Genomic DNA, 112820 nt, shown 5'->3' with positions numbered 1-112820 from the left:
CGAGGGTGTCGAGCCCTTCGATGTCGGGGTCACTCTAAGGACATGGCTGCCGTGTTGTACAGCCGCCTGGCCCATGGCGGCCCACCGACCGAGCCCAGATCATCGACGCTAGCCCTGACTGCTGTGACGACTGGGGATGTTGATGCAAATGTTACCGATGGTGTCGCGCGCCCGCGTCAACCCGTGCGCGTGGCCGCTCGCGCCCGCACGGTTAAGGTGATCGAAGCAACGCGACGCGGCGTAGACGCCACCCACACGACCGAAAGCCTGGCATTGAACCGACACCTCCGATGGGCTCTCGCGCTGCTCGGATTGTCCGTGCTCGCCAGGCTGGGCTGGATGCTGTTCGCGAAGAACGGGCTCAATGTCGTCGATCTGCACGTCTACGTCGACGGGTCGGCAGCGCTGCTCACCGACCGGCTCTACGACTTCACCTACGCGGAGAAGACGCCGGACTTCCCGCTGCCGTTCACCTATCCGCCGTTCGCCGCGCTGGTCTTCTTCCCGCTGCACTACCTGCCGTTCGCGGCGGTCGCGGTCGGCTGGATGCTGGCGACGGTCGCCGCGCTCTACGGTGTCATCCGGATCAGCTTCGAACTGCTGATCGGCGCCGAACGGGCCAAGCAGACGCGCTGGATCACCGCGGCGGTCGGGTGGACGGCGCTGGGCGTCTGGCTGGAGCCGGTGCGGACCACCATCGACTACGGCCAGGTCAACGTGTTCCTGGTGTTCGGGGCGATGCTGGCGGTGCGCAGTGCGCGCTGGTGGATCTCGGGCACGCTGGTCGGCGTGATCGCCGGCATCAAGCTGACACCGGCCATCACCGGCCTGTACTTCGTCGCCCGCCGCCGCTGGGCGACGGTGCTGTGGTCGGCCGCGGCGTTCGGGCTGACGGTCGGTGTGAGCTTTCTCATCAACGCGCACGAGGCGCGGCGCTACTTCGGCACGCTGCTCGGCGACGCCGACCGGATCGGGCCGGTCGGCTCGGTGTGGAATCAGTCGCTGCGCGGCACGCTGAGCCGGATCCTCGGCTACGACGTGCAGTCGGGGCCGTGGTGGATCGCGGCAGTGCTGGTCACGGCGGTGCTGGCGTTCCTCGCGTGGCGCACCCTCGGCCCGGACGACCGGCTCGGCACCCTGGTGCTGGTGCAGCTGTTCGGGGTGATGATCTCGCCGATCTCCTGGTCGCACCACTGGGTCTGGCTGATCCCGACCGTGCTGTGGCTGCTGTATGGGCCACTGCGCGCCCAGCGCACCGCGCGGATCATCGCCGGGTTCTGGGTGCTGACGATGCTGATCGGCGTGCCGTGGGTGCTCTCGTTCGCACAGCCGACCATCTGGACGATCCCGCGGCCGTGGCCGCTGGCCTGGCTGGGCGCGGTCGACGTCATCGGGGTGTTCGTGCTGCTCGGCTGGCTGATCTGGCACGGCCGCGACACCCTGCGCACGCAGGCGCGCGCCATCGCCCGTCGGCCCGCGGTCGAAGTTCCGGCGGGCTGAGGCTCAGCCGCCGACGATCTCGTCGATGGTGTGCGCGAGCGCGGTGTCGTTCGCGGTCAGGCCACCCACCGAGTGCGTGCTCAGAGTGAAACGCAGTGTGCGCCACCGGATATCGATGTCGGGATGATGGTCGGCCGCCTCGGCCGCCATGGCGACCCGGCGGACCAGGTCGATCCCTGCAGGGAATGAAGGAGCCTTGAATGTGCGGGTGATCGCGTCGCCGTCGCGCGACCACTCCGGCAGCGTCGCCAGGGCGATGGTGATCTCGGGGTCGGAGAGCAATGCCGGTTTACCCATACCAGCAGTTCTACGCCTCGTTCGGGCAGCACGCATCGCCCGCCGTCGATCAGCCTCAGGCCGCGCGCGCCTTCTTCAACGCCTTTTTGAGATCTTTACCGCACACTCCGGCGGCCTCGGCCTTCTTCATCCGCATGATGACGACGGGGCATTTGAAGCACCGCGTCTTCTTCCTGCAGCACTTTTTCTTAGGCTTGAGGCTGGAAACCTTCTTCGCCTTCACCTTGCCCATGCGGGTTAGCGTACCCTAAGTACAAAGCCTGACACGTGCGTGCCACTCTCGTACCGGTACGGTGTAACAGGCCGCGATGCCAGATGAATGCGCGCCAATACACCAACAGCAGGAGGATTGAGGCGTGTCGTCTACACGCGATTTTCGCAACGTCGCCATCGTGGCCCACGTCGACCACGGCAAGACGACGCTGGTCGACGCCATGCTTCGTCAGTCGGGCGCGTTCGCTGAGCGAGCCGAACTGGTCGACCGGGTCATGGACTCCGGAGATCTGGAGCGCGAGAAGGGCATCACCATTCTCGCCAAGAACACGGCGGTCCACCGCCACCATTCCGACGGTTCCGTCACCGTCATCAACGTGATCGACACCCCCGGCCACGCCGACTTCGGTGGCGAGGTCGAGCGCGGCCTGTCCATGGTCGACGGTGTCGTGCTGCTCGTCGACGCCTCCGAGGGCCCGCTGCCGCAGACCCGGTTCGTGCTGCGCAAGGCGCTCGCGGCCAAGCTGCCGGTGATCCTGGTCGTCAACAAGACCGACCGCCCCGACGCCCGGATCGAGGAGGTCGTCGAGGAGTCGCACGACCTGCTGCTCGACCTGGCCTCCGACCTCGACGACGAGGCCGCCGAAGCCGCCGAGCTGGCGCTGGACCTGCCGGTCCTCTACGCCTCCGGCCGCGAGGGCAAGGCCTCCAAGGAGCGTCCCGAGAACGGTTCGGCGCCCGACGCCGAGAACCTCGACGCCCTCTTCGACGTGCTCATGGAGAACATCCCGGCGCCCAAGGGCAACCCCGAGGCGCCGCTGCAGGCCCACGTCACCAACCTCGACGCCTCGGCCTTCCTCGGCCGTCTGGCCCTGGTTCGCGTGCACAACGGCGAGCTGCGCAAGGGTCAGAACGTCACCTGGATCAACGCCGACGGCGCCAAGCAGGTCAAGATCACCGAGCTGCTGCAGACCATCGGTGTCGAGCGTCAGCCGGGCGAGGTCGCCGTCGCCGGTGACATCGTCGCGATCGCCGGTATCCCGGACATCATGATCGGTGACACCCTCGCCGACGTCGACAACCCGGTCGCGCTGCCGCGCATCTCCGTCGACGAGCCCGCCATCTCGGTGGTCATCGGCACCAACACCTCGCCGCTGGTCGGCCGGGTGCAGGGCCACAAGCTGACCGCCCGCATGGTGAAGTCGCGCCTGGACCAGGAACTGATCGGCAACGTGTCGCTGCGCGTGCTCGACATCGGCCGTCCCGACGCCTGGGAGGTGCAGGGCCGTGGTGAGCTGGCGCTGGCCATCCTCGTCGAGCAGATGCGCCGCGAGGGCTTCGAGCTGACCGTCGGCAAGCCGCAGGTGGTCACCAAGACCGTCGACGGCAAGGTGCACGAGCCGTTCGAAGAGCTGACCATCGACTGCCCCGACGAGTACCTGGGCGCGATCACTCAGCTGCTGGCCGCCCGCAAGGGCAAGATGGTGCAGATGAGCAACCACGCCGCCGGCTGGGTGCGCATGGAGTTCATCGTCCCGTCGCGTGGCCTGATCGGTTTCCGTACGGTCTTCCTGACCGAGACCCGCGGCACCGGCATCGCCAACGCCGTCTCGCACGGTTACGCGCCGTGGGCCGGCGAGATCCGCGCCCGCCACACCGGTTCGCTGGTGTCGGACCGCGCGGGCACCGTCACCCCGTTCGCCATGATCCAGCTGGCCGACCGCGGTCAGTTCTTCGTGGAGCCGGGCTCGGACACCTACGAGGGCATGGTCGTCGGCATCAACCCGCGTGCGGAGGATCTCGACATCAACGTCACCCGCGAGAAGAAGCTGACGAACATGCGCAGCGCGACCGCGGACACGTTCGAGACCATGGCCAAGCCACTGCAGCTCGACCTGGAGCTGGCGATGGAGTTCTGCGCAGGCGACGAGTGCGTCGAGGTCACCCCCGAGGTGGTCCGCGTGCGCAAGGTGGTGCTCGGCGCCAACGAGCGTGCTCGCGACCTGTCGCGCCGCAAGGCGCGCGACCGCGCGGTGAGCAACTCCTGATCGAGTTCTGACAGTGGGACGGTACTTCGGTACCGTCCCACTGTCGTTTGCGCAGAGACCGGTGCCGGGATCCGGACAGATAGGCGAGGTAGGGTGCCAGAGTGAGTTCGGGGGTCAGACGCGCAAAGTGGCGCGTGGCGGTGATGGCGATGGCGGCCTCGACGGCGGTCGTCGCCGGTTGCACCGCGAATCCACCGCCGCCGATCGAGAGCACGGATTCGCCGAAGACCACCCAGGCCAAGCCGGGGAAGAACACCGTCGTGGTGGCGATCGACGACATCGGCATCGGTTTCAATCCGCATCTGCGCTCGGATCAGTCGCCCGCGACGAACGCGGTGAGCTCGATGGTGCTGCCGAGCCCGTTCCGGCCGGTGGCGGCGCAGGCGCATCCGACCGTGGCCGCTTGGGTGCCCGACGCGTCGCTCATCGAATCGGCGGATGTGACGGCGCAGGAGCCGTTCACCATCACCTACACGCTGCGCAATCAGGCCAACTGGTCCGACGGCGCCCCGATCGCGGCCGAGGACTTCCGGTTCCTGTGGCAGCAGATGACCACCCAGCCCGGCGTGGTCGATCCGGCGGGCTACCGGCTGATCTCGGACGTGGCGTCCTCCGGTGGCGGCAAGACGGTCACCGTGACGTTGACCCAGCCGTATCCGGCCTGGCGCGAACTGTTCTCGAACCTGCTGCCCTCGCACCTGGTGAAGGACTCGCCGGGCGGGTTCACCAGCGGCCTGGTCGACCGGATTCCGGTGTCGGGCGGCAATTTCACGATCAAGTCGGTCGACCGCGGTCGTGACGAGATCCTGCTCGAGCGCAACGACCGCTTCTGGGGTACCCCGGCCGCGCCGGACCAGATCCTGTTCCGCCGCGGCGGAACTCCCTCGCAGCTGGCCGAGTCGCTGCGCACCGGTGACGCGCAGATGGCGCTGGTGCACGGCGGGGTGGCGACCCAGGCGCAGCTCGCGGCGATCCCCTCGGTGCGAACCACGATCATGCCGCAGGCCCGTGAACTGCAACTGGCGCTCAACGGCCGCTCCGGCGACCTGACCGACGTGCGGGTGCGCAAGGCGGTACTCGCCCTGCTCGACCCGGCACTGCTGGCCACCGTCGGCGCGCAGACCGGCGGCTGGGTGGAACCCGCACGCGCACAGGTACTTCCGCCGTCGAGCCCGGGCTACACCCCGACCGCGCCGCCGCGGCTGAGCACCGACGAGGCGTTCGCGCTGCTGGCCGAGGCCGGTTACGGGCGCGCGCCGGAGACACCGCAGACCGGTTCGCCGACCTCGCCCGCGCCGCGGCCGCGCTCGGTCGCCCGCAACGGCAAGGGGCTCTCGGTGCGGATCGGCGCCGTCATCGAGGACGCGCAGACACTGGCCGTCGCGAATACCGCCGCCGACCAATTGCGCAGTGCCGGTATCGAAGCCACGGTCCGCGGCCTGCCCGCCGACGAGCTGTACGGCAAGGAACTCACCGAATCGGGGATCGACGCGATCGTGGGCTGGGAGCTGGCAGGCGACGATCCGGCGACCGTGCTGGCCTCGCGCTACGGCTGCCCGCCGGTGGAGGTGGCAGGCGCCGACAGCAAGGCGCTGGCCGCTGCCGAGGCATACCGCAAGGCGCCGAGCAATATCGGCGGCGTGTGCGATCCGGGTCTGCAACCCTCGATCGACGAGGCGCTGCGCGGTATCGACGTGCCGCGCATTCTGGCCGAGGCCGAACCCCGGCTGTGGGAACTGTGGACCGTGCTGCCGATCGTGCAGGACAATGTCGTCGCCGCGGCGGGCCCGCGGGTGGACGGTGTGTCGCTGTCCGGGGCGATCCAGGTCGGCATCTTCGGCGATACGGCGCAATGGCGGAGGCTCCCGTGACCCGATCCCAGCGTGGGACCGGCGGTCTGCTGCTGGTGCACGCCCACCCCGACGACGAAACCCTCACCACCGGTGGCACGATCGCGCACTACCGTCGCCGCGGCGTCCCGGTCACCGTGGTGACCTGCACGCTCGGCGAGGAGGGCGAGGTCATCGGCGAGCGGTGGGCGGGCTTGATCGCCGGCGCGGCCGACCAGCTCGGCGGGTACCGCATCGCCGAACTCACCGCCGCGCTGGCCGCGCTGGACGCCGGCGACCCGTGGTTCCTCGGCGGCGCGGGCCGGTGGCGCGATTCCGGCATGGCGGGCACGCCGTCGGCCGCGCATCCGCGGGCCTTCGTGAACTCCGGCGATGCCGCGGTCGACGCGCTCGTCGCGGTGCTACTGGAACTGCGCCCGCGCGTGGTGGTCACCTACGACCCGCGCGGCGGCTACGGCCACCCCGACCACATCCGCGCCCACGAGATCACCACCGCTGCGATTTCCGTGGCCGCCGAGCAGGGCTGGGACGTCCCCAAGTTCTACTGGACGGTCACCGACGGCGACCTGCTGCGCCAGCACACCGCCGCCCTCGCCCGCCGCACCGTCGACGAGCTGCCCGGCGCGCTGCCCGCGGGCTGGCGGTTGCCGATCGAGGCCGAGCTGGCCGCGATGTCGACCAGCGGCATGACCACCGTGGTCGACGTGTCCGACGCGGTCTCGGCCAAGCGGGCGGCGATGCGCGCCCACGCCACCCAGGTCACCGTCGCGCCCAGTGGCCGGGAGTTCGCCCTGTCCAACAACATCGCCCTGCCGGTCCTGCCGGAGGAACACTTCACCCTGGTGCGCGGCACCCGTGGCCAGGTCGGGGCGGACGGTTTCGAGCACGATCTGTTCGCCGGTCTCGAGTGAATAGACTCGCCGCCATGGTGACCGACTCCGATCAGCCCGCAGGCACGCCCACCGCCGTGCTGCGGTCCGTGCGCCTGCCCGCCCGACTCGACCCGGTGCTCTCGGGTCTGATCGTCGTCCTGCTGCTCGTCGACGCGCTGATCACCCTGGCGCTGGAGGTGCTGTTCCTGCCGCTCTACGTCGGCACCCTCGCGTTTCCGGTGGCGGCGCTGCTGGCGGCGCCGATCAACGTGGCCCTGGTCTACGGCATGGAATCGGTGACCGACCGGCTCGGCTTCACTTTCGCCCCGATCGTGGTGTGGGTCTTCGGATTCCTCGTGGCCTCCTCGCGGGGCCCCGGCGGCGACGTGCTGCTCGGCAGCGACGGACGCACCCTGCTCCTGCTCGCCTGCGGTGTGCTCGCGCCGCTCGCCTACCTCTACTACCGCGCCAACTTCGGCCTGTTCCGGTCGAGCTGAGGTCAGCCGCGCCGGGTTTCGGCGCCGTCCAGGATCAGATCGATGGCCTGGGAGAACCTGCTGACCACCCCCGCCGCCGCTTCGGCCACGACCTGCGGACGCTGGTCGACGTAGCGCCGGTGCAGGCGCGGGTACTGCGTCGACGCCGCGGCGCTGGCGGCCATCACCTGGTCGACCCACTGCTGGGTGGGCAGCCCGCTGCGGGCGACGGTCATCACCATGGCCGCTTCGTTGGCGCAGGAGCCGACGATGAACTGGAAGACCGTGTTGGTGGTGACGTCGACGACCTCGTCGTCGAAACCGCCCGCCTCCACGATGGCGAGCATCGAGTCGGTCAGCCGCATCATGTTGGGGCCCAGGTAGGTCAGGGCCGCGTTGCTGAGCACGATCGTGATCCACGGGTGTGCCAGCAGGGTCGCGCGCAGGGCGTCGGCCTGCGCGTGCATCGGCGCGCGCCACTGCTGTGGGTCGGGCCGGGGGACCTTGACCTCGCCGATGACCTGGTCGACGACCAGTTCCAGTAGTTCGTCCTTGTTCGCGACGTGGGTGTAGAGCGAGGTCGCGCCCGCGCCGAGCCGCGCGCCGAGCTTGCGCATGCTCAGCGCGTCGAAGCCCTCGGCGTCGAGCAGGTTGATCGCCTCGGCCACGATCTGGTCCCGGCTGAGCGCGGGCTGGTCGCGTCGTTCGCGCGCCGGCCTGGTCCAGACCGATGCGATCTCGCTCGAGTTCGTACTGCCCGCGGCCATCGCTTGCCTCCTCCGGTGGGTGAATCCGTGCACTGTACGGACATCGTACAACGTTCCTATTGCGAACATCGTGCGGTGCACCATACGGTGTTCGAACATGGCTGCACGATGCGCGATCGCCTAGGTGATAGTCAGGGTGCATCAATCTGTGTCGGACCCTTCTGTGATAGTGGTGGCCGTGGAACGTCGTGATCGGTTGACAGGCAGTGGGGTTCGAGGACCTCGACGCGTCGTCGGCTGTGTGTCACGGGCGCTCATGGGGCCCGGCGGCGCGATGGTGAACGTCTGGTGAGGGGTTGATGGCCAGGTTCGAGATCCCGTCAGGATGGGTGGTGCAGGCCTACCGGTTCGCACTTGACCCGACCCCTACCCAGCATCGGGCGTTGGTATCACACTCCGGTGCCGCACGGTTCGCCCACAATCACATGCTCGCCTTGGTGAAAGCGGTTATGGATCAGCGGGCAGCCGAGCGTAGTTACGGCATCGGCGTCGATGAGCTAACCCCGTCGTTGGGATGGTCGCTGCCCGCGCTCCGCAAAACCTGGAACATCCGCAAGCGCGCAATCGCGCCGTGGTGGGGTGAGAATTCGAAAGAGGCCTACAACACCGGCTTGGATGCACTAGCGCGTGGTCTGGACAACTGGTCGAAGTCCCGCACGGGTGAACGCGCAGGCACATCGATGGGATTTCCGAGGTTCAAAACTGTCCGGTCGCGGCGGTCGGTCCGGTTCACCACCGGGATCATCCGGGTCGAACCCGATCGCCACCATGTGACCTTGCCCCGGCTGGGGAGGATCCGCACCCACGAGTCCACCCGCAAACTTGCCCGCAGGATCACCGCAGGGACCGGCCGAGTCCTGTCAGCTACGGTGTCACAAGACTCGGCGGGGCGTTGGCATTGCTCGTTGCAGACTCTCGTGCACGCCAAAACCCGGCGAGCGCACGCACCACGCTCGCTGGTTCCTGTGGTGGGCGTCGATGTCGGAGTGAAGGATCTGCTCGTGGTCGCCGCCGCGGACGGGACCGAGCTCGAACGTATCCCGGCCCCGAAACCACTCACCCGGGCGCAAGCCCGGTTGCGGGTATTGCAGCGCGCCGCGGCCCGCCGACACGGCCCCTACGATCCGGTTGCCCGCAGCAGGCGGCAGCCGTCGAAGCGCTGGCGCGCAACCCAGGCCAAGATCGGAAAAACCCATGCCCGCGCGACGAATGTACGCCGGGATGTTTTGCACAAGAACACCACTCGCCTCGCCGAGCAGTATCGGGTGATCGCGGTGGAAACGCTGAACGCCTCGGGTATGCGATCCGCCGGAGGGGCTCACAAGCGTGGACTCAACCGCGCCCTCGGCGATGCCGCCCTCGCTCAGGTCCGGACGATGCTGACCTACAAGACTCGTTGGTACGATTCCACATTGGTGGAGGCCGACCGGTATTTTCCTTCCTCGAAGACGTGCTCGGCGTGTGGTGGGCGAAAGCCAACCCTGACACTCGCCGAACGCACCTACCAGTGTGACCATTGTGATGTCGTGATCGATCGTGACCGCAATGCCGCGATCAACCTCGCCCGACTCGGCGAAACCCATACTGTGGGTGAACAGGGTCCCGCCGGCAGTGGGTCGGTGGCAGGACGTGGAGCCATCTGTGAGACCGAGCCCGTGCGAGCGGGTGCGGCAGGAGGCTGTGAAGCGTCTACCCCGCGCGGCCCTTCCGGGGTTGGTCAGCCGGGGACCGTCGTCTCGCAAGGGACGGCTGCCTGATGGGGAATCTGCATTTTACCCATCGCGTGGCAACGGTTCGGTGTTCGTGATGACTAACTTGTGTGCCGATCGCGGTGGCCGCCATCGTGGCTGCCCAGGTCCTGATGCCGGTCCGCTCACGGCGAGGCGACCGTCGACGAATCGGATTTCGGGTGCTGCCACGGCCACTGCCCGGTCAGTTCGAGCTGCAGCGAATAGCTGAGGAAGGTTCGCACCAGCACGATCAGCGCCAGCACGCCGACGCTGGTGAAACTCGGCGAGATGGCGACCGATCGGATGATGTCGGCGGCGACCAGGAATTCCAGCCCGAGCAGAATGGCCCGGCCGAGTCCGCGGCGGTAGCTGCGATAGGCGTGGTCGAAGTCCTCGCGACCGGCCACCTCCCGGGCGAAGCGAATCGTGCCGATCAGTCCGCCGAGGACGATCGCGGCGACGCCCGCAGCGTCGAGCACCTTCCCCGCGGTCTCGATGACCTCGGTGAACTCCACGAACCACCTCCGTCCGCATCACGGCACCCCTGGTCGGAAGGCTACGCCGCGGGCGGCAGCGGCTGCCGACAGACACTCGGTGTGGCCTGCGATCAGCGCTTGCCCCGCAGTCCGGGCGTGACGGCATCGATCAGCGCGACGGCCTGGTCGATGGGGATGTCGACCACCAGATAGGCCTTCTTGCCCGCCGCGGTGGCGGCGACCACGGTGGCCAGGCCGGCCCGGCGCTGCCAGTAGGTCCGGCGGATGGTCCAGCCGATGATGCCGGGCGCCTCCAGGCAGTCGCGATTGCGGTCGAGGCTGCCGCGGCGGGTGATCAGCCAGGTGGGGCCGGTGCTGCCGGGCAGGACGCGGTGTCCGAGGCTGCGGTAGCGATCCTCGGCGAGCGCGGCCATGACGACGGCGAACACGACGGGCACCGACCAGATCCAGGTGGGCACCGGACCGGTGGTCACGGCCAGGATGATCAGCACGGCGACCAGACCGCCGACCGGCCACGCGGCCTTCGTGTAGCGGCGACGACGGGCAGCTGGGCCGTGCTGGATCAGGTCGATCGTTCCCAGGGCGGCGCCGGTGATCGGTTGCGGCGCATCGAGATTCGAATGCTTCGTCAGGAATGTCGGCTCGGCGGAGTGCGCTGGCTCGGACAGCGCCGTCGATTCGCCGCCGGTTCGCGATGCGGGCTGCTCCGCCTGCTCGCCGCCGCTCTGCCCGGCGGGCTTGCGGCGGGTGCGGAGCAGTTCGTCGAGGGTGCGTTCGACGGCGGTGCGCGGCGCCTGGGGCAGGATCTTCTGCCGCGGATTCTCGCCGGTCATGATCATTTCCAGCTGGGCGGCCATGGCGGCGCGCAGCAGCAGGGGATCGTTGAGCGTCGCGCCGCGGAAGCGGGCCAGGTCGAGGGTGATCTGGCGGGTGGTGAACAGGCCGTGGCGCAGGTGCAGGGTGGCGCCGTTGTCGAGCACCCGCAGACCGAACCAGGTGGCCAGGTACTGCGCGCACGCGGCGGCACTCACCAGTGCCAGCGACAGCAACGTCAGTCCCGTGATGACGATCGCGACCATCGGCGCGCTGTCCTCGTCGATGTGCTGTACCGCAGCCGATCTCGACAGCACGTCGATGAGCCCGTACTGGGCGCCCAGGCCCGCGATCGGCAGAACCACCGCGAGACCGGTCAGCGAGAGCGGCGCGTAGCGGACCCACGCCGCCTGCCAGTGCCCGATCTCGATGCCCGCCTCGGCAGGTGAGACATGGTGTGCCACACCGGAATCGGGCAGCGCGGGAACCTGTTGGCCGGTGTGCGCGAGCAATTCGGCGCGCAGCGCGGGGATGCGGCCGATGTCGAGCGCGTCGAGCTTGAACTCCTCGCCCTTGTCGGTCTGCTTCCCGGTGCCGATGGCCAGCACCGCCAGGCCCAGGACCCGGTGCAGCAGATCGGCTTCGACGTCCACCGACCGGATCCGCGGCCGCGGCACCGACAGGGTGCGCCGCTGCACGATCCCGCTGCGCAACTGCACGTGATCGGCATCGATGCGATAGGCGGTGGTGAACCAGCGGGCGATGCCGTACGCGGCGACCAGCGTCACCGGGATCAGGGTCCACAGCGGGTTGCCGCTGGTGGTGCCGACGATGACCGAGCCGAGCAGCACCGGAATGTATTTCATGATCTCGGTGACCGGGTACACCAGCAGCATGCGCGGGTCGAGCCGCTGCCAGTCGGTGAGCTGCGTGGCGGACTCGGTCACGTCGCGTCTCCGCGGTGCTGGGCGGCGATGGCGGCCAGCCGGGCCACGGTCTGCTCGGCGACCGGCAGATCGAGCGCGCTGATCTTCACCGCGCCCGCCGAGGACGCGGTGGTGACGGTGACGGTGGCCAGCCCCAGCATCCGTTCCAGCGGCCCGCGCTCGGTGTCGACGGTCTGCACCCGCGAGATCGGCGCGACCCGCGACTCCTGATCCAGCCACCCGACCCGGGTGTACACGGCCTCGTCGGTGACCTCCCACCGATGTACCGCGTACCGCCACAGCGGCACCACGACCACGCCGAGCACCGCGAGCACGGCGAGCGTCACTCCGGCTGCCACCTGCCACCCGCGCCGGTCCGCGTCGAGCAGCACCCACACCGCGAGCGCCACGCACAGGATCCCGATCGTGATCGCGTTCTCCAGCGCCCACAGCAGCTTGGCCTTGGAACTCGGACGCCAGGCCGGTTCGGCCAGAATGGTGGAGCGCGGCAGCGACATGGTGCCATGGTTTCATGCGGAAGCGGTGAGATCACCCCCTCGGGAATATGTGCGGTCGTGCGGAGGGTTGTCGTCCGACGAGGACGACCACCGCGTGCCCGCAGCGGGCCCGTGACCAGCCGACCGCACGTTCGGGAAAGAAGTAGCGCATGATCGACGGGGTGACCGAGCTTCCGAACCCGAGTGTTCCCCTACCGCCGCCGAGTCCTGCCGCGATGCGCCGGGCGCTGCGCCGGGCACGCGACGGTGTCACTCTGAATGTCGACGAGGCCACCGTCCTGCTGCACGCCACCGGCGACGATCTCGCCGACCTGTGCGCGAGCGCGGCCCGGGTCCGTGACGCCGGCCTGGAATCGGCGGGCCGCCCCCGCACGATCAGCTACTCGCGCAATGTGTTCATCCCGCTGACCAAGCTGTGCCGGGACAAGTGCCACTACTGCACGTTCGTCACCGTGCCGGGCAAGCTGCGCGCCGAGGGCCACGGCATGTTCCTCGAGCCCGACGAGGTGCTCGAGATCGCCAGGCAGGGCGCGGCGCTGGGCTGCAAGGAAGCCCTGTTCACCCTCGGTGACCGGCCGGAGGACCGCTGGCCCGAGGCCGCGCAGTGGCTCGACGAACGCGGCTACGACTCGACCCTGGACTACCTGCGCGCCGTCTCCATCCTGGTGCTCGAGGAGACCGGCCTGCTGCCGCATCTGAACCCCGGCGTCATGAGCTGGGCCGAGATCGCCCGGCTCAAGCCGGTCGCACAGTCGATGGGCATGATGCTCGAGACCACCTCGACACGGCTGTTCACCGAGAAGGGGCAGTGCCACTACGGCAGCCCCGACAAGGACCCGGCGGTGCGGCTGCGCTCGATCACCGACGCGGGCAGGCTCTCGGTGCCCTACACCACCGGCATCCTGGTCGGCATCGGCGAGACGCTCACCGAGCGCGCCGAGTCGATCATGGCGATCCGCAAGCAGCACCGCGAGTTCGGGCACATCCAGGAAGTGATCGTGCAGAACTTCCGCGCCAAGGACGACACCGCCATGCGCGATGCCCCCGACGCCGATGTCGCCGAGTTCCTGGCGACCGTCGCGGTGACGAGACTGCTTCTCGGACCGGATGTTCCGGTGCAGGCGCCGCCGAACCTGGTCTCGCACAGCGATTGCCGCGCCCTGATCGACGCGGGCATCGACGACTGGGGTGGTGTCTCGCCGGTGACGGTCGACCACGTGAACCCCGAGCGCCCGTGGCCGAACCTGGACACCCTGCGCGAGATCACCGAATCGGCCGGATTCACCCTGGTCGAGCGCACCTCCGCGCATCCGAAGTACGTGCGGGCCGGGCACCCGTGGATCGATCCGCGCATCGGCGCGCACGTCGCCGCGCTCACCGATCCGGCGACCGGCCTGGCCAGGCCCGACGCGCTGCCGGTCGGCCTGCCCTGGCAGGAACCCGACGAATCGTGGGACTCGGCGGGCCGCGTCGACCTCAACACCGCCATCGACACCGAGGGCCGTAATACCGACAGCCGCAGCGATTCCGGGCTCGGCCAGGAGGTCGTCGGCGCGTTCGGCGACTGGGAGACCATCCGCGAACACGCCCGCGACCTGGCGACCACCGCCCCCGCGCGGCTCGATTCCGAGGTGCTCGAGGCCCTGCGCGCCGCCGAGAACGACCCGGCCGGGCTCACCGACGACCAGTACCTGACGCTGGCCACCGCCGAGGGTGCCAACCTGGATGCTGTTGCCGCCCTGGCTGATTCGCTGCGCCGCGAGGTCAACGGTGATGACGTCACCTACGTGGTGAACCGGAACATCAACTTCACCAACATCTGCTACACCGGCTGCCGGTTCTGCGCGTTCGCCCAGCGCAAGGGCGACGCCGACGCCTTCACCCTCAGCACCGGTGAGGTCGCCGACCGCGCCTGGGAGGCACATGTCGACGGCGCCACCGAGATCTGCATGCAGGGCGGCATCGATCCCGAACTGCCGGTCACCGGCTACGCCGATCTGGTCCGCGCGATCAAGGCCCGCGTCCCGTCGATGCACGTGCACGCGTTCAGCCCGATGGAGATCGTCAACGGCGCCTCCCGCGGCGGCCAGAGCATCCACGACTGGCTCTCGGCGCTGAAAGAGGCCGGGCTGGACTCCATCCCGGGCACCGCGGCCGAGATCCTCGACGACGAGGTCCGCTGGGTCCTCACCAAGGGCAAACTGCCCACCTCGGCCTGGATCGAGGTGATCACCACCGCGCATCAGCTGGGCATCCCGTCCAGCTCGACGATGATGTACGGCCACGTCGACAACCCCAAGCACTGGGTGGGCCATCTGCGTGTCCTGCGCGGCATCCAGGACGAGACCGGCGGCTTCACCGAGTTCGTCCCGCTGCCGTTCGTCCACCAGAGCGCCCCGCTCTACCTGGCGGGCGCGGCCCGCCCCGGCCCGACCAACCGCGACAACCGCGCGGTGCACGCGCTGGCCCGCATCATGCTGCACGGCCGCATCGACAACATCCAGACCAGCTGGGTCAAACTCGGCACCGTCGGCACCCAGATGATGCTCACCGGCGGCGCCAACGACCTCGGCGGCACCCTCATGGAGGAAACCATCTCCCGCATGGCCGGCTCCCAGCACGGCTCGGCCAAAACGGTAGCCGAGCTCACCGAGATCGCCGCGGGCATCGGGCGGCCGGTGCAGGAGCGGACCACGGTGTACGGAAAGGTGGATCGCACAACGTCGCCGTTGCCGCTATCGGTGGGCTGACAGGGTTGCATCGAGATCGCCCGGTTCGACGCCGAGATGGGTGGTGAGATCGCGCCGTTCGCGGCGGTGTTGTTGCGGACCGAATCCGCGTCGTCGTCGGAGATCGAGCAGCTCACCACCTCGGCCAAGGCCATTGCGCTCGCCGAACTCGGCGACACAAGCAAGCGAAACGCCGCGCGGTGCACGCGCTGGACCTGAGTTCAGGATTCGAGCCGGGCCCGAACACTGCTGAGCCGCTCGCGGAGTTCCTGCTCCTCGATGATGCCCCTGGCCACCAGGGAATGTGCCAGGGCGACGAGCTGGTTTTCGGGGTAGGGCAGGCTGGGGTAGATGGTCACCGACAGCGAATCCTCTTCGTCGCGCCGGTCCTGGAAGTTCGGGATCGCGGCGGCGCATGTCGCGTGATCGATGGCGTCGCAGATGCCGTCGAGACTGGTTTTCCATGGTGGCACGGGATTGCTGACACCGTATTTGGCGGCCATCCTCGGCCATACTTGATCGCGTTCGACGATTGCCCGCAGTAGGGCGATCTCTCGTGCCGTATTCATTGTTGCACCGGATGGACGGCCGCCCGGGTCGCGGTGATCACGTTAGTGGTAACGCCCGGCTTGGGAAGCGCGACGCCGATCAAACAATCGCGGGTGATGATTTCCGCGAGCTGGTCCTGGTTCCAGCCGTCGGTACCGGCGGGGCGCATCGGCATCACCATGAACCGGTGCTTCTGATTCGAGTCCTGCACATTCACCGCGACGCCGTCGGGAAGGGTGAGCCCGAACTCTGAGAGCACCTGACGTGGCCAGCGCACCATGCGCCGCCGATAGTTCGGTGTGCGATACCACTCGGGCGAATTCCCGAGGATCGGGCGCGGGTAGCACGAACACAATGCGCACACGATCACATTGTGCAGGGTGGGAGTGTCTTCGAGGATGGAGAACGCAGTGAAGTCGCTCGGTGTGCCGAACCCGGTCGGCTCGAGCCAATCCACTCCCACTTCTTTGCTCGCGGTCATCGGTTCGGCGAGTGCGAGCGCCTTGAAGTCGGGGTCGAGCCACGACCGGGCCACGAGATGGACCGCGGGAGTCGGGCCGATCTGTTCGGCGAATTCGGTGAACCGCCGGTGCTCCTCGGCCGTGAAGATTCCCTTCTCGATGCACAGTTCGCGTAGCGCGATCTCCAGCACTTCGAAATCGGTGATCTCGTCAACCATCGGTGCAACCGTGCGTTCGTGATCGTGATCATGATCGTGGCCGGTCAATGGAACCCTTTCTGGTCAAGGGCGGGCCTAGGTGGCCGGCTGGAGCCAGCGTTCGGGAATCTCGGTGCGCAAAACATCGGTGGTAGTGCCGGTATAGCCGTGCCATAGCTGGGAGAGGTTGAACTCGACGACGTAGAACCACTCGGGTTTCGCGTCGTGCCGGTCCCACGTTTCGTCCTCGGGGGCGGGACTTTCATACGCGAGCGCCGCGATCTCTCCGACCGCGCCGCGAACATACTCCGGCGTGCGGGTATAGAACAGCGCAGGCAGTTCCCGCACCAGCACGCGATCCCCGACCTTGAACCTCGCCTCGCCTGCCTTGCCCGCGAACACCTGCGGGTCGCCCTTACCGACCGCGTGGATGTGATGGGTGTTGCGCGCGACCTGTGCGCCATCCCCCTGGAACTTCGGCTGCGCCGCCGGCGATTTCCCGGCCAAGCCGCCCTTGTAGCGCTCGGTGACCTCGAGCATTCGTTCGCTCAGTTCGGTCAGGCCGATGTGCTGCTTCTCGGCGAGGACGCGTGCGACAGCGAGCAGCCATCTGCCGTAATACGGAAGACCCAGGTACATCGCGCGCCCGAGGTCGACATTGCCGATCCTGCGCCGCTCCTCGGACAGCCAGATCCCACGCCAGGCGAGCACTTCGCAGATCACATAGGTGTTGTGCTCCCATATCTCGTACTGCTTGTTCTCATACGTGATCGGCGCGTCGGGCTCTCCGCCCACATCGTGGTCGGTCTTCAGATAGGCCCACAGCCGGTCGTGGTCGAGGAGATCTGGCGTCGGCGCATTCGGTAGCTCGGGATACGAGGATTTGAGGCGGGCCACCAGATCGAGCGCCGCGGCACGCTCTTCCGCTGTACTCATTGCGGCTCCGTTCGTCGCGCGGCCTCCGTGATCGGTAGGGAGTTCCGCTGAGGCGAGTGAGCAACGATCTATTGAACGAATCTAAGCCTCGATGCTGCGGACGTAAAGCGCGACACCGTCTCGTCTGTCAGGTATCGGTCGGAGGTCAGGCCGGTGCCTTACTCCGCACCATCACCGCGTGGCTATCCGGTGGGCCGCAGGGGTGGCCCGGTGTACGGGGGTGGCTGTGTGGGTGGCGGCCAAGCAGCCCGGGCAGGTGCTGACGGGATGGGGTTCTGGTACGGCAGGAGTGGGATGGGGCGCCTCAGGTCGACCAGGGTCGCCGTGCGAATTGTGCGGGTGCCCTTGGTGATCGGCGCGGGGCCGAGGTCGGGAGCGGTGAGTGTAGCTGTCACGGTGCAGTCGCCAGGGCCGAGAGCTACCACCGCGGCGGCCTTGATCGTTGCCACGAGTGGCTTCAGCAGAAGCGTGACGCGGATGACGAGTCGGATCTCGCCGACCCGGTTCTCGTCGACGGTGATCTCGAGGCAGGGATGCCAGGTGTAGTCGACGGCGTGTTCGGCCAGGTCGACTCGTTCCGTCCCGCCTGCCGTGGTGCGCATCGCCACAGCCTGCAGTCGGTCGTAGCGCCGCCAGCCTTCGACCAGCACCCGGCCGAGGTCCAGGTCGAGTAGCTCGGCCACCGTCGCCGCCAACTCACGCAAGACCGCCGACCGAAGGATCGCGGAGACAACCGACGCCCGGCGCAGCGCCAGGTTCTCCGCGCCGTGTTCGTGCAGTCGTGCGGCCACTACCGATGTGGCGGCTGCCTGGTCGGCGCCGTTGAACAGCACCGAGTTCGCTGTGTACATCCTTGGGCCCGTCATCGGGTCACCTCCTCGATCTGGCACCGCGGCTCACCGGGGACGATCCGGATGCGGACAGTAGGAGCGCGGTCGAATTCGTGCACGGCGATCGACGGGGTGGCGTCGCCGCCTACACCTACCCGCACACGAGGCGCATGCGGCTCACGGTGCCGCTCGCGGTGGGGTCTCTGTCGCCGGAGCAGGAGTGTGGAGACGGCCACCGCCAGCAGGAAACCGCCGATACCCAGCGCGTCACCGAGGTGGTTGTCGGCAGGTTGCTGCTTCCCCGTCGGCTCGACCCGATCGGTGGCCGCGGGCCTTCCTGTCGAGGGGGCCGTGGGGGTGGCCCCGAGGGGCGGAGTGGTGGGCTCCGCGGTCAGGGGCGCGCTGATCGTGAGAAACGCCGTCTTGGTGGCGGAGGGGGAGTCCACGCAAGAGACCACGACGGCATGCTGTCCGACTGCGACCGATGTCGCCACAGCGATGGGATCCTGGAACGATCCGCCACCGACCTCGGCCGACGACGATCCGGTCCAGTCCGGCGAGACCTGGACCTGGGAGCACGGCCAGGAGCTACCGACCATGGTGACGGTCGAGCCGAGTTCGGTGGTGTCCGGAACTACGACTAGTTCGACGGATCCCGGCGCGGGTGGGTCGGTTGTCGTGGTCGGTGGGTCGGTTGTAGTGCCAGGTGGGTCGGTCGTGCCGGGTGGGTCGGTTGTCGTGCCGGGTGGGTCGGTTGTCGTGCCAGGTGGGTCGGTTGTGGTTGGCGGCGTGGTCGGTGGGTCGGTTGTGGTTGGCGGCGACGTCGTCCCCCAACCCGACGACGTCTCGCTGCCTCCCGAATCCGGGAATTCCGGATCGGCGGAAGCGGGAGCGACGACCCATGCCGGAGCGAGCGTCGTAGACATGATGGATGCACTCGGCACGGGTACCGTCAACAGCAGCCCCGCCGCTCCCGCGACGAGGAACTGTCGCGTATCGCGGTTCATGGGGCACCTCGCTGAACGTCGATCCAGGTGATCAGTTCCTGCGAAGACCATGTTTGCGCTCGTCACGGCAGTTCGGCGTGAGTAGTCCACCACCTGTTTCCCCAGTCGCCAGCCCGCCGCGCGGTTAGGGCAGGCTGACCTGGGCCTGGGCGGAGGATGCAGGATAGGGTTGCGAGGGCGGAGTACCACCGCAGGTGAGGACAGACTAGGAGAACGGCAGTGCCGTACATCATCGCTGAACCGTGCGTTGACGTGAAGGACAAGGCGTGCATCGAGGAATGCCCCGTGGATTGCATCTACGAGGGTGGTCGCATGCTGTACATCCAGCCCGACGAGTGCGTTGACTGTGGTGCGTGTGAGCCGGTCTGCCCGGTGGAGGCGATCTTCTACGAGGACGACACCCCGGACCAGTGGAGCGGCTACATCAACGCCAACGTCGACTTCTTCGACGAACTGGGTTCGCCCGGCGGCGCGACCAAGGTGGGGGTAGTCGATTTCGACCCGCCCTTCATCAAGGCGCTGCCCCCCATGGCAGAAGAATGAGGGTCAGCAGTCTGCTGCCCGATTTTCCCTGGGACACGATCGCCGCGGTCAAGGAGAAAGCGGCGGCGCATCCCGGTGGGCTCGTCGACCTGTCCGTCGGCACCCCGGTCGACCCGGTCGATCCGCTGATCCAGGTGGCATTGAACTCGGTCGCGGGGGTGCCCGGATACCCGACCACGCACGGCACCCCTGAACTGCGCGCCGCCGCCGTCGCGGCGCTGGCCCGCCGGTTCGGTGTCACCGGTGTCGACGAGTCGGCCGTGCTGCCGGTGATCGGCACCAAGGAGCTGATCGCGGGGCTGCCGCGCCTGCTCGGGCTGGGCGCCGACGATCTGGTGGTGATCCCCGAGATCGCCTACCCGACCTACGAGGTCGGCGCGCTGCTGGCGGGTTCGAAGCCGTGGCGCGCGGACGGTCTCACCCAGATCGGCCCGCAGAACCCGGCGCTGATCTTCGTGAACTCGCCGTCGAACCCGACCGGCAAGGTGCTCGGCGTCGAGCACCTGCGCAAGGTGGTCGCGTTCGCCCGCGAACGCGGTGCGATCGTCGCCTCCGACGAGTGCTACCTGGGCCTGACCTGGGAGGGCGAGGCTCTCTCGATCCTCGACCCGCGCGTGTGCGACGGCGACCACACCGGTCTGCTGGCGATCCACTCACTGTCGAAGACCTCGAATCTCGCCAGCTACCGCGCCGGATTCGTCGCGGGCGACCCGGAACTGGTCGCCGAACTGCTCGAGGTGCGCAAGCACTCCGGCATGATGCTGCCGTTCCCGATCCAGGCCGCGATGACCGCCGCGCTGAGCGACGACGAGCACGAGGCGAAGCAGCGCGAACGGTACCGCGCGCGCCGGGAGATCCTGCGAAAGGCTTTGCAGCAGGCCGGTTTCCGGATCGACTTCTCCGATGCCGGCCTCTACCTGTGGGCCACCCGCCGCGAACCGTGCCGGGTCACCCTCGACTGGCTCGCCGAGCGTGGAATCCTCGCCGCCCCCGGCGATTTCTACGGTCCGCGCTCACCGGAACACGTGCGGATCGCCCTCACCGCGACCGACGAACGCGTCGCCGCGGCGGCCGAACGCCTGGCCTGAACCACCGCTTCCGCAAACCCCGGGCACCGTCGTGCCCGGGGTTTCGTTTGTTCGAAACGCGCGTGTTTCAGTGAAAGTCTCGGTATAACAGGTTCTCATTGCAGTCTCGATGAGGAGCCGCTCTGTGCGTGAATTCTTGTATGAAAAGCCAGGTCTGAACCGATACACCGGCGGAGTTTCGCGCCGCCGGTTCCTAGCTGCAACAGGTTTCACACTGGGTGCGGCAGCGCTGGGCAGCCGGGCGATCGCTGCCGCCGCTCCCGCGGCCGACGGCGACAAGGTGCCCGCCCTGGTGATCGGCAGCGGGTACGGCGGCTCGGTCGCCGCGCTGCGCCTGGCGCAGGCCGGGATCGACGTGCTGGTCGCCGAGATGGGCATGTCCTGGACCAAGCCGGGGCCCGACGGCGACATCTTCTGTCCGGTACTGAAACCCGACGGCCGGTCCTACTGGCTGCGCGAGACCACCGATCAGCCGGTCGGCTACTTCCTGGGTGGTTCGTACAACAAGGACATCGACCGCTACACCGGTGTGCTCGACTCCGAGGGTTTCGGCGGTATCCGCGTCTACCAGGGGCGCGGCGTCGGCGGCGGATCGCTCGTCAACGGAGGCATGGCGGTCACGCCGAAGCGGGAGAACTTCGCCGCGATCCTGCCCTCGGTGAACGCCGACGAGATGTATGCCACCTACTACCCGCGCGCCAACAGCGCGCTCGGGGTCAACACCATCGACAAGAACTGGTTCGAGTCGGCGGAGTGCTACCAGTTCGCGCGGGTGGGCCGCAAGCATGCCGAAAGATCCGGTTTCGGCTGGACTTTCGTGCCCAATGTCTACGACTTCGAGTACATGAAGAAGGAGCAGGCGAACACGGTGCGCCGGTCCGCGCTGGCCGGTGAGGTGATCTACGGCAACAACGCGGGCAAGCGCTCGCTGGACAAGACCTACCTGGCGGCGGCCACCGGCACCGGCAAGGTGACGATCGCGGCGCAGCACATGGTCACCTCGGTCACACCCAGCGGCAGCGGCTACGAGGTGGAGATGGCCCAGATCGACACCCAGGGCCGCACCACCGCCACCAAAAAGGTTGTCGCGGACCGGGTCTTCTTCGCCGCGGGCAGCATCGGCACCAGCAAGCTGCTCGTCGCCATGAAAGCCAAAGGCCAGCTGCGCAATCTGTCCGACGCGGTCGGCCAGAAGTGGGGCAACAACGGCAATGTCATGGTCGGTCGCGCCAACCACATGTGGGACGCCACCGGCAGCCTGCAGTCGGCCATGCCGTGCCTCGGCATCGACAACTGGGCCGACGCCGGTGGCCCGGCGTTCGCCGAGGTCGCGCCGTTCCCCTCCGGCATCGAGACGTATGTGAGCCTGTACCTGGCGATTACGAAGAACCCGAACCGGGGCAAGTTCACCTTCAACTCCGGCACCGGCAAGGTGGATCTGAACTGGCAGACCGCCTGGAACCAGTCGTCGATCGACGCGGCCAAGCGGATCTTCGACAAGATCAACAAGAAGGAAGGCACGATCTACCGGACCGATCTGTTCGGCGTCTACAAGACCTGGGGTGACGACTTCACCTACCACCCGCTCGGCGGCTGCGTGATCGACGAGGCCACCGACAACTACGGTCGCCTGCACGGCTACCAGGGGCTCTACGTCATCGACGGCGCGCTGATTCCCGGCAACACCAGCGTGAATCCGTTCGTCACCATCACCGCGCTGGCAGAACGCAATATCGAGCGGATCATCGCCGACGATCTGGGCTGATCTCGCACTCCGGCTGCCGGATCGGCTAGGGTCCGGCAGTCGGAGCAGTATGGGATCGAAAGGCTCGTCACGGATGCACGGGGTGGAATTCGGCGCGGGCACGGTGTTCGCCGGGTATCGGATCGAACGGTTGCTCGGCCGGGGTGGGATGGGCACCGTCTACCTGGCGGCGCATCCGCGGCTGCCGCGCCAGGTGGCGCTGAAACTGCTGAATCGCGAACTGTATTCGGACCCGGAGGTGCGCGGGCGGTTCGAACGCGAGGCCGATGTGTCGGCGCATCTCGATCATCCCGGCATCGTGTCGGTCCTCGATCGTGGCGTCGAGGACGGGCTGATGTGGATCTCCATGCAGTACGTCGACGGGACCGACGCGTCGGTGTTTCGCGGCACGCCACTGGATCCCGCCCGCGCGGTCGACATCGTCGCCCAGACCGCCGAGGCGCTGGACTACGCCCACGAACGCGGCGTCCTGCACCGGGATGTGAAGCCCGCCAACATCTTGCTGGCTGCCGCCCGCACCGGCGACCGCGTCCTGCTCACCGACTTCGGCATCGCCCGCCTGCGCGGCGACGCCCGCCAGCTGACCCGCACCGGCGCCTTCCTCGCCACCCTCGCCTACGCCTCCCCGGAACAACTCTCCGGTGCTCCGGTCGACCACCGCTCCGACCAGTACTCCCTCGGCTGCACGCTGTTCACCCTGCTCACCGGTGAAAGTCCGTTCCCCGCAGACAATCCCGGTGCGGTGGTCGCGGCGCATTTGAGCAAGCCGGTGCCGCGCGTGACCGCAGCGGTTCCCGCGCTGCCGCCCGGCATCGACGCGGTGATCGCCCGCGCCCTGGCAAAAGATCCGGCCGAAAGATTCGGCAGCTGTGCGGAGTTCACGGAGGCGGCCATCGGCGCGGTGGCGCCTGCCCCGCACCGGCTCACGCCGAACGCGCAGATGCCGGACTCATCGGCACCGGGTGTGCAAGGACCGAACGCGCAGGGATTGAACGCGCCGGTGTCGAACAGGGCGCGACCGAATGCGCAGGCGTCGAACGTATCTGTGCCGCATGCACAGGTGCCGCAGGGGCGATCTCCGCACGGATCTGTGCCGCAGTGGCCTGTGGCACAGTCGGATTCGAGTCCGACAATGGCAACGCTTGTCGCGTCCCCGAATTCGGCACCCCACCTGCCGCCGGCTGGTGGACCAGCCTGGAATGGGCACGCCGACAGCTCGCCGCAGAGCGGCTACCGCCCGCACTGGGGCGCGACCCCTCCGCCGCGCAAGGCGGTGTCGTCGCGCTGGCGGGCGCTGGCGGTGACCCTGCTCGTACTCGCCATGGTCGCGGGCGTCGGCATCGTCGGTGTCGGCGCGATCTACTGGAAGTTCGTACGGCCGACCCGGGTGCCGCCCGCCCCGACCTGGGGTGCGCACGAGTCGGTCGCGTCGGGCTTCACCGACCTGATCCCGCTGCGGCCCAACGGTCGCGGCTGGCGCGACGCCACCTGCTCCGCGACACCCTCGCTGGTGGTCCTGCCCGGCGACCCGGCGCCGCTGCGCCAGATCACCTGCACCGACGCCACCGGCGTACTGGCCTGGTACACCGAGTACCCGACCGCCGCCGACGCCGAGGCCTACCTCGCCCGCCACACCACCGAGGACACCATCCGCCAGCTGCACCACACCAGCCTGGCGGCCTACCGCCCCCGCGACCCCGCCGCGCCGTTCACCCTGGCCGCCAGGGAACGCGGCAACGTGTTCAGCGCCAACTCGGTGGTCGAGGTGTCCTGGCCCGGCCACACCTTCGAGGAGACCCGCGACGACTGGTGGCAGCAGGCACCCTTCTGACGGGCCACGCGCCGACCGACACACTGATCCGGGCGATCATGACGCAACGGCGATAGCCTCGGGGTATGGACGCTGTCACGGTGGTTCCGGTGCCCGCGAACGAGCCCGCGCAGTCGTACGCGCCGGGGACGGCGGGGCGGGAGCGGCTGCGGGCGCGGTTGGGGGAGATCGCGGGGGAGTGTGTGGATGTGCCGCTGGTGATCGGCGGGCAGAAGCGCAGCGGGGAGGGGGAGCGGCACGGGATCGTGGCGCCGCATCGGCGGTCGCTGGTGCTCGGCACCTATGCCGATGCCACGCACGAGGAGGCCAGTGACGCGATCGAGGCGGCCATCGCGGCGGGGCCGCAGTGGCGGGAGATGTCCTTCGACGCGCGGGCCGCGGTCTTCCTGCGGGCCGCCGATCTGATGGCGGGGCCGTGGCGGGAGACCGTGGCCGCGGCGACCATGCTCGGGCAGTCGAAGTCGGCGGTGCAGGCCGAGATCGACGCGCCGTGCGAGCTGGTCGACTTCTGGCGGTTCAATGTCGCCTACGGTCGGCAGCTGCTCGAGTGGCAGCCGCAGTCGAGTCCCGGTGTCTGGAACCGGATGGACCACCGGCCGCTGGAGGGTTTCGTCTACGCGATCACCCCGTTCAACTTCAGCGCCATCGCGGGCAATCTGCCCACCGCGCCCGCGCTGATGGGCAATACCGTGATCTGGAAGCCGTCGTCCACGCAGACCCTCGCGGCGTGGGTCACCATGCAGATCCTGCTGGCCGCGGGACTGCCGCCCGGCGTGATCAACCTGATCACCGGCCACGGCCGGAATCTCTCCGAGGTCGCGCTGGCCGATTCACGCCTGGCCGGGATCCACTTCACCGGTTCGACCAAGACCTTCCAGCACCTCTGGCACCAGGTCGGCGCGAATATCGGTGGCTACCAGGCCTATCCGCGAATGGTCGGCGAGACCGGCGGTAAGGATTTCATCCTCGCGCATCCCTCGGCGGACCCGGATGCCTTGTCCACCGCCATGATTCGCGGCGCCTTCGAATATCAAGGCCAGAAGTGCTCGGCCGCTTCCCGCGCCTATGTGCCGCGGTCGCTGTGGCGGACGATGGGCGAGCCGTTCCTGGCCGCGGTCGAGGAGATCAGCTACGGCGATGTCGCCGATCTCGCGAATTTCGGTGGGGCGGTGATCGATCAGCGCGCCTACGACAAGGGGGTCACCGCCATCGAGCGGGCCAGGGACGCCGGCATCACGATCGCGGCGGGTGGCACCTACGACGACAGCATCGGCTGGTTCGTCCGCCCGACGGTCCTGATCGCCGACGACCCGCGCGACGAGGCCTTCAGCACCGAGTACTTCGCGCCCATCCTGCCGGTGTACGTCTACGACGACGACGCACCCGACGCCTTCGATGTCATTCTCGCCGAGGTGGATTCGACGTCACCGTACGCGCTCACCGGCGCCGTCTTCGCCCAGGACCGCGCGGTGATCGAGAAGGCGAGCGCCGCACTGCGTTTCGCGGCGGGCAATTTCTACATCAACGACAAGCCAACGGGCGCGGTGGTCGGTCAGCAGCCCTTCGGCGGCGCCAGGTCCTCCGGCACCGACGACAAGGCGGGATCCCCGCTGAACCTGCTGCGCTGGGTCGCCCCGCGCGTGATCAAGGAGACCTTCGTGCCGCCGACCGGCCACCGCTACCCGCACATGGGCTAGTGCGGGCCGACCACCAGGCGCACGATCAGCGCGGGCAGCGCGTCGAGCACATCCGCGGACTGGTCGGCCGGGGTGCCGTAGGTGTGCGCGGCCACCGAGAAGCCGGTCCCGAAGGACGCGGACGCGACCTCGGGGGCGCCCACATCCGACCAGCCCCACTTGCTGCCCTGCACGCCGGGCAGCTGGGCGGTGCCCCAGTTCTGGGGTGTGCCGTCGGCGGCGGTATTGCTGGCGCCCGCCATCCACTCGAAGATCGGCGAGCCGGGGTCGGTGCGCTGCTTGGCGACCAGGAAGTCGGTGATGTCGGCGGTGCTGGTGCTGGACCGGCCCCAGTCGGCGGTGCCGTGGGTCTGGCGCAATCCGTATTCGCCCGCGGTCGCCTCGATGGCCTGCGGATACTTGGCTGCCAGCTGGGTGGCGGCGCCGTCGTCGGAGTCGCGGATCATCCGTTCCGACAGCGCGCGGTCCTCCGGTGAGCCGTCGCCGTAGCGCAGTGCGTAGTCGACGATGTAGAGCTTGGACATCGACAGCGCCGAGCGCGACTCGTGCTCATTGGCTGTGCCCCAGGCGAATCCGCCGGGTGTCCGCAGCGAGATGGCGGTTCGCGACGGCACCGTGGTCGGGTCCTCGTCGGCGTGGGCAGCGGGCGCGGCGATCGCGAGGCCGACGGCGACCGCCGCCACGCACCATGTCAGTGTTCGAATACTCACGAGCGTCCTCCGGTTCTGCGCGACGGCGATCTGGTCGTCGGGAATGAAACCCGAAAGTCGCAGGTCAGCGGGGGAGGCGCGCGGGAGCGCCGATCAGATCAGCGGCTTGCCCCTGCGATTGCGCCGGCGCATGTCGGCCAGGGTCGCGTTGAACGGGAAGATACGGATCACCCGCGGCATCCGGCCCCACACCACGCCGCCCGCGCGCATCAGCTGGTTCAGCCTGCGCTCGTCGCGCTCGGTCCAGTGGAGACCGAGCTCGTCGCGGATGTGCTGGGGGAGCAGGCCGGTGGTGAACCAGCGGTGGAACCGGGCGAACGGCAGCCGCAACGGCGGGCTGACCATCTTCAGGTCGAGCAGGTCGTCGAAGTAGGCCTTGATGGTGGGGTCGACGCTGGTCAGCGGCAGATGCGCGGCCCAGTAGGCGTCGAACGCGGCGCGGTCGGCGGGCCACATCTCCCTGGGCACCTGCAGGGTGGTGCCGAGGTAGTGGGCGTATTCGTAGAAGGCGTCGGCGATCTCGTCGTCGATGGGTCCGTAGACGCGACCCATCACGTCGACCGAGCCCCAGTACAGGCAGGCGGCCACCCACAGCTGCAGGTTCTTGTCGAAGGCGTTGTACTTCACCGGGCTCGTGGCGGTGGAGTGGACGTGCTTGTGCGCGCCGTTGATCGCGGTGCGGTAGGCGGCGCGATCGGCGTCGGTGCCCATCAGCGCCACCGACAGATAGGTGAGGGTGGTGCGTGTTCGCTTCACCGGATGCCGCATGATGCTGCCGCTGTGTACTCGCGATTCCGCGACGCCGTAGCCGACGGGTGCCAGACTGAGCTGCATGATCACATTGGCGGTCGCGCCCCAGAAAGCCGCCGAGCCGTCGACGTAGTCCCGGATGTCGAATTCCGCCGGTTCGGTCCGACCCGAACGTGCGCGAGCAAGGATGGTCATCGTTGACCCCTTCATCGGTGAGAGAACTATATGGAGAATGTCTCATCATGTCGTCGGGGAGTCAACGGACGGCGGCGCGTAGCACCGAAACATCGTCGCGTTAGCGTGGACGGATGCCCTACGGTCCGCCGCTGCTGCTCGCCTCGCTGAATCCGAACGCCATCGCCGCCGGGGCCGACATTCCCGACGCCGTCACCATCGATGATGCCACTCTGTCGCGCTCCGATCTGCTGGGTGCGGCGACCTCGGTGGCCGAGCGCATCGCCCGCGCCGACCGGGTCGCGGTGCTGGCCGAACCGACCGTGCGCACGGTGCTCGCGGTGATCGGTTGCCTGATCGCCGGGGTGACCGTGGTGCCGGTGCCGCCGGACTCCGGCGCGGCCGAGCGCGAGCACATCCTGCGTGATTCCGGTGCGCAGGCCTGGCTCGGCGCGGCGCCGGAGGGGACCGAACTGCCGGTGGTGCCGGTGCGCCTGCACGCCCGCTCCTGGCACACCTATCCAGAACCGGATCCCGCGTCGACGGCCTTCATCCTCTACACCTCGGGCACCACCGGGGCGCCCAAGGGCGTGATGCTGAGCCGCGGAGCGATCGCCGCCGGGCTCGACGCCCTCGCCGAGGCGTGGGACTGGACCTGGAAAGACACTCTGGTGCACGGACTTCCGCTGTTCCATGTGCACGGGCTGATCCTCGGCCTGCTCGGACCGCTGCGGGTCGGTAGCCCGGTGATCCACACCGGCAAACCGACGCCGGAGGCCTATGCGGCGGCGGGCGGCAGCTTGTACTTCGGGGTGCCGACGGTGTGGTCGCGGATCGTCGAACAGCCAGAGCTGGCACGGCAATTGGGCAAGGCGCGGCTGCTGGTGTCGGGCAGCGCGCCGCTGCCGGTGCCGGTGTTCGAGAAGCTGGCCGAGCTCACCGGGCAGGCGCCGGTGGAGCGCTACGGCATGAGCGAAACCATGATCACGCTGTCGACCCGCGCCGACGGCGAGCGCAGGCCCGGCTGGGTCGGCACCCCGGTCGGCGGAGTGGAGACCCGGCTGCGCGACGAGTCCGGCGCGCCGGTCCCGCACGACGGGGAGAGCATCGGCGCCCTGCAGGTGCGCGGACCCATGCTGTTCGACGGGTATCTCAACCGCCCCGACGCCACCGCGGCGGACTGGACCGAGGACGGCTGGTTCCGCACCGGCGACGTGGCCGTCATCGGCGCCGACGGCTTCCACCGCATCGTCGGGCGCGAGTCCATCGACCTCATCAAATCCGGTGGCTATCGCATCGGCGCGGGCGAGATCGAGACCGCCCTGCTCGGCCATCCCGCGGTGGCCGAGGTCGCCGTGGTCGGCCTGCCCGACGACGACCTCGGCCAGCGCATTGTCGCCTTCGTCGTGCCGCGCGGTGGCGGTTCCGCCGAGCTCGGCGCCGAGCTGATCGCCCATGTGGGCGCGCAGGTCTCGGCGCACAAGCGGCCGCGCGAGGTTCGCTTCGTCGACACGCTGCCCCGCAACGCCATGGGCAAGGTGCAGAAGAAGCTACTGGGCTGACGCGCGCGTCACCGGGTCCGCTGCTCGCTCCCCCTGGCGCTCAGCGCGCGGATCGGCCCTGCGGAACTCGCACGGACCTGAGCTTGTCGGGGTTGCGCACGCAGTACACCGCCGTGACGACGCCGTCGGTGACCTCGATGGAGGTCACCTGGTCGAGCACGCCGTCGATCGTCGCGGCGACCGCAGGCATCGCGTTGTAGACGCCGAAGTGCACGCCGAGCTCGCCCAGCCGGCCGCCCTTCTGGAGCAGGCCGATGACCAGCCGCGCCACCTTGTCCGGACCGACCACCGGCCTGCGCACCGCGCTCACCATGCCGCCGCCGTCGCCGATGAAGACCACATCGGGGGCCAGGACATCCATCAACGCCTGCACGTCGCCGGTGGCCGCGGCGATGGTGAATCGCTCGGCCACCGACTGCGCCTCGGCCGGTGTCGCGATCGCGGTGTGCCGCTTCTCGTGCACGCGATCCCTGGCGCGCTGATTCAGTTGCCGCACCGCGGCTTCGGACTTGCCGACGGCTGTCGCGATCTCGGCATAGCTGAACGCGAAGACCTCGCGGAGCACGAACACCGCCCGCTGCACCGGGGTCAGGGTCTCCAGCACGAGCAGCATCGCGGTGGTCACCGCCTCGCCGGTCAGCACGTGCTCGACCCCGCCCTCCGACGTCGCCGCCAGGGGCTCGGGCAGCCACGGCCCGATGTACTCCTCGCGCCTGCGCGCGGCCGAGCGCAGCACACCGAGCGCCTGCCTGGTGACGACCTGGGCGAGGTAGGCGCGCGGGTTCTCGACGGGAGCGAGATCGACCTCGACCCACCGCAGATAGCTGTCGTGCAGCACGTCCTCGGCGTCGACGACCGAACCGAGGATCTCGTAGGCGATGGAGAAGAGCAGGCGCCGGTTCTCGGCGAAGGTCTGCTCGTGCGCGGTGGTCACCGCTTCGGGCCGCTCAGCCACACACTGTTGCCGGTGCGCGCGCCCCATGCGGCGTACCGGACGATGCGCTCCTTGGTGAACGCCGCGCCGCGCCCCGCGAACGACGCAGGCAACGGGCTGTCGTCGCGGCGCGAGGACTGGATGACGGCGTCGCGCCTGCCGATGCTCAGTGCCTGGCCGCCGTATCCCATCGAATAGGGCTGCGGCTCACGTCCTTCGATCATCCGGACGAGCGTATCCACCGCGTGCGCGCCCTGCGGTGACGCCGTCGCGCAGGCCATCCGTGCCCCGGGTACGGCGGCGCAGTCGCCGACGACGAAGACGCGCGGATCGGTCACGCTGCGCAGGTACGGGTCGACCAGCGCCCTGCCGCCGGCGTCCACCGCGAGCCCGCTGCGTGCGGCCAGGTCGGGTACGGCCGACACCACCGCCCACAGCGTCAGGTCCGACTCGAGTGCGCCGCCCGAGCGCAGCCACATCGTCGGGTTCTCGATCCGCTCGACCGCGTCGGTGACGATCTCCACGCCCAGCCTGCCCAGCCCGCGCCGCACGCGCCGCTGTCCGCCCGCCGACAGGCTCGCGCCGATCTCGGCCCCCACCAACCGGACCCGCAGATCCGGCCTGGCCTCCGCGATCTCCGCCGCGGTCTCGATGCCGGTCAGTCCGCCCCCGATCACGGTGACGGTCCGGTCCGCGGGCAGTGCGGCCAAGGCCGTGCGCGCCTGCTCGGCGCCCTCCCACGTGCCGACCGGAATCGCGCCGGGCAGCGGCGTGGCCGTGCTGCCGACCGCGAGGAACAGGTGGTCGAAGTCGAGGTCGGTGCCGTCGTCGAGGGTCACGGTGCCGTCGCCGATCTTGTCCGCGCCTGCCACGCGGGTCGCGATGGCGGGGGCGAGCACGTCACCGAGTGGGGTCGCGGCCGTGCCTGTTCCGGCCAGCTGCTCGTGCAGCCGTACCCGTTCGACGAAGTCGGGCCGTGGGTTGACCACGGTGATCCGGGCGTCCGGCGCCTTCTTCGCCAGCCGGTTCGCCGCCACGGTTCCCGCGTATCCTGCGCCGATCACCACGATGTCCATCGTCTGCCTCCTGCCGGGAAAATCTGGGTCGACTATGGGATGCGGGAGATCGCAGGTTTGTGATGGTGATCCGGGTCACTCATCATCGGTGCTGGTGAGGGCCCTCGCCTCCGGTGGCTGTCGCGACGAACGCAGCCTGCGGCGGGCGCTGCGCCGCTGGGCGGGATAACGGCTGGCGGGGTGCTGTTCACGGCAGCGAGCGCCGGATGCGCTGGTGCCGGTATCGCTGCGCCGTGGCGGGCCGCTGTCGCGCTGGTTCGATACATAACGCGGCGGCCCCGCACTCGGGTGAGCGCGGGGCCGCCGGGAAACGAATCTCAGTCGTTGGCGTGCAGTGCGGCGTTGAGCTCGATGCCGGTGCCCTTGCGCGGCACGACCTCGACCGCGCCGGTGGTGGAATTGCGGCGGAACAGCAGGTTGTTCTGGCCGGCCAGGGTCGCGGCCTTGACCACGGTGCCGTCGGGCCCGGTGACCTTGGTGCCCGCGGTCAGGTACAGACCGGCCTCGAGGACGCAGTCGTCGCCGAGCGGGATGCCGAGGCCCGCGTTCGCGCCGAGCAGCGAGCGCTCACCGACCGAGATCACAGTGGTGCCGCCGCCGGACAGGGTGCCCATGGTGGATGCGCCGCCGCCGATGTCGGAGCCGTCGCCGACCACGACGCCGGCCGAGATGCGGCCCTCGACCATCGAGTTGCCCAGGGTGCCCGCGTTGAAGTTGACGAAGCCCTCGTGCATGACGGTGGTGCCCGAGGCGAGGTGCGCGCCGAGGCGGACCCGGTCGGCGTCGCCGATGCGCACGCCCGACGGCACGACGTAGTCGACCATCCGGGGGAACTTGTCGATGCTGAGCACGGTGACCGGGCCGCGGGCGCGCAGCTTGCGCCGGGTCTGCTCGAAGCCGTCCACCGCGCACGGGCCGTGGTTGGTCCACACCACATTGCTGAGCAGGCCGAACTGGCCGTCGAGGTTCACGCCGTGCGGCTGCACGAGACGGTGCGAGAGCAGGTGCAGGCGCAGGTAGACGTCATGCGCGTCGACCGGGGCGGCCGACAGGTCGGCGATCGTGGTGCGCACCGCGATCACCTCGACGCCGCGCGCCGGGTCGACACCGAGCAGCTCGGCGAACTCGGGCACCTCGGCCGTGTCCACGCGCTTGGAGCCGGTCTCGGTGAATGCGCCCAGCTCGGGGCTGGGGTACCAGGTGTCGAGGACGGTGCCGTCCGAGGTGACGTTCGCGATGCCGACTGCAGTTGCTCCCTGAATACTCACGGTGCTCATTTTGCCGGGTCCGCGGGGAATTGTGTCGGCCACCCCCGACGCACACGGGTGCGCGGGCAGAATCGCCCGCGCACCCGTGTGGTGTTGCTCGCCTCGGATCAGGGCTGGCCGGTGGCGAACGCGATGACGGCGTCCAGGAATTCCTGGCCACCCATCAGGTAACCGCCGATCACCATCCCGGCCGGGATCGTGATCAGCCACAGGAACGGGACGAACGCGCCGATGATGCCGCCGATGACGACGCCGGGCAGGTTCTTGTTGACCTGCTCCATGAGCCGGTCGTAGGAGCTGATGTCCTTCAGACCCGCGACGTTCTGCAGCTTCGCGGTGTCCTCCTGCGTCATCGACGCGGCCAGCTTCACGGTGCGGCCGTCCTCGCTGATCTGCGGGGTGACCGCGATCGGCAGCCCGGCAACCTCGGAGCGCAGCGGCGCCTGGTCGACGGTCACGCCGTCCTCGGTGCGCAGCTGCACCGCGGAGCCGTCCGCGGCGAGCACGAACCGGCCGCTGTCGACCGCCCAGGTGATGGTCTTGTCGGCAGGCGACACCGCGGTGGTGTAGTTGATGCCGTGGGTAACCCCAGAAGTCGCGCCCCCCGAAGCCACTACGGCAGGCTGCTCGGTCGCCACGGCGGGCTGACCGTTGGCGGTGGCCGCGGTAATCCCCATCGCGGTGATCGCCAGGAATGCAGCGGTAGTGATCTTTCCGAACTTCATTTCGTGTGAATCCCTCCGTTTCCAGCTGCCCGGATAAAGGCAGCGCGAGAACGCTAGCGCGGTGGAATTCCATTGCCGCGCAAGGGGGTTCATCTTCAAACAATCGTAATATTTGCCATTGGTTCGCTCGGCTGGCCTGCGTCCGTACTACTGTCGAGAGGTGACTTTCGATTTGCATGCCGACCCCATTCAGTTGACGGCCGCCCTGGTCGACGTCCCCAGTGTGTCGCTGGACGAGGCCAAGATCGCGGATCTGGTCGAGCAGGCACTACGGGAGCAGACCACCGGGTTCGAGGTGCTGCGGCACGGCAACGTGGTCCTGGCGCGCAGCCACCGCGGGCTGCCGACACGGGTGATCCTGGCCGGGCATCTGGACACCGTGCCGATCGCCGACAACGTCCCGAGCCGCCCGGACACGGTGGCCGGGGAGCCCGTGCTGTTCGGTTGCGGCACCGTCGACATGAAGTCCGGCGACGCGGTGTTCCTGCACCTCGCGGCCACCATCGCCGAGCCCGCGCACGACCTGACGCTGATCTTCTACGACGGCGAGGAGATCGCCGCCGAGTTCAACGGCCTCGGCCACATCGAGCGGGAACTGCCGGAGTGGCTCGAGGGTGACCTGGCGATCCTCGGCGAACCCTCCGGCGGCTGGATCGAGGCGGGTTGCCAGGGCACGCTGCGGGTGCGGCTGACCACCGCGGGCGTGCGCGCGCATTCGGCCAGGGCCTGGCTGGGTGTGAACGCGATCCACGCGCTCGCGCCGGTGCTGGCCCGGTTGGCGGCCTACGAGGCGCGCGAGGTCGACATCGACGGCTGCGTGTACCGCGAGGGCCTGTCGGCCGTGCGCGTCTCCGGCGGGGTCGCGGGCAATGTCGTGCCCGATGCCGCCGAGGTGGATGTGAACTTCCGCTTCGCCCCCGATCGCACGGTCGAGCAGGCCATCGCCCATGTGCGCGAGGTGTTCGACGGACTCGACATCGACTTCGTGGTCACCGACTCCTCGCCCGGCGCGCTGCCCGGCCTCACCGCGCCCGCCGCCCGCACCCTCATCGACTCGGTCAACGCCCATGGTGGCGGCGGCGTGCGCGCCAAGTACGGCTGGACCGATGTCTCCCGCTTCGCCGCCCGCGGCATCCCCGCCGTCAACTTCGGCCCCGGCGACCCCAATCTGGCCCACAAACGCGACGAGCACGTCCCGCTGAGCCAGATCACCGCGGTCACCGCGATGCTGCGCACCTACCTGTCGGCCCGCTGACGACTGCCGGTCGATCCGACCCAGTAGCGTGGGGGTATGTCTACCGATTCCGCTGATCACGCTGGGAAGGTCAAACCCACGGCGAAGTTCCGTGGGCCGGTGATGTTCCGGCGGGAACGCAAGCCGGGGTTGCGGACCGCGGACCGGAATCTGCTCGACACCCGGCAGGACAGCGACTGGGTGCACACCGATCCGTGGCGGGTGCTGCGGATCCAGGCCGAGTTCGTCGAGGGATTCGGCGCGCTCGCCGAGGTTCCGCCCGCGGTCACCGTGTTCGGTTCGGCGCGCACCCCGAGTACCGATCCCGAGTACGCGGCGGGCAGGGCGATCGGGGCCGCGCTCACCAAGGCCGGGTTCGCGGTGATCACCGGTGGCGGACCGGGCGCGATGGAGGCCGCCAACCGCGGGTCGTCGGAGGCGGGCGGCTACTCGATCGGTCTCGGTATCGAGCTGCCGTTCGAGCAGGGCCTCAACGACTGGGTCGATCTCGGCATCAACTTCCGGTACTTCTTCGTGCGCAAGACGATGTTCGTGAAGTACTCGCAGGCCTTCGTCTGCCTGCCCGGCGGATTCGGCACCCTCGACGAGCTGTTCGAGGCGCTGACCCTGGTGCAGACCCGCAAGATCACCCGCTTCCCGATCATCCTGTTCGGCACCGCCTACTGGTCCGGCCTGGTCGACTGGCTGCGGGATTCGCTGGCGGGCTCGGGGAAGATCTCCCCCGAAGACCTCGACCTGATCCAGCTGACCGACAGCGTCGACGAGGTCGTGCGCATCATCCAGGGCGAGACCGGCGACCACGCGAACATCGAGCGTCTCGGCACCGAGGACAAGTGGTGAGCGCGCCGTACTCCGTCTGCGTCTATTGCTCGGCCAGCACCACCGATCCCGATCTGATCAGCCTGGCCGCGCGCGTCGGCACCGAGATCGCCCGGCGCGGTTGGCAACTGGTGTCCGGTGGCGGTCACGTGTCGATGATGGGCGCGGTCGCCACCGCGGCCCGCGCCGGCGGTGCGCACACCGTCGGGGTGATCCCGAAACATCTGGTGCACTCCGAAGTCGCCGATGTCGACGCGGGCGAACTGCTCGTCACCGACACCATGCGTCAGCGTAAGCAGCTGATGGAGGCCCGATCCGACGCGTTCCTCGCGCTGCCGGGTGGGGTGGGCACGCTCGAGGAGTTCTTCGAGACGTGGACCGGCGGCTACCTCGGCGAGCACGCCAAACCTGTTGTCGTGCTGAACGCGAACGGTTTCTACAGCGGGCTGTTCCGCTGGCTCGATGAACTGTACGAACGCAGAATCGTGTCGCCGCACGCACGCGACCGCATCACCGTGGTCGCCGACCTGCCCGCCGCGTTCGCTGCGCTGAAACCGGCTGTGGCCGGCTAGGAGAGATTCGACGTGAGCAACGATGCCCGCTCGACCGTGAGCGTTTTCGACCTGGCCAAGGCGCTGCCCGGAATGGCGCTCGACGCCCCCGGCATGTTGCGCAATGCGCGCGGAATGCTGGTGGGGCCCAAGGCCAAAGCCTCCATCGGCCTGTATTTCCAGCGGGTCGCCCACCGCAGACCCGACCGCGTGTTCCTGCGTTTCGAGGGCCGCTCCTACACCTATCGCGCCGCCAACAGCGAGGTGAACCGGTACGCGGCAGTGCTTTCCGCGCGTGGCGTGCGGCGCGGGGACGTGGTCGGCGTGCTGATGACCAACCGGCCGGAGACTTTGTTCACGGTGCTCGCCGTGCTCAAGCTCGGCGGCACCGCCGGCCTGCTCAACTACAACCAGCGTGATCAGGTGCTCGCGCACAGCATCGGCCTGCTCGGCAGCGTGCTCAACGTGGTCGGCGAAGAATGCGCCGAGGCGCTGGACTCGCTGCCCGAGCCCGCCGCGAACGTGCTCGCCGCCGAGGATCTCGCCGAATCCGCCCGCACCGCAACCGATGCCGACCCGGCCGTGTGCGCGCAGGTCACCGCGGGCGAGCGGGCGTTTTTGATCTTCACCTCCGGCACCACCGGCCTGCCCAAGGCCAGCGTGATGACCCACTACCGCTGGACCAAGAGCATGGCCGGGCTCGGCGGGCTCGGCGTCCGGCTGCATGCGGGCGACGGCCTGTACTGCTGCCTGCCGCTGTACCACAACAACGCGCTCACGGTCGCGCTGTCGGCGGTGCTGGCAGGCGAGGCGACCTACGTGCTCAGCCGCAAGTTCTCGGCGTCGGGGTTCTGGGAGGAGATCGCCCGCGAGCGCGCGACCGCGTTCATCTACATCGGCGAACTGTGCCGGTACCTGCTCAACCAGCCGGTGCGGCCCGCCGAGAAGAACAACAGGGTGCGCCTCGCCGTCGGCAACGGTCTGCGACCGGAACTGTGGGACGAGTTCCGCAGGCGGTTCGGGATCGGCCGGGTGGTCGAGTTCTACGGGTCCAGTGAGGCGCCGCTGGCGTTCGTCAACGCGTTCGGCGTCGACCGGACCGCGGGCCTGTGCCCGCTGCCGTACGCGGTCGTGGAATACGACGACGAGACCGGCAAGGCCCGGCGCGGCAGCGACGGGAAACTGCGCCGCGTGCGTTCCGGCGGGGTCGGCCTGCTGCTGGCGAAGGTGAACGACCGCCAGCCCTTCGACGGCTACACCGACAAGCGGGCCTCCGAGTCCAAGCTGGTCCGTGACGGCTTCAAGAAGGGCGACTGCTGGTTCGACACCGGCGACCTCGTCCGCGATCAGCACTTCTGGCACATCGCCTTCGTCGACCGGCTCGGTGACACCTTCCGCTGGAAGGGCGAGAACGTGGCGACCACCGAGGTGGAGGGCGCCTTCGACCACGACGAGAGCATCGCGCAGGCCGTCGTCTACGGCGTCGACATCCCCGGCACCGACGGCAAGGCGGGCATGGCCGCGGTCACCCTGCATCCCGGCGCGGAGTTCGACGGCAGGGCACTGGCGGCGACCGTCTACCAGCGACTGCCGCTCTACGCGATCCCGCTGTTCGTGCGGGTGGTGGCGGAGCTGGAACAGACCTCGACGTTCAAGAGCCGCAAGGTGGAGCTGCGCAAGCAGGGTTATGCCGTGGATGGGGACAGCCAGCTCTTTGTGCTGTCGGGTCCGTCCACCGGCTACGTGCCGGCCTACGACGGGTACGCGGCCGATGTCGCGGCCGGTCAAGCGCCGCGGTAGCAAGGTAACGTCTGATTTCGCATGAACATGGGTAACTCGTCGGGCACGCCCGAACCCCGACCACACGCACAACCGCCTGCCCGGAGCACCAGCAGTAGCGGCGCTGAGTTGTCGGCAAAAGTCGCGGGGAGGCGGGACAGCAGCGGTGCTGAGTCGTCTGCAAAAGTCGCGGAGGGGCGGCTATGCGGGCGACCCGTGGCGACCGATCGCGCCCTGGTGATGGCGATCGTGAATCGCACTCCCGACTCCTTCTACGACCGGGGCGCGACATTCAGCGACGAGGCCGCCATGGAACGGGTGGCGCGGGCGGTCGACGAGGGCGCCGATCTGGTCGATATCGGCGGGGTGAAAGCGGGCCCCGGCGTCACGGTCGACGCCGTCGAGGAAACCCAGCGGGTGGTTCCGTTCGTCGCGGCGATCCGGGCGAAATACCCCGACCTGTTGATCAGTGTGGATACCTGGCGCAGCGATGTCGCGCGGGCGGCTGTCGGCGCGGGCGCCGACCTCGTCAACGACACCTGGGCCGGCGCCGATCCCGATCTGGTGCATGTGGCCGCCGAGACGGGCGCGGGCATCGTCTGCAGCCACACCGGCGGTGCGGTGCCGCGCACGCGCCCGCATCGGGTCCGCTATGCCGATGTGGTGGCCGAGGTGACGGCGACAGTTGTCGCCGCGGCGGAAAATGCCGCGGCCGCCGGTGTGCGGCGCGATGGCATCGTGATCGATCCCACCCATGATTTCGGGAAAAACACCTATCACGGGCTCGAGTTGTTGCGCGGAATCGACAGTCTCGTAAAAACCGGATGGCCAGTCTTGATGGCACTGAGCAACAAGGATTTTATCGGGGAGACTTTAGGTGTCGGTCTGACCGAAAGGGTCGAGGGCACATTGGCGGCGACCGCATGGTCGGCCGCCGCGGGTGCTCGAATCTTCCGGGTTCACGAAGTCGCCGAAACTCGGCGGGTCGTGGACATGATCGCCGCGATCCAGGGCATCCGGCCCCCCGCACGAACTCTGCGAGGTCTGGCATGAAAATCCAACACCGCGAGCCCGCCTGGGCCACTACCCACACGTGGGACATCCCTGATTGGACGGTCGGCGAGCTCGTCGCCGCCAAGGCAGGCCGCACCGTCTCGGTGGTGCTGCCCGCGCTGAACGAGGAAGACACCGTCGCCGAGGTGGTGGCCAGTATCCGGCCGCTGCTCGGCACGCTCGTCGACGAACTGATCGTGCTCGACTCCGGCTCCACCGACGCCACCGCCGCCCGCGCCCGCGCGGCCGGCGCCGAGGTGTTCACCCGCGAGGAGGCAGTCCCCGAACTCGAGCCGGTCCCCGGTAAGGGTGAGGTGCTGTGGCGCTCGCTGGCCTGCACGACAGGCGATCTGATCGCCTTCGTCGACTCCGACCTGATCGACCCCGACCCGGCTTTCGTGCCCAAACTGCTCGGCCCCCTGCTGACCACGCCGGGCACCCACCTGTCCAAGGCCTACTACCGCCGCCCGCTGCGCCAGGGCGAGTCGGTCGACGCCCACGGCGGCGGCCGCGTCACCGAACTCGTCGCCCGCCCCCTCCTCGCGGCCCTGCGCCCCGAACTCTCCCAGGTCCTGCAACCCCTCGGCGGCGAATACGCGGGCACCCGCGAACTCCTCACCGCCGTTCCCTTCGCCCCCGGCTACGGCGTCGAGATCGGCCTGCTCCTCGACACCTACGACCAGCTGGGCATGGACGCCATCACCCAGGTCAACCTGGGCGTGCGCACCCACCGCAACCGCCCTCTCGCCGACCTCGGCGTGATGAGCCGCCAGATCCTCGGCACCGCCCTGGGCCGCAGCGGCGTCACCGACTCCGGTGCCGCCCTCACCCAGTTCCCCATGATCGGCGGCGAATTCATCGCCCACTCCACCGAGGTCTCCCTCGAAGACCGCCCCCCGATGAAAACCCTTCGGCCGGAACAGGTCGCGGCGTAATCGACCGCACCGGGCGCCTCGTCACCTCGACGGGGCGCCCGTCTGCTGCCCGGGTTGCGGGTGCCTTCGCTGATCCGTACTGTTTGCCGGTTCTGGCGAATGAGACTGCGGGAGAAGAAGACCGGTGTCGGACGGATTTCAGCACGACGGTGTCCGGTGCCGGCACTGCGGCGCGTCACCCGCGATCGATGTAGACCTCGCGGGGCACTGGGGTCTGCTGCTGTTTCGGGTGGAGACCACCGAGGTGGGCCCGTTCTGCCGGGATTGCGGGTTGGCGACGTATCGCAGAATCACGATCGGCAGCGCCTGGTTCGGGTGGTGGGGTATCCAATCGCTGTTCTACAACCTGGCCGGATTCGTCGTCAACGCGATGAATCGCCGTAGCATCGCCGCGCTACCCGCTCCCGAAACCTACTGGGGCCACACCCCGATGGACCCGGGCAAGCCCCTGTTCCGCCGCCTGGGCGCCCTCGGCTTCGCCCTGCCTTTCGTCGTCGCGTTCGGGGTGGTCGCCCTCTTCTACCTCCGCGACCAGATCGCCATCGACGAATCGATGCAACGGGTGACATCCGGGCAGTGCGTAGGTCGAGTGGAGGTGGGCTGGTTCGGCAACGAGGTCCGCCTGCAGAAGGTCGCGTGCGCTGACCCGGCGGCAATGGGGCGGGTATTGCGGAAGGTGGCCGGTGCCCCGGGCAAGCCGACCGGACCGCAGGACTGCGCGGGGATCCCGACAACCCTGTTCACCCACACCGAGCACGGGTTCACCCTCTGCGTCGGTCCACGGAATTGACGTGGTTCTCGCGGGCGACGAGTGAGGCGGCGGTGGCCAGGATGACCAGCAGGATCGCGGCCAAGAGGACCTGGGGGTGGAGGCCGAGGGGGGATGGGTTGTCGAATCCCGGGTCCTGGATGGCGGTGCCGGGGAACAGGAAGGCGGCCAGCAGGCCCAGCCAGGGGGTGGCGAGGATGGCGCAGGACGTGCGGATCCGGGATGGGGTGGTGCCGTCGCGGCGGAGCAGCAGGAGCAGGGCGAGGGCGCCGAGCAGGATGGACATGACGATGTACTGGGCGTCGTGGAATTTCGCGTGTGGGGGCCAGGCGTCGTTGCGCAGGTGCTGGTCGGCGCCTGCCGGGATGACGAAATCGGCCAGTAGTGCGCCGAATACGGTGACGACGGCGACCAGGACGGTGAGCAGGCGTGCGGTCATGTCACAAAGATCCTTGCTGGTGTGGGGTTTTCGCGGAGCGGCAGCGGAGAAAGTCGTCGACGACCGCCTGTACGTAGTCCAGGTCGAAGGTGCGGTGGGCGACTAGTCGGCGGAAGAACAGGGGGCCGTGCAGCTGGTCGACGGCCAGGTCGACGTCGAGATCGGCGGGCAGGTCGCCGCGGGTGACGGCATCGGCCAGGATCGAGCGCACCACCCGGGTGCCCGAGCGGTACAGCGCCTCCTTGACCGCCGCGAATTTCGGGTCGACAGCTGCTCTTTCGATCAGCACTCGCATCGCCTGCTCGCTGGCCGGCTGGTGCAGCATCGCGCGGGTGCCCGTCAGTTCTGTCAGGAGATCGGCGCGCAGATCACCGGTCGGCGGTGACTGCGCGAGGGTGATGTGCCAGGTGATGGTGGCGCGCACCAGATCGGTCGGTTCCGGCCAGAGGCGGTACAGCGTGGCCCGGCTGATCCCGCTGCGCATCGCGACAGCGCCGTGCGTCAGACCGGCCAGGCCCTGCTCGACCAGTAGCTCCCTGGCTGAGGCGAGCGCGGCATCGCGACTGCGCACGGTCCGGGGATCGGGTGGACGCACGGGACCTCCTTGTGAGACAAGATGTTTCATAGCTATGAAACAAACTGTATCGAAGTGTGGCCGGTGTGTACAGAGGTTTGGGCGGTTAGGGCTAGGAGCGGTGGTGGATCGGGCCGTCGAGGGCGGTCAGCGGCTGTGCGGTAGCGCCGCCGCGATCGGCGAGGATCTGAGCCAGGATGGAGATCGCGGTTTCTTCGGGGGTGTGGGCGGCGAGGTCGAGGCCGAGAGGGCTTCGGATGCGGGAGATCTCGGTGTCGGTCAGGCCCAGTTCGTGGAGGCGTCGGGTGCGGTCGGTGTGGGCGCGGCGGGAGCCGAGGGCGCCGAGGAAGGCGACGGCGGGGAGGTGGAGGGCCGTTGTCAGCGTCGGGACGTCGAATTTGGGGTCGTGGGTGAGGACGCAGATCACGGTGCGGCTGTCGACGCGGCCCGCCTGGTTCTCCGCGGTGAGGTAGCGGTGGGGCCAGTCGACGACCACCTCGTCGGCGGCGGGGAAACGGGCTGGGGTGGTGAAGGTTTCGCGGGCGTCGACGACGGTGACGTGGTAGCCGAGCTGGGCCGCCGCCACGGAGAGGGCGCGGGTGTAGTCGTTGGCGCCCGCCAGGATCATGCGGGCGGGGGAGCGGAAGACCTGGACGAAGGTGCGTGGACGTGACGCGGCGGCGGGGGTGCAGTCCTGGGCGCCGATCAGGCCGTTGTGGCCTGCGGCGAGGAGGGCGCCGGCGTCCTGGTCGAGGTCGCGCCAGGGGTCGATCCGGCCGGGGCGCAGGAGTTTTCGATCGGGGGTGGCTTCCAGCGTGGTGGCGTAGGCGACGGGCTGGTGCGCGCTGAGGGCGGAGTGCAGGTCGCGGAGCAGGGGAAGGTCGGTGTGGTCGAGGCGTTCGACGAAGACTTCGATCTCGCCGCCGCAGGGGAGGCCGACGGTGAATTCGTCGTCGCCGGTGAAGCGTTCGGTGCTCGCGTGGCCGTCGAGCAGGACCTGGCCCGCGGTGATGACGATCGCCGATTCGACGCATCCGCCGGAGAGCGAGCCGATGACCCGCTCGTCCGCGGTGATCGCCATCGCCGCGCCGGTGTCCCGGGGTCCCGCGCCGGTCCGGTCGACGATTCTGGCCAGCGCCACCGGCTCGCGCGGAAGCAGATCGAGCATCTGCCCGAGCAGATCACGCATCGCGCACCGGCCTTTCCACGGCCACCGTCAACGCGTGGTGACCGTCGTGACCAGCTTAGCTATCGCACAGCATGCACGCGCGGTGAGCGCGGGTCAGTCGAGGATCTCGCGGTGCTGGAGCCCGCCCGGCACGGTGCCGTCCTGGAAGAAGCCGCGGAAGATCTCGGCGGCGTGCTCGGCGGTGAACACCTCTCCGGGGTAGACGTAGGTGTCGTCGTCACCGTGCGGCACGTACACCGTGGGCAGGCCGAGCCTGTTGCCGGGGAAGCCGAGGGTGTAGCGGCGGGTGACGTGGTCGACCGTCGTGCGCAGCTGCAGGGTCATCGCATCGGCCGAGCCGGCGCACTGCAGGGCGAGATCGCCGCGCGCCGTGCTCACCGTCGAGGTGACCTCGGTGGCGGGCATCGGCTCGGGGAGCACCGTCAGATCGAGTGCGTAGCGCTGATGACCGTCCATCCGGCGCAACGGGCGCAGAAAGCTGTCCACGTCCTCGTTCGGGCCGATGAAGACCTTCAAACGGTCGCTGTAGGTGACGCGGTGAGTCGCGACGATGACCTCGGCAGCGGCCTGCTCGGCATCGAACGGGGGGACGGGCCGTGGATCCGGCGTGCCTGCCGCGCGGACGGGCAGAACCCGGCACGCGCTGGCCTCGGGAGACGAGAACATGTGACGCTCACCTACTCACACTCGGTTATTCGCTAGCAATCTAACCATCGCGGACGGTTTGTGAACCATAACAGTAGCGTGATGGAGATCACAAACAGTGGCGAGTTTAGATTGAACTATGGACGAACCCGGGTCATAGCCAACCTTGGGTCTGTTTCATGGCGATAAACCGGGGTGAGTAGGTCGGCGTCGACGGGTTCGCCGGTGGTGCGGTCGTACCGGACCGCGATGAGTACCGAGAACAAATGCGTGCTCGCACGCTCATGCAGGGTGGCGAGCCGGGTCGCCAGCAATCGGATCGCACCCAGCGAGCCCGGCGGGTGCAGGCCGTCGATCAGCATGATGCTGCCGCGCCGGTCGGGGCGGGGCAGCCGGGCGAGGTAGGCGATGTCGTGCGGTTCGGTGCCGCCGGGGCGGTACACGCGGCGCGCTGCCCTGTCCTCGATGCCGCGGCGGGTGTCGCCCGCCCGGGTGACGGTCCGGCGCAGCCGGGGATCGGCGACGACCAGCTGACGCAGGCTGGGGGACAGCTCGGGGCCGCCGAGGACCACCAGGCCGTCGCGATTGAGGTCGATCGGCCTGCCGGGCAGGAAGGTCTCCACGGTCGCCACGAAGCCCAGCTGGCGCAGCAGCTCGGCCAGGCGCTGAGCGGCCGCGGGGTCGGGCGCGCCGAGTAGCCTGCCCGCGCGGACCTCGGGGGCGAGCACGGTCAGCGCGCCGTGTCCGAAGAACAGGCCCTCGGGGACCGGTCCCTGCGTGCTCACCTGGTGGATGCGCGCACGGGACAGTCCGGCCGCGGCACCGATCCGGGCGAACGTCCAGCCCTCGGCATGGAGTTCGCGGATCACGGCGCGCCTGATCCTGGTGAGTTCGTTGATGGTCTGCTGGGCAGCCGCCACCCCGTCGGTGGCTGCTTTGAGTCTCTCGACCTTGTCCTCGATCGCGAAGACTCGTGCCACGTCATCGGCCGACATGTGCGAAGTCTAGACAGCTCGACAGCATTCCGTGTCTATATCGGTTGACATTGAACTGTCTTGCAGCACAACGGTAATCATGTTCGACTGTCGGCAATCACAATATTTCGAGGTAGCCGAGGCTGTGTGCGGTCCGTGCGACCCTGTGGCAAATGCCGACCGTGCGGTGTGTTCCGGGGTTCTTACGTGGCGTCGAAGTCGATCGGGGGACGCTCGTTGCGGTCCAGCGGCTTCGACAGCGAGGGCGAGGACGGGGCCGAAGCACCGGGCATCCCGCTGCTCGTGCCGAACAGTTGCTGCGGGTCGGGCACCGCGCTCTCCAGATCGCGCAGCACCGAATCGTCACCGCCCAGCAGGTGCTTGGTGACCACGGCCCGCGGGCTCATCCCGCGCAGTTCGTTCAGCTCGGCCAGCGGCTTGCGCAACTCGTCGAACTCCGGCCCCAGTTCCTGCTTCAACTGGGTGGTGGCGCCACTGGCGTAGTCGCGCACCTGGCGCAGGGAACGCGTGGTCCACCGGACCGCCCCGGGCAGGCGCTCCGGGCCGAGGATCACGAGGGCGGCGACGAGCAGGATCATCATCTCGCTCCACCCGATGCTGCTGAACACGATTTCAGGTTACCTGGCGCGCGTCGGCCCAGCTCAGTCGGATTCGAGGGTCACGGGCACGTCCACCTGCCTGCCATCGCGGATCAACTGCACGTTCACCGTCTCGCCGATCTTGTGCGACTGCACGGCGACGACCAGCTCGTCCGGGCCGGTGACCTCACGGTCGCCGATCTTCACGATCACGTCGCCCTCGACGATGCCCGCCTTCGCGGCCGGGCTGCCCGGCGCCACATCGGCGACGGCGGCGCCGCTCATCACCTCGTTGGCGACGGTCTTGGTGCGCGCGCTCAGGCCGATCACCGGGTGGTGCATCTGCCCGTCGCGGATCAGGGTCTGGGTGACGGCGGTCATCACGTCGACCGGGATGGCGAAGCCGAGGCCGACCGAACCGCCGGTCTCACTGCGGATCGCGGTGTTGATGCCGATCACCCGGCCCTCCATGTCGACCAGCGCGCCACCGGAGTTACCCGGGTTGATCGCGGCGTCGGTCTGCACGGCGTCGATCACCGCATTGGTGTCGCTGCCCTCGCCCGCCAGCTTCACCGGGCGGTGCTGGGCGCTGACGATGCCGGAGGTGACGGTCTTGCTCAGGCCGAGCGGGGAGCCGACCGCCAGCACATCGTCGCCGACCTGCACCTCGGCGGACTTGCCGAGGGTGGCCACGGTCAGGTTCTTGGCCTCGACCTTGAGCACGGCGAGGTCGGTCTTGGGGTCGCGGCCGACGATCTGGGCGGGCACCCGGGTGCCGTCGGAGAACTGCACCTGAATGGCGGCCCGATTGGACTTGTCGGTCGCGGCCATCGAGATCACGTGGTTGTTGGTGACGACATAGCCCGCGCCGTCGATCACCACGCCGGAGCCGGTCGCGCCGTTGTCGCCCACGGTGACCCGGATCGAGACCACCGACGGCAGTACGGCATTGGCGACGGCGGCGATCCGGCTGTGCGGTTCCTCGATGCCCGCGCTCTGGTCGAGGGTGACCTTGCGTGAGGTCAGCGTCGACGCGGTCTCGGCGGTGATCCGCCCGACCAGGCCGCCCACGACGGCGAGGCCGAGCGCGAGCACGGCCAGCAGCGCCAGCGCCTTGGGCGCGACCCGGGAGCCGAACAGCACCTCGCGGGCGGTCAGCTTGGGGGCGACGGGCAGTCGTTCGGGTTCGGGGGTCTCGACGGCGGGCGCACCGAGTCGCGCGCCGGCGGCCGGATCACGCCACGGATCGACCGGACCGGCGACGGACGATCGCTGCTCGTCGGAGCCGGGTTCGCGCTGCAGCAGCTCGTCGGAGCCTTCGGGCCGGGCGAACGCCTCGGCCAGCACGCCGTCCGGCGGCCGCTGAGTGACCAGCTGATCGGCGTCGGCGGTGGTGGGCTGCTGCTGCGGGTCGTGCGGTGCGAACGAGCCGTTCTGGCCGTTCGGGCGGCGGAACGCGCGCGCGGTATGGCTGTCGATGTGCGGCCGGTACACCGGACGCGGGCCGAGGTTCGGTGCGTCCGACGGCCGCAGGTTCCCCCGGTCGGCCGCCGAATCCGCGTGTTCGGTCGATCCGGAATTCGTCGATTCGCCTGTCACGTCCGAGACTCTACTTGCGACGCCAGGTTGTCCACCGGGTCGCGGTGAAGGAATCGGTGATGAATCCGAGAATCGCCTCGTTACGGCGCGGCGGCTCGGACGTGGTCCCCGGCAGTTCGGCCAGCGGGATGCGGGTCAGGCTGTCGTGCAGGCTGCGCGGCACGGCGACTTCGGCGGCCCGGCGCAGCGCGATCCGCGCCTGCTGCTGGGCATCGACCTCGGCCGCGCATTCCGGGCAGACCGAAAGATGCTGGGCGGCGCGCAGATACGCGTTCATGCGCAGTTCGCCGTCTACAAAGGCCGCGATCGCCTCGCTGGCCAGGTGCTCGGTGGGCTGAAAGCGCGGGGCACGACCACGACCTGAGGAGCCACTGGGTTCCACGCTCATGCGTAGTTCTTCCTTCCGACCGACATCAACCGAGAGGCCCGGTGCTGCCGAGAACGACATCACCCTGCGTAGGCGTCAGCGGAGTACCGCTGCTCAGTTCCATTATGCGCAAGGTAGTCGCGCAGTGCCTGCCGCCCGCGATGGATCCGGCTGCGCACGGTGCCCAGCTTCACGCCGAGCGTCGCGCCGATCTCCTCGTAGGACAGGCCCTCGATGTCACAGAGGACCACCGCGGCACGGAACTCCGGTGCCAGGGAATCCAGTGCTTTCTGCAGGTCGGGGTCGAGGCGCGCGTCGTGATACGACTCCTCCGGAGTCGGACCTTCGGCGGGGACCCGGTCGTAGTCCTCGGGCAGCGCTTCCATGCGGATGCGGTTGCGGCGGCGGACCATGTCGAGGAAGAGGTTGGTGGTGATGCGGTGCAGCCAGCCCTCGAAGGTGCCGGGCTGGTAGTTCTGCAGCGAGCGGAACACCCGGATGAAGGTCTCCTGGGTGAGGTCGTCGGCATCCTGCGCATCGCCGGAGAGGCGGTAGGCCAGCCGGTACACCCGGTCGGCGTGTTCGCGGACCAGTTCATCCCACGACGGCATGACGGTGCGGTCACCGGTCGCGTCGAAGGCCGCGGTACCGGTGAGTTCGGCCTCGAATTCCGCATCGTCGGCGGTGGTGAGATCAGTGGTGAGAGTCTGGGCGGGCAGTGTGGCGTGACGCGCCGTGTCTACCATCGGGATGGGACACCTCCTACTCGGGACCGCTGGCACGAAACCTCGCCGGTCCGGGTCGACGAACCTTGCTATCGGAATCAACCAGCAACTGTGTGAGGTTGTTCCCGCGTCTCATGCCCGCCGCGATCGGCTGGCCTTGCGTAGGGCAACTATTTCCTGCCTCGATATGGGTCAGATGTGGAGATCCTGAGTGTGACCTGAGAATCCTCGCCCCAGACGACCCTAGCCCCGCCGGCGCGGGAAAAGCAGCAGTTCCAAGCCATTCGTGACGCTTCCGCAAACTTTCGGCAATTCTGTGATCTGTGCGCGACACATCGTCGAACCGGCGCATTCGCTGAGTACACAGACCCCTTCGGTGGCCTAGCCTCTTAGCTGTGGCATCGAACGTAGAGCGGAACCTGGCCTATGTGGAGGAGTCCGTCGTCGAGGACGACGTCCTCCTGGATGCGCGCGAGCGGGCCACCGAGCTGGGCGCCGTGCCCGTGCCCGCTTCCGTCGGCGCGGTGCTGAGCATGTACGCGCAGATGCTGGGCGCCCGCGCGGTCGTCGAGGTGGGCACCGGAGCCGGGATCAGCGGGTTATGGCTGCTCGACGGCATGCGTGAGGACGGCACGCTCACCACGATCGACTCCGAGCCCGAGCATCAGCGCGCGGCCAAGGAAGCCTTCCGCACCGCCGAGATCCCGCCCGCGCGCACCCGGCTGATCAACGGCCGCGCGCTCGATGTGCTACCCCGGCTCGCCGACGGCGCCTACGACCTCGTCTTCGTCGACGCGGCCCCGATGGAGCACCCGCTCTACGTCGAGCAGGGTGTCCGGCTGCTGCGCGAGGGCGGCGCGTTCATCCTGCACAACGCGCTGCTGGGTGGGCGCGTCCCCGATCAGAGCCAGCGCGACCCGGCCACCCAGGCGGTGCGCGCGGCGACCAGGGCCATCGCGGAGAACCCCGAGCTCACCAGCGTGCTGATTCCGATCGGCGACGGCCTGCTCTGCGCCTCGCGCTGTTGATACCGCGGCGCCGACAGCAGAGCTAACCGACCCAGATCCCCTTGCCGACGGTGACCACGCCACCGTTGCTGACGGCGAACCGTTCGCGGTCGCGGTCCAGGTCGACGCCGATGATCTCGCCCTCGGCGACCACCACGTTCTTGTCCAGGATGGCGTGGCGCACCACCGCGCCCTTGCCGATCCGGACACCGGGCATGAGCACGCTGCCCTCGACGGTGGCGCCGTCGTCGATCATCACGTTCGAGCTGAGCACCGAATTGCGGACGGTGGCCGCCGACAGGATCGAGCCGGCGCCGACGATCGACTCCTGCGCGAGCCCACCGCGGGCGAACTTGGCGGGCGGCAGGTTCTCCGCGGCGCCGCGGATCGGCCAGTGCTTGTTGTAGAGGTTGAACACGGGGTGCACCGAGACCAGGTCCATGTGCGCCTCGTAGAAGGCGTCGATGGTGCCGACGTCGCGCCAGTAGCCGCGGTCGCGCTCGGTGGCGCCGGGCACGTCGTTGTCGGCGAAGTCGTAGACGGCGGCCTTGCCCGCCGCGACCAGCGCCGGGATGATGTCGCCGCCCATGTCGTGGTCGGAGTCGGAGTTCTCGGCGTCGGCGCGGATCGCGTCGACAAGCACCCGGGTGGTGAACACGTAGTTGCCCATCGACGCGAACGTCATGTTCGGGTCGTCGGGGGTGCCCGGCGGGTGCGCCGGCTTCTCCAGGAACTGGGTGATCCGGCCCGACTCGTCGGAGTCGATACAGCCGAACGCGCTCGCTTCGCTGCGCGGCACCCTGATCCCGGCGACGGTGACGCCCGCGCCGGAGGCGATGTGGCTGGCGACCATCTGCTCCGGGTCCATCCGGTACACATGGTCGGCGCCGAAGACAACGATGTAGTCGGGATCCTCGTCGTAGATCAGATTGAGCGACTGCATGATCGCGTCGGCGCTGCCGGTGTACCAGCGCGGGCCGAGCCGCTGCTGCGCGGGCACCGGGGTGATGTACTCGCCGGTGAAGCCGGACAGCCGCCAGGTCTGCGAGATGTGACGGTCCAGCGAGTGCGACTTGTACTGGGTGAGCACGCACAGGCGCAGATAGCCCGCGTTGACGAGATTGCTCAGTACGAAGTCGATCAGCCGGTACGCCCCACCGAACGGAACCGCGGGCTTGGCGCGGTCGGCGGTGAGCGGAAATAGGCGCTTGCCCTCGCCACCGGCGAGCACGATCCCGAGTACGTGCGGCTGGCTCCTCACCCTGTCAAAGTACAGGCTGGGCGGCACCACGGTGGCCCATGTCGACCCGAGGAGCCGAACTGTTCGGCATTTCGTGGGTGAAGGTGATCGGACATGGGCATCTGTACACGCGTGAGGTGACGCAATTCATGTCGGACCCATCTGGCATGGTGGTCGACGATCGACCTTCGTAACCGGTTGACCCACTTCGAATTCAAAGTCCTTGGCGCAGAATTGCCTGCGCATCGAGCTTGTCCGTGGTGGCCGGTACATTGCGCGTCGCGGCGCGGGGAGGTGTTGATGGCGAGATTCGAGATCCCGGCGGGGTGGGTGGCACAGGCTCACCGGTTCGCACTCGACCCCACCCCCGCCCAGCATCGGGCGTTGCTCTCGCACGCCGGCGCCGCACGGTTCGCCCACAATCACATGCTCGCCCTGGCGAAAGCAGTCCTGGATCAACGGACAGCGGAACGTAGCTACGGGATCACCGATGATGAGCTGACCCCGTCGTTAGGGTGGTCACTACCCACGCTCCGTAGAACGTGGAACGCCAGGAAGAAAACGGTCGCGCCGTGGTGGGGTGAGAACTCCAAGGAGGCCTACAACACCGGCCTGGACGCACTCGCGCGTGCCTTGGACAACTGGGCGAAATCCCGCACCGGTCAGCGCGCGGGCAATCCGGTCGGGTTCCCGAGGTTCAAAACCGCCCGGTCGCGGCGGTCGGTGCGGTTCACCACGGGCACCATCCGGGTAGAGCCGGACCGCCACCATGTGACCCTGCCCCGGCTGGGCACGATCCGAACGCACGAATCCACCCGCAAACTGGCCCGCCGGAACCGGGCGAGTCCTTGGTCGCCGCGCCGGACGGAACCGAACTCGCACGTATCCCCGCCCCGAAACCACTCACCCGCGCACAAGCCCGGTTACGAGCGTTGCAGCGCACCACCGCCCGGCGACACGGCCCCTACGACCCGGCCACCCGCAGCAGACAGCAGCCGTCGAAGCGCTGGCGCGCAACCCAGGCCAGGATCGGGAAAACCCACGCTCGCGCGGCGAATGTGCGCCGGGACGAATTGCACAAGGTGACCACTCGCCTGGCTCAGCAGCACCGGGTCATCACGGTGGAAACGCTGAATGCCTCGGGTATGCGATCCGCAGGCGGAGCCTACAAGCGTGGTTTGAACCGGGCCCTCGCCGATGCGGCCCTCGCCCAGGTACGAACGATGCTGGCGTACAAGACGCGTTGGTACGGCTCCACATTGGTGGAGGCGGACCGGTTCTTCCCTTCCTCGAAGATATGTTCGGCCTGTGGTGGGCGAAAGCCAAACCTGACCTTGGCCGAACGCACCTACCGGTGTGCGCACTGCGGTGTAGTGATCGATCGTGATCACAACGCCGCGATCAACCTCGCGCGACTCGGCGAAACCCAGATGCTGGGTGAACAGAGTCCCGCCGACAGTGGGTCGGTGGCAGGACGTGGAGCCATCTGTGAGACCGAACTCGCGCGAGCGGGTGCGGCAGGAGGCTGCGAAGCGTCAACCCCGCACAACCCTGTCGGGGTTGGTGAGACGGGGACCGTCGTCTCGCAAGGGACGGCTGCCTGATGAGTGAGTGAGACTCACGTTTACTCACTACAAGGCAACGGTCTAATTTGGACCAGTGAGTTTTGGCACCGACAGCGAACAGGCGCCGGCGGAATTGCTGCGAGTCGGCATGCTGACCCGGGAGTATCCGCCCGAGGTGTACGGCGGTGCGGGCGTGCATGTCACCGAACTCACCGCCAGGCTGCGGAAACTGTGTGAGGTGACGGTGCACTGCATGGGCGCGCCGCGCCATGGCGCCGTCGTCCACCGGCCTGATCCCGAGCTCTACGCCGCCAATGCCGCGCTGCAGATGATGTCGGCGCAACTGCGGATGGCCGACGCGGTCGGCGCCGTCGACGTGGTGCACTCGCACACCTGGTACGCGGGCCTGGCCGGTCATCTCGCGGCGGCGCTCTACGGCATTCCGCACGTGCTCACCGCGCATTCGCTGGAACCCCGCAGGCCGTGGAAGGCCGAACAGCTCGGCGGCGGGTACCGGCTCTCCTCGTGGTCGGAACGCAACGCGATGGAGAACGCCGACGCCGTCATCGCGGTGAGCGAGGGCATGCGCCACGACGTGCTCGACGCCTACCCCGCGATCGATCCGGACCGGGTCCACGTGGTGCACAACGGCATCGACGCGAGCATCTGGCATCCCGGCCCGCCCATCGGCGACGAGATGCCGGTGCTGGAACGCCTCGGGGTGCGCGCCGACCGGCCGATCGTGTCGTTCGTTGGCCGGATCACCCGGCAGAAGGGCGTCGGCCACCTGCTCGCCGCCGCCGCGGATTTCGACCCCGATATCCAGCTGGTCCTGTGCGCGGGGGCCGCCGACACCAGGGAACTCGAACTCGAGGTCGCCGCCGCTGTCGACGGCCTGCAACGCCAGCGCGGCAACGTGTTCTGGGTCAAGGAGATGCTGCCCACCGAACAGGTCCGCCAGATCCTGGCCGCGTCAGCGGTTTTCGTCTGTCCCTCGGTCTACGAGCCCCTGGGCATCGTCAATCTGGAGGCGATGGCCTGCGCGACGGCCGTCGTCGCGTCGGACGTGGGTGGTATCCCGGAGGTCGTCGACGACGGCGTGACCGGGCGGTTGGTGCACTACGACTCCGATGAGACGGTCGAATACGAACGCGGGTTCGCCGCCGCCGTGAACGAGGTCGCCGGTGATCCGGCCGTGGCGGTCCGCTACGGCGAGGCCGGACGGGCCCGCGCCATCGCACAGTTCGACTGGTCGCACATCGCCGAGCAGACTCTCGCGGTGTACCGGAGCGTGCTGCGGTAGTCGTCGTGTCCGGGGTCGGCGACGTCGGTTCGATGGCCTAACCAGTGACCTTCCGCGTGTGTGGCGGACGCTGCTGGGTGCTCTGGCGCTGTTCCGCCCAGGTGCGACGGTCGATGTCGCCGCTGCCGTGGGGTGGACCGGTGGTCAGGTCGGGACGTAGGCCGACACCGTCACCGACGCGGTGACCTCGGTGATGTCGGGCAAGCCCGCGATACGGGGGTCGTCGGCGGGGGTCCCGTGGAAGGCGGACGGGCCCATCGCGACGACGTTCGTGACGTCGGCGCGGGCGAGTTTCATCGGGAACTCGACGAGGGTGTGGGCGGTGCGAGTGAAGGTGCCCGACAGGGAATCGGCCAGGCGCCGGTCCTTGTCTGGGTCGACTCGCACCATGTCGAGCGGGCCGATCAGCTCGCCCAGATGGCGGGCGGTCGGGGTGACGACGAGGAAGCGGCCGCCGGGGGCCAGGACCCGGGAGACTTCGGCCGGGTTGCGCGGGGCGAAGACCGAGAGGACGCCCGCGAGGGTGTTGTCGCGGATCGGGAGGCCGCGCCACGCATCGGCGAGTACCGAGGCCATCCGGGGATGTGCGCGGGCGGCCCGGCGGGCGGCCGGCTTGGCCACATCCAACGCGATGCCGGTCGTCCCCGGCACGGCGTCCAGCAGACCGGCCAGGTAGTAGCCGGTGCCCGCGCCGACCTCGAGTATCGCGCTACCGGTAGGCGCGGTGTGGTCGGGAGCGGTGCCCTCCTCGGGCACCGTGCCGCGGTGCGTGCTCGCGGAGGCCGGGGCGCCGAAAGACTGGGCGATCGCCGCGGCGATGGGCGCGTAGTGCCCGGCGCCCTGGAAGGCGGCGCGGGCGTCGAGCATGGCGGCGGTGTCGCCGGTCATCTTCGTCGACGCGCCGGTGAGCAGCCCGACATAGCCCTGACGGGCGATGTCGAAGCTGTGCCCGGTACCGCAGCGCAGCGCGCGTTCGCGCGGTTGCAGTTCGTCTCCGCACTCCGGGCAGGCCAGGAGTGCGGCCACCTCGGTGAGTGCCGTCAGCTGGTGACGCTCTTCAGTTCGTCACCGAGCGCCGCAGCCTCGTCCGGTGTGAGTTCGACGACCAGACGCCCGCCACCCTCGAGTGGAACCCGCATGACGATTCCACGACCTTCCTTGGTTGCCTCGAGGGGACCGTCCCCGGTACGGGGCTTCATGGCCGCCATCCTCTGCTCCCTCCAGATCTGCGCGGTCGAGTGCGCACCTGTTCTCTGGCTCGCCGGGTGTTCGGCGGGCCACACCGGTCCTATTCTTCCCTATTGCCGTCTCGGGCGGACACCTGAGTACGAAATGTGACTCCCGAGTCGGTTCCGTCCGGGGCCGCGCGCACCCAGCAAACCTCCAGGTGATCGTCCACCATCCCGGTCGCCTGCATGAGGGCATACGCCGTCGTCGGGCCCACAAAGGCGAAGCCCCGGCGCTTCAATTCCTTTGCCAGAGCAATGGATTCGGGTGTGGTCGCGGGCACATCCGCGATCGCCGCCGGGCGCGGGCGTGGCGCGGGCGCGAACGACCACAGCAGCTCGTCGAGGCTCACCGGCAGGTCCCGGGCAACCTTGGCATTGGCGATCACCGCGTCGATCTTGGCGCGGTTGCGGACGATGCCGGCGTCGGCCAGCAGCCGGGCGCGGTCGTCGTCACCGAATTCGGCGACCTTCGCGATCTCGAAGCCGGCGAACGCGGCCCGGAACGCCGGGCGCTTGCGCAGGACGGTGATCCAGGCCAGACCGGACTGGAACGCCTCGAGGCACAGCCGTTCGAACAGGGCGTCGTCGCCGTGCAGCGGCTTGCCCCACTCGGTGTCGTGATATTCGCGGTAGAGCGGGGAACCGGTCGACCACGGGCAGCGGACGAGCCCGTCGTCGGCGAGCTCGGTCACGCCCGGTCCTGACCGGGTGCCACCTGCGCCTGCCACTGGCGTACCTGCGCCAGCTCCAGCTCCAGCTCGTCGATGCGTTCGGCCAGCCTGCCCAGCGCCCAGTCGACCTCACCGGCCTTGTAACCGCGCACCACCTGCTGGAACCGCAACGCGCGCACATCGGCCCCCGTCACGCCCTGGGCGGGCAGCACCGTGGCCGTCGTGCCCTCGGGCAGCGGACCGAGCTCCTCGGACCGTCCGAACACGGCACTCGCCACGAGGAACAGCATCGCCGCGACCAACCCGACGATAAGCACATAGAGCAGCAGCGTCATGCTGTCCCGCCTCTCCGTGTATCTTGGCCGGACTCGCCCGCGTGGTCTCGCTGTGCCGGCGGCTGCCGGTATGTCGATCGGTCGCGTGTGCCCGTACCCGGTGAGTTACCCATGTTCTACAGGTGGCGAGTTGTATCGATGCCCAGGGACATGCCCGCAAGGCCGCGCTTGCGGATGGCGAGTTTGTCGGCGACCTCGCGCAGTGCCTTGGCGGCCGGGTTGTCCGGGTCGGTGAGCACGATCGGGGTGCCCGCGTCGCCGCCCTCGCGCAGGGCCTGCTCGATCGGGATCTGGCCGAGCAGCGGCACCGTCGAGCCGACCGCGCGGGTCAGGCGATCCGCGACGACCTGGCCGCCGCCGGAACCGTACAGCTCCATCCGGGAACCGTCGGGCAGGTCCAGCCAGGACATGTTCTCCACCACGCCCGCGATCCGCTGCCGGGTCTGCAGGGCGATCGCGCCCGCGCGCTCGGCCACCTCGGCGGCGGCGATCTGCGGGGTGGTGACGACCAGGATCTCGGCGCTGGGGATCAGCTGGGCGATGGAGATGGCCACGTCGCCGGTGCCGGGCGGCAGGTCGAGCAGCAGCACGTCCAGGTCGCCCCAGAAGACGTCGGCGAGGAACTGCTGCAGCGCGCGGTGCAGCATCGGGCCACGCCACACCACGGGCGTGTTGCCCTGGGTGAACTGCGCGATCGAGATCATCTTCACGTCGTATGCCATCGGCGGCATGATCATCCGCTCGACCTGCGTCGGGCGGGCGTCGGTGCCGAGCATGCGCGGAATCGAGTGGCCGTAGATGTCGGCGTCGAGCACACCGACCGACAGGCCACGCTGCGCCAGCGCGACGGCCAGGTTGGCGGTGACGCTGGACTTGCCGACACCGCCCTTGCCGGAGGCCACGGCGTACACCCTGGTGAGCGAACCGGGCTGGGCGAACGGGATCACCGGCTCGGCCGAATCGCCGCGCAGCGACTTGCGCAGTTCGGTGCGCTGCTCGTCGCTCATCACGTCGAGGTCCACGGTCACCGCACCGGCGCCGGGCACGTCGGCGACGGCCTTGGTGACGCGCTGGACGATCTCGGTCCGCAACGGGCAGCCGGACGTGGTCAGATACACCTCGACATGCACATCACCGCTGTCGGCGATGGCGATCGACTTGACCATGCCCAACTCGGTGATCGGCTTGCGGATCTCCGGATCGTCGACCTTCGCGAGCGCCGCCCGCACATCCGCTTCCGTCATCACTGGCATATGCCCGATTTTATGCTGCTGGCAATTCGAGTACGGTCCTGGGGCTGATCCCGCTCACGACGCTGACGCACCACCCGCGATTCGGAGCGCCCGCGATCGCCGTCACGACGCGCCCAGACGGTGTTCACTGCGTCTCGGCCCGGTTCCGCTCGACCGCGGCGACGAAATCCGGGTGCGCGGAAACGATCAACTGATCCGCGTCCTGATTCATCCACACGTCCGCGAAGAACCCCGATCGGCTCCACGCCAGCACCGCCACCAGCAGCGCGATCGGCATGCATCCGGGCAAGAAGGCAAACGCCAAGGGCACATAGAGCTGACGCAGCTCGAGCGAGACCGCCGTGAAGATACCGGCGATTGTCAGTGGCACCACCAGCAGCGCCAGCACCGCGATCCATTGGGACCGCCTGATCTCAGCCAGGCAGAATTCGCAGGCGGGGCAGTCGAACCGGACGGTCGCCTCGACCGGAAGCCGCTGCACGAACGGCGCCACGGACATCAGCATGGCCCGCAGTGTCGGCCATTCCGAGTGCGGCCCGTTGGAATGCACGAAAAAGGGACGGTGTTCGACGGCAGGCAGGCCGTGCTCGATACACACCTCGGGCATCGACTCAGTCGGCACCAGCTCCATCGGCGACTCCGTGAAGAACGGAATCCAATCAGGGTTGACCTCGGTGTCGAAGACGACCTGCTGCCGGGACGTCCCGCTCATCGCTGGGCTCGCACGACAGTCACGCCAGCCATCCCCGCTGGTTTCGTTCGCGGAAATACCGGTCGTCTTCGTCTTCGTCATCCGGAGTGACAATGCGCTCGCGGTTGGGCCTGCGGGTTCCGGGAACCACGGTGTTCGTAGCAGGTGCGGGCGCCGACGGGGGCGGCTGGTCTGCGACCGGCTCCGACCTGAACTCGTCCGCGACGGGCTGCGACCTGAGCCGCACCAAGTCCGCTTCGCCCTGTTCGGCCAGCCGCTGCCGCTCCTCGTCCGTCATGTCGGCGAACTGAGTCATGGCGGCAGGCATCGTCCGATCGAGAACCCGATTGAAGGCCTCGCTGTGCATCAGATCGCGGGCGCTGCCCTTCCCCTCGAGGATCCCGCGAAGCTGGTTCTTCAACTGCGGTTCCGTGGCGGTGTCCATGAGCACCCGCAGCGCCCTGGACAGTTGACGAGACACACCGATGTCACCGCGGGCCAGATCATGAATCGGCTCAGGCGCGCTCACTTAGGCTCCCGGGTGGTCGTAGTTGGCGGTGGGCAGCATGGGCATATCGGCCGACTGAACCACAGCGGCCACGCCGAATCCGACACCGGCGATCCCCTCGAGAGCCGCATACCCCGAGTTGAAGAACTGGACCAGCCTGTTCCACTCATTGATGACTTTGAGTGTGGTCAGGGTGGCAGCCGCGCACAGTGCCGCGGTAGCGACGATGCCGACGCCGCTGAGCCCGGCGATTTTGACCGCGGCCCACTGGATCACCGCGATGGCGGCCCAGTCCAGCACGGCCTGCAATGAGTTACTCATCGAGGTCGAGATGTGGTACGCCGACTCGGCGAAATTGTTGATCTCGTCGGCCAAATCCTTCAAGGGCCCAACCTGGGCGGAGATGGCAGACGAGAGCTTGGTGAAGTAGGCCTGCGCGCTCGTAGCGGCATTTCCATCCCAGGTCGCGTCGACCGTGGTGGCTGCGGTTTTGACCGATTCGGAGAACGCCGAGCTGTAGGCGGCGAGGTTCTCCACCGCCTTGCCCGCTTTCTGCAGGGACTCCCAATCACCGGAGATCTTGGTGGTGACCCACTTCAGCGGGTCTGTGCCGAGGACGTTCTCGCTCCACTTGCACGCCCAGTAGGTCGGCGAGATGAGATTGGAGGTGATGAGGAACTCGAACTTGTCGTTGAGCGGATCCTCCAGCGCGGGTTCGGCCAGGAGCTCGGACGGCGCCTGTGTCATGACTGACCACCCGCGGGATAGGTGCGGTCCAGCTCATCGGCCAGTGCCTTGTCGGTGGTCCGGTATACCTGCGCCACCTTGGTGAGTTCGGTCGCCGCGGTGGCGGCGAGCGTTCCCAGGTTGGCGTAGTTCGGGGCGAGTTCGGCGTGCGCCTCACCGACGGCGCTGAGCCCGGTACGGATCAGCCCGCCGTCACCCCACACCGTGTTGTCCAGTACCAGCCACTTCTCCAGATAGGTCGCGACATTCGCGTTGGCTTCGGCGAGTGTCTTCAAACTCGCGGCGAACGTGTCCACCGCATCTGGATCGACCTTGAACGTCTCCGACATCGAGCCCCCTTCCCGGCGGTGAAGCCGGAAGCCGCGTGTACGTCGGAGCACCTTCACATAGATGGCCTGCTCAGTGCAACCGCCTCAGATGCGCGGGAGGTCCGATGCCTTGGGAGCGAGCCCGCTCGAGTACGAGCCCGACCACGCCATCACGTTGGCGACGTAGGCCATCGAGTTGTTGTAGCGCAGGATCGCCTTGGACTGCTGGGACAGGTCGCGCATGTTCAGCCCGCCGTCGCACAGGTAGCGGCCCGCGGTGAGTGCGGCGTCGAACAGGTTCTGCGGGTCGGCGACGCCGTCACCGTTGCCGTCGGCGGCGTAGTTGTGCCAGGTCTCGGGCAGGAACTGCATGGGGCCGATGGCGCGGTCGTAGCCGCCGAGGCCGTCGAGTTCGCCGCCGTCGCTGTCGTGGATGACATTGTTGCCGTACAGGCTGCCGTCGAGGACCGGACCGTAGACCGCCTTGATCGGGTTGCCGTCCGCGTCGGCTTTGCCGTAGGCGTGGGTGGACTCGACGCGGCCGATCCCGGCCAGCAGCGACCAGGACATCCCGCAGTGCGGATTCTCCACGGCCAGTTGCTCTTCGGCGCTCTGGTAGGCGGCGACCGCGATACCGGGAATGCCGAGCGGACCCGCGGGGAGATCGGCGGACACCCGATTATCCGGCAGCGCAACGGTTTTCACCACCGGCGTGGCCGACGGCGACTGGCGCGCCTCCGCGTGCGCGACCTCGGCGATATCGGCCTGCGGCGCGGCGACGAGCTCGGGCGCGGTCTCCGGATCGACACCGGGCAGGTCGTGCTCGACGGCCGCGGTGCTGGTGGTCGTCGCGTCGGTCGCGGCGGCGGTGACGGCCACGAGTCCGGCGGGGACCAATCCGGTCAATGCGATGAGCGAGCTACGGCGAACCGTCGTAGCAGGCTGTTTCCGATGACGACCCACTGTGTGGTGCCCTCCTCAACCGTGTTGGATGAGAAGAGATTACCGCACCCGAGACCTTTTTGTTACCCCTCCGTGATCTGAATATCGGTTTGATTTCTACGGGGCCGCCGGGGCGGGCGGCAGCGGGATGACGATGTTGAACGGCAGCGTGATCCCGGGCTGCTGGGTCGGCGCCACCGGGGCGGGCTCGGCGGGCGCGGGCTCCTCGGTCGGCGCGATGCCCGGTTCGGGCGTCTTCTCCGGTTTCTCGGGTGCCGGAGCCTCGGCGGGCGCGGGTGTGGGTGTGGGCTCGCCGGTCGCGGCCGGCGTGCATACGGGCGCGGTGGCCTGCTCCTCGGGCCGTGCCGGATCCTTCGGCGCCGCGGCACCGAAGGTCTGCTCGACCGGGCGCTTCTCCTCCGCGAGCGGGTTCGGCATCTGGGCAGGCACCGGCTCGCTCACGCAGACCTCGGGCGTGGGGGCCACCGGCGCGGGGCAGAAGATGCCGCAGGGGATCGGTGGCAGGCCGGGCAGCGTGATCATCACCTGTGTCGGCGTGGTGACCTTCGGCGTGTTGGGCGGCAGCTGGTTGGTCGTCGACGGCGGCGCCGCGGTGACCGGCGCGTCGGTGGCGGCGGCCAGCACATTGGGCGAGACCAGCGGCGCGCTGCCCGGCGGCACGATGTCGGGGGAGATGGTCACCTGGCTCGGCGCGCCACCGGTCCGGTACGCCGCCGACCAGCTCAGCACATTGGCCGCGTAGGACATCGAGTTGTTGTAGCGCAGCACCGCCCGTAGCTCCTGGGACGCCTCGCGCAGGTTCATGCCGCCCGAGCACAGGTACTTGCCCGCGGCGAGCGCGGCGTCGAAGACATTGTGCGGATCGGCGGTGCCGTCACCGTTGCCGTCGGCGGAGTACAGCGCCCAGGTGCTCGGCAGGAACTGCATCGGGCCGACCGCGCGGACGAATCCGCCGTCGGCCTCCCTGATGACCTCGTTGCCCGGCAGCGTGCCGTCGAGCGCGGGTCCGAAGATCGGGGTGGTCGAGGTGCCCGCCGCGTCGGTGCGGCCGCTGCTGGCGTGCCCGGATTCGATGCGGCCGATGCCTGCCAGCAGGTTCCAGGTGAGCCCGCAGCCCGGCTGCGCGGTCTCCATCGCCAGTTCGGCATTGCGGTAGGCGGCGAGCACGATCTCCGGGATGCCCAGCGCGCCGCTGCCGGTGGGTAGCGAAATGCTCTGCAGCGGAACGGTTCCGGCGAAGGGTGCCAGGTTGTTCGACGACGGCGTGAGCGCGCGCAGCTTGCGCGGCGCCTCCTGCGCGATCGGGAGCAACCCGACGATCTCGGAAGGATCGGTCTCGGGGGTGTCCTCGGCGGTGCTCGCCGTCGCGGCGAGTAGCGCTTCCGGCGCCGTCGGCGCGGCGCTCGGGGTCGCGGTCTGCACGGTCGACCCGGAGGCGACGAGTCCAGCGACGACAAGGGCTGACATCGTTATCGGAGCAGAGATTCGCACGGCCACACCAACCCTTACGTCGAAGCAGCGGGCCGCAGAGTCCCCCTCCGGCCCGCCCGGAACAACGTGATCCAGGTTACCTACCGGTCAGGAAGTTGTAGAGCATTTCCGGTTACTCGTCTGAACCACCTGGCGAAACCGGGGCAGGAGAGGGCGTTTGACCGGAGGTTTTCTTGCGAACGGCTTTTCGCTTCTTCTCCGTCTTCGGCGCGCCGTCGGGTGTCGTGACCGCGTCGATCCGGTCGAGCACCTCCCTGATCTCCTCGAGCTCCCGGCGCAGGTAGTCGCGGGTGGCGACATCGCCGACCGCCAGGCGCAGCGAGGCCAGCTCGCGGGCCAGGAATTCGGTGTCGGCCTTGGTTTGTGCCGCCCGGCTGCGGTCCTCTTCGAGCGAGACCTTGTCCCGGTTGTCCTGCCGGTTCTGAGCCAGCAGGATCAGCGGCGCCGCGTAGGCGGCCTGGGTGGAGAACGCCAGGTTGAGCAGGATGAACGGGTACGGATCCCAGCGCAGCGCGACCACGAACACATTGAGGATGATCCACACGATGACGATCACCGTCTGGATCGCCAGATACCGTCCCGTACCGAGGAATCGGGCGACCTTCTCACTGCTGCTCGCGAACGCCTCGGAGTCCCAGTCGAGGGAAAAACGCGAGCCGACCGGCGTCTCCAGCCGCTGACGGGCCGGGTTCTTCTCACTCACGACGTACTCCCATCCGAACGGAGCGCGCTCGCCTCGGGATGGGCGGTCGGCGGCTCCTCTTCTTCGCGCCAGTCCTCGGGCAGCAGATGATCGAGGACATCGTCGACGGTCACCGCGCCGAGCAGATGATTCTCCGCGTCGACGACCGGACCGCACACCAGGTTGTAGGTGGCGAAGTAGCGGGTCACCGCCGAGAGCGGCAGATCCGGTGACAGCGGTGTCAGATCGGTGTCGACGATCCCGCCGACCAGGTGCGCGGGCGGTTCCCGCAGCAGCTGCTGGATGTGCGCGCAACCCAGGTAGCGGCCGGTGGGGGTCGCTGTCGGGGGCCGGACGACGAAGACCATCGAGGCCAGAGCGGGGGTGAGATCGGGGTCGCGGACCCGGGCCAGCGCCTCGGCGACGGTGGTCGACGGGCTGAGCACGATCGGTTTCGGCGTCATCAGACCGCCCGCGGTGTCGGGGGAGTGCGTCAGCAGCCTGCGGACCGGCTCGGATTCCTCGGGATCCATCAGGGCGAGCAGGGATTCGGCTTCGCTCTCGGGCAGTTCGCCGAGCAGGTCGGCGGCGTCGTCGGGGTCCATCGCCTCGAGCACGTCGGCGGCGCGGCGCACCTCGAGATGGCCGAGCAGATCGACCTGGTCGTCGTCGGGCAGCTCCTGGACGACATCGGCGAGGCGTTCGTCGTCGAAGGCGATCGCCACCTCGATGCGGCGTTTCTCCGGCAGTTCGCGCAACCGGTGGGCGACGTCGGCGGCGCGCAGCCCCTCGAACTGTTCGAGCAGCGTGGTGACGTCCTGGCCCGGCCTGCCGACCTCGGCGGGTGTGAGGCCGTCGACCTGCGACCAGTCCACCACGTGCACGGTGCGCCTGCGCCCGATCCGGCGGTGCCCGCGCACGGCGACCCGGCCCACGACCCAGTCCCTGGTCCTGGTCTGTTCGATGCCGAGATCGGCCACGTACACGTCGACGCCGTTCAGATCCGGCAGGCCGGGATCGTCCACCCGCACCAGCGAGTCCACGATCTGGGCCATGGCCAGCATCTCGCCGGGGCGCTGGGCGAACCGCCGCAGGCTCACGGTGCCGGTGTTCAGGGTGACGATGCCCGGCTCGATCGCGGTCACCCGCAGCATCGGCACGAAAATCCGCCGCCGGGTGACCAATTCGACGACCATGCCGTGCACTCGGGGCTGCTGACGCCCGTGCCGTACGGCCACGACGACGTCGCGGACCCGGCCGATAGACTCCCCGTCCGGACCCAGCACCGTCAGACCGGCGAGCCGGGCGACGTACACCCTGGTGGTTGCCATGACCCTCAGGCTAGGCGGTCCACAACGGCCGGTCACGACACGCCACGGCCGGTGTGACGAACACGAGGAGGAGCCCATGAAGCCCCGCCGATCAGTGCTTGCCGTTCCCGGCAGCAACCCCAAGATGATCGCCAAGGCCAAGGGCCTGCCGGTGGACGAGGTCTTTCTCGACCTCGAGGACGCCGTCGCACCCGGCGCCAAGAGCGCGGCGCGGGCGAATATCGTCGCCGCCCTGAACGAACCCGGCTGGGGATCGCAGCTGCGGGTGGTCCGGGTCAACGACTGGACCACCGAGTGGACCTACGCCGACGTGATCACGGTGGTCGAGGGCGCGGGCGCGGTGCTCGACGCGATCCTGCTGCCCAAGGTGACCGACGCGAGCCAGGTGCAGGCGCTGGATCTGCTGCTCACCCAGCTGGAGAAGGCGAGCGGGCTCGAGGTCGGGCGGATCGGGATCGAACCGCAGCTCGAGAACGCCATCGGCCTGCGCAATATCGACGCGATCGCCACCGCGAGCCCGCGCGTGCAGGCGCTGGTGTTCGGCCCGGCCGATTTCATGGCCAGCATCAATATGCGCACGCTGGTGGTCGGCGAGCAGCCGGAGGGCTACGACGTCGGCGACGCCTACCACCACATCCTGATGACCATCCTGCTCGCCGCCCGCGCGCACGGCATCCAGGCGATCGACGGTCCGTACCTGCAGGTCCGCGATGTCGACGGGTTCCGCCGGGCCGCCGGGCGCACCGCCGCACTGGGTTTCGACGGCAAGTGGGTGCTGCACCCCGACCAGATCGACGCGTGCAACGAGATCTTCAGTCCGCGCCAGAGCGACTACGACCGCGCCGAGTTGATCCTGGAGGCCTACGCCTTCCACACCTCCGAGGCGGGCGGCGCGCGTGGCGCCGTCATGCTGGGCGATGAAATGATCGATGAGGCAAGCGCGAAGATGGCGCAGGTCATAGCGGAGAAGGGCCGAGCTGCCGGAATGACGCGGACGACGCGTTTCACTCCGCCACCGCCGGTCCAGAACTAGCAGAATGGGACTATGACGAATCCCTTGGGCAACCCGAATCGCGGACGGCAGGCGTTGCCGACGCCGCCGTCGGGCTGGCCGGTCGGCTCGTATCCGACCTACGCCGAGGCGCAGCGCGCGGTCGACTACCTGGCCGACGGGCAGTTCCCGGTGCAGGACGTGACCATCGTCGGCGTCGACCTCATGCAGGTGGAGCGGGTGCTGTACCGGCTCACCTGGGGCAAGGTCATCGGCGGCGGCGTGGTGTCGGGCGCCTGGCTCGGCCTGTTCCTCGGCCTGCTGCTGAGCCTGTTCGCCACCACCGGCGGTGCACTCGGCCCGCTGGCCGTCGGCCTGGTCGGTGGCATCGTGTTCGGTGTGATCACCACCTCGATCCCGTACGCGGCCACCAAGGGCCAGCGCGACTTCGCCTCGTCCATGCAACTGGTCGCGGGCCGCTACGACGTCCTGTGCGACCCGAAGACGGCCGAGCGCGCCCGCGACATGCTGGCCCGATTGGCCCTGTGACCGAAGAAGATAGCGTGCAAGCCCGGTCGTTGACGGCCGGGTTGGCGAGTCGAGTTTGTCGGTGGGTGGCCTTAGGGTCGGATTGTGCAGCTCCGCTACAACTTCCGCGTCTATCCGACGCCGGGCCAACAGATATCGTTGGCTCGCGCGTTCGGGTGCGCGCGGGTGGTGTACAACGACGGGCTGGCCGCCCGTCGGGCTGCTTTCGCTGCCGGGCAGCCTTACATCAAAGACTCCGTATTGCAGACCCAGGTGATCACCGCCGCGAAGAAGACCCCCGAACGCGGCTGGTTGGGCGAAGTCTCGTCAGTGGTGTTGGTCCAAGCTCTGGGCGAACTTCATACCGCCTACCGCAACTTCCTCTCTTCGGTCACCGGGAAACGCAAGGGTGCGAAGGTAGCGCCTCCGAGGTTCCAGTCCCGCAAAGACAACCGGCAGTCGATTCGGTTGACTCGCAACGGTTTCAGTGTTCGCTCCAACCAGCGGTTGTACGTGGCGAAGAGTGTGCACGATTCCGGCTGGGGCATGTTCACCCGCATGCTGGAGGAGAAGGCCGCACGGTACGGGCGGACGTTTGCGAGGGTGGATCGTTTCTTTCCGTCGTCGCAGATATGCAGTTCATGCGGGGTTGTCGATGGTCCGAAGCCGCTCTCGGTCAGGGAGTGGCAGTGCCCAGCGTGTGGTGTGGTCCACGATCGCGACCTCAACGCTGCCAAGAACATCCACGCCGCAGGACGTGCGGAGTGGTTAAACGCCTGCGGAGAGACGGTAAGTCTCCCCGCCTAGCAGGGAGCGCGACTCTATGAAACAGGAACCCACTGGAGCGGCGCAGCGTGCCGCGGGAGGAATCTCGGTCATTCACGGCCGGGAGGGCGTCAAGCAATGGATGTGGTGAATTCGGTCCGCACCGCGGTGCTGGACCATTACGGCGTCGACCGGGCGCAGGTCGACTCGGCCTCGGTCACCTTCCTCGGGTTGGAGCCGATCGAGATCCTGCGCATCCCTGGTGCCGGCGCGGTGCACTACGCGACCCTGGGCGGGTCACGGCATCCGATGGGTGATCCGGCCGATCTGTTGGCCGATCCGGTCCGTGGCCCGCGCGCCGAGCTGGTGCTCACGCTGCTGGCGAGCGCGGGCCCGCAGGCCGGTGTCGTTCGTTCGCTCGCCGTGCTCGTCGCGACCCCGTCGGTGGAAGGTGTTGTGCTGCAAGCCGACGCGTTGCTCGACCTGGGCGAACCGTTGTGGCACAACGCGCCGTTCACGGCCGTGCTGCTCGGCGAGAGCGACATCACCGAGGTGGCGTTGCCCGAGCCCGCCGATCCGGTGCGGTATCTCAGCGTCACCCCGATCACCGCGACCGAGGCCGCCTGGGTCCGGGTGCGCGGCGCCCAGGCCCTGCGCGACGCCTGGGCCGAGGCGGGCATCGACGTGCGTGATCCCGCGCGCGGCGCGGTCAACCTCTAGCCCAGGTGAGATCCGGCGCGAGCAGGGTACGACCGGTCGAGGCATCGCCCGCCGGTTCGACTTGGATGTCGGATCTTTCCCACTACCACGCTGAATTCTCCGAAACGCGGCCGAAATTATACAAAGCAATCGCCGGACCACCGACCTACAAATAGTTCACACCGAGTTCCGTGACCAATAGGTGACGAAACAACCGCCGTCGCACCTTCGGCGTAGCTGTTCACCCGGTGCGGTCGGCTTCATCGCAGGGCCTTGGCCACGGCCTGGGGGTGCTCTGTTATCGACAAGATGCAACGACGACGCATTTTGCACCCGACGGGCGAACCGCTCGGCAACCCGGCACGAAATGCCCCTTTACCCGCAAGGAACATCGGCGTGGAATGAGAATATGAACGTCGTCGAACTCCCCCCAACCGACCGCCGCCGCGCCGCCCGCACCGCCGTCGATGCTCTCGGCGCACAGCGCAGCGATCACGTACTCGTGCGGGTGACCTGTCCCGCCAGCCACCACGTCGCCACCGTGTACAAAACGGAGGAGGGGCCGGTGGTAGTCACTGCGAGCGAACCCCACGCGAGCGGCTCCCGTGACTTCGTTGACAACGCGCATCACGGTGGAAGCCGCGGTTCCGAGTACGCCGATATGGTCCAGGCGACCAGATTCGAGGACGACGACCTGCCCGCATGGTGCAGCTGCGGCACACACACGCTCTCGCGCGCGGAGCTGCAGAAGGCGATCGCGTCGCATACGCGCACCCTTTCGGTGACCACCTGAACGGAGACCGGTCGGAGTCGGCATGACTACGCCCACCGAGCATCGGGAGATCGACCTTCGCGTCGGAGGTGTCGATCTTGGGGGCATGCTTACTCAGCCCGCCGGCTCGGACGGCCTGGTGATCTTCGTGCACGGCAGCGGGAGCAGCCGGTTCAGTCCGCGCAACCGCTACGTCGCCGAGGAACTGACCGCCGCCGGGCTCGGCACGCTGCTTTTCGACCTGCTCACCGCCGGTGAAGAAGGCGACCGACGGCTGGTGTTCGACATCGAGCTGCTGGCCGACCGTCTCGCCAAGGTCACTGCGCAGGTCGGCGACAAGGCCAACTGGGTGGCGTACTTCGGTGCCAGCACGGGCGCGGCCGCGGCGCTGTGGACAGCCGCGGATCCGGACGCCGATATCGTCTCGATTGTCTCCCGCGGCGGGCGCCCCGATCTCGCCATCCCGCGCATCGATCGGGTGCGGGCGCCGACCCTATTGCTGGTCGGTGGGCACGACTGGACGGTACTCGAGCTGAACCGCCAAGCGGCCGAGCGCATGCGCTGCCCACACCAGCTGACAGTCGTGCCGGGCGCAACGCATCTGTTCGAGCAACCGGGCACGCTCGAGGTCGTCGCCCACGAGGCGCGCGACTGGTTCCTGGCGCATCGGCCCGGCGGAACCGAAACCACCTGAGCCGAGTTCGAGAGCGACTGGCAGGCATACGGCAGCCGCCAGCTCCGAGCGAGGGGTTTCTGAAGGTCGTCGCGGCCGTGTTCGCCGTGATCACGTTGACGTTCGAGACGTCGAAGGCCGGGTTGCTCGACGCCGGCGGGGGCGCCTTGTGGACGGTCAAGGAACTCCCTCTTCATCGCTCGGCGGAGTCCCTGCTCCGCTGATCCAGCTCGGCGCCAATGCGGGAGCTGTCGCGGCCGCCGCCGCCCAGCAGAAGGTCTCGTCAGCGCAATCTCGCGCGAGTGCGACCGACCAGGCGCTGCTGGCCAAGAACGCCGGTACCGACGCGAACTTCGTCACCAGCCGATTCACGATCCCGCACCACTAGCGAAAGCCGTCCGGGCCGGCCGCATCTCACGTCGAACTGAGCGGATCGACAGGCAAGCAACGTGGGCGTGGCGATCCAGAGACCAGGCTAGATCCATTTGTTGCGGCGGAAACTGCGGAACAGCACGCCACAGAAGATGGCCATGATCGCCAGCACCACCGGGTATCCCCACGGCTGGTGCAGTTCCCACATGAAGTCGAAATTCATGCCGTACACGCCGGCGATCATGGTCGGCACCGCGGCCATGGCGGCGTAGGCCGCGATCTTGCGCATGTCGGTGTTCTGCTGGACGCTGATCTTGGCCAGGGCCGCGTTGACCAGGCCGTTCAGCAGTTCGTCGAAGTAGCCGATGTGCTCGGTGACATTGGTGTGGTGGTCGGCGACGTCGCGCAGGTAGCGGCGAATCTCCTTGGGTACCGGCAGATCCTGATTCTGCACGAGCGACTGGAGCGGCGGCCCCAGCGGCGCGACCGCGCGGCGCAATTCGACCACCTCCCGCTTGAGCTGGTAGATCGCCCCGATACCGACCTTCGAGGCGGGCGTGAACACGGCCTCCTCCATCTCGTCGATATCGGACTCGACCGATTCGGAGACGTCGACGTAGGAATCGACCACGTGGTCGGCGACCGCGTGCAGCACCGCGCACGGACCCAGCCGCAACTGGTCGGGCTTGCCCTCCAATTCCCGCCGCACCCCGGCCAGGCCGGTGTGCTCGCCGTGGCGCACGGTGATTGCGAAATGCGGGCCGGTGAAGACCATGATGTCGCCGGTTTCGACGATCTCGCTGATCGCGTGGATGTCGTGCTCGACGTAGCTGACGGTGCGCATCACCAGGAACAGGGTGTTGTCGTAGCGCTCCAGCTTGGGGCGCTGGCGGCCGTGCACCGTGTCCTCGACGGCCAGTGGGTGCAGGTCGAAGATCTGGGCGACATCGGACATCTGCCCCTCGTCCGGATCGTGCAGGCCCAGCCAGACGAACCCGTCCTCGGTCTTGCCCGCCTCGGTCAGCGCCCGCTGCGGGGTGAAATGCCCGGGCAGCCGTGTGCCGTCGACGTAGACGCCGCAGTCGACGATGGCGCGCGCCGTCGGCACGGGGATCCGCGGCCGCGGTGTCACGGGCCGGCCCGGCCCGCGAAACGACGGCATCGGCGGCAAGGAGGGCACGGGGTGGATGCTACGGCCAACCGCCGAGTCGGCCCAGGCCTGCGCGCCCGTCGAGACCGCACTGTAAGACTGAGGGTGTGCGCATCGATCTGCATACCCATTCGACGGCCTCCGACGGCACGGACAGCCCGGGCGAGCTGGTGCGCCGCGCCGCCGCGGCCGGTCTCGACGTCGTCGCGATCACCGACCACGACACCACCGCGGGCTGGGCCGAGGCCGAGGCGGCGCGTCCGCCGGGGCTGACGCTGGTGCGCGGCATGGAGATGTCGTGCCAGGGGATGGGGGAGGACGGCAGGCCCGTCCCGGTGCACCTGCTGGCGTACCTGTTCGACCCCACCGACGCGGGTTTCGCCGAGGAACGCGAACGGCTGCGCGCGGAGCGGGTGGCCAGGGTGCGCGCGATGGCCGACAAGATGGTGGCCGACGGCCTGCCCATCGATCCCGACGCGGTGCTGGCCGGTGCCGGTCCCGCGGCGGGCCGCCCGCATCTGGCGCGGGCGCTGGTCGAGGCGGGCGTGGTCGAGAGCGTCGACGCCGCGTTCCTGGAACTGCTCGCCCCGCACGGGCCGTACTACGCGGAGAAGGCCGACACCCCGTTGACCAGGGCGGTCCAGCTGATCGCCGCCGCGGGCGGGGTCAGTGTGGTGGCCCATGTGCGGGCACGCAAGCGCGGCAGGCTGCTCGCGCTCGACGAGATCCGGGAGCTGGCCGCGCTCGGGCTGGGCGGGCTCGAGATCGACCACCCCGACCACAGCGACGCCGATCGCGCGGTGCTGACCGATCTTTCGGCCGAGCTCGGCCTGCTGCGGACGGGCTCGTCGGACTATCACGGCAGCAACAAGACCATCGAGATCGGCGCCTGCCGGACCGATCCCGAACAGTTCGAGGCGCTGATCGGCAAGGCGAGCGGGGTGCCGGTGATCGCCCCGTGACGCTGCTGCGCGGGCTCAGCGGCATCGCCGCGGGCGGGGTGGTCGTGCTGCTCTGCGTCGTGGCAGGCGCCGCGGTGATCGGTTCGCGCAGGGACTTTCCCGGGCCCGGCGCCGAATCGCTGACCTGGCATGTGCTGGCCGCGATCGTCGTCGTCGGCGCGCAGGTCTTCGCCGACCGGCGCCGCGGCCTGGCGACGTTCACCGGCTCGGCGGTAGTCCTGGTCACGACCGGTGTATTGCTTTGGACACAATGGTGGAGCTGATGGCCGCGTAATGGTTGCGCCCGGGTGAACTGTGCCCGAATATTTCTCTTTGTGAGCACCATCGAGACGGATGTTCTGATCCTCGGCGGCGGACCCGCCGGGCTCTGGGCCGCCGTCTCGGCCGCGAGCACCGGCGCCAGGGTCGTCCTGGTGGACAAGAGTCGTTGCGGTTCCAGCGGTCCGGCGGTCTACGGCACCACCACCCTGTGGGACATCGCGCCGGGTCAGGCCAGGGTGAATACCGTCGATCGGGTACTCGCGCGGGGCGGTGGTCTCGGTGACGCCGCCTGGCTGCACCGGGCGATCGACGAGACCCATCGGCGGCTGCAGGTCTGGTCCGGCACCCGGCACCGGGTACCCGACGTCGCGGGCGGCGATCCGCCGGTGGTGCACCTGGACGGCGCGAGCTATCTGCGCAGGCTGCGCCGCGGTGCCTTGGAAGTCGGCGTGCGCATTCTCGATCATCACCCGGCGCTGCGCCTGCTCGCCGACCCGGCGGGCACGGTGGTCGGCGCCGCCGGCATCCAGCACCACAACAAGTTCCGGCCGTGGACCGTCCGCGCGGGCGCGGTGGTGCTCGCGACCGGTGGTTGCGCGTTCCTGTCCGGCGGTGCGGGCACCGAGGTGAACACCGGCGACGGCCTGCTGATGGCGGCCGAGGCCGGGGCCGAGCTGTCCGGCATGGAATTCTCCGGCGCCTACGGGCTGGCGCCGGTCCTGTCCCGGGTGCATCCGAATCCGGCTGTCGCCCCGGGACTCTCGGTGCACTTCGCCGTGCTCTACGACGAGTCGGGGGTCGAACTCCCCGGCGCGTACCACCCGGCGGCGCTGGGCGCGCTCGCCGACGGCAGGCGGGTCTTCGCCGCCCTGCACGAGGTGCCCGACACGGTCCGGCACTGGCTCGGCAGGCACGGTGCGGTCGACTCCGCGGGCCGGGTGCCCGTGCGCGCGGTGCTGGAGGGAACGGTCCTCGGCGCAGGCGGCCTGGCGTTGTCCGGATCCGACTGCATGACCACGGTCCGTGGCCTCTTCGCCGCGGGCGCCGTCGCGGGCCGGGAAGTCGTCGCGGGTGCGGCGGGCGTGACCGGCGGCCTGCGCGGTGCGTGGGCGCTGTCCTCCGGAACCTGGGCGGGCGAGGGCGCGGCCGCCTTCGCGATGGTCACCGAGCGCGCCACCAGCGCCCGCCCGGTGCCGGGAGCGGGTCTGGGCCCGCACACCCACATCGATCCGCGCTCGGTGATCGGCCTGGTGCAGGAGCACACGCTGCCCTTACGTCGCAGTTATCGGCGCAGTGCGGGCAGCCTGCGCGACAGCATCGCCGAGCTGGATACGATGTGGCCGGGCGCGCAGTTCGAACTGGGCGGCATCGGCGCCGGGCAACTCAGGGCCAGACAGGCGGCTGCCCTGCTCGCGGTGGCGCGGTGGGCGGGCTACAGCGCGCTCGTGCGCACCGAGAGCCGCGGCATCCACCGGCGCATCGACCATCCGGACGCGGTCGAGCAATGGCGGGTCCGGCAGCGCTGTGGTGGGCTCGACGAGGTATGGGTCCGCCGGGCCGATTCGACCGATCCGTGGGACGGCGAGCTCACCGCGAGCCGACCCGCCGCGGTGTGATTGTTCACCGGATGTTCCCTGCCAGCTGCGAGTTTTCTCTAACGCCATGGCAATTCGGCGCGGCTACCCTCGACACATGACGCGCGGCCGGGTGATACACGGATCCGGTTTGGCAACTGGTCGGACCGGCTGGCAGAATGTTGCGGATTCCCTTCCCTTGCCACCGCCGGGTTCGGGGACCATGGTGACCATTCGCCTCGCGACGCACCGTCGCGGCCGAGGGTCGACCCGTTTGCCCGTCCGGACCACCCGTCCGGCTCCGCTCTGCGGATCAGTGCTGCGCCACGCACCCGGTTTTCTCCGGTATTCGCCCTGGCTGCGCACCCTCTGAGCGTCATGCAATCCCGTAATCCCGATATACCCGGCGGTAACCGTCCCCCGGTTGAGTCCGACTCGAGCAGGAGTGAAATCGTGTCACCTGTGACTGACGCACCGAATGCCACCGCGGCGCCCCAGGCCGATGACGCAGCGAGCCTTGCTGCCATCACCCACGACGAGATCTTCGCGGGTCACCTCGGCGGCAAGCTGTCGGTCGAGCTCAGTGCCCCGCTCGAGACCCAGCGTGATCTGTCCATCGCCTACACCCCCGGCGTTGCCCAGGTCAGCCGTGCGATCGCCGAGGACGCGGCGCTCACCAAGACCTACACCTGGACCGACCGCCTCGTGGTCGTGGTCAGCGACGGCACCGCCGTGCTCGGCCTCGGCGACATCGGCCCGCGCGCCTCGCTGCCCGTGATGGAGGGCAAGGCCGCGCTGTTCAAGAAGTTCGCCGGCCTGAACTCGATCCCGCTGGTGCTCGACACCACCGATCCCGACGAGATCGTCCAGACGCTGATCCACCTGCGCCCGAGCTTCGGCGCGGTCAACCTCGAGGACATCTCGGCGCCGCGCTGCTTCGAGATCGAGCGGCGTGTCATCGAGGCCCTGGACTGCCCCGTCATGCACGACGACCAGCACGGCACCGCCATCGTGGTGCTGGCCGCCCTCAAGGGCGCGGCCGCGCAGCAGGGCCGCGACATGTCGGCGCTGAAGGTCGTGGTGTCCGGTGCCGGTGCGGCCGGTGTGGCCTGCGCCAACATCCTGCTCGCCGCGGGCGTCCCCGATGTGGTCGTGCTCGACTCGAAGGGCATCGTGAGCTCCGGCCGCGGCGACCTCAACGAGGTGAAGGCCGAGCTGGCCGCCCGCAGCAACCCGCGCGGGCTCACCGGTAGCGCCGCCGACGCGCTGGCCGGTGCCGACGTGTTCCTCGGCCTGTCTGCGGGCACCATCCCCGAGGAGCTCATCGCCTCGATGGCGCCGGAGTCGATCGTGTTCGCCATGTCGAACCCGGACCCGGAGATCCACCCCGAGGTGGCCGCCAAGTACGCCGCGATCGTGGCGACCGGCCGCAGCGACTTCCCGAACCAGATCAACAACGTGCTCGCCTTCCCCGGCGTGTTCAAGGGTGCGCTGGACGCGGGCGCGCGCCGGATCACCGAGGGCATGAAGGTCGCCGCGGCCGACGCCATCTTCGGTGTCGTCGCCGGCGAGCTCGCCGTCGACCGGATCATCCCCAGCCCGCTGGACCCGCGCGTCGCTCCGGCGGTCGCCGAGGCCGTGGCCGAGGCCGCCCGCGCCGAGGGCGTCGCCTAGTCCGCAGCAGAGATCGACCGATAGCGCCCCGTTCCCCGGAACGGGGCGCTACCGCGTTGTCTGGGATCATCGGGTGATGACGACGCGCACCGTGCAGCTCCCCGACGAGGTCGACGCGCAACTGGCCGCCGCGGCCGATGCCGCGGGCATCTCGGTGAACGCGGCCATCGTGGCGGCCGCCCAGGAGTGGATCCACGTGCAGGCCCAGCGCGCGCACGAGCGGGCCCGGGTCCAGGCGGTGCTGGCCCACGACCCGCACCTGCGCGCCCTACTCGGTGACGAGTGACGCGTCGGTCATGACCACCGTCCCGCGCGCGAGCCGCCCACTGCCCGGCGCGCTGGCCCAGACCGCCGCGGCCAGGATCGCGTCGAGGACCAGCGCGAGCACCGCCACCAGCAGCGCGCCGACCAGGACCAGGTCGTAGCGGTAGAGGCCGATGCCGTCGAAGATGTAGCGGCCGAGCCCGCCGAGGTTGACGTAGGCGGCGATGGTCGCGGTGGCGACCACCTGCAGCGTGGCGCTGCGCAACCCGCCGAGCATCACCGGCAGCGCGTTGGGGACCTCGACCCGGAACAGGATCTGCCGCTCGGTCATTCCCATCGCGCGCGAAGCGTCGACCACATCGGCCTGCACGGTCGCGATGCCCGCGTAGGCGCCTGCCAGCAGCGGCGGAATGCCGACGGTGACCAGGGCGAGCAGCGGCGGGATCAGCCCGAGCCCGAGCAGCAGCACCAGGAAGGTGAGCAGGCCCAGCGTCGGCAGCGCCCGCATGGCGTTGGCGAACCCGACCAGCAGCGCGCTGCCGCGCCGGGTGTGCCCGATGACCAGGCCCAGCGGCACCGCGATGACCGCCGACAGCGCCACGGCCAGGAAGCTGTACCAGAGGTGTTGCAGCAGACGGTGTTCGATCCCGGTGGGCCCGCCCCAGTTCGCGCCGTCGCTCAGGTAGTGCCAGGCGTCGATGAACAGATTCACGAGCGCGCCCCTTCCCGGCCGACGCGCACGTCGGCGCGGGTCCACGGGGTGGCGATCCGGCCGAGCAGGAACACCAGCCGGTCGAAGAGCAGCGCCAGCGCCAGCGTGACGATGATGCCCGCGACGATCTGGTCCGGGTAGTCGCGCTGATAGCCCTGGGTGAACAGCTTGCCCAGCCCGCCGACGCCGATCAGCGCGCCGACCGACACCATCGCGATATTGGTGACCACCACGACGCGCAGCGTCGAGACGAACACCGGCAGCGCGAGTGGCATGTCGACGGTGAGCGTGCGGCGCAACCGGCCGAATCCGATCGCGTCGGCGGCGTCGACCACATCGGCGGGCACGGTGTCCAGCGCGGTCGGCACCGCGATCAGCAGCAGCGCCGTCGAATACACGGTGAGCGCGATGATGACATTCAGGGGATCGATCGCGGAGATACCGACCAGCGGCGGGATGATCACGAACAGCGCCAGCGAGGGAATGGTGTAGGCCAGGCTCGACACCGTCGTGGTGATCTTCCTGGCCCAGCCGCGGCCGCGGATCACGGCGCCGAACGGGATCGCGATCACCAGCCCGAGCAGCAGCGGCACCAACGCGAGCACCAGGTGCGTGCGCGTGATCGCCATGATCTCGGCGAAGTTGTCGATCAGGTATCGCACGAGACGTCCTGGTCGAAGTACTCCCGGTTGCGCTGCGCGTCCTCGCTGCCGCGCTGCTCGGCGAGCTGGGTGAGTACGTCGACGGCCAGCAATCCGCCGCGCACGGCGCCCGCGTCGTCGACGGCGACCCCGATGCCCGACGGCGAGGAGATCGCCGCGTCCAGCGCCTGCCGCAGGTCACCGTCCGGGGTGAACAGCGAGCCGCCCGCGGACACGCTCGCGTCCAAGGATTTTCCGGCGCGGACCGCCTCCACGCCGGTGACATCCACCCATCCGCCCGGCTTGCCGTCGGCGTCGACCACCAGCGTCCATTCGCCCTTTTCCAGCCGCAATCCGGCGACCTCGGCTGCCTCGACGGTCCGGATCGGCGCCAGCGCAACGGCATCGGCGGTCCGGAACGACAGCGCGCGGTAGCCGCGATCCCGGCCGACGAACCCCGCGACGAAATCGGTGGCGGGCTGGGCCAGGACACGCTCGGGCGCGGCATACTGCTGCAACACCCCACCGCGCCCGAACACCGCGATCTTGTCGCCGAGGGTGATCGCCTCGTCGATATCGTGGGTCACGAACACGATCGTCTTGTGCAGTTCGGCCTGCAGCCGCCGCATCTCGGACTGCAACTCGGCCCGCACCACCGGGTCCACGGCGCTGAACGGCTCGTCCATCAGCAGCACCGGCGGGTCGGCCGCCAGCGCCCGCGCCACCCCGACGCGCTGCTGCTGACCACCCGACAGCTGCGCTGGATACCGGTCGGCCAGACCGCGATCGAGACCGACCCGGTCGAGCACCTCCAGCGCGGCGGCGCGCGCGGACTTGCGGGAGGCGCCGAGCAGCATCGGCACCGTGGCCACATTGTCGATCACCTTGCGATGGGGCAGCAGCCCGCCGCTCTGGATCACATAGCCGATGCCGAGGCGCAGTGTCACGGGGTCGACCGTCGCGATGTCGCGGCCATCGATCGTGATGGCGCCCGCGCTGGGATTCACCATCCGGTTGATCATCCGCATCGAGGTGGTCTTGCCGCAGCCGGACGGGCCGACGAACACGGTGAACGATCCCGATTCGATCCGCAGATTCAGCTCGCTGACCGCCTGGGTGCCGTCCGGATAGGTCTTCTCGATATCGCGGAATTCGATGTCGGACAAGGATTCTCCTAGCGGGTCGCCGACTGCCCCTAGCCGATGGGGGCGTTGAGCCCCTGCGCGGTGATCCAGGCGAGCGCTGCGGCCTTCGGTTCGATCTTGCTCTCGCCCGAGACGGCCGTGTTCAGCGAGATGAGCTCGGTGGTGGTGAGTTTGGCCGACACCGCGTCGAGCACCGCGACCGCTTTGTCGGTCTTCTTCGCGGCGTTGAACAGCGGCACCACATTCTGGGCCGCGAAATTGTGCTTCGGGTCGGCGAGGACGACCAGGTTGTTCTGCGCGATCGCGGGGGAGGTGGTGAAGATATTGGCCGCGGTGACCTGACCGTCGACCAGCGCGCCCACCGTCGCGGGCCCGCCGCCGTCGGCGATCGGCACGAAATCGGCGTCGCTGATCTCGAGGCCGTAGTTCTGCTTCAGGCCGGGCAGCCCGCCGGGCCGCTGCGCGAATTCCGCGGGCGCGCCGAATGTCACGTCGGCCGAATGCGGCGCCAGATCGCCGATGCTCCGCAGGTTCCACCGGTCCGCCGTCGCGCGGGTGACGACCACCGCGTCCGAATCCTGGCCAGGGGCGGGTGTCGCGATGGCCAGGTCGCTGCCGAGGGCGGTGGTCAACGCGGCGTTCACGTCGGCCTCCGAGGTGGCGGTGGCGTTCTTGTCCAGGTACTGCAGCAGGTTTCCGGTGTATTCCGGGATCAGCGAGATCGCGCACTGGCGTAATGCGGGGATATACGCCTCGCGACTGCCGATGTTGAACTTCGTGTCGACCTTGAAACCGTTGATCCGCAGGACCTCGGTGTAGATGTTGGCCACGGTCTCGGACTCGGGGAAATTGGCCGAGCCGATGATCAGCGCGTCACTGGCGCAATCACCCTTGGCGGCCAGCGGATCGGAGTTGCCGCACGCGGAGACGATCATGGCGGCGGCCAGCGCGACAGCGGCTGCCAGTACCCGGCCCGCCCGTGCCGCGAGGCGGCGTGCCGGGCGACGTTGTCCATGCGACGAGGAGGCGAACGCGGTTTTCACTGGTGTCCTTCCGGCAAAGGCGGGCAGTGCGCTGTGCATGCGACCCGGGGGCCGCAGGTACATTCTGGTTGGTAATACTGCCCGCGTCGCGCCGAATTGCGTGGGTGGACCGCAAATACAGGAAGTTGGTGTCGCGGGATGGTGGCGGGTGCGGTGCGCCGGACAGTCGCTGCGCTACTGGTCACTACCTGGTCTTTCGCCGCGGTTTCCTGCGCTGGCGACGAGGCGCGGACGGTGGTCGCGGTGGGCGCGGATTCCTCGGCCGAATCGATTGTGATCGCGGAGATCTATTCGCAGGCGCTGGCCCGGACCGGCACCGACACCACCGTCGTCCGCGGCTCGGCGGCCCCGGCGGCTGATCTCGACGCGGGCCGGATCGCGGTGCTGCCCGCCCGCAACGGTGGACTGCTCGACCGCTGGAACCCGTCCGCGCAGGCGCGCACACCCGAGGACGTGGCGGCGGCCGTCAATGCCTCGCTCCCGCAGGGTCTGTCGGTCTCCGACGCCGCCGACGGGACCGATCTGCGGTCCCGGCTGCTGGTCACCGAGGAGTTCGCGAGCCGCGACGGTGTGCGCACGGTCGCCGCGCTCGTCCCGCGCTGTGCCGAACTCACCGCCGGCTACGCCGAACTTCCCGGCTTTGCGGGCGGTGCGCCGTCACCGGGCCTGATCTCCGGCTGTGCCTTCGCCACGACCACGCGCTACCCCGACCCGCAGGCGCTGCGAAAAGCTCTGCAGGACGGAGAGATCCAGGTGGGGATCGTCAACGGCCCACCGGCCGACGCCGACTCGGCGGGCCTGATCGTCCTCGACGACCCGAAATACGCGCTGCGCGCCCAGAACCTGCTCGCCGTCTACCGCTCCGGCATCTTCGACCGCGCTCAGCTGAAGAAGCTCAACTACGTCGCCGGTGAACTCACCACCGAGGGCCTGGCCGATCTCGTGCGCCAGGTCGACGCTGGCACCGATCCGGCCGCCGCCGCCCGTGCCTGGCTGGATTCCCACGGTCTCTAGCGCGTCGGCCCGCAGGAATCACCCTTCCTCAATCCCCGCCCCCGCGCTGCAGACCCGGCACCATCACAGCATGAGCCGATATCTGCGCGCGATTGTCGAAGGGCTCCGGACCGACCCCCGGCGGGAGGCACTCGTCCACCACGACCGCCGGATCAGCCACGGCGAAGTCCTCGAAGCGATCTACCGGACGGCCCGCGCGCTCGCCGGAGTCGGGCTGCGCCGGGGCGATGCGGTGGCCTGCCTCACCACCAGCGAACCCGAGGCGGTGATCACCAAGCTGGCAGCCCAGCTACTCGGCTGCTGCCACGTGCAGTTGTGGCCCAAAATGGCCCCGCCCGTCCAGGCCGCGGCGCTGGCCGACGCCGCGCCCAAGGCGCTCGTCTTCTCGCCCACCCTCCAGACCACGACCCTCGCCACCCTCGCGCTCACCGACGTACCCGTGCTGCTCTCGCTCGGACCCGCCGACGCTGGGCGCGACCTGCTCGCCCTCGCCGCCCGCGCCTCCGCCGCGCCCGTCGGTCCCCGCGGTGGCGCTGAGAGCGACCCGGCCCAGATCATGTACACCTCCGGCACCACCGGCACCGCCAAGGCCGCCGTCCACACCTTCGCCAACGCGAGCGAGTTCCTCCGGATGGAACGCTGGCTGCACGGACCCGAACCCCGCCGCTTCCTCCTCCACGGCCCCCTCGAATCCGTCGCGGGCGAGAACGTCAGCTGGACGCTCGCCGCGGGCGGCACGGCCGTCCTGCTCGACAACCCCGACCCGGCCGAGGTGCTGGAGACGGTCGCCCGCGAGGAGATCACCTACCTCCTCTGCTACCCGAACCTGCTCGCGGAATTGGTCACCCACACTCCCGGCCGACTCCCGGCACTGCGTCAGATCGAGTACGGGAGCGCCCCGGCCTCCGCCCGCACCGTCCGCGACGCCCTGGCCGCCTTCGGCCCCCGGCTGCTCCACGTCTACGGCCAGCGCGAGTGCGGCTTCCTGACCACCCTCGGCACGGCCGAACACACCCCCGAGCTGCTCCGCTCCGCCGGACGACCCTTCCCCGGCGTCACCATCGAGATCCGCGACGCCGACGGCTGCCCACTGCCCACCGGCGAGACCGGCGAGGTCTGGGCCCGCTCACCCGCCGTCATGACCGGCTACTGCAACCGGCCGGAGGCTACGGCGGACGTCCTGCGGGACGGCTGGCTGCGCACCGGCGACCTCGGCCGACTCGACCCTGCCGGACACCTCTACCTCGCCGACCGAGCCCACGACATGATCATCGTTGACGGCTACAACGTGTACCCCAGCGACGTCGAGGAAGCCCTCACCAACCACCCGGCCATCACCCACGCCGCCGCCGTCGGCCTCCCGCACGACGGCACCGGCGAAACCGTCCACATCGCCGTGGTCACCGACCCCGACACCACCGTCACCCTCCAGGAACTCCGGGCCCTGATCCGCCGCACTCTCGGCCCCTACTACGAACCCACCAGCATCACCTTCCTCCCCGAACTCCCCCTCACCACCAAGGGCCATCCCGACCGCCGCGCGCTCCGGGCAGCAGCCATGCGTGCAGCAGGCCGGTGACGTTCAGGCAGCCGTGACGGTAAGCCAGACCGGCTCCTTGCTCCGGAAGGTGCTCTCCCACACCGACGGCCCGACCTTCCGCAGCGCGTTCAGGTTCTCCGCTACCACCGACCCCAGCACCGGCACCCGCAAGGTCTCATTGGCCGGGCCGTACTGCACCACCAGCTTGTTCCCCGTCGCCTGTGAGTACCGCAACCGCCCCGCCGGAGCGTCACAGATCCGCTCGGTAACCGGCGTCGGCGCCAGACTCACCAGCGGCGTCCAGGCGTACATCGACTCGCCGCTCACCACCGCATGGTCCTGCAGGACCGTGAACGGCATCGCCTCCAGGAACTCCCGGCACAGCTGCTCGTTCAGATCCGTCTCGAGCACGCCGACCACGGACAGCCCGATCGGCTCCCACTCCAGCCGCACCTGCACCTGCCGCGACGCCCGGCCCACCGGCGTCACCCCGCCCGCCGTCGGCGCATACGCACAGGGCGGTGCCACCACACCATCGTCGGGGTAGCGGTAACGCTCGCCGCCCAGGTGCCACGGGAAGTGGTGGTGCGACCAGGCCGTCAGCCGGTTCAGATACCCCGTCAGCTCCGCCAGCCCGGCCACCAGCGAGGCCCGGTCGTGATCGTCCCGGGCCAGCAGCCGCTCGGCGCTGCGCGCGAGCGTCTCGAAGCCGCTGTAGCCGAGATAGGTGCTGTAGATCGGATCGACGGTCCGCAGGACCGTCATCACCTGCTCCACCGGCAGCGTCTCGTCAGCGGCGACGCGCAGCCACTGGTACATGTTCATCGCGTAGTCCCGCAGGATCGCGTTGGCGAAGTCCCACGTCGTGAAATACTGCCCGTACGAGCCCGCTCGATGCGCGAGCGAGCCCGTCCGAAGCTGCCAGATCTCCATCGGCTCCTCCGTACACAGACGCTCCGTCAACTCCCGCAGCGTCAACTCCCGCAGCCCGCTCGCGCCAATGTCACATTCGGACATCTCCCTCTCCCTTCGGTTGTTCAGCTACGCAGCTGCAGCTAGGCAGCGCTACAACCGCAATCGGTCCGGTCGGCAGTCCTCCAGCAGTTCGTCGCGGCGTCCGGTCGCGATGTACTCCGCCAGCAGACGCCCCAGCAGCGGTCCTACGGTGACGCCGCTGTTGGTCAGTGCCTCGTAGTAGCCGCCCACGGCCGAGACCGCACCCACACACGGGTGACCGTCGCCCGGGAACACGGCCGTGCCGGTCCGAACCCGCTCGACATCCGCCCCGGCCAGCCCCGGCAGGCTGCGCCGCACCCGCGCCAACAGCTCGGACACCAGCTCACCCTCGCTCGCCGCACTCAAGCGCTCGTCCACCTGGTCCGAGCGCACTCGCAGCAGGCCCGCCCCGGCTGCCCGGACATGCACGTCCGGCCCCCGCAGGACGTTGCTCGGCGGTGCGGCGGCCGTCCGCAGGTCGACCACCAGGCCGGTGCGGCCCGCGGGTGGCGACATCGGTGCGCCGACTCCGGCGGCGAGCTCGGCGGCCCCGGCCCCGGCGGCGTTGACCACCGCGTCGACCCGTAGCTCGGTGCCGCCGACCAGCCGGACCGCGCGGATCTCACTCCTGGCCGTCACCAGCTCGGCTCGGCTCTTCCAGTGCAGCAGCTCGCCCGCGTGCTCGGCGGCGGTGAGCAGCGCCCGGGTCAGACCGGGGGCGTCGACCCAGCCCTCCTCGGGCAGCAGAGCGACGGGCTCCGCCGGGTCGGCGAATCGGATGTGCGGGTCGAGCGAGCGGTTGACCTCGCGTGCCTCGTGCCAGTGCACCTGATAGCCCCAGCCACGCATCTGCTCCACATGCGCACGGAGAGCGATTCCGCCCCAGACCAGGCTGCCGCACCGGTGCCACCAGGGCGACAGGTCGATCAGGCGAGCGAGCGCGGCGTATTCGGTGATCCCGGCCCGGCTGATCCGGAAGCGGCTGTGCGTGGGCTGCTGATAGGCACTCAGCCGGGCGAAACTGACCTCGGTGGCGCCGCTCCCCGGCTCGCCGGGCTCCACCACGTGCACGCGCACCCCGTGCCGGACGAGGTGAAAGGCCACGCTCGCGCCGACAACGCCCCCACCCACCACGGCGACCGTCAGCACGGCGGTCAGCCAGCCCCTCGTGCGGCGACCACATACACCATCGGGTAGGCGAAGAACGAGCCGTCCGGCAGTTCCATTGCCGAACGCCCCGACGTCTCCCCACTGGAGAGCACCCGAAACCCGGCCGCCGAGTACTGGCCTGCCAGCTCCGCCAGGCTCATCCGCCGCGCCCGCAGGCCACTGTCGACCACAGCGGCCATGCTCGCCGGCAGCGTGCCGAACCGCTCCATCACCTGCCGCTGCGCCTCATCCAACGCCGGCGACATCTCGATATCGAATACCCGCCCCCGCGACCCCGTCAGCTCCGCCAGCACACCCAGCGCCGTCGGCCGATCGACCGCCTCGATCGCGTGCAGCACCCCACGCAGGTGCACGTTCGCATCGCCGATCCGCCCATGCAGCGCCAGCGCCCCGACGCCGTCGGTGATATCCAGCCGCTCGTACGTCACGTTCTCCGCCGGATTGAGCCGCCGTGCCCGCTCCAACGCCGCCTCGGAGACATCAACCCCGACCACCGTCTGGTGATCCTGGGCCAGATGACGCGTCAGCAGGCCGTCTCCACACCCGAGATCAACCAAGGGCAGTTCCAGATCGAAATGAGCATCACGCTCCGCAAGATACGGCGGCGCGGCCTCCCGCACGTCCCAGTTCCACGGCGGCTCGGAGATTCTGCCCTCCAGTACGCCGCGCCAGTACCCCTCCCACGTCGCCTCGTCGTTGGTGAATTCACCCGTACGCGCACCAATTTCTTGGACGAATGAATCCGAAGTCGGGCTGCCATCTGTTTTGTGAATCATCTTTTACCTCTTTCCGGGATTGGAAGCGGTAAATTCTGATTGAGGGCCACAAAGTCTAGCATGAACAATTCTGGTGGTATTCGTGTAGCGCGCCTCGTCCGCCGAACCTGCGGGCGCAAGAACTCGCAGGTAGCGAAGGGGTTTGTCCGGCCGCCGCCAAGCGTCGAAAATGCCGGAACAGCGGTTTACCGTGGGCATCTCGGCGAAATCATTTCGAATTTGAAAACCGGCGGAGATTGCTTCGGAAACGGCTCTGCATCGCAGGAAATCAGTATATTCAAACGCTCGTTCCGGACTTGGAGTTGGCGGCGGCATCGTCGACGTGGTCCCAAACAAACCGCCATCCTCGATTGCCGCGTCAAACCTTCCGGATGGCCGCGCGAAGACTCGAACGCCGATGCTGGGCCAGATCGGCGGGGACGGGACACCGGTGCCGGGAACGCCCTTGCCAGCTCCTGTTCCGCTCCGTATATTCCTACTGGAATATTTGACATGGAGCATGGAACCTGCGCGTGGGCGTGGGAGTGGAGGTGGCGCCTGTGGGGCAGCCGGGGCGGAACGCGATGACACCGTTGGCGATCGCGGTTCTCGCGTTGCTGGACGAGCGGCCCATGCATCCATACGAGATGTATCAATTGTTGATCGCGCGCCGGGAAGACCTGCTGATCAAGGTGCGGCCGGGGTCGCTGTATCACGCGGTCGCGCGGCTTGCGGCGGATGCGATGGTCCGGGCCGAAGGGACCGAGCGGGAGGGTAATCGGCCCGAGCGCACCACGTATCGGATCACCGATGCCGGGCGCGACGCGCTGCGTGGGCGGATCGCCGAGTTGCTGCGCACGCCGGTGCAGGAGTATCCGATCTTCCGGGTGGCGCTGGCCGAGGCGCACAACCTCCCGCGGGAACAGGTCGTCGCAGTGCTCGGCGAGCGCGCCGAACAGCAGGGCCAGGCGCTGGCCGATATCGACGCGATGATCGAGTGGACGCGGGTGAACGAGGTGCCGCGCCGGCACTGCGTCGTCCTGGAATACATGCGCGCGACGATCCAGGCCGATCTCGACTGGATCCGGCAGTTCGCCGCCGAACTCGACAGCGGCGCCGTCGAGTGGGAGCGGTTCGATCCGGTCACCGGCGAACGGCTCACCCACGACACTGTGACCGCCCACGAATGGCCGACCGGCCCTGACACACCACGACCCAGGTGGGCGGCCGGCGCCGCCCGTAGCTGACCTCTTCCGATAGGAACGAATTCGATGACCACCCAACGTAATCCGTGGCTGGCGCTGTTCGCGCTGGTGGTCGGGTTCTTCATGATCCTGCTCGACATGACGATCGTCGCGGTCGCCAATCCGGCGATCATGGCGGACCTGAACAGCGACATCTCCAACGTCATCTGGGTGACCAGCGCCTACCTGCTCACCTACGCGGTGCCGCTGCTGGTCACCGGCCGCCTCGGCGACAAGTACGGCCCCAAGAACATCTATCTGATCGGCCTGGCGATCTTCACCGGCGCCTCGCTGTGGTGTGGCCTGTCCGGCAGCATCGGCATGCTGATCGCCGCCAGGGCCGCCCAGGGTATCGGCGCCGCGCTGATGACGCCGCAGACGATGGCCGTCATCACCCGCACCTTCCCGCCGGACAAGCGCGGCGCCGCGATGGGCCTGTGGGGCGGCGTCGCCGGCCTCGCCACGCTGGTCGGCCCGATCCTGGGCGGTGTGCTGGTCGACAACCTCGGCTGGGAGTGGATCTTCTTCGTCAACGTGCCGGTCGGCATCATCGCGTTCGGCCTGGCCATGTGGCTGGTGCCCGCGCTGCCGACCAGCGACCACAGGTTCGACCTGGTCGGGGTCGCGCTCAGCGCTATCGGTATGTCGGCGCTGGTGTTCGGTATCCAGGAGGGCAATTCGGAGGACTGGTCGCTGCGGATCTGGCTGCTGATCGGGTTCGGTGTGGTCATGCTGGTGGCGTTCGTGGTCAACCAGGCCAGGAACCGGGGCGAGCCGCTGGTGCCGATGAGCCTGTTCCGCGACCGCAATTTCTCGCTGTCGAACACGGCGATCGCCGCGATGGGCGCCGCGGTCACCTCGATGATGGTGCCCTCGTACTTCTATCTGCAGGCGGTGCGCGAGATGTCGCCGACCGCCTCGGCGCTGGTCTTCGCGCCGATGGCGATCGTCACCGGTGTCACCGCGCCGTTCATCGGCAAGTTCTCGGACCGGCTGCCGCCGCGGCTGGTGCCGACCATCGGTTTCACGCTGTTCGCCGGCTCGGTGTTCGCCTTCGCCGCGTTGATGACACCGGATTCGCCGATCATCCTGTTCCTGATCGCCGCCGCCGTCGCGGGCCTGGCCAACGCGTGCATCTGGGCGCCGCTGGCCTCGACGGCCACGCACAACCTGCCGGTCGCCCAGGCCGGTGCGGGCGCCGGTGTCTACAACACCACCCGCCAGGTGGGTTCGGTGCTCGGCAGCGCCGCGATCAGCGCGTTGATCGCGGCCCGCTTGACCGCCAACGGCCTCGGCGGTGGCGGCCCGGTCGGCGAGGGCGCGGCCACCGGCCCGCTCCCGCCCCAGATCCTCGACGAGTTCAGCACGTCGCTGGCCCAGTCGATGCTGCTACCCGCCGCCATCCTGCTCATCGGCGTAGTCGCCTCGGCCCTGTTCGTCGGGCACGGAAAGTCCGGCGCCGGCCGGTCACCCGAACCGGCGAAGGCCGACGCGAGCGCCTGATATCGCTGCCCTGTCCGCGCTGCCCCTGGCGTCGGTCCCGCGCCGCCGGCCGGGCCGACGCGGCGGTCAGGCGACCTGGATGGTCAGGGTGGGGTAGCCGGTGGCGCCGTCCGGGATGACGTCCTGCTGGAGCGCCGTCTGTGGGATGCCGGTGGTGTCGGTGGTGCGGGCGCGGAGGGTGTGCTGGCCGGGGGTCGCGTCCCAGTCGTAGACCCATTGCCGCCAGGTGTCGATCGAGACCTCGGTGGACAGGCGGGCGGGCAGCCAGTCGCCGTTGTCGATCTGGACTTCGACGCCGGTGACGCCGCGATGCTGGGCCCACGCGACGCCGGCGATCGTGGTGCGGCCCTGGGGAATCCGGCCGCGGCCGCGCGGGATGTCGATGCGGGTGCCGGTCTTGATCGGGCCGTGCGCCGACCAGCCGCGCCGGGTCCAGTAGGCGAAGGCCTGGTCGAAGCGGGTGACCTCGAGTTCGGTGACCCATTTGGTGGCCGAGACGTAGCCGTAGAGGCCGGGCACCACCAGCCGCGCCGGGTAGCCGTGCTGGAGCGGGAGCGGTTCGCCGTTCATGCCGATCGCCAGCAGCGCGTCGCGGCCGTCGGTGAGCGCCGAGAGTGGTGTGCCCGCGGTCCAGCCGTCTTTGCTGGTCGAGAGCACCATGTCGGCGTCGGGAAGCGGGCCTGCTTCGGCGAGCAGTTCGTCGAGCCGGTAGCCGAGCCAGCGGGCATTGCCGATCAGGTCGCCGTTGATCGGGTTGGACACGCAGGCCAGCGTCACCAGCCGTTCGACCGGCGTGCGGCGCGCGAGATCGTCCCAGGTGAGCGTGATTTCGCGGTCGACCATGCCGTGGATGCGCAGCGACCACGAGTCTGTGGACACCTGGGGAACGATCAGCGCGGTGTCGATCCGGTAGAACTCGCTGTTCGACGTGAGGTACGGGGTCAGACCGGGAACCCGCAGATCGGCGTCCGGCGGCAGACCGGGCAATGGGGTGGCGGGGGCAGGCAGATCGACGGTCGCCCGCTCTGCCGACACATCGGTGCGCGCTCCGCCGAGCAGTCGCCCAGCCAGTCCGGCGCCGATGGCGAACACACCGGTGGCCGCGATCCCGCCGAGCACTCGTCGCCGCCCCGCGCTCGCCCGGCCGGATTCGTCCTGACCAGCATCCGCCTGATCGGTCTCGATCCGCCGGGTGAGTCCCCGCAACGCGAGAATCCCTGCGGCAGTACCGATCAGCGCGGGCAGCGCCCCGCTGAATCCACCGATCCTGCCCGCCCCGACGACGGCGGCGAACACCCCGAAGACACCGAAGGCGATCGACCCGATCGGCCGGGTGGTGCGCTCGACCGCACCGGCCAGACCGGCGACCACCACCGCCACCACACCCATGCACACGAACAACACGGTCTTGTCGTTCGTCCCGAAGGCCTGGATCGCCCATTCCCGGATCCCGTCCGGCGTGTGGTCGACGACGCTCGCCCCGAGCGCGTATGCGGGCGCGCCGGCCGCTCCGGTGAACACTGCGACGAACTCGGCGATCCCGAGTACCAGCGCCGCCGAAACGACCCCGGCCAGTACCCGCATCCACGCCATGCCGAGAGCCTACGTCGCTGTGCGCCCGCCCCCTCGGCGCGCCGGTAGCGACGAAGACGTTGCCGAGTGCCCGCGGTAGTAGTCTGCGCGGAATGACAGCACGTACTCTCTCGCGATTCGTGTCTGCAGCCTTCCTGGCAGCCGCGATTCCGCTGGTATCGCCCACGCATTCCGCCACCGCCGCGGCCTGTGCCGATATCGAGGTGGTGTTCGCCCGCGGCACCGACGAGCTCGGCGGCGAACTCGGTCTCACCGGCATCTCCTTCGTCGAGGCGGTGCGCTTGAACGCCGGCGGGCGCTCGGTCGGCGCGTACGGGGTCGACTACCCGGCGAGCAGTGACTTCACCGACCGGCTCGCCTTCGCGGACACCGTCCTGCGGGGAATCGAGGACGCCCAGCGGCGGGTCGAATACATCGCGGCGAGCTGCCCGGGCAGCAGGATCGTGCTGGGGGGATACTCCCAGGGCGCCGCGGTGGCCGGGTTCGCCACCCGCACCGGTGTGCCCGACGGCGTGCCGCAGGAGTACCGCCCGTATCTGCCCGCGCCGATGTCACCCGCGGTCGCCGATCACATCGCCGCGGTCGCGCTGTTCGGCAAACCGTCGGACCGGTTCATGGCCGACGCGGGCGCACCCGCGGTGTCGATCGGCGCACCCTACGCAGGCAAGACCATCGACCTGTGCATCCCCGCGGACACGATCTGCAACGGTTCGCCGCTCGGCCGGCCCAACACCTTGCACACGCTCTACAGCGTCAACGGAATGACCCTCACCGCAGCGGAATTCGCGGCACCACGGTTCTAGACGCAGACATCGGAAAGGCCGGTTGCGCCAGAGCGTAACCGGCCTTCCGGCTGTCAGGTCACGAGTGGGCCGAGCCTACGTCCGGATTGCCTGATGGCCGATTTGTGTATCGCGACAGGGGCCTGCCACGACGGTGGTGTCGCGCAGGTGACGGTGAAGTGAGCTGTGCGCGAAGGTAATTCGCCGAATCCGCATACCTCGATCCGCGAGGTGCGGATCACCGGCATTCGGATTCGGCATAGAAACCCGAAGAACTGGTCGGTTCGTTTAGTTCATTGCGTTCTCGTCGCTGCTGACAGCATGAACGCCCGGCATGGCGGGTCCGCCGATCCGGTGACTTCCGTCATAGGCCATCGAACGCCGATGTCGCCGTGAGGTTGACGCCATGCGCGCGACGGATCGGGATAACCGGTGATTCATCTGCGCTCCGAAAGCTCTGCCCGCGCATCCGGGTTTCGCGCCGTCGCCGAGAAGAGGAACCAAAGCCGTGTTGTTCCAACGTAATCCGTGGTGGGCGCTGTGCGCGCTGATCGTCGGCTACTTCATGATCCTGATGGACATGACCATCGCCGCCGTCGCCAACCCGGCGATCATGAGCGACCTGAACGCCGACATCACCGAGGTCATCTGGGTCACCAGTGCCTACCTGCTCGGCTTCGCCGTTCCCCTGCTGGCGGCGGGCAGGCTGGGCGACCGGGTCGGGCCCAAGTATCTGTATCTCGGCGGCCTAACGGTGTTCACGCTGGCCTCGCTGTGGTGCGGGCTGTCCACCACTGTCGACATGCTGATCGTGGCGCGCGGCGTCCAGGGCGTCGGCGCCGCGCTGCTCGTCCCGCAGACGATGGCGGTGATCGCCCGCATCTTCCCGGCGGACCAGCGTGGCGCCGCGATGGGCGTGTGGGGCGGCGCGGCCGGGCTGGCGACCCTGGTCGGCCCGCTGCTCGGCGGCGTGCTCGTCGACAGCTTCGGCTGGCAGTGGATCTTCTTCCTCAACATCCCCGTCGGCATCGTCGCGCTGGCGCTCGGCGCCTGGCTGCTGCCCGTCCTGCCGACCGGCATGCACCGCTTCGACCTGGTCGGCGTGCTGCTCAGCGGCATCGGCCTGTTCCTGCTGGTGTACGGCATCCAGGAGGGCGAGAATCAGGACTGGTCGGCCCAGGTGTGGCTGCTCATCGGCGGCGGACTGGTGACGATGGTCGTGTTCGTCCTCCACCAGGCGCAGGCCGACGGTGAACCGCTGGTGCCGCTGACCCTGTTCCGCGACCGCAATTTCGCGCTGTCGAGCCTGGCCGTCGCGGCGATGGGCGTCGGGTTCAACGCGGCGATGGTGCCCGCCTACTTCTACTTCCAGGGCGTGCGCGGACTCTCGCCCACCGCGGCGGCGCTGGTCCTCGCGCCGATGGCGCTGGGCACCGTGGTCTGCGCGCCTCTGGCGGGCCGCTTCTCCGCGCGGCTGCACCCGGCTGTCCTGCCCGGCGTCGGTTTCGCGCTGCTGGCGAGCGTCATCGGCGGACTGGCGCTGCTGGTGTCCGATCCGGATGCCCCGCTGGTGGTCTTCGCGGTGATCGCCGCGTTCGGCGGAGTGGCCAACGGTTTCCTCTGGGCGCTGCTGCCCGCCATCGCCACCAGGAACCTGCCCGCGCATCAGTCCGGTGCCGGGTCCGGTGTCTACAGCACCACCCGCCAGCTGGGCGCGGTACTCGGCAGCGCGGCCATCGCCGCCCTGATCGCGGCGCGCCTGTCGGCGCACGGTTTCGACGGCGAGGCGGACGTGCACGGCGCGGTGACCGGCACCGTGCCGCCCGCGCTGCGGGCCGTGTTCAGCGCCGCGATGAGCGAGTCGATGTACCTGCCCGGCCTCGCTCTGCTGGCCGGGGTGATCGCCTCGATGCTGTTCGTGCGCAACCGCCCGGAGCCGTTGCCCGCCCCGGCCACCGTGCCCGCCCGGGATCCCGAGCTCGTCTCGCTGTGACCCGGGAACGTGAAACGGCCGGTCGCCCTCGCAGGCAACCGGCCGTTCCGGCGGTACGTACTACCCGATCACGAGTAGATCTTGTCGACCTCGCCCGCGTACTGCTTCATGACGACGGCGCGCTTGAGCGACATCTTCGGGGTGAGCTCGCCACCCTCCTGGGTCCAGTCGACCGGGAGGATGCGGATCTTCTTGATCGCCTCGGCCTTGGAGACCTTCTTGTTGGTCTCGTCGACCGCGGCCTGCACCTCGGCGACCAGCGCCGGGTTCTCGATCAGCGACTCGATGGCGGTGTCGGCGGCGACACCGTTGCGGTCCTTCCAACCCGGCAGCGCCTCCGGGTCGAGGGTGATCAGGGCGCCGATGAACGGCTGACCGTCACCGACGACCATGACCTGGCTGATCAGCGGGTGCGCGCGCAGGGAGTCCTCGAGCACGGCGGGGGAGACGTTCTTGCCGCCCGCGGTGACCAGGATTTCCTTCTTGCGGCCGGTGATGGTGACGAAGCCGTCGGCGTCGATGGCGCCCAGGTCGCCGGTCTTGAACCAGCCGTCGTCGAATGCTTCCTCGGTGGCCTCGGCGTTGCCCCAGTAGCCGTTGAACACGACCGAACCCTTGAGCAGCAGCTCGCCGTCCTCGGCGATCTTGGCCGCGTGACCCTGGATCGGGCGACCGACCGAGCCGACCCGGATGAACTGCGGGGTGTTGACGGTGAACGCGGCGGTGGACTCGGTCAGGCCGTAGCCCTCGTAGATCGTGACGCCGGCGCCACGGAAGAAGTGGCCCAGGCGCGCGCCCAGCGGGCCGCCACCGGAGACCGCGGCCAGGCACTGCCCGCCGAGGGCCGCCCGCAGCTTGCTGTAGACGAGCTTGTCGAAGACGAAGTGCTTGAGCTTGAGCAGCAGGTCGGGGCCGCCCTTGGTCTCGAGCGCCGTGCTGTAGGCGATGGCGGTCTCGGCCGCGGCGTCGAAGATCTTGCCCTTGCCGCCGTCGTGCGCCTTCTGCTTGGCGGAGTTGAAGACCTTCTCGAACACGCGCGGCACCGAGAGGATGAAGTCCGGCTTGAACTCACCGAACTGCTCGACCAGGGTCGTCCAGTCCGAGCTGTGGCGGACGGTCACCTTGGAATCGAAGGCGATCAGCGCGACCGCGCGGGCGAACACGTGCGCCAGCGGCAGGAACAGCAGGGTCTTCTGGCCCTCGGAGACGAAGGCGCTGAGCTCGATGCCGCCCGAACGCGACTCCGCCCACAGGTTCGCGTGGGTCAGCTGCACGCCCTTGGGGCGGCCGGTGGTGCCCGAGGTGTAGATCAGGGTGGCCGGGGAGGCCGCGCCGACCTGCTTGCGGCGGGCGTGCACGACCTCGTCGTCGAGATCGGCGCCGCGCTTGGTCAGCTCGTCGATCGCGCCCTTGTCGATCTGCAGGGTCTCGGCCAGCGCGGGCAGCGAACCGGCTTCGATCTCGTCGATCGTGGCGCGGTGCTTGTCGTTCTCGACGACCAGCAGCTTGGTCTCGGAGTCCTGCAGGATCCACTTGGCCTGCTCGGCGGCCGAGCTGTCGTAGATCGCGACGGTCACGCCACCGGCGGCCCAGATCGCGAAGTCCAGCAGCGACCACTCGTAGCGGGTGGCGGCCATGATGGCGACGCGGTCGCCCAGTTCGATGCCCGAGGCGATCAGGCCCTTGGCGACGCCGGTGACGGCCTTCTCGAACTGTGCCGCCGTCACGTCGTTCCAGCCGCCGCTGCCGTTCGGGACGTTGAACAACACCGTGTTCGGCGTCTCTTGGCCGAAGCGGAAGACGTTGTCGGAATTGTTCGCATCGTCCGGGATGGTGTAGGAAGCCGGAACTTCGAACTCTCGCATCTGTGCCCTTCCAGTGGGTTCTACTCGCCAGTAATCTACGACACGTTCGGGCGGGTCGCGATATCGCCGCCCGAATTGCCCGTCACCAGGCCTTATCGTAAATCGTCGATCGATACCGGCTGAATTGCTTCTCGCAGGAATTCTGCGAGTTCGCTGAGTGCCAGCGCCGCCTCGGTGACCAGCGCGGCCTGCAGTTGCGCGACATGCCAGAGGCCGCGGGTTTCGGTGAAGCGGACGTGCACACCCGCCCCACGCAGGGCTGAAACGAGCTGGCAGCACTGATCGTGTAACAGTTCGCTCACATCGGCCTGCACGTAGGTGGGAGGCAGGCCGAGCAGGTTCCCGGTGAGCGGGGCGTAGCCCGCGTCGGTTGCGGCGCCGTCGCCGAGGTAGTAGGCGGCGCACGCTTGCGACCACGCCCGGTTGATCACCAGGTCGCGGGCTTTGGCGGGCACCTGGGTCGGGTCGACCCAGGGTGCGATCAGGCCGAGGGCGGCAGGCGTCATCGCGTGCTTGTCGATCAGCCGCTGGGCCAGTGCCAGCGCCAGGCCGCCGCCCGCCGAGTCACCCGCCAGGCAGATCTGGTCGGGCTGGTAGCCGACGTTGCGCACCAGATCCAGGAACGCGGCCTCGGCGTCGTCGAGGCCGGCCGGGAGCGGGTGTTCGGGCGCGAGCCGGTAGTCCAGCGCGTAGACCGCGCACGAGGTCTCCTGCGCCAGGTGCGCCACCAGCGAGCGGTGCGTGGTCAGCGAGCCGACCACGTAGCCGCCGCCGTGCAGGTACAGGATCGCGCCCGCGGCGCGCTCCGGCGGGACCGCCCGGGTACGCGAACCCGGGATCGCGGTCTCGGCGATGACCCGCTCGGCCGGGCGGCCCCCCAGCTGCAGGTGCTGCACGACGGAGCCGTCGGGCACCAGCTGCATCAGGGAGACCGCGTCGAGCAGAGCGCGCTGCACCGCGACCGGCAGCCGCGCGTTCAGCGTGACCCGGAAGACCGGGTCGAGCAACACGCGGGCGATCGGCAGCGGAATCTTGAACTCGCGCATGGCGTTACCTGAATTCCGGTCGGGTCAGTGCGGCATGAAACGGCCGTTGACCACGGCCGAGATCCGGCTGTAGCCCGAGGCCAGGAAGCGCACGCTCACGTCGAGCACCTTGGCCTCCCAGCCGATCAGCACGCGGGCGTGACCCTTGCGCACACCCTCGGTGATGGTCTGCGCGGCCATCTCCGGGGTGTGGATCGCCAGGTACTTGTCGAACAGCGAGGCGGCGGTGGCGCCGTCCATGCCCTCGGCGTAGGTGGCGTTGCGCGCGACGGCGGTCTTGATGCCGCCCGGGTGCACACAGGTGACCTTGACCGGCGCCTTGGCGATCCGCATCTCCTGGTACAGCGCCTCGGTGAAGCCGCGGACCGCGAACTTGGCCGAGTTGTAGGCCGCCTGGCCGGGCACGGCGACCAGGCCGAACAGCGAGGACACGTTGATCACGTGGCCGTCGCCGGACTCGATCAGCATCGGCAGGAACGCCTTGGTGCCGTTGACGACGCCCCAGAAGTCGACATCCATGATGCGTTCGATGTCTTTGAACTCGGTCTTGACGACATCACCGTGGTAGGCGATACCGGCGTTGTTGTAGATCTGGTGCACGACGCCGAAGTGCGCCTTCACCGAATCGGCGTAGACCAGGAAGGACTCGCGCTCGGCGACGTTGAGCCGGTCGGACTTGACCTGTGCGCCCAGTCCCTCGACGATGCGCACGGTCTCGGCCAGGCCCTCGGCGTCGATGTCGGACAGCGCCAGCTTGGCGCCACGGCGGGCCAGGTTCTCGGCCAGCGCGCGGCCGATGCCGGACCCGGCACCCGTGATCACACAGACTTTGTTCGTGAAGTAAGCATCATTGCTCACTGTGCTGCCACCACTTTCGGTTCGGTGTCGGAGTCGGTCGAAGTAGTCGTGTCGTAAGCCGCGACGTCGAAATTCTTGGTCAGCCTACGGAACTGGAAGGTGAAGTCGGGCCACAGTGTGGTGTTGTTGCCGTGCTTGTCCAGGTACCAGCTGGCGCAGCCGCCGTTCATCCAGACGCTGTCGGCCATCTTCGCCTGCAGTTCGGTGTTGTACGTGCGCACGGCCTCGGGACGGACCTCGACGGTGCGCAGCTTCTGCCTATCGATGGTAGCCAGCGCGTCGGCGACGTAGTTGATCTGCGATTCGATCATGAACACCATCGAGGTGTGGCCGAGGCCGACGTTCGGGCCGAGCAGGAAGAACATGTTCGGGAAGTTCTCGATGGTCGAGCCCTTGTAGCCGCGCTGGCCGACCTCGTCGAACTGCTCGGACAGGGTCTGCCCGGCGCGGCCGGTGATGGTCTCGAAGGCGGGGGAGTCGGTGACGTGGAAGCCGGTGGCCACGATCAGTGCGTCGATCTCGCGCTCGGTGCCGTCCTTGGTGACGATCGAACCCGCCTTGACCTCGGCGATGCCGTCGGTGACCACCTCGACGTTGTCGCGGTCGATCGCCGGGTAGTACTCGTTGGAGATCAGCATGCGCTTGCAGCCGATCCGGTAGTTCGGGGTGACCTTGGCGCGCTTGACCGGGTCGCGGACCTCGACCAGCAGCTTGCCGCGGGACAGTGTCTCGAAGATCTTCATCAGCGCGGGGTACTTGGCCAGGCCGACCACCTGGGTCTCGCGGGCGGCGTAGATGGCCGCGCGCGACAGTCGCTGCACGCCCGGAATGTACTTGAACGCCAGGCGCTCCGGCAGCAGGTACGGGCGATCCATGCGCGGCAGCAGCCAGGGCGCGGTGCGCTGGTAGAGGTCGAGGTGGGCGACCTTGCCCACGATGGCGGGCACGATCTGGATGGCCGAGGCGCCGGTGCCGATCACGGCGACCCGCTTGCCCGCGAGCTCGACGTCGTGGTCCCAGCGGGCCGAGTGGAAGATCTCGCCCTCGAACTCGTTGATGCCCTTGATGTCGGGCAGCGACGGTTCGCACAGGGCCCCGACTGCGGAGACCACGGTCTCGGCGGTGAAGTCGCCCTTGCTGGTGGTGATGTCCCAGCGGGCGGTCTCGGCGTTCCAGCGCATGCCGAGGACGTCGCAGTCGAACAGGTGCTTGTCGAGCACGTTGTTCTTCTCGGCGACGCCGCGGATGTAGGCCTGGATCTCACCCTGCTTGGAGAACGAGCGCGACCAGTCCGGGTTCAGCGCGAACGAGTACGAGTACAGGTGCGACGGCACGTCGCAGGCGGCACCTGGGTAGGTGTTGTCCCGCCAGGTGCCGCCGACATCGCTGCCGCGCTCGAGGACGAGGAAGTCATCGCGACCCTGCTGATGCAGCCGGATGGCCATGCCGAGGCCCGCGAACCCGCTGCCGACGATGATCGTCTTGATGTGGCGCACGGCGCGGTTGCCGACGACTTTGTCTGTAACCTTGCGACTCATGTAGTGCAGACTACGTCCCTATTGAGCCGGAGTCAACAGCTATTGAGCTGAGTTCAGTAGTGGCTAGGATGGTCGATGTGAGTATCAGGAGTACGGGAGCGACCAAGCGTGTCCGGCTCAGCCCCGAGGAGCGCAGGCTGCAGCTGATCACCCTCGGCGCCGAGATGCTGGCCGAGCGGTCGCTCGAGGACATCTCCGTCGACGACATCGCCAAGCAGGCGGGTATCTCGCGCGGTCTGCTGTTCCACTACTTCGCCTCCAAGCAGGAGTTCCACGAGGCCATCGCGCGGCACGTGAGCGCCGAGTTCTTCGCGGCCGTCACGCCCAATCGCGAGCTGTCGCTGTTCGACATGCTGCGCGACTCGATCGAGCGGTTCGTCGACTACGCCACCGAGCACTCCGCGTCCTACCGCTCCGTGCTGCGCGGGCCCGCCAGCGTCACCCCCAACCTGCTCGACTACGTCAACGAAACCCGCGGCGCCATCGCCGATCTCATCGTTTCCGAACTCCCGCTACCCCCCGACGACCCCGACCTCGCTCGCCTCACCCTGACCATCCGCGGCTGGATCGCCTTCGTCGAGGAAACGATCCTCACCTGGATGACGGAGAAGCCGATCACCCGCGAACAATTGGTCGACCTGCTCGTCGAATCCCTCCCCGCCCTGGCCCTGAGCCCAGCCCTGATCGCGGCATTGCAGGGCTGAGCCGCCGCCGTGCTGTTCTGTCGACCGCGGAACTCGATCAGTCGGAGTTCTTGGGGCGGGCGCGGAAGTGGGCTCGTTCGCCCTGTTTGCCGAAGAGGCTGAGGAATTCGACGGGGTGGTCGTCGGCGGCACCGAACCAGTGGGGGATGTGGGTGTCGAATTCGGCGGCTTCGCCGGGGGTGAGGACGATGTCGTTGTCGCCGAGGATCAGGCGCAGGCGGCCGTTGAGGACGTAGAGCCATTCGTAGCCCTCGTGGACCTGGGGTTCGTCCGGGCGGTTGCGGGCGTTGGGGGCGATGATCATCTTGAAGGCTTGGATGCCGCCCGCGCGTTTGGTCAGCGGTAGCATCGTCATGCCGTGGCGGGTGATCGGGCGCAGGTGGATGCGCGGGTCGCCGGTGGGCGGGGCGTCGACGAGTTCGTCGAGGGTCACCCCGTGTGCCTTGGCCAGGGGGAGTAGCAGTTCCAGGGTGGGTTTGCGGTCGCCGGATTCCAGGCGCGACAGGGTGCTGACCGAGATGCCGGTCTCTGCCGACAGGTCGGCCAGGGTGGTCTGACGCTGTTTGCGCAGGGAGCGGAGCCGGGGGCCGACCGATCCCAGGGTCTCTTCGAGGTCGTCCATGGTCACCAGTTTGCCATGTCAGCAAGAAAGATTGCCGTGTAGGCGGGTGCGAGTGCACGGTGGTCGCCGAAGGAGGCTTCAGATGACAGAGTTGAACGACACCTACGACGTGGTGGTCCTCGGCGGCGGCGCGGCCGGGCTGAACGGGGCGCTCATGCTGGCCCGCTCGCGGCGCTCGGTCGCCGTGATCGACGGTGGGTCGCCGCGCAACGCACCGGCCGACGGTGTGCACGGTTTGCTGGCGCGGGAAGGGATGCCGCCGCTGGAATTGCTCGAGCGGGGTCGCGCCGAGGTGCGTGGTTACGGCGGGCAGGTGGTGTCCGGGCAGGTGGTCACGGTCGAGCGCAGGCTGCAGCCCGGTGTCGGCGCGGACTTCTCAGTGGGCGTGGGTGATTCGGTCGGCGCCCCCGGAACCGAGACCTCGGCTGCGGTAGGCGGTCCTGCCGGAGTCGAGACTGCAGCGGCGGCAGGAAGTCCCACCGGCGCGGGTCATGAATTCCTGGTGACGTTGGCCGATGGACGCTCGGTGTCGGCGCGCCGGATCCTCGTCGCCACCGGTCTGGCCGACGAACTGCCGGAGGTTGCCGGCCTGCGTGAACGCTGGGGCCACGATGTCCTCCACTGCCCCTACTGCCACGGCTGGGAGGTGCGTGACCAGCGCATCGGCATCCTGGCCAGCGGCCCGATGTCGGTGCACCAGGCCCTGCTGTTCAGTCAGCTGAGCGACGACATCGTGTTCCTGACCCACACGGCCGCCCCGTTGAGCGCCGAGGACGCGGAAAAGCTTGCCGCCCGGGGCATTCGGATCGTCGACGGCGAGGTCGTCGAAGTACTGGCGACCGAAAAGCTCACCGGCGTCCGCCTGGCCGACGGCACCGTGCTCGACCGCGACGCCCTCGTCGTTGCCCCGCGCATGAACACCCGCGCCACCTTCCTCACCGACCTCGGCCTGACCCCGCAACCGCACCCGTCCGGCATGGGCGACCACATCCCCGCCGACCCGGTCGGCCGCACCGCGGTCCCCGGTGTCTGGATCGCCGGCAATGCCACCGACCCGTCGGCCCAGGTCGGCGCGGCCGCGGCGGCGGGAGCCATGGCGGGCGCGCAGATCAACGCCGAGTTGGTCATGGCCGAAACCGAGCAGGCGGTCGCCGCACGCCGGATCGCCCAGGGCGCCGTCGTTTCCGCCTGACCGAACGCCCTAGGCGCGGCGCGGCCGCACCGCGCCTAGGGCGAACGGCAAGCAGCGCGCGACCGATGCGGTCGGGCTTGTCGTCCGGATTTCCGCTGGTCGGGTATCTGATCGGAGGTTGGGTACCGTGTCATACTGGCGAGGTCAGATGATCGCCGTGCGACGAGCGAGGGACCCATGACTGCGGATCCGATGCCATCGGGAGAGCGAGCTCCGTTGAGCTGGCCGGTGCCGCCACCGCGGGGGTATTTCGCCGAAGACCTGGATCATCTGAGTGAACTGCCGCCGCACACTCAGCTGATCGACGGGAGCCTGGTCTTCGTGAGTCCGCAGATGCGATTCCACCTGCTCGTCATCACGTTCCTCCATGTGCAATTGATGCGGCAGGCTCCGGAGGGCTTCGACAGCATTCGTGAGATGACGGTGACGCTCGGCGCTCGTCAGCGACCTGAACCCGACGTTATGGTCGTCGATTCGGCGGGCGTCACGGGCTTGGACCAGACGACATTCCGTCCGGAGGATGTCGTGCTGGCGATCGAGGTTGTCTCACCGGACTCGCTCGAACGCGATCGTCATCGCAAACCGCAGCTCTATGCCGAGGCGGGTATTCCGTACTTCTGGCGCGTCGAGAATGTCGACGGGCGCGCGGTCGTCTACGCCTATGAACTCGATCCGGCTACGCAGAAGTACACCACGGTGGGCATCCATCATGATCGACTGAAGGTCGCACTGCCGTTCGACCTCGACCTCGATCTGACCCGGGCAACAGATCCGAAGGGGTCTGCCTGACCGGCTCTCGGCGGGTGTCGGCGACTCGCGCGAACGTCATTTCTCCTGTGCCAGAACGCCGTCGATAGCGGAAGTCAGCAGTTCGTGTGCGTCGGTTGCGGGGAGTTGACCGAGGGTGACGTGTAGGGCCAGGCCGTCGAGGAGGGCGAGCAGGGTGTTGGCCGCGGTCGTGGGGTCGGGGTGGTCGGGGAGCATGCCCGCGATGTGGTCGCGAAAGGCGCGGCCGTTGGTGGCCATGGTTTCGGCGACCTGGGGGCGGACGGAGGCGAAGGCGAGGTAGCCGATCAGGGTGCGGGAGTCGGCGGCCGAGTCCGGGTCGGTGGGGAGCAACACTGTCAGGATGTGGTGCAGGTCGGGGTTGGGCCCCACGGCGGAGATGCGGGCCGCGATCCGGTCGGCGATAGTGCTCGCCGCGAACTCCATCATCGCGTCCTTGCTGGGGAAATAGTGCTGCACCTGGCCGGGGGAGACGCCTGCCTCGGCGGCGACGTGGCGCAGGCTGATCGCCTCGAGGCCGTCGCGTGCGAGCAGTCGCATCACGGCGTCGCTGATCGTCGCCCGGCGAGAGCTGTGGTCCACCCGTTTCGGCATCCACCCATCTTTTCACGATGCAGTTGTATTGCCATATCGGCGTCGCGCTCTTTACAATGCAGTTGTATTGCAAAGGAGGGCATCATGCGCCCGATCATGCGGCTCGGACGCCTTTTCGTCCGGCTCGAAATCGACATCTGGGTGAGCCTGGCCAGGGCCGTCGCCCGCAGGCCCGACACCGCGGACGGCACACCGATTCGCTACGCAGGCGCCGTCTCAGCCGTCATCTGGGCGTTCATCGTGGTCAGTGCGGTGGAGATCCCCGCGGTGCACCTGATCATCCCGTGGCCACCCGTGCGGCTCGCCGCGCTGGCACTGGGCATCTGGGGATTGTTCTGGATGCTCGGCATGCTCGCCGCGCACCACATGTATCCGCACGTCGTCGCGCCGGACCGCCTCCGGATCCGCTACCTGCGCCGCACCGCACTCGACATCCCGCTCGCCGGCGTCCGCGCTGTCCGCAACGATCTACGCGCCTACGACGGCTCGAAGTCGTTGCAGCTCACCGGCAACGACACCCTTGCCCTCCCGGTCGGCAGCTCCACGAACGTCCGGGTGGACCTGACCGCGCCGCAGACCTTCACCACCCCGCAGGGCGAGTACACGGTGCGCACCGTCGCCTTCTGGGCCGACGATCCGCGCGCCGCGGTCGCGGCGATCCGGGCGGCGGCGCCGACCGAACGTACCGGCGCCGCCTGACCCGTCAGATGCCGGGAACCGGTGCGTCGTCCGGAAAGCGGCGCACCACCTCGATCGTGCCGACGAGATGGCGGTTGAACTCGGCGAGATCCTCTGCGGGAATCCAGTATTCGAGAATGTCCCGACCGCCGGCCTGCTGCACGTCGTAGCTGTCCAGGTAGTCGGTGCGCACGTCGAACCGCGTCACATAGCCCGCGCCGGAGGCGGGCACGTTCCAGTCGCGGGCGATCAGCACCGCGTAGTCCTCGTTCAGCACCGGGTAGAAGATCGGCTGGTCGGGTAGTCGCGGCGGCCAAGCGCGCCACCCTGATTCGGCGACCAGAGCCAACTCCTCGGGCCCCGTCGGCCGCCACAGCGTCGTCGTCCGCGGTGCGCTCATCATTCCTCCCTCGTCGAAGCACGCACCATATCCCGCGTCCCGCCGTGGAATCACCCCATATTCAGCTGAGTGTGATGCGTTGCTGGCGGAATTCTGGGAGCGCGCGGGCGATGGTGAGGAAGTCGGTGTCGTTGTGGACGACGGTGGCGTCATGGCGCAGCGCGACCGCGGCGATCTGGACGTCGGTGATCTGTGCGCCGCGGCCCGCTCCGATCTTCCACAGGGCGGTGCGGATGCGGCGGACGTTGTCCTCGACCATGTCGTCGGCGGGTAGCCAATGGAAGACCGAACCGTAGAGCTCGGTGAGATAGCCGAGGTCGGTGGCGTTGCGTGCGCTGAATCGCGCTTCGTCCATCGTGACCGTCGACGAGCACAACGCTCCGGTGATCGCGAGCTCGTCGATGGCGCGTTCGACCGCGGCGTTCGTCCGATAGTGCGACATGACCGAGTGGTCGAGGAGGTACCTCGGACGGACGGTTGCCGCGCTCACCGGGCCTCGGGGTGCTCGGCCGCGAGCTCATCGCCGGTCAGGAACGGGTTGTGATCCATCCGCTTGAGTCGCGCCAGTGCTTCACGCTGGCGATAGCCCTGGACGAGTTCGGACATCGCGAGATTGATGACCGCCTTCTTGGTCGGCAGGCCGGTCAGCCGCAGGGCCTCGGCGAGTAGCTCGTCCGGGATTTCCACCGTCGTCGCCATCGTGCCTCCATATTTCGAATCCCCGATATTCATAATATCAATGATTTGTAATATGGCGCCGGATGGATCGGCTACCGCGGGCCGAAGGTTTCGAGGCCGGTGACGCGGAGGAGGTCCAGGGCGGTCGCGGTGGGGGTGTTCGGGGGCGCGGAGTAGATGATGACGGTTTGGTCGGTGTCGGGGACGTGCATGGCGTCGCAGTCGAGGGTGAGCGGGCCCAGGTCGGGGTGGGCGATGGTTTTGGTGAGACTGTGCATGACGCTGGAGCGGCCTGCCTGCCAATGGGACTCGAATTCCGGGCTGCCGGTGCGTAGTTCGGTGAGCAGGCGCATCAGGTCGGGGTCGTCGGGGTAGGTGGCCTTGACCGCGCGGAGGCAGCCGACGCAGGCGGCGGCATTGCTGTCGGTCTCCTCGGGCGTCATGACGACGCGACCCATACCGGTGCCGAGGAACCGCTGCCACATGATGTTGCGCTGGGCGGGCGGGATCGCGGAGAAATCGCCGAGCAGGGCCGCCGACAAGGGATTCCAGGCGAGGATGTCGGACTTGGCCGAGAGTACGAGCACCGGCAGATCGGCCAGCCGGTCCAGCAGCCGCTGCACGCTCGGCCGGATGACCAGCGGAATGCGCCCGGCCTGCGGCGGTTCGGACCCGGCGAGCCGGTAGACGAGATCCCGGTCGACATCGGTGAGCCGCAGCGCCCTGGTCAGCGCGCCGAGCACCTGATCGGACGGCTTCGGCCCGCGTCCCTGCTCCAAGCGCACGATGTAGTCGACACTCACCCCGGCCAGGCTCGCGACCTCCTCGCGCCGCAACCCGGGCACCTGCCTGCGCGATCCGGCGGGCAGGCCGGCGTCGGCGGGGGTGAGCCGGGATCGCGCGCTGCGCAGGACCGTCGCCAATTCCGCTCTGTCCACGTTCTCCATGGTGCCGCAGGTCCTCGGGCGTGGGGTGGTACTGCGAATCCCATCCGGTGCGGTCTGTGTCGCAGACCATACCGCTGGATCTATACGGATCCGTATAAATGGTCGATATGCTGTGTCTTATACGGTTCCGTATAGATGTGAGAGGTTCGTGATGGAGCGACAGAGTGTGAATCGGATGATCAAGTGGGCGGGGGTGGTGCTCGCGATCATCGGCGGCGGACACCTCACCATCGGACTGCTGCTCAGCTCGTCCTCCTTCGACGAATGGCTGTCCTTGGAGCTGTGGGGCCACTGGTGGGAGGACACCCCGGCGGCCAACAGCTTCTGGGCCAACCCCGCCGGTTTCGGCTGGCCGCTGCTGCTCGTCGGCTCGCTCATCGTGTGGATGGACCGGCGCGGCATCGTTGCGCCCGAATTCCTCGCGTGGGCGGTGCTCGGCTGGGGTGTGGTGTGCGCCGTCATCGTCGAACCGACTCCGGGGCCGGTGGTGGTGATCGCCGCGATCCTGCTGTTGCGCGGCATCCGTGTCGCCGGTGCACAGGCCGAATCCGGGTCGCCGGTCCTGGCGTCGTAGGCCCTGGTATCGCCCGTCCTATGTCTCGTCGGCACTGGAGCGCTGCCCGTCGCGGCGCGAATCTGGGTGCATGACAAAGACGATCGCCCTGGTCACCGGGGCCAACAAGGGGCTGGGCCGGGAAACGGTCCGCAGGCTGGCCGGGTCGGGCCTGCAGGTGTATCTGGCCGCCCGCGACACCGCCCGGGGCGAGGCGGCGGCCGCCGAATTCACCGCGGCCGGGCTCGACGTCCGGTTCGTCGCGCTGGATGTGACCTCCGACGACTCGGTCGTCGCCGCCGCGGACAGGGTGAAAGCCGAGGCGGGCCGCCTCGACGTGCTGATCAACAATGCGGGCATCGGCGGCCCGCGCACCGCACCGGGCGACACCAGGCCCGACGACCTGCGCGAAGTGTTCGAGACCAATGTCTTCGGCCCGATCCGGGTGACCAACGCGTTCCTGCCGCTGCTGCGCGTCTCCGACCATCCGCGGATCGTGATGGTCTCCAGCGGTGTCGGCTCGATTGCCACGATCACCGATCCGACATGGGCGGGCCTGCTGCCGCCGGCGCTCGGCTACCCGAGCACCAAGGCGGCGCTGAACATGCTCACCGTCATGTACGCGAGCGAACTCGCCGAGATGAAAGTCAATGCTGTCGATCCCGGCTACACCGCGACGGACCTCAACGGGCACAGTGGGTTCCAGACCGTCACCGAGGGCACCGATGCCATCGTGGCCATGGCGACGGTCGACCGCGACGGCCCGAGCGGCGGCTTCTTCGACCGCACGGGCGCCACGTCGTGGTGAGAGCAGGCGTCCTGCTCGCGACGTTGCTCGCGGGATTGGGCGTCATCGCGTATCTGCTGAGAACGGAGGACGCAGTGGCACAACAGAAGCCGCAGACCGTGCTGTCGATCGGCCTGCACCCCGGCGCCGTCGACTATTCCCGCTACCCGCAGCTCGACGAGGCGACCCTGACCGCCCGCATCGCCGCGGGTGAAACCGCCTTGCGCGAAGCCGGGTTCGACATCGTCAGCTGTCAGCTGCCCGCCGACCCCGACGCAGCGGAGGCAAGGCTGCGCGAGTGCGTGGCGGGCGGGGAATTCCGGGTCGCCATGATCGGCGCCGGTGTGCGGATGGCACCCGAGCACACCCTGCTGTTCGAGCGACTGATCAATGTCGCGTCCGAGCTCGTCCCGGGAATCCGGTTCTGCTTCAACACGTCCCCGGAAACGACGATCGACGCGTTACGTCGCTGGGTGCAGCCGAGCTGAGTGCGTCGACCTGACCGGCGGCGCCCCCGCGGCCGCGCGTGGTCGTGGGCTGCCTACTTGTGACCGCCTCCGTGGTCGTGGCCGCCACCACAAGTGTCGGTGCGACGGCCGTCCGCGGTGCTCGCCTGCCCCGCGCCGTGACCTTCGAGCGCGGCGAACGGGCCGCACTGGTGCGGGGCGATCCAGACATGGACCATCGGGTTGCCCGATCCGGGGTTGATCGAATTGGGCGGGCAATTGCCCTGGGCATCGGTCACGCCCGCGACCTGGGGGCCGTTGTCGCCCGCTTTCCAGCACAGGTTGTCGTGGACGTGCCACTGCATCAGGGGTCCGGCGTAGTCGGTGAGGGCAGGATCGTCGATCTTCTTGCCCTTGGCGATGTACATGGCCGAGACCAGTGTGCGGTTCTGGCCGTCGACCCGGTAGACCAGCGACTCCGGGCGGGTGGCGTCGAGGAAACTGTCGTCGCGGATGTAGCCGGTGTTGACGTAGTGCTCGTAGCCGCTGGCGGAGTCCCCGATCGAACGGAAGCCGAGCGCGCCGACGGTTGTGACATCGGCGAAGGCGGGCAGCCCGGCCATGGTGCTGCGGATCAGGTCGCTCGCCCGCTGCTCCTGCTCGGCGGTCACGCCGGGTACACCGGAGACGTCGATCGGCTGGGCCGGGTCGAACGGGCGCGGCCACGCGTCGCCGGTGTCACCGTGTTCGTCGCCCGCCGCGTGCGCATGTCCGTCGCCGCCTTCGCCGTGGCTGTGGACGTGCCCGACACCGTTGAGCATCGCCGCCAGCGCGAGCACACCCACCGCGGCGGCCGCGATCCCGGACCGCATCGGCGGCAGGGTCGCGGTGGGCCGGAGCAGCGCGACGGCCGCACCGATCACGGCGAGCGCACCCAGTGCGGCGCACGCGGTATCGGCGACACCCGGTGACTCCGCGGTCAATCCGGTGACCCAGGGGATATCGGCGACACGGGTGAACGCCCACACCGCCACCGCGAACGCGTTCACCGCGACCAGCGACGTCACCACGAGCTTGCGCTCGCTCAGCAGCACCGCCAGTCCGGTGGCGCACTGGATCGCGGCCAGCACGACCATCAGCCGCGCCAGCGTGGCGTGGTCGGTGTGCATTCCGGCCGCCAGGAAATGCACCGCACCCGCCCCGACCGACGAGATCCCGCCGAATAGCAGGAATCCGTTTCGTCCGCTCACCTGTGTCACCTCTCCCAGTCGTGTCCGCGGACACTACCGGGCAACCGTGAGGGCCGTGTGCCGGGCGGCTAAGGGAACTCTGTGACCCACGTCTCCGCGGTCGCCGCGGGGGCGTTGTCGCATTGAGACCATTACGGTGGTTAACGATCTCCGGGCAGGCGGCGAATTCCAGAACATGAGTCTGAAAAGCACACAACGTCAACGGGTTTCGGTTCAGGTCGGGGTGGCCGCCGCAGCGGCCGTTGCCGCGCTCGTCGGGTTCAGTGGGCCGGCGACGGCCCTCCCGTCCGATCAAGTCGTCCAGTTCAACCCGACCCTCGCCCGGGTACCGGGGAACGGCTGCGCGGCCATCATCAACGCCGAAACGGTGCCGCAGCCGCAGGCCGGGCAGCTCGGGGTCCGGGTGAAAATCGTCCAGACCGGCCAGAACTGTGAGGCCTACCGGGTCGCGGTGCGGTGGAAGAACCTCGACACCGGCGTCGCGAACGGCCAGTCCCACAAGGTCGACAGCAACGGCGTCATCGAACATGCCCCCGACGGTGTGATCACCGGCATGGGTATGGCGCCCGGCCCCGGCCGGGTCGAGGCGACCATCGTCGCCACCGCCGACATCTACCCGAACCACCCTGAACTGGAACAACTCTCGGGCCAGGCCTGGATCACCCTCAACAAGTAGCGACACACGGCAGGGGCGGACCCGACCCGGATCCGCCCCTGCGCTCGTCACTCTGGATGTCGATGCATCGCACCGCTCCGCTCGCGAACGGTCCGGGCGGGCGGGTGAGCTGTCTGTGAAATTTTTCCCGCATCGGACCCGCAAACATCCAGTTTCTGCCAGAGTTGTCAGCGGCCGGCGCACTATCTGCCGGCCGAGCGTCGTCAGGCAATGCGGTACGGAGATCGACCATGGCAGTGCTGGTGTACTTCAAGAAGGTTCGCGACGATGTCGGGGCGGTGGAATACCATTTCGGGCCGAGCCGAGATCAGCTCGACTCGACGGTGGTCATCGACAAGTCGAACTTCGCCGCCCTGCCCGAGCGCTCCGACGAGAACTTCCGCACCGCCGCCGGGCCGATCGCCCTGCGCGCCCGCCGGGCGGGGGAATGGCCCGAGGTCGGGGTCATCGCTTCCTGACCAGTCCGCCGGTTCGGCCGCGGTGCTCCGGATCACCTCGGGATCGAGACCGGCTCGCGGATCGGTGCGGCGACAGAAACGGCGAACGCCGGGATGGATTGTGCGATCCATCCCGGCGTTCACCGTTGTGCGGTAACCGATTACGCGGTCGGCTCGAAGGCCTCGGCGATGATCTCTGCCTGTTCCACGGCGTGGACCTTCGACGAACCCGAGGACGGGGCCGACATGGCGCGGCGGGAGATGCGGCGCAGTTTGCCGAGGCGGTCGGGGAGGACCTCGGGGAGGTTGAGGCCGAAGAACGGCCAGGCGCCCTGGTTGGCGGGCTCCTCCTGGACCCAGGCGACGTCGGTCGCATCGGATCCTTCAAGAAAGGAATGGGCCAATGGCCTGCCGGAACAGGCGACCGAGCCCATTTGACGTCTGTAGGCCACCACACCGTGCCGATCGTTGAGCTTCCAGGCCAAGAGGGCTTCGTCACCCGTTTGCGCGAGGTGGTGCACAGCGGTGCGCCGTGGCACCGTCGATTGTGGCGTGGTGGAACGCTCCAGATCGCCCAGGAGCTGCTCGACGAGAGTGTCACGCCGGGGATGCCGGATCGCGCGATCGAGGATCTGCGCATATCCAGCTCGATGAACACCTACGGCGGATGTCCGGCGAATACCTGCTGAACTGGGCCGCCGAGTTCGAGAAGGGACAGGTGATCGACGTCGAGGGCTCGGCACGCCGGATCGCGGCTCATATCCTGGACAGCGGCTATCACAAGAACAGTCTTTACGCCTGGATCAAGGCCACCCAAAGAAGCCTCGATACCTGCACAGTTCCCGATTTTCTCCGTGCGGCGGCATCCCGGTTGTCCAGGCCCGAGGCCGCCTTCACATTCTGCGTTCCGGTCACTACTGAGCCTCCCTTCGACATCACACCGACGGCAACGCCAGGCTGGCTCACCGCGCCCGATACCGCAATGTGGAAAGCCACATATGCGCCCGAGGCGGACCCGATTCGCCACCAGGGCGCGTTCCTTCTCGAGATGCGGGCTTGGAGCCGCACCGGCTTGCCGGCTATCTCTACGATCTCGCCCGTGCCTACACCAGCTTCTACGACTCGTGTCCGGTCATCACGGCGGACGAACCGATCCGCTCGAACCGAATCGCACTGTGCCAGTTGACTGCGCGTACTCTCGAGCTCGGCTTGGGGCAGCTGGGAATGGCTGCACCGCAACGGATGTGATCGCCCACAGTGCGGTAGGGATACATCGGTTCAGTTTGCTGGGTGCGGTCGGTCCGTGATCTCCTTATCGGTTCCGAACTTCGGAACTGCTTCCAAGAGGAGATCTTTCGAATGAGTTTCATGGGTAAGGCCGGCTGCGCGGTGGCGGCGTTGGGTCTTGCGGCCGGGGCGGTGCTCGGTGCCGGTTCGGCGAACGCGGCGGGCGATCTGTGGGGTGCGTACGCATTCAGCTCGCAGCAGTGGGAGAGCTGGTCGGCGGTGGACTGGCCCACCGCGGAGGCGGCGGCCGCTTCCGTGCTGGATGGCTGCGGTGGCGGGGATGACTGCCAGGTCATGACGTGGGCCAACGGGTGTGGAGCGTTGGTGTGGAACGACCAGGGGTGGGTCACCGGCGCGTCGGGCCGCACCCGTAGCGAGGCCATTCGCAAGGCCATCGACAAGCTGTCCAGCCGCGTCCCGATCGCCGGGCTGGCGAACTTCGGGTCCTCCGAACTCAGTGGCACCGAGGTTGTCGACGTGGTCTGCACGGCGAACGCGCGCTGATCACCGACCGGCCGAATACGGCGAACGCCGGGTGGATCGTGGTGATCCACCCGGCGTTCACCGTTGTGCGGTAACCGATTACGCGGTCGGCTCGAAGGCCTCGGCGATGATCTCTGCCTGTTCCACGGCGTGGACCTTCGACGAACCCGAGGACGGGGCCGACATGGCGCGGCGGGAGATGCGGCGCAGTTTGCCGAGGCGGTCGGGGAGGACCTCGGGGAGGTTGAGGCCGAAGAACGGCCAGGCGCCCTGGTTGGCGGGCTCCTCCTGGACCCAGGCGACGTCGGTCGCGTTGGGGTACTTGGCCAGTGCCTCGTTGAGGCGGTACGTCGGGATCGGGTAGAGCTGCTCGACCCGGACGATGGCCACGTCCTCGCGCTTCTGCTTGGCCTTCTCCGCGGCGAGCTCGTAGTAGAGCTTGCCTGAGGTCAGCAGGATGCGCTTGACCTTGGTGGTGTCGCCGATGCCCTGCTCGTAGGTGGGCTCGTCGAACACCGAACGGAACTTCGACTCGGTGAAGTCCTTGATGTCGGACACCACGGCCTTGTTGCGCAGCATCGACTTCGGGGTGAAGACGATCAGCGGGCGGCGGATGCCGTCCAGCGCGTGGCGGCGCAGCAGGTGGAAGTAGTTCGCCGGCGTCGACGGGACCGCGACGGTCATCGAACCCTCGGCGCACAGCTGCAGGAAGCGCTCGATGCGACCCGAGGTGTGGTCGGGACCCTGGCCCTCGTGGCCGTGCGGCAGCAGCAGCACGACGTCGGAGAGCTGGCCCCACTTGGCCTCACCGGAGGAGATGAACTCGTCGATGATCGACTGCGCGCCGTTGACGAAGTCACCGAACTGCGCCTCCCACAGGACCAGCGCGTTCGGGTTGCCCAGCGAGTAGCCGTACTCGAAGCCCACCGCCGCGAACTCGCTCAGCGCCGAGTCGTGCACCGCGAACCAGCCCGGCTTCTCCGAGCCGATGTTGTGCAGCGGGGTGTACTCGTCGGCGTTGAGGCGGTCGATGATGACCGCGTGCCGCTGGGTGAACGTGCCGCGGCGCGAGTCCTGACCGGTCAGGCGCACGTCGTGGCCCTGATCGATCAGCGAGCCGAAGGCCAGCAGCTCGGCGAAGGCCCAGTCGACCTTGCCCTCGTAGGCCATCTCGCGGCGCTTCTCCAGCACCGGCTTGACGCGCGGGTGCACGTTGAAGCCGTCCGGCGGGGTGTTGAACGCGTCGCCGATGCGCTGCAGGACCGACTTGTCGACCGCGGTCTGCACGGTGGCGGGAACCTTCTGGTCGTCCTCGACGGACTCCGACGGCTCCGGAACGTACTTCTCCAGCTCGCGGACCTCGTTGAACACGCGCTCCAGCTGACCCTGGTAGTCACGCAGCGCGTCCTCGGCCTCCTTCATGGAGATGTCGCCACGGCCGATCAGCGATTCGGTGTAGGCCTTGCGGACCGAACGCTTGGTGTCGATGACGTCGTACATCTCCGGCTGGGTCATCGAGGGGTCGTCGCCCTCGTTGTGCCCGCGGCGGCGGTAGCAGACGAGGTCGATGACGACGTCCTTGCGGAACTTCTGCCGGAAGTCGACCGCCAGGCGCGCGACCCAGTCGCAGGCCTCCGGGTCGTCACCGTTGACGTGGAAGATCGGCGCGCCGATGAACTTCGCGATGTCGGTGGAGTATTCGGTGGAGCGGCTGTTCTCCGGCGCGGTGGTGAAGCCGATCTGGTTGTTCACCACGATGTGGATGGTGCCGCCGACGCGGTAGCCGCGCAGGCCACCCAGGTTCAGCGTCTCGGCGACCACGCCCTGACCGGCGAACGCGGCGTCACCGTGGAGCATCAGCGGCATGACCGAGAAGCCCTCGGGCCCGTCGCCCTTGTTCAGCAGATCCTGCTTGGCGCGCACGAGGCCCTCGAGGACGGGGTCGACCGCCTCCAGATGCGAGGGGTTCGCGGTCAGCGACACCTCGATCTCGTTGTCGCCGAACATCTGCAGGTACTGGCCCTGCGCGCCGAGGTGGTACTTCACGTCGCCGGAGCCGTGGGTGGCGGCCGGGTTCATGTTGCCCTCGAACTCGGTGAAGATCTTCGAGTACGGCTTGCCGACGATGTTGGCCAGCACGTTGAGGCGGCCGCGGTGCGGCATGCCGATGACGACCTCGTCGAGCGCGTGCTCGGCGCACTGGTCGATGGTGGCGTCCATCATCGGGATGACGGCTTCGGCGCCCTCGAGCGAGAAGCGCTTCTGGCCGACGTACTTGGTCTGCAGGAAGGTCTCGAACGCCTCGGCGGCGTTGAGCCGGTTCAGGATGTACTTCTGCGCGGCGACCGTCGGCTTGACGTGCTTCTGCTCGACCCGCTCCTGGATCCAGCGCAGCTGATCGGTCTCGAGGATGTGGGTGTACTCCACACCGACGTGGCGGCAGTAGGCGTCGCGCAGGATCGACAGCACGTCGCGCAGCTTCATCCGCTCCTGGCCGTGGAAGCCGGCGACGTTGAAGGTGCGGTCGAGGTCCCACAGGGTCAGGCCGTGCTCGGTGACATCGAGGTCGGGGTGGCTGCGGAACTTGTCCTTGACCAGGCGCAGCGGATCGGTGTCGGCCATCAGGTGACCGCGGTTGCGGTAGGCCGCGATCATCTCGAGCACGCGGGCGCTCTTGTCGACGCCGCGCTCGGCCATGTCCTTGCGCCAGCGGATCGGCTCGTACGGCACGCCGAGGCCGTGGAAGATCTCGTCGTAGAACTCGTCGGAGATCAGCAGGTTGTGGATGGTGCGCAGGAAATCGCCCGACTCGGCACCCTGGATGATGCGGTGGTCGTAGGTCGAGGTCAGCGTCATCAGCTTGCCAACGCCGATGTCGGCGAGGCGCTCGTCGCTCATGCCCTGGAACTCGGCGGGGTACTCCATGGCGCCCGCACCGATGATCGCGCCCTGGCCCGGCATGAGGCGCGGCACCGAGTGGACGGTGCCGATGGTGCCGGGGTTGGTCAGCGAGATGGTGACGCCGGAGAAGTCGTCGGCGCCGAGCTTGCCCTCGCGGGCGCGGCGGACGATGTCCTCGTAGGCGGCGTGGAACTGACCGAAGCTCATCTCTTCGGTTTCCTTGATGGCCGCGACCACCAGCGAACGGTTGCCGTCCTTACCCGCGAGGTCGATCGCCAGGCCCAGGTTGGTGTGCGCGGGGGTGACCGCGTTGGGCTTGCCGTCGATCTCGGCGAAGTGGCGGTTCATGTTCGGGAACGCCTTGATCGCCTGCACGATCGCGTAGCCGAGCAGGTGGGTGAACGAGATCTTGCCGCCGCGGGTGCGGGCCAGGTGGTTGTTGATCACCAGGCGGTTGTCGATCATCAGCTTGGCCGGGATCGCGCGCACCGAGGTCGCGGTGGGGATCGTCAGCGAGGCCGACATGTTCTTCGCGATGGCGGCGGCGGGGCCGCGCAGCACCTTGGACTCGTCGGCGACAGCGGCGGCCTTGGGCGCGGCGGCCGGTGCGTTGGACACCGGTGCGGGCGTGGTCTGCGGCGCGCGCACGGTCGCGGGAGCAGGCTTGGGGGCGGGCGCCGGCGCCGGAGCGGGCGGGGCGGGAGCCGGAGTGGGCTTGGGAGCCGCGGCGGCAGGCGCGGGAGCCGGTGCCGGAGCCGCGGCGGGAGCCGGAGCCTGGCTGTTACCGGATTCGGTGGCCTCCGGGGTGTAATCCGCGAGGAACTCGTGCCAACTCGCGTCGACCGAGGACGGATCCTGTTTGAACTTCTGATACATCTCGTCGACTAGCCACTGGTTCTGTCCGAACTGGGAAGTTGAGCTGCTCACAGCTGGTGTTCGCCTCATTTCGTTCTTTGCGCTGCGACGTTTGTGACGTGCCCGGCAGGGGTATCAGCCGATAGCTGCCGATGCGCCCTCACCGAGCATATGCCCAGCGGCATACCCGTGTTGCTACTGACCCGATCTCCCCGGCTACGACCGGTCACGCGCCGACAGTATTCCCTCGGCTTCGGCGCCCGTCGCCCAGAGTCGCGCGTAACGTCCGCTCTGGGCCAGCAGTTCGTGGTGCGACCCGAACTCCACGACCCGGCCCTGCTCGACCACGCCGATCAGGTCGGCGCGTGCCGCGGTGGCCAGCCGGTGCGCGACCACGACGGTGGTCCGGCCGCGCGCCAGCGATCGGCTCGCTAGCAGCACCGATGCCTCGGTGTCCGGGTCGAGGGTGGAGGTGGCCTCGTCGAGCAGGAGCAGGTCGGGGTCGACCAGTTCGGCCCGGGCCAGCGCGATCAGCTGACGCTGACCGGCGGACAATCCACGCCCTCTTTCACCGACCGGTTGGTTCATTTTTCGGGGCAATCCGGCGATCATTTCCGCCGCGCCGACCTTCGCGGCCGCGGTGCTGATGTCCACCGTTGTGGCGAAAGGTTGCCCGAATGCAATGTTGCTCGCGACGTCACCGGCGAACAGGTGAGCTTCCTGGGGCACAATTCCCAGCCGCGTCCGATAGTCGGTGAGCACAAATTTACGTAAATCGACACCGTCGACGCGGATCGAGCCGGCCGCGGGGTCGTCCGGGAGGTCGTAGAGACGGGCCAGCAGCTTCACGATCGTCGATTTGCCCGCGCCGGTCGCGCCGACGAGCGCCAGTGTCGACCCGGCCGGGACGGTGAAGGAGACGCCGTCGAGCGCGGGGGCGTTGGCGCCGGGGTAGCGGAATCCGACGTCGTCGAAGACGACCTCGCCGTCGAGCCGCTCGACGGTCACCGCGTCCGGCGGATCAGCCGCGATCGAGGACTCGGTGCGCAGCAGGTCGCCGATCCGGCGCAGGCCGACCCTGGCCTGCTGGTAGCCGTCGAACACCTGCGAGAGCTCCTGGATCGGGCCGAACAGCAGGCCGAGGTACAGCACGAAGGCGACCAGGGTGCCGGTGGTCGTTCGCCCGTCGGCCACCGCGTTCGCGCCGAGGTAGACCACCACGGCCAGGGCGAGGTCGGCCCAGGCCAGGCCGAAGGAGAAATAGGCCGCGATCGCGCGCTGGGCGCGGATGCGCGCGTCGCGATAGCGGTGGGAGTACTCGGTGAAGCGGCGGGCCGCGGTCGGCTCGTTGCGCGCGGCCTGCACCGCGCGCAGGCCGGCGATGTTCTCCTGGAAATCGGCGTTGACCGCCGAGACCCGCTCGCGGGAGACGGTGTAGGCCACCGAGGACACCCGGCGGAACGCCAGCGTGGCCAGCAGCATCGGC

115 protein-coding genes and 3 pseudogenes (1 of these 118 only partly in view) are annotated in these 112820 nt (G+C 68.7%); 55 read left to right on the top strand and 63 right to left on the bottom strand.

The annotated features are described in order from the left end of the window. The first annotated feature begins 216 nt into the window (after positions 1-216). The gene (locus tag ACFVAV_RS00810) at positions 217-1500 is read left to right on the top strand and encodes a mannosyltransferase (RefSeq protein ID WP_379028149.1); all 1284 of its coding nucleotides are present in this window, start codon (positions 217-219) and stop codon (positions 1498-1500) included. Positions 1501-1503: 3 nt separating this feature from the next. On the opposite strand, the gene ACFVAV_RS00805 is transcribed toward ACFVAV_RS00810, so the two are convergent. Beyond that, positions 1504-1797 carry a 4a-hydroxytetrahydrobiopterin dehydratase gene (locus ACFVAV_RS00805; protein WP_379028147.1) on the bottom strand — a complete coding sequence of 98 codons (294 nt, stop codon included), beginning with the start codon at positions 1795-1797 and terminating at the stop codon, positions 1504-1506. A gap of 55 nt (positions 1798-1852) precedes the next feature. Further along, the gene (locus tag ACFVAV_RS00800) at positions 1853-2029 is read right to left on the bottom strand and encodes a hypothetical protein (RefSeq protein WP_302872448.1); all 177 of its coding nucleotides are present in this window, start codon (positions 2027-2029) and stop codon (positions 1853-1855) included. A 124-nt stretch (positions 2030-2153) separates the two neighbouring features. Here ACFVAV_RS00800 and typA point away from each other — a divergent pair, with 124 nt between their 5' ends. The 4 genes from typA (at position 2154) to ACFVAV_RS00780 (ending at position 7277) form a co-directional block, all read left to right on the top strand. Continuing rightward, entirely contained in the window at positions 2154-4058 is a 1905-nt protein-coding gene (gene typA / locus ACFVAV_RS00795) for a translational GTPase TypA (protein WP_379028145.1), read from the top strand. A 149-nt stretch (positions 4059-4207) separates the two neighbouring features. Further along, a complete protein-coding gene (locus ACFVAV_RS00790; RefSeq protein ID WP_379028143.1) occupies positions 4208-5929 on the top strand; it encodes an ABC transporter family substrate-binding protein in 1722 nt (573 codons plus the stop codon). Then, complete coding sequence (gene mshB, locus ACFVAV_RS00785; protein ID WP_379028141.1) at positions 5911-6819, top strand: N-acetyl-1-D-myo-inositol-2-amino-2-deoxy-alpha-D-glucopyranoside deacetylase; 909 nt, start codon at positions 5911-5913, stop codon at positions 6817-6819. The genes ACFVAV_RS00790 and mshB overlap by 19 nt, the downstream gene beginning before the upstream one ends. A gap of 14 nt (positions 6820-6833) precedes the next feature. Beyond that, positions 6834-7277: a hypothetical protein gene (locus ACFVAV_RS00780; RefSeq protein ID WP_379028139.1), complete on the top strand. Its 444-nt coding sequence runs from the start codon at positions 6834-6836 to the stop codon at positions 7275-7277. A 2-nt stretch (positions 7278-7279) separates the two neighbouring features. Here the strand turns inward: ACFVAV_RS00780 and ACFVAV_RS00775 are convergent, their stop codons facing one another. Further along, complete coding sequence (locus ACFVAV_RS00775) at positions 7280-8023, bottom strand: TetR/AcrR family transcriptional regulator (RefSeq protein ID WP_379028137.1); 744 nt, start codon at positions 8021-8023, stop codon at positions 7280-7282. 299 nt (positions 8024-8322) lie between these two features. Between ACFVAV_RS00775 and tnpB the strand changes: the two genes are divergently transcribed. Next, positions 8323-9780, top strand: coding sequence for an IS607 family element RNA-guided endonuclease TnpB (tnpB, locus tag ACFVAV_RS00770; RefSeq protein ID WP_379028135.1), 1458 nt, complete (start codon positions 8323-8325; stop codon positions 9778-9780). A 116-nt stretch (positions 9781-9896) separates the two neighbouring features. On the opposite strand, the gene ACFVAV_RS00765 is transcribed toward tnpB, so the two are convergent. The 3 genes from ACFVAV_RS00765 to ACFVAV_RS00755 all read right to left on the bottom strand — a co-directional run bounded on the left by ACFVAV_RS00765 (position 9897) and on the right by ACFVAV_RS00755 (position 12507). Further along, complete coding sequence (locus ACFVAV_RS00765) at positions 9897-10268, bottom strand: DUF1622 domain-containing protein (protein ID WP_379028133.1); 372 nt, start codon at positions 10266-10268, stop codon at positions 9897-9899. 92 nt (positions 10269-10360) lie between these two features. Next, positions 10361-11959: a PH domain-containing protein gene (locus ACFVAV_RS00760; RefSeq protein ID WP_379029868.1), complete on the bottom strand. Its 1599-nt coding sequence runs from the start codon at positions 11957-11959 to the stop codon at positions 10361-10363. 47 nt (positions 11960-12006) lie between these two features. Continuing rightward, entirely contained in the window at positions 12007-12507 is a 501-nt protein-coding gene (locus ACFVAV_RS00755) for a PH domain-containing protein (RefSeq protein ID WP_379028132.1), read from the bottom strand. Between the two features lie 149 nt (positions 12508-12656). On the opposite strand from ACFVAV_RS00755, the gene ACFVAV_RS00750 reads away from it, so the two are divergent. Beyond that, positions 12657-15257 carry a bifunctional FO biosynthesis protein CofGH gene (locus tag ACFVAV_RS00750; protein WP_379028130.1) on the top strand — a complete coding sequence of 867 codons (2601 nt, stop codon included), beginning with the start codon at positions 12657-12659 and terminating at the stop codon, positions 15255-15257. A 12-nt stretch (positions 15258-15269) separates the two neighbouring features. After that, positions 15270-15431 (top strand): annotated as a pseudogene (locus ACFVAV_RS00745) (Fic family protein); the annotation flags it as partial. 26 nt (positions 15432-15457) lie between these two features. On the opposite strand, the gene ACFVAV_RS00740 reads toward ACFVAV_RS00745, so the two are convergent. The 5 genes from ACFVAV_RS00740 to ACFVAV_RS00720 all read right to left on the bottom strand — a co-directional run bounded on the left by ACFVAV_RS00740 (position 15458) and on the right by ACFVAV_RS00720 (position 18655). Further along, positions 15458-15805 (bottom strand): thiocyanate hydrolase, encoded by a 348-nt coding sequence (locus tag ACFVAV_RS00740; RefSeq protein ID WP_379028128.1) that lies wholly within the window; start codon positions 15803-15805, stop codon positions 15458-15460. Beyond that, positions 15802-16464, bottom strand: coding sequence for a thiocyanate hydrolase subunit gamma (scnC, locus tag ACFVAV_RS00735; RefSeq protein ID WP_379028126.1), 663 nt, complete (start codon positions 16462-16464; stop codon positions 15802-15804). Before scnC ends, ACFVAV_RS00740 begins: the two co-directional genes overlap by 4 nt. A 75-nt stretch (positions 16465-16539) precedes the next feature. Then, complete coding sequence (locus ACFVAV_RS00730; RefSeq protein WP_379028124.1) at positions 16540-17379, bottom strand: SH3-like domain-containing protein; 840 nt, start codon at positions 17377-17379, stop codon at positions 16540-16542. A gap of 182 nt (positions 17380-17561) precedes the next feature. Continuing rightward, entirely contained in the window at positions 17562-18245 is a 684-nt protein-coding gene (locus ACFVAV_RS00725) for a hypothetical protein (protein ID WP_379028122.1), read from the bottom strand. After that, on the bottom strand, positions 18242-18655 hold the full coding sequence (locus ACFVAV_RS00720; protein ID WP_379028121.1) for a hypothetical protein: 414 nt from the start codon (positions 18653-18655) through the stop codon (positions 18242-18244). Before ACFVAV_RS00720 ends, ACFVAV_RS00725 begins: the two co-directional genes overlap by 4 nt. Positions 18656-19435: 780 nt before the next feature. Between ACFVAV_RS00720 and fdxA the strand changes: the two genes are divergently transcribed. The 5 genes from fdxA (at position 19436) to pruA (ending at position 26140) form a co-directional block, all read left to right on the top strand. Continuing rightward, complete coding sequence (fdxA, locus tag ACFVAV_RS00715) at positions 19436-19759, top strand: ferredoxin (protein ID WP_379028119.1); 324 nt, start codon at positions 19436-19438, stop codon at positions 19757-19759. Continuing rightward, positions 19756-20847: a succinyldiaminopimelate transaminase gene (gene dapC, locus ACFVAV_RS00710; protein ID WP_379028117.1), complete on the top strand. Its 1092-nt coding sequence runs from the start codon at positions 19756-19758 to the stop codon at positions 20845-20847. The genes fdxA and dapC overlap by 4 nt, the downstream gene beginning before the upstream one ends. 124 nt (positions 20848-20971) lie before the next feature. Continuing rightward, positions 20972-22612, top strand: a complete 1641-nt coding sequence (locus tag ACFVAV_RS00705; RefSeq protein WP_379028115.1) for a GMC oxidoreductase — start codon at positions 20972-20974, stop codon at positions 22610-22612. A gap of 73 nt (positions 22613-22685) precedes the next feature. Further along, the gene (locus ACFVAV_RS00700; protein WP_379028113.1) at positions 22686-24443 is read left to right on the top strand and encodes a protein kinase; all 1758 of its coding nucleotides are present in this window, start codon (positions 22686-22688) and stop codon (positions 24441-24443) included. A gap of 65 nt (positions 24444-24508) precedes the next feature. Further along, on the top strand, positions 24509-26140 hold the full coding sequence (gene pruA, locus ACFVAV_RS00695; protein ID WP_379028111.1) for an L-glutamate gamma-semialdehyde dehydrogenase: 1632 nt from the start codon (positions 24509-24511) through the stop codon (positions 26138-26140). On the opposite strand, the gene ACFVAV_RS00690 is transcribed toward pruA, so the two are convergent. Both ACFVAV_RS00690 and ACFVAV_RS00685 read right to left on the bottom strand, forming a co-directional pair. After that, complete coding sequence (locus ACFVAV_RS00690; RefSeq protein WP_379028109.1) at positions 26137-26850, bottom strand: hypothetical protein; 714 nt, start codon at positions 26848-26850, stop codon at positions 26137-26139. The two genes, pruA and ACFVAV_RS00690, sit on opposite strands and share 4 nt — an antisense overlap. 93 nt (positions 26851-26943) lie before the next feature. Beyond that, entirely contained in the window at positions 26944-27795 is an 852-nt protein-coding gene (locus ACFVAV_RS00685; protein ID WP_379028107.1) for an oxygenase MpaB family protein, read from the bottom strand. 113 nt (positions 27796-27908) lie between these two features. Between ACFVAV_RS00685 and ACFVAV_RS00680 the strand changes: the two genes are divergently transcribed. Next, positions 27909-29336, top strand: a complete 1428-nt coding sequence (locus tag ACFVAV_RS00680) for an acyl-CoA synthetase (RefSeq protein ID WP_379028105.1) — start codon at positions 27909-27911, stop codon at positions 29334-29336. Positions 29337-29376: 40 nt separating this feature from the next. On the opposite strand, the gene ACFVAV_RS00675 is transcribed toward ACFVAV_RS00680, so the two are convergent. From ACFVAV_RS00675 to ACFVAV_RS00660, 4 genes are all read right to left on the bottom strand, one after another. After that, positions 29377-30291: an RNA polymerase sigma-70 factor gene (locus tag ACFVAV_RS00675; RefSeq protein WP_379028103.1), complete on the bottom strand. Its 915-nt coding sequence runs from the start codon at positions 30289-30291 to the stop codon at positions 29377-29379. Beyond that, positions 30267-31346 (bottom strand): NAD(P)/FAD-dependent oxidoreductase, encoded by a 1080-nt coding sequence (locus tag ACFVAV_RS00670; protein ID WP_379028102.1) that lies wholly within the window; start codon positions 31344-31346, stop codon positions 30267-30269. The genes ACFVAV_RS00675 and ACFVAV_RS00670 overlap by 25 nt, the downstream gene beginning before the upstream one ends. 317 nt (positions 31347-31663) lie before the next feature. Then, on the bottom strand, positions 31664-32614 hold the full coding sequence (gene dapD, locus ACFVAV_RS00665; protein ID WP_379028100.1) for a 2,3,4,5-tetrahydropyridine-2,6-dicarboxylate N-succinyltransferase: 951 nt from the start codon (positions 32612-32614) through the stop codon (positions 31664-31666). 107 nt (positions 32615-32721) lie between these two features. Further along, complete coding sequence (locus tag ACFVAV_RS00660) at positions 32722-33339, bottom strand: hypothetical protein (RefSeq protein ID WP_379028098.1); 618 nt, start codon at positions 33337-33339, stop codon at positions 32722-32724. A gap of 160 nt (positions 33340-33499) precedes the next feature. Here ACFVAV_RS00660 and dapE point away from each other — a divergent pair, with 160 nt between their 5' ends. The 7 genes from dapE to ACFVAV_RS00625 all read left to right on the top strand — a co-directional run bounded on the left by dapE (position 33500) and on the right by ACFVAV_RS00625 (position 40521). After that, on the top strand, positions 33500-34594 hold the full coding sequence (gene dapE, locus ACFVAV_RS00655; protein ID WP_379028096.1) for a succinyl-diaminopimelate desuccinylase: 1095 nt from the start codon (positions 33500-33502) through the stop codon (positions 34592-34594). Between the two features lie 36 nt (positions 34595-34630). After that, entirely contained in the window at positions 34631-35434 is an 804-nt protein-coding gene (locus tag ACFVAV_RS00650; RefSeq protein WP_379028094.1) for a TIGR00730 family Rossman fold protein, read from the top strand. After that, positions 35431-35985: a TIGR00730 family Rossman fold protein gene (locus ACFVAV_RS00645; RefSeq protein WP_379028092.1), complete on the top strand. Its 555-nt coding sequence runs from the start codon at positions 35431-35433 to the stop codon at positions 35983-35985. The genes ACFVAV_RS00650 and ACFVAV_RS00645 overlap by 4 nt, the downstream gene beginning before the upstream one ends. Before the next feature lie 12 nt (positions 35986-35997). Beyond that, complete coding sequence (locus ACFVAV_RS00640) at positions 35998-37764, top strand: long-chain-acyl-CoA synthetase (RefSeq protein ID WP_379028090.1); 1767 nt, start codon at positions 35998-36000, stop codon at positions 37762-37764. 195 nt (positions 37765-37959) lie between these two features. Then, the gene (gene folP / locus ACFVAV_RS00635) at positions 37960-38796 is read left to right on the top strand and encodes a dihydropteroate synthase (RefSeq protein WP_379028088.1); all 837 of its coding nucleotides are present in this window, start codon (positions 37960-37962) and stop codon (positions 38794-38796) included. Next, entirely contained in the window at positions 38793-39731 is a 939-nt protein-coding gene (locus tag ACFVAV_RS00630) for a glucosyl-3-phosphoglycerate synthase (RefSeq protein WP_379028086.1), read from the top strand. The genes folP and ACFVAV_RS00630 overlap by 4 nt, the downstream gene beginning before the upstream one ends. Positions 39732-39855: 124 nt before the next feature. Then, complete coding sequence (locus ACFVAV_RS00625; protein WP_379028084.1) at positions 39856-40521, top strand: hypothetical protein; 666 nt, start codon at positions 39856-39858, stop codon at positions 40519-40521. Here the strand turns inward: ACFVAV_RS00625 and ACFVAV_RS00620 are convergent. The 9 genes from ACFVAV_RS00620 to sigE all read right to left on the bottom strand — a co-directional run bounded on the left by ACFVAV_RS00620 (position 40493) and on the right by sigE (position 47632). Continuing rightward, complete coding sequence (locus ACFVAV_RS00620; protein WP_379028083.1) at positions 40493-40939, bottom strand: DUF6640 family protein; 447 nt, start codon at positions 40937-40939, stop codon at positions 40493-40495. The two genes, ACFVAV_RS00625 and ACFVAV_RS00620, sit on opposite strands and share 29 nt — an antisense overlap. A 1-nt stretch (position 40940) precedes the next feature. Then, a complete protein-coding gene (locus tag ACFVAV_RS00615) occupies positions 40941-41534 on the bottom strand; it encodes a TetR/AcrR family transcriptional regulator (protein WP_379028081.1) in 594 nt (197 codons plus the stop codon). Positions 41535-41625: 91 nt separating this feature from the next. After that, complete coding sequence (locus ACFVAV_RS00610) at positions 41626-42702, bottom strand: XdhC family protein (protein WP_379028079.1); 1077 nt, start codon at positions 42700-42702, stop codon at positions 41626-41628. Between the two features lie 93 nt (positions 42703-42795). Further along, positions 42796-43368, bottom strand: a complete 573-nt coding sequence (locus ACFVAV_RS00605; RefSeq protein WP_379028077.1) for a hypothetical protein — start codon at positions 43366-43368, stop codon at positions 42796-42798. A 116-nt stretch (positions 43369-43484) separates the two neighbouring features. Next, the gene (locus ACFVAV_RS00600) at positions 43485-44342 is read right to left on the bottom strand and encodes a hypothetical protein (protein WP_379028075.1); all 858 of its coding nucleotides are present in this window, start codon (positions 44340-44342) and stop codon (positions 43485-43487) included. A gap of 182 nt (positions 44343-44524) precedes the next feature. Beyond that, on the bottom strand, positions 44525-44950 hold the full coding sequence (gene tatB, locus ACFVAV_RS00595) for a Sec-independent protein translocase protein TatB (RefSeq protein ID WP_379028073.1): 426 nt from the start codon (positions 44948-44950) through the stop codon (positions 44525-44527). 33 nt (positions 44951-44983) lie between these two features. After that, entirely contained in the window at positions 44984-46519 is a 1536-nt protein-coding gene (locus tag ACFVAV_RS00590) for a trypsin-like peptidase domain-containing protein (RefSeq protein WP_379028072.1), read from the bottom strand. A 10-nt stretch (positions 46520-46529) separates the two neighbouring features. After that, positions 46530-46907 (bottom strand): hypothetical protein, encoded by a 378-nt coding sequence (locus ACFVAV_RS00585; protein WP_379028071.1) that lies wholly within the window; start codon positions 46905-46907, stop codon positions 46530-46532. 59 nt (positions 46908-46966) lie between these two features. Further along, a complete protein-coding gene (gene sigE, locus ACFVAV_RS00580) occupies positions 46967-47632 on the bottom strand; it encodes an RNA polymerase sigma factor SigE (protein ID WP_379028069.1) in 666 nt (221 codons plus the stop codon). Between the two features lie 374 nt (positions 47633-48006). On the opposite strand from sigE, the gene ACFVAV_RS00575 reads away from it, so the two are divergent. Continuing rightward, on the top strand, positions 48007-48639 hold the full coding sequence (locus ACFVAV_RS00575; protein WP_379028067.1) for an O-methyltransferase: 633 nt from the start codon (positions 48007-48009) through the stop codon (positions 48637-48639). Positions 48640-48661: 22 nt separating this feature from the next. Here the strand turns inward: ACFVAV_RS00575 and glgC are convergent, their stop codons facing one another. Beyond that, complete coding sequence (gene glgC / locus ACFVAV_RS00570) at positions 48662-49879, bottom strand: glucose-1-phosphate adenylyltransferase (protein ID WP_379028065.1); 1218 nt, start codon at positions 49877-49879, stop codon at positions 48662-48664. A 279-nt stretch (positions 49880-50158) separates the two neighbouring features. Here glgC and ACFVAV_RS00565 point away from each other — a divergent pair. The 3 genes and pseudogenes from ACFVAV_RS00565 to glgA form a co-directional block, all read left to right on the top strand. Beyond that, a pseudogene (locus ACFVAV_RS00565) lies at positions 50159-50254 on the top strand (hypothetical protein); the annotation flags it as partial. 452 nt (positions 50255-50706) lie between these two features. Beyond that, on the top strand, positions 50707-51462 hold the full coding sequence (locus ACFVAV_RS00560) for an RNA-guided endonuclease TnpB family protein (RefSeq protein WP_379028063.1): 756 nt from the start codon (positions 50707-50709) through the stop codon (positions 51460-51462). Positions 51463-51559: 97 nt separating this feature from the next. Next, positions 51560-52726: a glycogen synthase gene (gene glgA / locus ACFVAV_RS00555; RefSeq protein WP_379029865.1), complete on the top strand. Its 1167-nt coding sequence runs from the start codon at positions 51560-51562 to the stop codon at positions 52724-52726. Positions 52727-52870: 144 nt separating this feature from the next. On the opposite strand, the gene ACFVAV_RS00550 is transcribed toward glgA, so the two are convergent. The 13 genes from ACFVAV_RS00550 to ACFVAV_RS00490 all read right to left on the bottom strand — a co-directional run bounded on the left by ACFVAV_RS00550 (position 52871) and on the right by ACFVAV_RS00490 (position 62935). Further along, positions 52871-53752, bottom strand: coding sequence for a putative RNA methyltransferase (locus tag ACFVAV_RS00550; protein WP_379028061.1), 882 nt, complete (start codon positions 53750-53752; stop codon positions 52871-52873). 14 nt (positions 53753-53766) lie between these two features. After that, on the bottom strand, positions 53767-53934 hold the full coding sequence (locus tag ACFVAV_RS00545; RefSeq protein WP_011211259.1) for a DUF3117 domain-containing protein: 168 nt from the start codon (positions 53932-53934) through the stop codon (positions 53767-53769). Between the two features lie 80 nt (positions 53935-54014). Continuing rightward, positions 54015-54647, bottom strand: a complete 633-nt coding sequence (locus tag ACFVAV_RS00540) for a DNA-3-methyladenine glycosylase I (RefSeq protein WP_379028059.1) — start codon at positions 54645-54647, stop codon at positions 54015-54017. After that, positions 54644-54961 carry a DivIVA domain-containing protein gene (locus ACFVAV_RS00535; RefSeq protein WP_379028058.1) on the bottom strand — a complete coding sequence of 106 codons (318 nt, stop codon included), beginning with the start codon at positions 54959-54961 and terminating at the stop codon, positions 54644-54646. The genes ACFVAV_RS00540 and ACFVAV_RS00535 overlap by 4 nt, the downstream gene beginning before the upstream one ends. A gap of 116 nt (positions 54962-55077) precedes the next feature. Continuing rightward, positions 55078-56214: an Mrp/NBP35 family ATP-binding protein gene (locus ACFVAV_RS00530; protein ID WP_378847103.1), complete on the bottom strand. Its 1137-nt coding sequence runs from the start codon at positions 56212-56214 to the stop codon at positions 55078-55080. Positions 56215-56338: 124 nt separating this feature from the next. After that, positions 56339-57007, bottom strand: a complete 669-nt coding sequence (locus ACFVAV_RS00525) for a hypothetical protein (protein ID WP_379028056.1) — start codon at positions 57005-57007, stop codon at positions 56339-56341. Continuing rightward, positions 56946-57434: a hypothetical protein gene (locus tag ACFVAV_RS00520; protein ID WP_379028054.1), complete on the bottom strand. Its 489-nt coding sequence runs from the start codon at positions 57432-57434 to the stop codon at positions 56946-56948. Before ACFVAV_RS00520 ends, ACFVAV_RS00525 begins: the two co-directional genes overlap by 62 nt. Next, entirely contained in the window at positions 57435-58160 is a 726-nt protein-coding gene (locus ACFVAV_RS00515; RefSeq protein WP_379028052.1) for a hypothetical protein, read from the bottom strand. Further along, positions 58157-58489 carry a hypothetical protein gene (locus ACFVAV_RS00510; protein ID WP_379028050.1) on the bottom strand — a complete coding sequence of 111 codons (333 nt, stop codon included), beginning with the start codon at positions 58487-58489 and terminating at the stop codon, positions 58157-58159. The genes ACFVAV_RS00515 and ACFVAV_RS00510 overlap by 4 nt, the downstream gene beginning before the upstream one ends. Positions 58490-58573: 84 nt before the next feature. Then, the gene (locus ACFVAV_RS00505) at positions 58574-59431 is read right to left on the bottom strand and encodes a lytic transglycosylase domain-containing protein (protein ID WP_379028047.1); all 858 of its coding nucleotides are present in this window, start codon (positions 59429-59431) and stop codon (positions 58574-58576) included. Between the two features lie 96 nt (positions 59432-59527). Beyond that, complete coding sequence (locus ACFVAV_RS00500; protein WP_379028045.1) at positions 59528-60898, bottom strand: lytic murein transglycosylase; 1371 nt, start codon at positions 60896-60898, stop codon at positions 59528-59530. Between the two features lie 136 nt (positions 60899-61034). Continuing rightward, positions 61035-61625, bottom strand: a complete 591-nt coding sequence (locus ACFVAV_RS00495) for a DUF1003 domain-containing protein (RefSeq protein ID WP_379028043.1) — start codon at positions 61623-61625, stop codon at positions 61035-61037. Next, positions 61622-62935, bottom strand: coding sequence for a magnesium transporter MgtE N-terminal domain-containing protein (locus ACFVAV_RS00490; RefSeq protein ID WP_379028041.1), 1314 nt, complete (start codon positions 62933-62935; stop codon positions 61622-61624). The genes ACFVAV_RS00495 and ACFVAV_RS00490 overlap by 4 nt, the downstream gene beginning before the upstream one ends. Positions 62936-63011: 76 nt before the next feature. Here ACFVAV_RS00490 and ACFVAV_RS00485 point away from each other — a divergent pair, with 76 nt between their 5' ends. The 7 genes from ACFVAV_RS00485 (at position 63012) to ACFVAV_RS00455 (ending at position 67751) form a co-directional block, all read left to right on the top strand. Next, on the top strand, positions 63012-63968 hold the full coding sequence (locus tag ACFVAV_RS00485) for an HpcH/HpaI aldolase/citrate lyase family protein (protein ID WP_379028040.1): 957 nt from the start codon (positions 63012-63014) through the stop codon (positions 63966-63968). Between the two features lie 12 nt (positions 63969-63980). Next, positions 63981-64475 (top strand): general stress protein, encoded by a 495-nt coding sequence (locus tag ACFVAV_RS00480; protein WP_379028039.1) that lies wholly within the window; start codon positions 63981-63983, stop codon positions 64473-64475. A gap of 84 nt (positions 64476-64559) precedes the next feature. Then, the gene (locus ACFVAV_RS00475; protein ID WP_379028037.1) at positions 64560-65261 is read left to right on the top strand and encodes an RNA-guided endonuclease InsQ/TnpB family protein; all 702 of its coding nucleotides are present in this window, start codon (positions 64560-64562) and stop codon (positions 65259-65261) included. A 96-nt stretch (positions 65262-65357) separates the two neighbouring features. Beyond that, positions 65358-65939: a suppressor of fused domain protein gene (locus ACFVAV_RS00470; RefSeq protein WP_379028035.1), complete on the top strand. Its 582-nt coding sequence runs from the start codon at positions 65358-65360 to the stop codon at positions 65937-65939. 388 nt (positions 65940-66327) lie between these two features. Then, the gene (locus ACFVAV_RS00465; protein WP_379028033.1) at positions 66328-66711 is read left to right on the top strand and encodes a hypothetical protein; all 384 of its coding nucleotides are present in this window, start codon (positions 66328-66330) and stop codon (positions 66709-66711) included. A 22-nt stretch (positions 66712-66733) separates the two neighbouring features. Beyond that, positions 66734-67384 (top strand): dienelactone hydrolase family protein, encoded by a 651-nt coding sequence (locus ACFVAV_RS00460; protein ID WP_379028032.1) that lies wholly within the window; start codon positions 66734-66736, stop codon positions 67382-67384. Between the two features lie 148 nt (positions 67385-67532). Next, a complete protein-coding gene (locus ACFVAV_RS00455) occupies positions 67533-67751 on the top strand; it encodes a hypothetical protein (protein ID WP_379028030.1) in 219 nt (72 codons plus the stop codon). Between the two features lie 87 nt (positions 67752-67838). Here the strand turns inward: ACFVAV_RS00455 and ACFVAV_RS00450 are convergent, their stop codons facing one another. Then, positions 67839-68897: a magnesium and cobalt transport protein CorA gene (locus tag ACFVAV_RS00450; RefSeq protein WP_379029862.1), complete on the bottom strand. Its 1059-nt coding sequence runs from the start codon at positions 68895-68897 to the stop codon at positions 67839-67841. 95 nt (positions 68898-68992) lie between these two features. Between ACFVAV_RS00450 and ACFVAV_RS00445 the strand changes: the two genes are divergently transcribed. The 5 genes from ACFVAV_RS00445 to ACFVAV_RS00425 all read left to right on the top strand — a co-directional run bounded on the left by ACFVAV_RS00445 (position 68993) and on the right by ACFVAV_RS00425 (position 73642). After that, positions 68993-69847: a PHP domain-containing protein gene (locus tag ACFVAV_RS00445; RefSeq protein WP_379028028.1), complete on the top strand. Its 855-nt coding sequence runs from the start codon at positions 68993-68995 to the stop codon at positions 69845-69847. Beyond that, positions 69844-70110, top strand: coding sequence for a hypothetical protein (locus ACFVAV_RS00440; protein WP_379028026.1), 267 nt, complete (start codon positions 69844-69846; stop codon positions 70108-70110). The genes ACFVAV_RS00445 and ACFVAV_RS00440 overlap by 4 nt, the downstream gene beginning before the upstream one ends. 51 nt (positions 70111-70161) lie before the next feature. Further along, positions 70162-71724, top strand: coding sequence for an FAD-binding protein (locus ACFVAV_RS00435; RefSeq protein WP_379028024.1), 1563 nt, complete (start codon positions 70162-70164; stop codon positions 71722-71724). 411 nt (positions 71725-72135) lie between these two features. Further along, positions 72136-73356: an NADP-dependent malic enzyme gene (locus ACFVAV_RS00430; RefSeq protein ID WP_379028023.1), complete on the top strand. Its 1221-nt coding sequence runs from the start codon at positions 72136-72138 to the stop codon at positions 73354-73356. A 76-nt stretch (positions 73357-73432) separates the two neighbouring features. Then, positions 73433-73642, top strand: a complete 210-nt coding sequence (locus tag ACFVAV_RS00425; RefSeq protein ID WP_379028021.1) for a hypothetical protein — start codon at positions 73433-73435, stop codon at positions 73640-73642. Here the strand turns inward: ACFVAV_RS00425 and ACFVAV_RS00420 are convergent. The 4 genes from ACFVAV_RS00420 to ACFVAV_RS00405 are packed head-to-tail and all read right to left on the bottom strand — an operon-like array spanning position 73625 to position 77053. After that, complete coding sequence (locus ACFVAV_RS00420; protein ID WP_379028019.1) at positions 73625-74332, bottom strand: ABC transporter permease; 708 nt, start codon at positions 74330-74332, stop codon at positions 73625-73627. The two genes, ACFVAV_RS00425 and ACFVAV_RS00420, sit on opposite strands and share 18 nt — an antisense overlap. Continuing rightward, positions 74329-74994, bottom strand: coding sequence for an ABC transporter permease (locus tag ACFVAV_RS00415; RefSeq protein WP_379028017.1), 666 nt, complete (start codon positions 74992-74994; stop codon positions 74329-74331). The genes ACFVAV_RS00420 and ACFVAV_RS00415 overlap by 4 nt, the downstream gene beginning before the upstream one ends. Beyond that, on the bottom strand, positions 74982-76139 hold the full coding sequence (locus tag ACFVAV_RS00410; protein WP_379028014.1) for an ABC transporter ATP-binding protein: 1158 nt from the start codon (positions 76137-76139) through the stop codon (positions 74982-74984). Before ACFVAV_RS00410 ends, ACFVAV_RS00415 begins: the two co-directional genes overlap by 13 nt. Before the next feature lie 29 nt (positions 76140-76168). Beyond that, positions 76169-77053, bottom strand: coding sequence for an ABC transporter substrate-binding protein (locus tag ACFVAV_RS00405; RefSeq protein WP_379029859.1), 885 nt, complete (start codon positions 77051-77053; stop codon positions 76169-76171). A 261-nt stretch (positions 77054-77314) separates the two neighbouring features. On the opposite strand from ACFVAV_RS00405, the gene ACFVAV_RS00400 reads away from it, so the two are divergent. Both ACFVAV_RS00400 and ACFVAV_RS00395 read left to right on the top strand, forming a co-directional pair. Continuing rightward, positions 77315-78175, top strand: coding sequence for a glycine betaine ABC transporter substrate-binding protein (locus ACFVAV_RS00400; RefSeq protein WP_379028012.1), 861 nt, complete (start codon positions 77315-77317; stop codon positions 78173-78175). A 70-nt stretch (positions 78176-78245) separates the two neighbouring features. Further along, positions 78246-79754, top strand: coding sequence for a class I adenylate-forming enzyme family protein (locus tag ACFVAV_RS00395; protein WP_379028010.1), 1509 nt, complete (start codon positions 78246-78248; stop codon positions 79752-79754). A gap of 3 nt (positions 79755-79757) precedes the next feature. Here the strand turns inward: ACFVAV_RS00395 and ACFVAV_RS00390 are convergent, their stop codons facing one another. Genes ACFVAV_RS00390 through ACFVAV_RS00380 form a run of 3 tightly spaced genes read right to left on the bottom strand, consistent with a single transcriptional unit; the run spans position 79758 to position 82657 of the window. Then, positions 79758-80732, bottom strand: a complete 975-nt coding sequence (locus tag ACFVAV_RS00390; RefSeq protein WP_379028009.1) for a hypothetical protein — start codon at positions 80730-80732, stop codon at positions 79758-79760. A gap of 48 nt (positions 80733-80780) precedes the next feature. Then, positions 80781-81842 carry an NAD(P)/FAD-dependent oxidoreductase gene (locus tag ACFVAV_RS00385; RefSeq protein ID WP_379028008.1) on the bottom strand — a complete coding sequence of 354 codons (1062 nt, stop codon included), beginning with the start codon at positions 81840-81842 and terminating at the stop codon, positions 80781-80783. A 23-nt stretch (positions 81843-81865) separates the two neighbouring features. Next, positions 81866-82657 (bottom strand): class I SAM-dependent methyltransferase, encoded by a 792-nt coding sequence (locus tag ACFVAV_RS00380; RefSeq protein WP_379028006.1) that lies wholly within the window; start codon positions 82655-82657, stop codon positions 81866-81868. Positions 82658-83220: 563 nt separating this feature from the next. On the opposite strand from ACFVAV_RS00380, the gene ACFVAV_RS00375 reads away from it, so the two are divergent. Further along, on the top strand, positions 83221-83883 hold the full coding sequence (locus tag ACFVAV_RS00375) for a PadR family transcriptional regulator (RefSeq protein WP_379028004.1): 663 nt from the start codon (positions 83221-83223) through the stop codon (positions 83881-83883). A gap of 24 nt (positions 83884-83907) precedes the next feature. Further along, on the top strand, positions 83908-85383 hold the full coding sequence (locus tag ACFVAV_RS00370) for a DHA2 family efflux MFS transporter permease subunit (protein ID WP_379028002.1): 1476 nt from the start codon (positions 83908-83910) through the stop codon (positions 85381-85383). 66 nt (positions 85384-85449) lie between these two features. Here the strand turns inward: ACFVAV_RS00370 and ACFVAV_RS00365 are convergent, their stop codons facing one another. Then, the gene (locus ACFVAV_RS00365; RefSeq protein ID WP_379028000.1) at positions 85450-86976 is read right to left on the bottom strand and encodes a molybdopterin-dependent oxidoreductase; all 1527 of its coding nucleotides are present in this window, start codon (positions 86974-86976) and stop codon (positions 85450-85452) included. A 92-nt stretch (positions 86977-87068) separates the two neighbouring features. Between ACFVAV_RS00365 and ACFVAV_RS00360 the strand changes: the two genes are divergently transcribed. Both ACFVAV_RS00360 and ACFVAV_RS00355 read left to right on the top strand, forming a co-directional pair. Then, positions 87069-87779, top strand: a complete 711-nt coding sequence (locus tag ACFVAV_RS00360; protein WP_379027998.1) for a cutinase family protein — start codon at positions 87069-87071, stop codon at positions 87777-87779. Between the two features lie 487 nt (positions 87780-88266). Beyond that, positions 88267-89751, top strand: a complete 1485-nt coding sequence (locus ACFVAV_RS00355) for a DHA2 family efflux MFS transporter permease subunit (RefSeq protein WP_379027997.1) — start codon at positions 88267-88269, stop codon at positions 89749-89751. Positions 89752-89819: 68 nt separating this feature from the next. On the opposite strand, the gene ACFVAV_RS00350 is transcribed toward ACFVAV_RS00355, so the two are convergent. From ACFVAV_RS00350 to ACFVAV_RS00335, 4 genes are all read right to left on the bottom strand, one after another. After that, positions 89820-91616, bottom strand: coding sequence for an AMP-dependent synthetase/ligase (locus tag ACFVAV_RS00350; RefSeq protein ID WP_379027995.1), 1797 nt, complete (start codon positions 91614-91616; stop codon positions 89820-89822). 92 nt (positions 91617-91708) lie between these two features. Further along, complete coding sequence (locus ACFVAV_RS00345; protein ID WP_379027993.1) at positions 91709-92662, bottom strand: alpha/beta hydrolase; 954 nt, start codon at positions 92660-92662, stop codon at positions 91709-91711. Positions 92663-92686: 24 nt separating this feature from the next. Continuing rightward, complete coding sequence (locus tag ACFVAV_RS00340; protein WP_379027992.1) at positions 92687-93520, bottom strand: SDR family NAD(P)-dependent oxidoreductase; 834 nt, start codon at positions 93518-93520, stop codon at positions 92687-92689. Continuing rightward, complete coding sequence (locus ACFVAV_RS00335; protein WP_379027990.1) at positions 93517-95058, bottom strand: flavin-containing monooxygenase; 1542 nt, start codon at positions 95056-95058, stop codon at positions 93517-93519. Before ACFVAV_RS00335 ends, ACFVAV_RS00340 begins: the two co-directional genes overlap by 4 nt. Positions 95059-95126: 68 nt before the next feature. Between ACFVAV_RS00335 and ACFVAV_RS00330 the strand changes: the two genes are divergently transcribed. Then, positions 95127-95762: a TetR/AcrR family transcriptional regulator gene (locus ACFVAV_RS00330; RefSeq protein WP_379027988.1), complete on the top strand. Its 636-nt coding sequence runs from the start codon at positions 95127-95129 to the stop codon at positions 95760-95762. 37 nt (positions 95763-95799) lie between these two features. Here ACFVAV_RS00330 and ACFVAV_RS00325 read toward each other — a convergent pair whose 3' ends face one another. Beyond that, complete coding sequence (locus ACFVAV_RS00325; protein ID WP_379027987.1) at positions 95800-96384, bottom strand: helix-turn-helix domain-containing protein; 585 nt, start codon at positions 96382-96384, stop codon at positions 95800-95802. 82 nt (positions 96385-96466) lie between these two features. Here ACFVAV_RS00325 and ACFVAV_RS00320 point away from each other — a divergent pair, with 82 nt between their 5' ends. Together ACFVAV_RS00320 and ACFVAV_RS00315 are read left to right on the top strand one after the other, a co-directional pair. Beyond that, on the top strand, positions 96467-97576 hold the full coding sequence (locus tag ACFVAV_RS00320) for an NAD(P)/FAD-dependent oxidoreductase (RefSeq protein WP_379027985.1): 1110 nt from the start codon (positions 96467-96469) through the stop codon (positions 97574-97576). 177 nt (positions 97577-97753) lie between these two features. Then, positions 97754-98365, top strand: a complete 612-nt coding sequence (locus ACFVAV_RS00315; RefSeq protein ID WP_379027983.1) for a Uma2 family endonuclease — start codon at positions 97754-97756, stop codon at positions 98363-98365. A gap of 36 nt (positions 98366-98401) precedes the next feature. Here the strand turns inward: ACFVAV_RS00315 and ACFVAV_RS00310 are convergent, their stop codons facing one another. Beyond that, positions 98402-98956 carry a TetR/AcrR family transcriptional regulator gene (locus ACFVAV_RS00310; RefSeq protein ID WP_379027981.1) on the bottom strand — a complete coding sequence of 185 codons (555 nt, stop codon included), beginning with the start codon at positions 98954-98956 and terminating at the stop codon, positions 98402-98404. Positions 98957-99040: 84 nt separating this feature from the next. On the opposite strand from ACFVAV_RS00310, the gene ACFVAV_RS00305 reads away from it, so the two are divergent. Then, positions 99041-99655, top strand: coding sequence for a hypothetical protein (locus tag ACFVAV_RS00305; RefSeq protein ID WP_379027979.1), 615 nt, complete (start codon positions 99041-99043; stop codon positions 99653-99655). Positions 99656-99659: 4 nt separating this feature from the next. Here ACFVAV_RS00305 and ACFVAV_RS00300 read toward each other — a convergent pair whose 3' ends face one another. From ACFVAV_RS00300 to ACFVAV_RS00285, 4 genes are all read right to left on the bottom strand, one after another. Then, positions 99660-100034, bottom strand: coding sequence for an ADP-ribosylation/crystallin J1 (locus tag ACFVAV_RS00300; RefSeq protein ID WP_379027977.1), 375 nt, complete (start codon positions 100032-100034; stop codon positions 99660-99662). A gap of 61 nt (positions 100035-100095) precedes the next feature. Beyond that, a complete protein-coding gene (locus ACFVAV_RS00295) occupies positions 100096-100524 on the bottom strand; it encodes a PIN domain-containing protein (RefSeq protein ID WP_379027975.1) in 429 nt (142 codons plus the stop codon). After that, a complete protein-coding gene (locus ACFVAV_RS00290) occupies positions 100521-100733 on the bottom strand; it encodes a type II toxin-antitoxin system VapB family antitoxin (RefSeq protein WP_379027974.1) in 213 nt (70 codons plus the stop codon). The genes ACFVAV_RS00295 and ACFVAV_RS00290 overlap by 4 nt, the downstream gene beginning before the upstream one ends. 71 nt (positions 100734-100804) lie before the next feature. Next, positions 100805-101659 carry a helix-turn-helix transcriptional regulator gene (locus tag ACFVAV_RS00285; protein WP_379027972.1) on the bottom strand — a complete coding sequence of 285 codons (855 nt, stop codon included), beginning with the start codon at positions 101657-101659 and terminating at the stop codon, positions 100805-100807. A gap of 151 nt (positions 101660-101810) precedes the next feature. Here ACFVAV_RS00285 and ACFVAV_RS00280 point away from each other — a divergent pair, with 151 nt between their 5' ends. The 3 genes from ACFVAV_RS00280 to ACFVAV_RS00270 all read left to right on the top strand — a co-directional run bounded on the left by ACFVAV_RS00280 (position 101811) and on the right by ACFVAV_RS00270 (position 103487). After that, positions 101811-102233 (top strand): DUF6463 family protein, encoded by a 423-nt coding sequence (locus tag ACFVAV_RS00280; protein ID WP_379027970.1) that lies wholly within the window; start codon positions 101811-101813, stop codon positions 102231-102233. 70 nt (positions 102234-102303) lie between these two features. Further along, positions 102304-103020, top strand: a complete 717-nt coding sequence (locus tag ACFVAV_RS00275) for an SDR family oxidoreductase (protein ID WP_379027968.1) — start codon at positions 102304-102306, stop codon at positions 103018-103020. A gap of 74 nt (positions 103021-103094) precedes the next feature. Then, positions 103095-103487 (top strand): hypothetical protein, encoded by a 393-nt coding sequence (locus tag ACFVAV_RS00270; protein WP_379027966.1) that lies wholly within the window; start codon positions 103095-103097, stop codon positions 103485-103487. Positions 103488-103540: 53 nt separating this feature from the next. On the opposite strand, the gene ACFVAV_RS00265 is transcribed toward ACFVAV_RS00270, so the two are convergent. Continuing rightward, entirely contained in the window at positions 103541-104695 is a 1155-nt protein-coding gene (locus ACFVAV_RS00265) for a hypothetical protein (protein ID WP_379027964.1), read from the bottom strand. A gap of 136 nt (positions 104696-104831) precedes the next feature. Here ACFVAV_RS00265 and ACFVAV_RS00260 point away from each other — a divergent pair, with 136 nt between their 5' ends. Further along, positions 104832-105371, top strand: a complete 540-nt coding sequence (locus tag ACFVAV_RS00260; RefSeq protein WP_379027962.1) for a hypothetical protein — start codon at positions 104832-104834, stop codon at positions 105369-105371. A gap of 230 nt (positions 105372-105601) precedes the next feature. After that, positions 105602-105829, top strand: a complete 228-nt coding sequence (locus tag ACFVAV_RS00255) for a hypothetical protein (protein ID WP_379027960.1) — start codon at positions 105602-105604, stop codon at positions 105827-105829. Between the two features lie 140 nt (positions 105830-105969). Here the strand turns inward: ACFVAV_RS00255 and ACFVAV_RS00250 are convergent. Next, a pseudogene (locus ACFVAV_RS00250) lies at positions 105970-106173 on the bottom strand (hypothetical protein); the annotation flags it as partial. Between the two features lie 93 nt (positions 106174-106266). On the opposite strand from ACFVAV_RS00250, the gene ACFVAV_RS00245 reads away from it, so the two are divergent. The 3 genes from ACFVAV_RS00245 to ACFVAV_RS00235 all read left to right on the top strand — a co-directional run bounded on the left by ACFVAV_RS00245 (position 106267) and on the right by ACFVAV_RS00235 (position 107599). Next, the gene (locus ACFVAV_RS00245) at positions 106267-106497 is read left to right on the top strand and encodes a hypothetical protein (protein WP_379027958.1); all 231 of its coding nucleotides are present in this window, start codon (positions 106267-106269) and stop codon (positions 106495-106497) included. A gap of 295 nt (positions 106498-106792) precedes the next feature. After that, complete coding sequence (locus tag ACFVAV_RS00240) at positions 106793-107056, top strand: DALR anticodon-binding domain-containing protein (protein ID WP_379027956.1); 264 nt, start codon at positions 106793-106795, stop codon at positions 107054-107056. Between the two features lie 111 nt (positions 107057-107167). Continuing rightward, complete coding sequence (locus ACFVAV_RS00235) at positions 107168-107599, top strand: DUF4189 domain-containing protein (protein ID WP_379027954.1); 432 nt, start codon at positions 107168-107170, stop codon at positions 107597-107599. A 78-nt stretch (positions 107600-107677) separates the two neighbouring features. Here ACFVAV_RS00235 and ACFVAV_RS00230 read toward each other — a convergent pair whose 3' ends face one another. Next, positions 107678-111424 (bottom strand): multifunctional oxoglutarate decarboxylase/oxoglutarate dehydrogenase thiamine pyrophosphate-binding subunit/dihydrolipoyllysine-residue succinyltransferase subunit, encoded by a 3747-nt coding sequence (locus tag ACFVAV_RS00230; RefSeq protein ID WP_379027952.1) that lies wholly within the window; start codon positions 111422-111424, stop codon positions 107678-107680. Between the two features lie 126 nt (positions 111425-111550). Beyond that, positions 111551-112820, bottom strand: the final stretch of a protein-coding gene (locus ACFVAV_RS00225; RefSeq protein WP_379027950.1) for an ABC transporter ATP-binding protein. 2333 nt of this gene lie beyond the right edge of the window; only the last 1270 of its 3603 coding nucleotides appear in the window; its start codon lies beyond the right edge, outside the window; it ends in the stop codon at positions 111551-111553.

It is taken from the genome of Nocardia sp. NPDC057663 (assembly GCF_042799895.1).
Lineage (GTDB): Bacteria > Actinomycetota > Actinomycetes > Mycobacteriales > Mycobacteriaceae > Nocardia.
This window is presented reverse-complemented; position numbering and strand designations above follow the sequence as displayed.

Coding starts and splice junctions, on each gene's coding strand:
- ACFVAV_RS00805 (WP_379028147.1), bottom strand. CDS start 1,797: ATGGGTAAACCGGCATTGCTCTCCGACCCCGAGATCACCATCGCCCTG.
- ACFVAV_RS00800 (WP_302872448.1), bottom strand. CDS start 2,029: ATGGGCAAGGTGAAGGCGAAGAAGGTTTCCAGCCTCAAGCCTAAGAAA.
- ACFVAV_RS00790 (WP_379028143.1), top strand. CDS start 4,208: ATGGCGGCCTCGACGGCGGTCGTCGCCGGTTGCACCGCGAATCCACCG.
- mshB (WP_379028141.1), top strand. CDS start 5,911: ATGGCGGAGGCTCCCGTGACCCGATCCCAGCGTGGGACCGGCGGTCTG.
- ACFVAV_RS00780 (WP_379028139.1), top strand. CDS start 6,834: ATGGTGACCGACTCCGATCAGCCCGCAGGCACGCCCACCGCCGTGCTG.
- ACFVAV_RS00775 (WP_379028137.1), bottom strand. CDS start 8,023: ATGGCCGCGGGCAGTACGAACTCGAGCGAGATCGCATCGGTCTGGACC.
- tnpB (WP_379028135.1), top strand. CDS start 8,323: ATGGCCAGGTTCGAGATCCCGTCAGGATGGGTGGTGCAGGCCTACCGG.
- ACFVAV_RS00760 (WP_379029868.1), bottom strand. CDS start 11,959: ATGCTGCTGGTGTACCCGGTCACCGAGATCATGAAATACATTCCGGTG.
- ACFVAV_RS00755 (WP_379028132.1), bottom strand. CDS start 12,507: ATGTCGCTGCCGCGCTCCACCATTCTGGCCGAACCGGCCTGGCGTCCG.
- ACFVAV_RS00750 (WP_379028130.1), top strand. CDS start 12,657: ATGATCGACGGGGTGACCGAGCTTCCGAACCCGAGTGTTCCCCTACCG.
- ACFVAV_RS00740 (WP_379028128.1), bottom strand. CDS start 15,805: ATGAATACGGCACGAGAGATCGCCCTACTGCGGGCAATCGTCGAACGC.
- scnC (WP_379028126.1), bottom strand. CDS start 16,464: ATGGTTGACGAGATCACCGATTTCGAAGTGCTGGAGATCGCGCTACGC.
- ACFVAV_RS00730 (WP_379028124.1), bottom strand. CDS start 17,379: ATGAGTACAGCGGAAGAGCGTGCCGCGGCGCTCGATCTGGTGGCCCGC.
- ACFVAV_RS00725 (WP_379028122.1), bottom strand. CDS start 18,245: ATGACGGGCCCAAGGATGTACACAGCGAACTCGGTGCTGTTCAACGGC.
- dapC (WP_379028117.1), top strand. CDS start 19,756: ATGAGGGTCAGCAGTCTGCTGCCCGATTTTCCCTGGGACACGATCGCC.
- ACFVAV_RS00700 (WP_379028113.1), top strand. CDS start 22,686: ATGCACGGGGTGGAATTCGGCGCGGGCACGGTGTTCGCCGGGTATCGG.
- pruA (WP_379028111.1), top strand. CDS start 24,509: ATGGACGCTGTCACGGTGGTTCCGGTGCCCGCGAACGAGCCCGCGCAG.
- ACFVAV_RS00685 (WP_379028107.1), bottom strand. CDS start 27,795: ATGACCATCCTTGCTCGCGCACGTTCGGGTCGGACCGAACCGGCGGAA.
- ACFVAV_RS00680 (WP_379028105.1), top strand. CDS start 27,909: ATGCCCTACGGTCCGCCGCTGCTGCTCGCCTCGCTGAATCCGAACGCC.
- ACFVAV_RS00670 (WP_379028102.1), bottom strand. CDS start 31,346: ATGGACATCGTGGTGATCGGCGCAGGATACGCGGGAACCGTGGCGGCG.
- ACFVAV_RS00660 (WP_379028098.1), bottom strand. CDS start 33,339: ATGAAGTTCGGAAAGATCACTACCGCTGCATTCCTGGCGATCACCGCG.
- ACFVAV_RS00650 (WP_379028094.1), top strand. CDS start 34,631: ATGTCTACCGATTCCGCTGATCACGCTGGGAAGGTCAAACCCACGGCG.
- ACFVAV_RS00630 (WP_379028086.1), top strand. CDS start 38,793: ATGAAAATCCAACACCGCGAGCCCGCCTGGGCCACTACCCACACGTGG.
- ACFVAV_RS00620 (WP_379028083.1), bottom strand. CDS start 40,939: ATGACCGCACGCCTGCTCACCGTCCTGGTCGCCGTCGTCACCGTATTC.
- ACFVAV_RS00610 (WP_379028079.1), bottom strand. CDS start 42,702: ATGCGTGATCTGCTCGGGCAGATGCTCGATCTGCTTCCGCGCGAGCCG.
- ACFVAV_RS00605 (WP_379028077.1), bottom strand. CDS start 43,368: ATGTTCTCGTCTCCCGAGGCCAGCGCGTGCCGGGTTCTGCCCGTCCGC.
- ACFVAV_RS00600 (WP_379028075.1), bottom strand. CDS start 44,342: ATGTCGGCCGATGACGTGGCACGAGTCTTCGCGATCGAGGACAAGGTC.
- ACFVAV_RS00585 (WP_379028071.1), bottom strand. CDS start 46,907: ATGAGCGTGGAACCCAGTGGCTCCTCAGGTCGTGGTCGTGCCCCGCGC.
- sigE (WP_379028069.1), bottom strand. CDS start 47,632: ATGGTAGACACGGCGCGTCACGCCACACTGCCCGCCCAGACTCTCACC.
- ACFVAV_RS00545 (WP_011211259.1), bottom strand. CDS start 53,934: ATGGCGGCCATGAAGCCCCGTACCGGGGACGGTCCCCTCGAGGCAACC.
- ACFVAV_RS00535 (WP_379028058.1), bottom strand. CDS start 54,961: ATGACGCTGCTGCTCTATGTGCTTATCGTCGGGTTGGTCGCGGCGATG.
- ACFVAV_RS00530 (WP_378847103.1), bottom strand. CDS start 56,214: ATGCCAGTGATGACGGAAGCGGATGTGCGGGCGGCGCTCGCGAAGGTC.
- ACFVAV_RS00525 (WP_379028056.1), bottom strand. CDS start 57,007: ATGACGAAGACGAAGACGACCGGTATTTCCGCGAACGAAACCAGCGGG.
- ACFVAV_RS00515 (WP_379028052.1), bottom strand. CDS start 58,160: ATGACACAGGCGCCGTCCGAGCTCCTGGCCGAACCCGCGCTGGAGGAT.
- ACFVAV_RS00510 (WP_379028050.1), bottom strand. CDS start 58,489: ATGTCGGAGACGTTCAAGGTCGATCCAGATGCGGTGGACACGTTCGCC.
- ACFVAV_RS00500 (WP_379028045.1), bottom strand. CDS start 60,898: ATGTCAGCCCTTGTCGTCGCTGGACTCGTCGCCTCCGGGTCGACCGTG.
- ACFVAV_RS00490 (WP_379028041.1), bottom strand. CDS start 62,935: ATGGCAACCACCAGGGTGTACGTCGCCCGGCTCGCCGGTCTGACGGTG.
- ACFVAV_RS00485 (WP_379028040.1), top strand. CDS start 63,012: ATGAAGCCCCGCCGATCAGTGCTTGCCGTTCCCGGCAGCAACCCCAAG.
- ACFVAV_RS00480 (WP_379028039.1), top strand. CDS start 63,981: ATGACGAATCCCTTGGGCAACCCGAATCGCGGACGGCAGGCGTTGCCG.
- ACFVAV_RS00470 (WP_379028035.1), top strand. CDS start 65,358: ATGGATGTGGTGAATTCGGTCCGCACCGCGGTGCTGGACCATTACGGC.
- ACFVAV_RS00465 (WP_379028033.1), top strand. CDS start 66,328: ATGAACGTCGTCGAACTCCCCCCAACCGACCGCCGCCGCGCCGCCCGC.
- ACFVAV_RS00460 (WP_379028032.1), top strand. CDS start 66,734: ATGACTACGCCCACCGAGCATCGGGAGATCGACCTTCGCGTCGGAGGT.
- ACFVAV_RS00450 (WP_379029862.1), bottom strand. CDS start 68,897: ATGCCGTCGTTTCGCGGGCCGGGCCGGCCCGTGACACCGCGGCCGCGG.
- ACFVAV_RS00425 (WP_379028021.1), top strand. CDS start 73,433: ATGACGACGCGCACCGTGCAGCTCCCCGACGAGGTCGACGCGCAACTG.
- ACFVAV_RS00405 (WP_379029859.1), bottom strand. CDS start 77,053: ATGATCGTCTCCGCGTGCGGCAACTCCGATCCGCTGGCCGCCAAGGGT.
- ACFVAV_RS00395 (WP_379028010.1), top strand. CDS start 78,246: ATGAGCCGATATCTGCGCGCGATTGTCGAAGGGCTCCGGACCGACCCC.
- ACFVAV_RS00390 (WP_379028009.1), bottom strand. CDS start 80,732: ATGTCCGAATGTGACATTGGCGCGAGCGGGCTGCGGGAGTTGACGCTG.
- ACFVAV_RS00380 (WP_379028006.1), bottom strand. CDS start 82,657: ATGATTCACAAAACAGATGGCAGCCCGACTTCGGATTCATTCGTCCAA.
- ACFVAV_RS00375 (WP_379028004.1), top strand. CDS start 83,221: ATGACACCGTTGGCGATCGCGGTTCTCGCGTTGCTGGACGAGCGGCCC.
- ACFVAV_RS00370 (WP_379028002.1), top strand. CDS start 83,908: ATGACCACCCAACGTAATCCGTGGCTGGCGCTGTTCGCGCTGGTGGTC.
- ACFVAV_RS00365 (WP_379028000.1), bottom strand. CDS start 86,976: ATGGCGTGGATGCGGGTACTGGCCGGGGTCGTTTCGGCGGCGCTGGTA.
- ACFVAV_RS00360 (WP_379027998.1), top strand. CDS start 87,069: ATGACAGCACGTACTCTCTCGCGATTCGTGTCTGCAGCCTTCCTGGCA.
- ACFVAV_RS00350 (WP_379027995.1), bottom strand. CDS start 91,616: ATGCGAGAGTTCGAAGTTCCGGCTTCCTACACCATCCCGGACGATGCG.
- ACFVAV_RS00345 (WP_379027993.1), bottom strand. CDS start 92,662: ATGCGCGAGTTCAAGATTCCGCTGCCGATCGCCCGCGTGTTGCTCGAC.
- ACFVAV_RS00335 (WP_379027990.1), bottom strand. CDS start 95,058: ATGAGTCGCAAGGTTACAGACAAAGTCGTCGGCAACCGCGCCGTGCGC.
- ACFVAV_RS00330 (WP_379027988.1), top strand. CDS start 95,127: ATGGTCGATGTGAGTATCAGGAGTACGGGAGCGACCAAGCGTGTCCGG.
- ACFVAV_RS00325 (WP_379027987.1), bottom strand. CDS start 96,384: ATGGACGACCTCGAAGAGACCCTGGGATCGGTCGGCCCCCGGCTCCGC.
- ACFVAV_RS00320 (WP_379027985.1), top strand. CDS start 96,467: ATGACAGAGTTGAACGACACCTACGACGTGGTGGTCCTCGGCGGCGGC.
- ACFVAV_RS00315 (WP_379027983.1), top strand. CDS start 97,754: ATGACTGCGGATCCGATGCCATCGGGAGAGCGAGCTCCGTTGAGCTGG.
- ACFVAV_RS00310 (WP_379027981.1), bottom strand. CDS start 98,956: ATGCCGAAACGGGTGGACCACAGCTCTCGCCGGGCGACGATCAGCGAC.
- ACFVAV_RS00305 (WP_379027979.1), top strand. CDS start 99,041: ATGCGCCCGATCATGCGGCTCGGACGCCTTTTCGTCCGGCTCGAAATC.
- ACFVAV_RS00300 (WP_379027977.1), bottom strand. CDS start 100,034: ATGAGCGCACCGCGGACGACGACGCTGTGGCGGCCGACGGGGCCCGAG.
- ACFVAV_RS00290 (WP_379027974.1), bottom strand. CDS start 100,733: ATGGCGACGACGGTGGAAATCCCGGACGAGCTACTCGCCGAGGCCCTG.
- ACFVAV_RS00285 (WP_379027972.1), bottom strand. CDS start 101,659: ATGGAGAACGTGGACAGAGCGGAATTGGCGACGGTCCTGCGCAGCGCG.
- ACFVAV_RS00280 (WP_379027970.1), top strand. CDS start 101,811: ATGGAGCGACAGAGTGTGAATCGGATGATCAAGTGGGCGGGGGTGGTG.
- ACFVAV_RS00275 (WP_379027968.1), top strand. CDS start 102,304: ATGACAAAGACGATCGCCCTGGTCACCGGGGCCAACAAGGGGCTGGGC.
- ACFVAV_RS00255 (WP_379027960.1), top strand. CDS start 105,602: ATGGCAGTGCTGGTGTACTTCAAGAAGGTTCGCGACGATGTCGGGGCG.
- ACFVAV_RS00235 (WP_379027954.1), top strand. CDS start 107,168: ATGAGTTTCATGGGTAAGGCCGGCTGCGCGGTGGCGGCGTTGGGTCTT.
- ACFVAV_RS00230 (WP_379027952.1), bottom strand. CDS start 111,424: ATGAGGCGAACACCAGCTGTGAGCAGCTCAACTTCCCAGTTCGGACAG.